At 66.0% G+C, this 115,343-nt stretch carries 89 protein-coding genes and 4 tRNA genes (2 of these 93 only partly in view); 47 read left to right on the forward strand and 46 right to left on the reverse strand.

The annotated features are described in order from the left end of the window. Both xylB and C8J43_RS16010 read right to left on the reverse strand, forming a co-directional pair. A protein-coding gene (gene xylB, locus C8J43_RS16005) for a xylulokinase (RefSeq protein ID WP_133031731.1) crosses the window boundary here: on the reverse strand, nt 1-1,034 show its 5' portion. The gene continues 427 nt to the left of window position 1, outside the view; only the first 1,034 of its 1,461 coding nucleotides appear in the window; it begins with the start codon at nt 1,032-1,034; the stop codon falls past the left edge of the window. 4 nt (nt 1,035-1,038) lie between these two features. Continuing rightward, nucleotides 1,039-2,133 (reverse strand): glycoside hydrolase family 43 protein, encoded by a 1,095-nt coding sequence (locus tag C8J43_RS16010; protein ID WP_133031732.1) that lies wholly within the window; start codon nt 2,131-2,133, stop codon nt 1,039-1,041. A gap of 229 nt (nt 2,134-2,362) precedes the next feature. On the opposite strand from C8J43_RS16010, the gene C8J43_RS16015 reads away from it, so the two are divergent. The 3 genes from C8J43_RS16015 (at nt 2,363) to C8J43_RS16025 (ending at nt 7,226) form a co-directional block, all read left to right on the forward strand. Beyond that, nucleotides 2,363-3,448, forward strand: a complete 1,086-nt coding sequence (locus C8J43_RS16015) for a LacI family DNA-binding transcriptional regulator (protein WP_133031733.1) — start codon at nt 2,363-2,365, stop codon at nt 3,446-3,448. A 288-nt stretch (nt 3,449-3,736) separates the two neighbouring features. Then, nucleotides 3,737-5,161, forward strand: a complete 1,425-nt coding sequence (locus C8J43_RS16020; protein WP_056047701.1) for a sugar porter family MFS transporter — start codon at nt 3,737-3,739, stop codon at nt 5,159-5,161. Between the two features lie 283 nt (nt 5,162-5,444). Continuing rightward, nucleotides 5,445-7,226, forward strand: a complete 1,782-nt coding sequence (locus C8J43_RS16025) for a sensor domain-containing phosphodiesterase (RefSeq protein WP_133031734.1) — start codon at nt 5,445-5,447, stop codon at nt 7,224-7,226. A 7-nt stretch (nt 7,227-7,233) separates the two neighbouring features. On the opposite strand, the gene C8J43_RS16030 is transcribed toward C8J43_RS16025, so the two are convergent. From C8J43_RS16030 to C8J43_RS16040, 3 genes are read right to left on the reverse strand one after another with little or no spacing between them, the layout of a single operon-like run. Beyond that, nucleotides 7,234-7,950, reverse strand: coding sequence for a phytanoyl-CoA dioxygenase family protein (locus C8J43_RS16030; protein WP_133031735.1), 717 nt, complete (start codon nt 7,948-7,950; stop codon nt 7,234-7,236). Nucleotides 7,951-7,987: 37 nt separating this feature from the next. Next, the gene (locus C8J43_RS16035) at nt 7,988-9,724 is read right to left on the reverse strand and encodes a flotillin domain-containing protein (protein WP_243645609.1); all 1,737 of its coding nucleotides are present in this window, start codon (nt 9,722-9,724) and stop codon (nt 7,988-7,990) included. Nucleotides 9,725-9,752: 28 nt separating this feature from the next. Continuing rightward, nucleotides 9,753-10,373 (reverse strand): OB-fold-containig protein, encoded by a 621-nt coding sequence (locus C8J43_RS16040; RefSeq protein ID WP_133031736.1) that lies wholly within the window; start codon nt 10,371-10,373, stop codon nt 9,753-9,755. A 988-nt stretch (nt 10,374-11,361) separates the two neighbouring features. Here C8J43_RS16040 and C8J43_RS16045 point away from each other — a divergent pair. Beyond that, nucleotides 11,362-12,549: an MFS transporter gene (locus C8J43_RS16045; protein WP_243645610.1), complete on the forward strand. Its 1,188-nt coding sequence runs from the start codon at nt 11,362-11,364 to the stop codon at nt 12,547-12,549. Between the two features lie 259 nt (nt 12,550-12,808). Here the strand turns inward: C8J43_RS16045 and C8J43_RS16050 are convergent. Continuing rightward, nucleotides 12,809-12,884: transfer RNA gene (locus C8J43_RS16050), tRNA-Ala, on the reverse strand. A 236-nt stretch (nt 12,885-13,120) separates the two neighbouring features. On the opposite strand from C8J43_RS16050, the gene C8J43_RS16055 reads away from it, so the two are divergent. Further along, nucleotides 13,121-14,344 (forward strand): DUF2171 domain-containing protein, encoded by a 1,224-nt coding sequence (locus tag C8J43_RS16055; RefSeq protein WP_133031738.1) that lies wholly within the window; start codon nt 13,121-13,123, stop codon nt 14,342-14,344. 141 nt (nt 14,345-14,485) lie between these two features. Continuing rightward, complete coding sequence (locus C8J43_RS16060; RefSeq protein WP_133031739.1) at nt 14,486-15,475, forward strand: NADP-dependent oxidoreductase; 990 nt, start codon at nt 14,486-14,488, stop codon at nt 15,473-15,475. 183 nt (nt 15,476-15,658) lie between these two features. On the opposite strand, the gene C8J43_RS16065 is transcribed toward C8J43_RS16060, so the two are convergent. Genes C8J43_RS16065 through C8J43_RS16090 form a run of 6 tightly spaced genes read right to left on the reverse strand, consistent with a single transcriptional unit; the run spans nt 15,659 to nt 20,795 of the window. Continuing rightward, nucleotides 15,659-16,627 carry a magnesium and cobalt transport protein CorA gene (locus tag C8J43_RS16065; protein ID WP_133031740.1) on the reverse strand — a complete coding sequence of 323 codons (969 nt, stop codon included), beginning with the start codon at nt 16,625-16,627 and terminating at the stop codon, nt 15,659-15,661. 39 nt (nt 16,628-16,666) lie between these two features. Beyond that, the gene (locus C8J43_RS16070; RefSeq protein ID WP_133031741.1) at nt 16,667-17,461 is read right to left on the reverse strand and encodes a MetQ/NlpA family ABC transporter substrate-binding protein; all 795 of its coding nucleotides are present in this window, start codon (nt 17,459-17,461) and stop codon (nt 16,667-16,669) included. 22 nt (nt 17,462-17,483) lie between these two features. Then, on the reverse strand, nt 17,484-18,146 hold the full coding sequence (locus tag C8J43_RS16075) for a methionine ABC transporter permease (protein WP_060524190.1): 663 nt from the start codon (nt 18,144-18,146) through the stop codon (nt 17,484-17,486). Further along, a complete protein-coding gene (locus C8J43_RS16080) occupies nt 18,143-18,877 on the reverse strand; it encodes an ATP-binding cassette domain-containing protein (protein WP_133031742.1) in 735 nt (244 codons plus the stop codon). Before C8J43_RS16080 ends, C8J43_RS16075 begins: the two co-directional genes overlap by 4 nt. Continuing rightward, a complete protein-coding gene (locus C8J43_RS16085; RefSeq protein ID WP_133031743.1) occupies nt 18,874-19,890 on the reverse strand; it encodes an LLM class flavin-dependent oxidoreductase in 1,017 nt (338 codons plus the stop codon). Before C8J43_RS16085 ends, C8J43_RS16080 begins: the two co-directional genes overlap by 4 nt. Continuing rightward, nucleotides 19,890-20,795 carry an alpha-L-glutamate ligase gene (locus C8J43_RS16090; RefSeq protein ID WP_133031744.1) on the reverse strand — a complete coding sequence of 302 codons (906 nt, stop codon included), beginning with the start codon at nt 20,793-20,795 and terminating at the stop codon, nt 19,890-19,892. Before C8J43_RS16090 ends, C8J43_RS16085 begins: the two co-directional genes overlap by 1 nt. 114 nt (nt 20,796-20,909) lie before the next feature. Here C8J43_RS16090 and C8J43_RS16095 point away from each other — a divergent pair, with 114 nt between their 5' ends. Beyond that, nucleotides 20,910-21,530 carry a peptidylprolyl isomerase gene (locus C8J43_RS16095; RefSeq protein WP_056062693.1) on the forward strand — a complete coding sequence of 207 codons (621 nt, stop codon included), beginning with the start codon at nt 20,910-20,912 and terminating at the stop codon, nt 21,528-21,530. A gap of 236 nt (nt 21,531-21,766) precedes the next feature. Here C8J43_RS16095 and C8J43_RS16100 read toward each other — a convergent pair whose 3' ends face one another. After that, a complete protein-coding gene (locus C8J43_RS16100) occupies nt 21,767-22,651 on the reverse strand; it encodes a diacylglycerol kinase family protein (protein WP_133031745.1) in 885 nt (294 codons plus the stop codon). Nucleotides 22,652-22,743: 92 nt separating this feature from the next. On the opposite strand from C8J43_RS16100, the gene hemB reads away from it, so the two are divergent. Genes hemB through C8J43_RS16115 form a run of 3 tightly spaced genes read left to right on the forward strand, consistent with a single transcriptional unit; the run spans nt 22,744 to nt 26,508 of the window. Beyond that, on the forward strand, nt 22,744-23,736 hold the full coding sequence (gene hemB, locus C8J43_RS16105) for a porphobilinogen synthase (RefSeq protein WP_133031746.1): 993 nt from the start codon (nt 22,744-22,746) through the stop codon (nt 23,734-23,736). Then, nucleotides 23,733-24,272, forward strand: coding sequence for a GNAT family N-acetyltransferase (locus C8J43_RS16110; protein WP_133031747.1), 540 nt, complete (start codon nt 23,733-23,735; stop codon nt 24,270-24,272). Before hemB ends, C8J43_RS16110 begins: the two co-directional genes overlap by 4 nt. Beyond that, the gene (locus tag C8J43_RS16115; protein WP_243645611.1) at nt 24,265-26,508 is read left to right on the forward strand and encodes a fused MFS/spermidine synthase; all 2,244 of its coding nucleotides are present in this window, start codon (nt 24,265-24,267) and stop codon (nt 26,506-26,508) included. The genes C8J43_RS16110 and C8J43_RS16115 overlap by 8 nt, the downstream gene beginning before the upstream one ends. Before the next feature lie 43 nt (nt 26,509-26,551). On the opposite strand, the gene C8J43_RS16120 is transcribed toward C8J43_RS16115, so the two are convergent. After that, on the reverse strand, nt 26,552-27,061 hold the full coding sequence (locus C8J43_RS16120; protein ID WP_133031748.1) for a hypothetical protein: 510 nt from the start codon (nt 27,059-27,061) through the stop codon (nt 26,552-26,554). A gap of 94 nt (nt 27,062-27,155) precedes the next feature. On the opposite strand from C8J43_RS16120, the gene C8J43_RS16125 reads away from it, so the two are divergent. The 3 genes from C8J43_RS16125 to C8J43_RS16135 all read left to right on the forward strand — a co-directional run bounded on the left by C8J43_RS16125 (nt 27,156) and on the right by C8J43_RS16135 (nt 28,470). Further along, nucleotides 27,156-27,232: transfer RNA gene (locus C8J43_RS16125), tRNA-Arg, on the forward strand. Between the two features lie 50 nt (nt 27,233-27,282). Beyond that, nucleotides 27,283-27,359: transfer RNA gene (locus C8J43_RS16130), tRNA-Arg, on the forward strand. A 154-nt stretch (nt 27,360-27,513) separates the two neighbouring features. Then, nucleotides 27,514-28,470, forward strand: coding sequence for an alpha/beta hydrolase (locus C8J43_RS16135; RefSeq protein WP_133031749.1), 957 nt, complete (start codon nt 27,514-27,516; stop codon nt 28,468-28,470). A gap of 331 nt (nt 28,471-28,801) precedes the next feature. Here C8J43_RS16135 and C8J43_RS16140 read toward each other — a convergent pair whose 3' ends face one another. The 5 genes from C8J43_RS16140 to yaaA all read right to left on the reverse strand — a co-directional run bounded on the left by C8J43_RS16140 (nt 28,802) and on the right by yaaA (nt 33,981). Further along, nucleotides 28,802-29,152, reverse strand: a complete 351-nt coding sequence (locus C8J43_RS16140) for a DUF952 domain-containing protein (protein ID WP_133031750.1) — start codon at nt 29,150-29,152, stop codon at nt 28,802-28,804. After that, on the reverse strand, nt 29,149-31,914 hold the full coding sequence (gene gyrA / locus C8J43_RS16145; protein ID WP_133031751.1) for a DNA gyrase subunit A: 2,766 nt from the start codon (nt 31,912-31,914) through the stop codon (nt 29,149-29,151). Before gyrA ends, C8J43_RS16140 begins: the two co-directional genes overlap by 4 nt. A gap of 121 nt (nt 31,915-32,035) precedes the next feature. After that, nucleotides 32,036-32,320, reverse strand: a complete 285-nt coding sequence (locus tag C8J43_RS16150; protein ID WP_133031752.1) for a hypothetical protein — start codon at nt 32,318-32,320, stop codon at nt 32,036-32,038. 228 nt (nt 32,321-32,548) lie between these two features. Further along, nucleotides 32,549-33,235, reverse strand: coding sequence for an SDR family NAD(P)-dependent oxidoreductase (locus tag C8J43_RS16155; protein ID WP_243645612.1), 687 nt, complete (start codon nt 33,233-33,235; stop codon nt 32,549-32,551). Then, nucleotides 33,232-33,981, reverse strand: coding sequence for a peroxide stress protein YaaA (gene yaaA / locus C8J43_RS16160; RefSeq protein ID WP_133031754.1), 750 nt, complete (start codon nt 33,979-33,981; stop codon nt 33,232-33,234). Before yaaA ends, C8J43_RS16155 begins: the two co-directional genes overlap by 4 nt. Before the next feature lie 164 nt (nt 33,982-34,145). Here yaaA and C8J43_RS16165 point away from each other — a divergent pair, with 164 nt between their 5' ends. After that, nucleotides 34,146-35,438: a hypothetical protein gene (locus C8J43_RS16165; RefSeq protein ID WP_133031755.1), complete on the forward strand. Its 1,293-nt coding sequence runs from the start codon at nt 34,146-34,148 to the stop codon at nt 35,436-35,438. Nucleotides 35,439-35,537: 99 nt separating this feature from the next. Here the strand turns inward: C8J43_RS16165 and C8J43_RS16170 are convergent, their stop codons facing one another. Then, nucleotides 35,538-36,008, reverse strand: a complete 471-nt coding sequence (locus tag C8J43_RS16170; RefSeq protein ID WP_056047776.1) for an Lrp/AsnC family transcriptional regulator — start codon at nt 36,006-36,008, stop codon at nt 35,538-35,540. A gap of 196 nt (nt 36,009-36,204) precedes the next feature. Here C8J43_RS16170 and C8J43_RS16175 point away from each other — a divergent pair, with 196 nt between their 5' ends. Together C8J43_RS16175 and C8J43_RS16180 are read left to right on the forward strand one after the other, a co-directional pair. Beyond that, nucleotides 36,205-38,127, forward strand: a complete 1,923-nt coding sequence (locus C8J43_RS16175) for a HAMP domain-containing sensor histidine kinase (RefSeq protein ID WP_243645613.1) — start codon at nt 36,205-36,207, stop codon at nt 38,125-38,127. Further along, nucleotides 38,124-39,119 carry a polysaccharide deacetylase family protein gene (locus tag C8J43_RS16180; RefSeq protein WP_347812513.1) on the forward strand — a complete coding sequence of 332 codons (996 nt, stop codon included), beginning with the start codon at nt 38,124-38,126 and terminating at the stop codon, nt 39,117-39,119. Before C8J43_RS16175 ends, C8J43_RS16180 begins: the two co-directional genes overlap by 4 nt. Before the next feature lie 313 nt (nt 39,120-39,432). Here the strand turns inward: C8J43_RS16180 and rpsI are convergent, their stop codons facing one another. The 3 genes from rpsI to C8J43_RS16195 all read right to left on the reverse strand — a co-directional run bounded on the left by rpsI (nt 39,433) and on the right by C8J43_RS16195 (nt 41,646). After that, nucleotides 39,433-39,990, reverse strand: coding sequence for a 30S ribosomal protein S9 (rpsI, locus tag C8J43_RS16185; protein WP_082441435.1), 558 nt, complete (start codon nt 39,988-39,990; stop codon nt 39,433-39,435). Beyond that, nucleotides 39,990-40,469, reverse strand: a complete 480-nt coding sequence (gene rplM, locus C8J43_RS16190; RefSeq protein WP_082441436.1) for a 50S ribosomal protein L13 — start codon at nt 40,467-40,469, stop codon at nt 39,990-39,992. The genes rpsI and rplM overlap by 1 nt, the downstream gene beginning before the upstream one ends. Nucleotides 40,470-40,593: 124 nt before the next feature. Continuing rightward, the gene (locus tag C8J43_RS16195) at nt 40,594-41,646 is read right to left on the reverse strand and encodes a COX15/CtaA family protein (protein ID WP_133031757.1); all 1,053 of its coding nucleotides are present in this window, start codon (nt 41,644-41,646) and stop codon (nt 40,594-40,596) included. Nucleotides 41,647-42,002: 356 nt separating this feature from the next. Between C8J43_RS16195 and C8J43_RS16200 the strand changes: the two genes are divergently transcribed. Next, nucleotides 42,003-42,386: a MerC domain-containing protein gene (locus C8J43_RS16200; RefSeq protein ID WP_056047781.1), complete on the forward strand. Its 384-nt coding sequence runs from the start codon at nt 42,003-42,005 to the stop codon at nt 42,384-42,386. A 41-nt stretch (nt 42,387-42,427) separates the two neighbouring features. Next, on the forward strand, nt 42,428-42,895 hold the full coding sequence (locus tag C8J43_RS16205) for a transcriptional repressor (RefSeq protein ID WP_107961831.1): 468 nt from the start codon (nt 42,428-42,430) through the stop codon (nt 42,893-42,895). A gap of 130 nt (nt 42,896-43,025) precedes the next feature. Here C8J43_RS16205 and C8J43_RS16210 read toward each other — a convergent pair whose 3' ends face one another. Then, complete coding sequence (locus C8J43_RS16210) at nt 43,026-43,556, reverse strand: GNAT family N-acetyltransferase (RefSeq protein WP_133031758.1); 531 nt, start codon at nt 43,554-43,556, stop codon at nt 43,026-43,028. A gap of 92 nt (nt 43,557-43,648) precedes the next feature. Between C8J43_RS16210 and dxs the strand changes: the two genes are divergently transcribed. Next, on the forward strand, nt 43,649-45,571 hold the full coding sequence (gene dxs / locus C8J43_RS16215) for a 1-deoxy-D-xylulose-5-phosphate synthase (RefSeq protein ID WP_133031759.1): 1,923 nt from the start codon (nt 43,649-43,651) through the stop codon (nt 45,569-45,571). Further along, on the forward strand, nt 45,568-45,735 hold the full coding sequence (locus C8J43_RS21930; protein WP_165899634.1) for a hypothetical protein: 168 nt from the start codon (nt 45,568-45,570) through the stop codon (nt 45,733-45,735). The genes dxs and C8J43_RS21930 overlap by 4 nt, the downstream gene beginning before the upstream one ends. Before the next feature lie 142 nt (nt 45,736-45,877). On the opposite strand, the gene C8J43_RS16220 is transcribed toward C8J43_RS21930, so the two are convergent. After that, complete coding sequence (locus C8J43_RS16220; RefSeq protein ID WP_133031760.1) at nt 45,878-46,549, reverse strand: alpha/beta hydrolase; 672 nt, start codon at nt 46,547-46,549, stop codon at nt 45,878-45,880. Between the two features lie 185 nt (nt 46,550-46,734). Between C8J43_RS16220 and C8J43_RS16225 the strand changes: the two genes are divergently transcribed. From C8J43_RS16225 to C8J43_RS16245, 5 genes are all read left to right on the forward strand, one after another. Next, the gene (locus tag C8J43_RS16225) at nt 46,735-47,535 is read left to right on the forward strand and encodes a TlyA family RNA methyltransferase (RefSeq protein WP_133031761.1); all 801 of its coding nucleotides are present in this window, start codon (nt 46,735-46,737) and stop codon (nt 47,533-47,535) included. 201 nt (nt 47,536-47,736) lie between these two features. After that, nucleotides 47,737-48,288, forward strand: a complete 552-nt coding sequence (locus tag C8J43_RS16230) for a TspO/MBR family protein (RefSeq protein ID WP_243645614.1) — start codon at nt 47,737-47,739, stop codon at nt 48,286-48,288. Between the two features lie 40 nt (nt 48,289-48,328). Then, nucleotides 48,329-48,604 carry an accessory factor UbiK family protein gene (locus C8J43_RS16235; RefSeq protein ID WP_133031762.1) on the forward strand — a complete coding sequence of 92 codons (276 nt, stop codon included), beginning with the start codon at nt 48,329-48,331 and terminating at the stop codon, nt 48,602-48,604. Between the two features lie 100 nt (nt 48,605-48,704). After that, nucleotides 48,705-49,208, forward strand: a complete 504-nt coding sequence (locus C8J43_RS16240) for a YbjN domain-containing protein (RefSeq protein WP_056047803.1) — start codon at nt 48,705-48,707, stop codon at nt 49,206-49,208. Further along, nucleotides 49,205-50,014, forward strand: coding sequence for a pyrroline-5-carboxylate reductase dimerization domain-containing protein (locus tag C8J43_RS16245; protein WP_133031763.1), 810 nt, complete (start codon nt 49,205-49,207; stop codon nt 50,012-50,014). The genes C8J43_RS16240 and C8J43_RS16245 overlap by 4 nt, the downstream gene beginning before the upstream one ends. Before the next feature lie 9 nt (nt 50,015-50,023). Here C8J43_RS16245 and C8J43_RS16250 read toward each other — a convergent pair whose 3' ends face one another. Continuing rightward, nucleotides 50,024-50,512: a MarR family transcriptional regulator gene (locus C8J43_RS16250; RefSeq protein ID WP_231420344.1), complete on the reverse strand. Its 489-nt coding sequence runs from the start codon at nt 50,510-50,512 to the stop codon at nt 50,024-50,026. A gap of 58 nt (nt 50,513-50,570) precedes the next feature. On the opposite strand from C8J43_RS16250, the gene C8J43_RS16255 reads away from it, so the two are divergent. The 3 genes from C8J43_RS16255 to C8J43_RS16265 all read left to right on the forward strand — a co-directional run bounded on the left by C8J43_RS16255 (nt 50,571) and on the right by C8J43_RS16265 (nt 53,320). Further along, complete coding sequence (locus C8J43_RS16255) at nt 50,571-51,680, forward strand: branched-chain amino acid aminotransferase (protein WP_133031764.1); 1,110 nt, start codon at nt 50,571-50,573, stop codon at nt 51,678-51,680. A 52-nt stretch (nt 51,681-51,732) separates the two neighbouring features. Further along, a tRNA-Gln gene (locus C8J43_RS16260) sits at nt 51,733-51,807 on the forward strand. 394 nt (nt 51,808-52,201) lie between these two features. Then, entirely contained in the window at nt 52,202-53,320 is a 1,119-nt protein-coding gene (locus C8J43_RS16265) for a heparan-alpha-glucosaminide N-acetyltransferase domain-containing protein (RefSeq protein WP_243645615.1), read from the forward strand. Nucleotides 53,321-53,665: 345 nt separating this feature from the next. Here the strand turns inward: C8J43_RS16265 and C8J43_RS16270 are convergent, their stop codons facing one another. From C8J43_RS16270 to C8J43_RS16280, 3 genes are all read right to left on the reverse strand, one after another. Then, nucleotides 53,666-54,946: a DEAD/DEAH box helicase gene (locus tag C8J43_RS16270; RefSeq protein WP_056047820.1), complete on the reverse strand. Its 1,281-nt coding sequence runs from the start codon at nt 54,944-54,946 to the stop codon at nt 53,666-53,668. Between the two features lie 153 nt (nt 54,947-55,099). Then, a complete protein-coding gene (locus C8J43_RS16275; protein WP_133031765.1) occupies nt 55,100-57,493 on the reverse strand; it encodes a TIM-barrel domain-containing protein in 2,394 nt (797 codons plus the stop codon). 113 nt (nt 57,494-57,606) lie between these two features. Beyond that, nucleotides 57,607-59,454, reverse strand: a complete 1,848-nt coding sequence (locus tag C8J43_RS16280) for a diguanylate cyclase (protein ID WP_207893419.1) — start codon at nt 59,452-59,454, stop codon at nt 57,607-57,609. A gap of 244 nt (nt 59,455-59,698) precedes the next feature. Between C8J43_RS16280 and C8J43_RS16285 the strand changes: the two genes are divergently transcribed. The 3 genes from C8J43_RS16285 to C8J43_RS16295 all read left to right on the forward strand — a co-directional run bounded on the left by C8J43_RS16285 (nt 59,699) and on the right by C8J43_RS16295 (nt 64,606). Further along, on the forward strand, nt 59,699-61,858 hold the full coding sequence (locus C8J43_RS16285; protein ID WP_133031766.1) for an EAL domain-containing protein: 2,160 nt from the start codon (nt 59,699-59,701) through the stop codon (nt 61,856-61,858). Between the two features lie 154 nt (nt 61,859-62,012). Then, entirely contained in the window at nt 62,013-62,543 is a 531-nt protein-coding gene (locus C8J43_RS16290) for a YfiR family protein (protein WP_060524243.1), read from the forward strand. Nucleotides 62,544-62,545: 2 nt separating this feature from the next. Continuing rightward, nucleotides 62,546-64,606, forward strand: a complete 2,061-nt coding sequence (locus C8J43_RS16295) for a TonB-dependent receptor (RefSeq protein ID WP_133031767.1) — start codon at nt 62,546-62,548, stop codon at nt 64,604-64,606. 9 nt (nt 64,607-64,615) lie between these two features. Here the strand turns inward: C8J43_RS16295 and C8J43_RS16300 are convergent, their stop codons facing one another. After that, entirely contained in the window at nt 64,616-66,085 is a 1,470-nt protein-coding gene (locus C8J43_RS16300) for a helix-turn-helix transcriptional regulator (protein WP_279388842.1), read from the reverse strand. 161 nt (nt 66,086-66,246) lie between these two features. On the opposite strand from C8J43_RS16300, the gene C8J43_RS16305 reads away from it, so the two are divergent. The 3 genes from C8J43_RS16305 (at nt 66,247) to C8J43_RS16315 (ending at nt 67,564) form a co-directional block, all read left to right on the forward strand. Then, nucleotides 66,247-66,516: a GlsB/YeaQ/YmgE family stress response membrane protein gene (locus tag C8J43_RS16305; protein WP_060524249.1), complete on the forward strand. Its 270-nt coding sequence runs from the start codon at nt 66,247-66,249 to the stop codon at nt 66,514-66,516. A gap of 80 nt (nt 66,517-66,596) precedes the next feature. Beyond that, complete coding sequence (locus tag C8J43_RS16310) at nt 66,597-66,908, forward strand: hypothetical protein (protein ID WP_056050288.1); 312 nt, start codon at nt 66,597-66,599, stop codon at nt 66,906-66,908. A gap of 23 nt (nt 66,909-66,931) precedes the next feature. Further along, entirely contained in the window at nt 66,932-67,564 is a 633-nt protein-coding gene (locus C8J43_RS16315; RefSeq protein WP_133031768.1) for a hypothetical protein, read from the forward strand. Nucleotides 67,565-67,621: 57 nt separating this feature from the next. Here C8J43_RS16315 and C8J43_RS16320 read toward each other — a convergent pair whose 3' ends face one another. Then, the gene (locus C8J43_RS16320) at nt 67,622-70,123 is read right to left on the reverse strand and encodes a TonB-dependent receptor (protein ID WP_133031769.1); all 2,502 of its coding nucleotides are present in this window, start codon (nt 70,121-70,123) and stop codon (nt 67,622-67,624) included. 155 nt (nt 70,124-70,278) lie between these two features. Between C8J43_RS16320 and C8J43_RS16325 the strand changes: the two genes are divergently transcribed. Continuing rightward, entirely contained in the window at nt 70,279-71,091 is an 813-nt protein-coding gene (locus C8J43_RS16325; RefSeq protein ID WP_133031770.1) for a shikimate 5-dehydrogenase, read from the forward strand. An 11-nt stretch (nt 71,092-71,102) separates the two neighbouring features. Here C8J43_RS16325 and C8J43_RS16330 read toward each other — a convergent pair whose 3' ends face one another. The 4 genes from C8J43_RS16330 to C8J43_RS16345 form a co-directional block, all read right to left on the reverse strand. Further along, nucleotides 71,103-72,488 (reverse strand): M20/M25/M40 family metallo-hydrolase, encoded by a 1,386-nt coding sequence (locus C8J43_RS16330; RefSeq protein WP_133031771.1) that lies wholly within the window; start codon nt 72,486-72,488, stop codon nt 71,103-71,105. A gap of 20 nt (nt 72,489-72,508) precedes the next feature. Next, nucleotides 72,509-75,031, reverse strand: coding sequence for a TonB-dependent receptor (locus tag C8J43_RS16335; protein ID WP_347812514.1), 2,523 nt, complete (start codon nt 75,029-75,031; stop codon nt 72,509-72,511). A gap of 137 nt (nt 75,032-75,168) precedes the next feature. Next, nucleotides 75,169-76,734 carry a sulfotransferase gene (locus C8J43_RS16340; protein ID WP_243645616.1) on the reverse strand — a complete coding sequence of 522 codons (1,566 nt, stop codon included), beginning with the start codon at nt 76,732-76,734 and terminating at the stop codon, nt 75,169-75,171. Nucleotides 76,735-76,820: 86 nt separating this feature from the next. Further along, entirely contained in the window at nt 76,821-78,488 is a 1,668-nt protein-coding gene (locus C8J43_RS16345) for a glycoside hydrolase family 43 protein (RefSeq protein WP_133031773.1), read from the reverse strand. Between the two features lie 240 nt (nt 78,489-78,728). Here C8J43_RS16345 and C8J43_RS16350 point away from each other — a divergent pair, with 240 nt between their 5' ends. The 3 genes from C8J43_RS16350 to C8J43_RS16360 are packed head-to-tail and all read left to right on the forward strand — an operon-like array spanning nt 78,729 to nt 83,789. Beyond that, a complete protein-coding gene (locus C8J43_RS16350) occupies nt 78,729-81,107 on the forward strand; it encodes a glycoside hydrolase family 95 protein (RefSeq protein WP_133031774.1) in 2,379 nt (792 codons plus the stop codon). A gap of 43 nt (nt 81,108-81,150) precedes the next feature. Further along, nucleotides 81,151-82,209 (forward strand): alpha/beta hydrolase-fold protein, encoded by a 1,059-nt coding sequence (locus C8J43_RS16355; RefSeq protein ID WP_243645617.1) that lies wholly within the window; start codon nt 81,151-81,153, stop codon nt 82,207-82,209. 11 nt (nt 82,210-82,220) lie between these two features. Then, nucleotides 82,221-83,789, forward strand: a complete 1,569-nt coding sequence (locus tag C8J43_RS16360; protein ID WP_243645618.1) for a glycoside hydrolase 43 family protein — start codon at nt 82,221-82,223, stop codon at nt 83,787-83,789. On the opposite strand, the gene C8J43_RS16365 is transcribed toward C8J43_RS16360, so the two are convergent. The 3 genes from C8J43_RS16365 to C8J43_RS16375 form a co-directional block, all read right to left on the reverse strand. Next, nucleotides 83,790-85,739 carry a sialate O-acetylesterase gene (locus C8J43_RS16365; RefSeq protein WP_133031777.1) on the reverse strand — a complete coding sequence of 650 codons (1,950 nt, stop codon included), beginning with the start codon at nt 85,737-85,739 and terminating at the stop codon, nt 83,790-83,792. A gap of 49 nt (nt 85,740-85,788) precedes the next feature. After that, the gene (locus C8J43_RS16370; protein WP_133031778.1) at nt 85,789-87,330 is read right to left on the reverse strand and encodes a tryptophan halogenase family protein; all 1,542 of its coding nucleotides are present in this window, start codon (nt 87,328-87,330) and stop codon (nt 85,789-85,791) included. 62 nt (nt 87,331-87,392) lie between these two features. After that, complete coding sequence (locus C8J43_RS16375; protein ID WP_207893420.1) at nt 87,393-90,431, reverse strand: TonB-dependent receptor; 3,039 nt, start codon at nt 90,429-90,431, stop codon at nt 87,393-87,395. Nucleotides 90,432-90,684: 253 nt separating this feature from the next. Between C8J43_RS16375 and C8J43_RS16380 the strand changes: the two genes are divergently transcribed. Then, on the forward strand, nt 90,685-91,371 hold the full coding sequence (locus C8J43_RS16380) for a SapC family protein (protein WP_133031779.1): 687 nt from the start codon (nt 90,685-90,687) through the stop codon (nt 91,369-91,371). Beyond that, a complete protein-coding gene (locus tag C8J43_RS16385; RefSeq protein ID WP_243645619.1) occupies nt 91,368-92,363 on the forward strand; it encodes a cupin-like domain-containing protein in 996 nt (331 codons plus the stop codon). Before C8J43_RS16380 ends, C8J43_RS16385 begins: the two co-directional genes overlap by 4 nt. Here C8J43_RS16385 and C8J43_RS16390 read toward each other — a convergent pair. From C8J43_RS16390 to C8J43_RS16405, 4 genes are read right to left on the reverse strand one after another with little or no spacing between them, the layout of a single operon-like run. After that, a complete protein-coding gene (locus C8J43_RS16390) occupies nt 92,338-93,678 on the reverse strand; it encodes an MFS transporter (protein WP_133031780.1) in 1,341 nt (446 codons plus the stop codon). The two genes, C8J43_RS16385 and C8J43_RS16390, sit on opposite strands and share 26 nt — an antisense overlap. Then, nucleotides 93,656-95,917: a glycoside hydrolase domain-containing protein gene (locus C8J43_RS16395; protein WP_133031781.1), complete on the reverse strand. Its 2,262-nt coding sequence runs from the start codon at nt 95,915-95,917 to the stop codon at nt 93,656-93,658. The genes C8J43_RS16390 and C8J43_RS16395 overlap by 23 nt, the downstream gene beginning before the upstream one ends. Further along, nucleotides 95,914-97,065 carry a YdcF family protein gene (locus tag C8J43_RS16400; protein WP_243645620.1) on the reverse strand — a complete coding sequence of 384 codons (1,152 nt, stop codon included), beginning with the start codon at nt 97,063-97,065 and terminating at the stop codon, nt 95,914-95,916. Before C8J43_RS16400 ends, C8J43_RS16395 begins: the two co-directional genes overlap by 4 nt. Next, nucleotides 97,062-99,617 carry a TonB-dependent receptor gene (locus tag C8J43_RS16405; protein ID WP_133031782.1) on the reverse strand — a complete coding sequence of 852 codons (2,556 nt, stop codon included), beginning with the start codon at nt 99,615-99,617 and terminating at the stop codon, nt 97,062-97,064. The genes C8J43_RS16400 and C8J43_RS16405 overlap by 4 nt, the downstream gene beginning before the upstream one ends. Before the next feature lie 124 nt (nt 99,618-99,741). Between C8J43_RS16405 and C8J43_RS16410 the strand changes: the two genes are divergently transcribed. Beyond that, a complete protein-coding gene (locus C8J43_RS16410; RefSeq protein ID WP_133031783.1) occupies nt 99,742-100,851 on the forward strand; it encodes an ROK family protein in 1,110 nt (369 codons plus the stop codon). 282 nt (nt 100,852-101,133) lie between these two features. Here the strand turns inward: C8J43_RS16410 and C8J43_RS16415 are convergent, their stop codons facing one another. Continuing rightward, nucleotides 101,134-103,041 carry a S9 family peptidase gene (locus C8J43_RS16415; protein WP_133031784.1) on the reverse strand — a complete coding sequence of 636 codons (1,908 nt, stop codon included), beginning with the start codon at nt 103,039-103,041 and terminating at the stop codon, nt 101,134-101,136. A 115-nt stretch (nt 103,042-103,156) separates the two neighbouring features. Continuing rightward, nucleotides 103,157-105,118, reverse strand: coding sequence for a glycoside hydrolase family 127 protein (locus C8J43_RS16420; RefSeq protein WP_133031785.1), 1,962 nt, complete (start codon nt 105,116-105,118; stop codon nt 103,157-103,159). 531 nt (nt 105,119-105,649) lie between these two features. Here C8J43_RS16420 and C8J43_RS16425 point away from each other — a divergent pair. The 4 genes from C8J43_RS16425 to uxuA all read left to right on the forward strand — a co-directional run bounded on the left by C8J43_RS16425 (nt 105,650) and on the right by uxuA (nt 111,589). Beyond that, the gene (locus tag C8J43_RS16425; RefSeq protein ID WP_133031786.1) at nt 105,650-108,850 is read left to right on the forward strand and encodes a TonB-dependent receptor; all 3,201 of its coding nucleotides are present in this window, start codon (nt 105,650-105,652) and stop codon (nt 108,848-108,850) included. A 79-nt stretch (nt 108,851-108,929) separates the two neighbouring features. Then, nucleotides 108,930-109,061, forward strand: coding sequence for a hypothetical protein (locus C8J43_RS22570; RefSeq protein WP_279388843.1), 132 nt, complete (start codon nt 108,930-108,932; stop codon nt 109,059-109,061). Nucleotides 109,062-109,516: 455 nt separating this feature from the next. After that, a complete protein-coding gene (locus C8J43_RS16430; protein WP_133031787.1) occupies nt 109,517-110,314 on the forward strand; it encodes a FadR/GntR family transcriptional regulator in 798 nt (265 codons plus the stop codon). A 105-nt stretch (nt 110,315-110,419) separates the two neighbouring features. After that, on the forward strand, nt 110,420-111,589 hold the full coding sequence (gene uxuA / locus C8J43_RS16435; RefSeq protein ID WP_243645621.1) for a mannonate dehydratase: 1,170 nt from the start codon (nt 110,420-110,422) through the stop codon (nt 111,587-111,589). Nucleotides 111,590-111,801: 212 nt separating this feature from the next. Here uxuA and C8J43_RS16440 read toward each other — a convergent pair whose 3' ends face one another. After that, complete coding sequence (locus C8J43_RS16440; RefSeq protein ID WP_133031789.1) at nt 111,802-111,993, reverse strand: hypothetical protein; 192 nt, start codon at nt 111,991-111,993, stop codon at nt 111,802-111,804. Between C8J43_RS16440 and manD the strand changes: the two genes are divergently transcribed. Both manD and C8J43_RS16450 read left to right on the forward strand, forming a co-directional pair. After that, nucleotides 111,987-113,198 (forward strand): D-mannonate dehydratase ManD, encoded by a 1,212-nt coding sequence (manD, locus tag C8J43_RS16445; RefSeq protein ID WP_133031790.1) that lies wholly within the window; start codon nt 111,987-111,989, stop codon nt 113,196-113,198. The two genes, C8J43_RS16440 and manD, sit on opposite strands and share 7 nt — an antisense overlap. After that, a complete protein-coding gene (locus tag C8J43_RS16450) occupies nt 113,192-114,481 on the forward strand; it encodes an MFS transporter (protein ID WP_243645636.1) in 1,290 nt (429 codons plus the stop codon). Before manD ends, C8J43_RS16450 begins: the two co-directional genes overlap by 7 nt. A 171-nt stretch (nt 114,482-114,652) precedes the next feature. Here C8J43_RS16450 and C8J43_RS16455 read toward each other — a convergent pair whose 3' ends face one another. After that, nucleotides 114,653-115,343: the final stretch of a phospholipase C, phosphocholine-specific gene (locus tag C8J43_RS16455; RefSeq protein WP_133031791.1), read on the reverse strand. The gene runs 1,373 nt beyond the window's last position; 691 of the gene's 2,064 nt are visible here — the last part of the coding sequence; its start codon lies off the right edge, out of view; its stop codon occupies nt 114,653-114,655.

Genomic DNA, 115,343 nt, shown 5'->3' on the forward strand with positions numbered 1-115,343 from the left:
CGGACGTCGGCGTCGTTATGCGGCGTCCGCTCGCCCGAGAGATAGGGGAGGAACAGCTCGGGGCCGCCGGCGGGACCGACCGATTCGGCGCGCGCGAGCAGGTCGGCGACGCTCTGCGTGCCGGTAATCCGTGCCACCCAGTCGACGCACGAGGCAGCCGACAGGTGTACCGACATCTGATGCCACAGGCCGGGCAGCGCGTGGCAGAAGGTATGCGCCGCGCGCTCCGGGCTGGGCCGGAAGTCGTCGGTGGCGACGAAGATCACGCCCGACGTGCCGAGCGAGAGCAGCGCGTCGCCGTCACGGACGACGCCGACACCGACCGCGCCGGCGGCGTTGTCGCCGCCGCCGGCCGCGACCGGCACGCGCGGCATGCCCCAGGCCTCGGCGATGTCCGCCTGCAACTGGCCGGTGATCGCCGAGCCTTCGAACAGGCCGGGCATATTGGCGGTGGACAGGCCGCATGCCGACAGCAGCGTGTCGCTCCAGCGTCGCGCGCCGACGTCGAGCCACAAGGTGCCGGCGCTGTCCGACAGGTCCGACGCCTTGTCGCCGGTCATCTGCAGCCGGACGTAATCCTTGGGCAGCAGAACGGTCGCGATCTTCGCAAAGACGTCCGGCTCGTGATTGCGCAGCCACAGCAGCTTGGGGGCGGTGAAGCCCGGCATCGCGATGTTGCCGGAGATCGCGCGCAGTTCGGGGACCGCAGCCTCCAGTTCGGCGCACTCCGCGGCGCAGCGACCGTCGTTCCACAGGATCGCGGGGCGCAGCGGCCGATCGTCCGCACCCAGCACGGTCGCGCCGTGCATCTGCCCGGCGAGACCGACGCCGCGGACCGAGCGCCGGACGCTGGCGTCGATCGCCAGCACCGCCGCATTGGTCGCGCGCCACCACGCATCGGGATCCTGTTCGGACCAGAGCGGGTGCGGCCGCTGGACGGTGAGCGCGGCGGTGCCCTGGCCGACGACCGCGCCGGCCTCGTCGAGCACCACCGCCTTTACGCCGGACGTGCCGATATCGATTCCGAGAAACATGCGACTACTTCTTGAACGGATCGATGGTGACGATCGAGCCGTCGGGATTGAAGGTGAGCTCGGTCATCTTCGCCGATCGCAGATGGTTGCGGTTCGACAATTGCGTGTCGTGGTAGACCAGCTGCCACGTGTTGCCGACCTTCAGGATCGAATGATGCGTCGTCCAGCCCTGTACCGGCAGCAGGATCTTGCCCTGGTAACGGAACGGGCCAAGCGGGCTGGTGCCGGTCGCATAGGCGATGAAGTGCGTGTCGCCGGTCGAATAGGTGAAATAGTATTTGCCGCCGCGCTTGAACATCCACGAGGCTTCGAAGAACCGCCGGTCGTGATCGCCGCCGAGCAACGGCTTGCCGGCTTCGTCGAGGATCGCGACGTCGCGTGGTGGCGCCGCGAACTGCTTCATGTCGGCCGTCAGCTTGGCGACCTTGGGCATCAGCGCGGGCTTGCCGTCCTGCTTCAGGTCGGTGTCGCCTGCGTTCGGATCGAACCTGCCGGTCGCCCAGCGCTGCAACTGGCCACCCCAGATGCCGCCGAAATACATGTAGCTCGCGCCGTCGGTATCGGTGAACACCGCCGGATCGATCGAATAGCTGCCCTTGATCGGCATCGGCTCGGCCTTGAACGGACCGACCGGCGACTTCGACGTCGCGACGCCGATCCGGAAGACGCCCTTGGCGTCGCGCGCGGGGATGTAGAGGTAATAGGTGCCGTTCTTGTACGCGGCATCCGGCGCCCAGCTCTGCTTCGACGCCCAGGGGATGTTCTTCACGTCGATCGCGACCGGATGGACCGTTACCGGTCCGCCGACCCTGTCCATGCTGAGGACACGGTAGTCGTGCATCGCGTACTGATTGCCGAGATCGTCGTCGGGAATGCCCGCGTCGACGTCGTGGCTGGGATAGATGTAGATCTTGCCGCCGAAGACATGCGCGGAAGGGTCGGCGGCGTAGATTTCGCGCGTCAGCGGTTGCGCGAGATACTGTTTGCCGTCCGGGCTGACCGTCGATCCGGTCTTGGGCGGCGTCGATTGCGCGCCGGAGATCGTCGCGGTGAGCGCGATGGCGGCTAGGGCCACGCCGGGGAACAGACTGTAGCGCATTGCGGATCGGTCCTCTCTCTGTACCGCCTGCTCTCTATGAAGCCTGTCGGTGAATATCGATACCGCTACCATATGCCCGGTATCGCCATTGGGCAAGCGTTCAGGCCGTACGGCGTAGAATTCATTCCCGAGTTTCGGCGATCTCCCTCGGCGCTCGTATTTACGGTACGCTTGGGCGAATCTTGCCGCACCGGTTGCGGTCCCCGATCGTTGCGCTAACACCCCTGTCATGACAGTTCATTCGCCAGCGCCAACTCGCTCCTCGCGCCGCGGAGGCTCGACTCCCACCATCAGCGACGTGGCGGCGCGCGCCGGGGTTTCCCCGATGACCGTCTCGCGTGTGATCAACGGCGAGACCAACGTACGGCCCAAGACGCGCGAGACGGTGAATGCGGCGATCGCAGCGCTGAACTACGCCCCCAATCCCGCGGCACGCAGCCTGGCCGGGGCAGGGCAGACGCGGATCGGTCTGTTGTACAGCAATCCGAGCGCGGGCTTCTTGAGCGAATTCTTGCTCGGCAGTCTCGAACAGGCGAGTCGCCGCGACGTCCAGATCGTCGTCGAGAAGTGCGAACTGGGCGATCACGAGCTCGAGGTGACGCGACACCTGATCGAGGGCGGGATCGACGGCATCATCTTGCCGCCGCCGTTGTGCGAAGCGGCCGGCGTCCTCGACCTGCTTGCCAAGGCCGGCATCCCGGCGATCGCGGTGGCGACTGCGATGCCATCCGCGGACCAGCTGGCGATCGGCATCGACGATCGCGAGGCGGCGTCGATGATGACGCAGCACATCATGGACCTCGGCCATCGGCGGATCGGCTTCATAACCGGCGATCCCAACCTGTCGGCCAGTGCCCAGCGCTATGCGGGCTATACCGTCGCGCTCGAACAGGCGGGTTTGCCGTTCGACCCGAGCCTGGTCGCCGACGGCCTGTTCACCTACCGATCGGGGCTCGACGCCGCGGAGCAACTGCTCGCGCTCGAAAATCCACCCACCGCGATCTTCGCGTCGAACGACGACATGGCAGCGGCAACGGTAGCGATCGCGCATCGCCGCGGCATCGACGTGCCGGGCGACCTGACGGTCTGCGGATTCGACGACACGACGCTGTCGACCGCGATCTGGCCCGAACTCACGACCATCCACCAGCCGATCGCGGATATGGCGCGTGCAGCGGTCGATCTTCTGGTCACCGCGATCCGGCAGTCGGGCAGCGGCGCGAAGATCGAACGCCACCAGACGCTCGATTTCACCCTGATCCGGCGGCAGTCCGACGCCGCGCCGCGCCGGAGGCCGCGCGAGAGCCGCACTTGACGCGCGCACCAGACTTGATAGCGATACCATAGAGACGCGGATCGGCCGATCGATACCAGCGCCATTGTTGAGGATTGGGTGTGATCGAACCGACGCTAGATCCTCGCAAGGACCGGCACCAAGCCGGTGGACGCGGCTGTCGATCCGCCGCGCCACTGTCGGCGCGATCGCCCGCATGATCGGCGTTTCCAGAACGTCTGGACGACTGTCCACATGGTGAGACCGCGTCCGCACACCATCACGCAACATGCACAAATCAGCCGATAATAACGGCATTTAGGAGGGGCTATGTCGGAGAGTATCAGAGGATCGGGCGGATCGGCGGTGAACTACGGTTTCATCACCGCGATCGTCGCCGTCGCCACCATCGGCGGGTTCATGTTCGGCTATGATTCGGGCGTGATCAACGGCACGCAGAAGGGGCTCGAAGCGGCCTTCGCGCTTGGACGGCTCGGGATTGGCGTCAATGTCGGCGCGATTCTGGTCGGGTCCGCGATCGGTGCATTCGGCGCCGGGCGGTTGTCGGATGCGATCGGTCGCCGCAGCGTCATGATGCTGTCGGCGGTACTGTTCCTCGTGTCGGCGCTAGTCGCGGGCGCGGCAGGCTCGTCGGCGATCTTCATTCTGGCCCGGATCATCGGCGGTCTCGGCGTTGGCGCCGCCAGCGTCACCTCGCCGGTCTACATCTCCGAAGTCACGCCGGCGGCGATCCGCGGGCGCCTGTCGAGCGTCCAGCAGGTCATGATCATCTCGGGCCTGACCGGCGCGTTCGTCGCGAATTTCGCGGTCGCGCGCTATGCCGGTGGCTCGACCGCCGAATTCTGGCTTCATCAGTCGGCGTGGCGCTGGATGTTCTGGTTCCAGGCGATCCCGGCTCTGGTCTATCTGATCGCACTGACGGTCATCCCGGAAAGCCCGCGCTTCCTGGTCGCCAAGGGGCGTGACGAGCAGGCGCGGACCGTCCTGACCCGGCTGTTCGGCCGTGAGGAGGCCGATCGCAAGGTGATCGAAATCCGCAATTCGCTCGCCAAGGACCACCACAAGCCCAAGCTGTCCGATCTGCTCGACAAGACCACCGGCAAGGTCCGTCCGATCCTGTGGGCGGGCATCGGTCTCGCGATCTTCCAGCAGTTCGTCGGCATCAACGTCGTGTTCTATTACGGCGCGGTGCTGTGGGAGGCGGTGGGCTTCACCGAGGACAACGCGCTCCAGATCAACATCCTGTCGGGCGTCCTGTCGATCGCGGCGTGCCTGTTCACGATCGCGACCGTCGACAAGATCGGTCGCAAGCCGCTGCTGCTGGTCGGATCGGCCGGCATGGCGGTCACGCTGGCGATCGTCGCCTATGCGTTTTCGACCGCGGTCACCGACGCGGCGGGCGCGGTCAGCCTGCCGGGCCATAACGGCCTAATCGCGCTGATCTCGGCCAACCTCTACGTCATCTTCTTCAACGCGAGCTGGGGCCCGGTGATGTGGGTGATGCTCGGCGAGATGTTCCCGCAGCAGATCCGTGGTTCGGGGCTGGCGGTCGCCGGCTTCGCGCAGTGGATCGCCAATGCCGCGATTTCGGTGAGCTTCCCGGCGCTGGCGGTCTCGCCGGGGCTGAGCGTCACCTATTTCGGCTACGCGTTCTTCGCAGCGGCGTCGTTCTTCTTCGTGAAGGCGATGGTCAACGAGACGCGCGGACGCGAACTCGAAGACATGCAGGGGTGATCCTCGCGGGAGGGCCTCGGCCCTCCCGTTGTTTCTGGATATAACGATGATCGGTCGAGGCGCATCTGCTCGATCGGCGCTTATCCCTTTGCTAAAGAGCGCCAAATACGTCGCTCTAGTACGCGGCCTTGGTGTGGCGCGGTGGCGCTGCGCGACACCGGAATATGAGCCGGTAGCCACACGGTTCGGCGGCGGATTTCCCTAATTTTTCAATGTCGTCACGTTTGACGTAGGTGAAACCGTTAACGATTGTAATTTATCAGCTATCCCGAAAGGGAAGCCCGTGCGTGACTATCTAGAGAAGGCTCGGCTTGACGCTTTGCACCAGCTCAAGCTGCTCGATACGCCGTCGAGCGAGAGCTTTGATCGTATCACGCGCATGGCCAGCCAGATCTTCGGCCTGCCGGTAGCGGCCATTTCGCTGACCGATCGCGATCGACAGTGGTTCAAGTCGCGGGTCGGGATTTCTCACGACTCGATTACCCGCAGAAAAGCGCCGTGTTCGCAGGTCGCCGAATCGACGAGCCCGCTGGTCATCGAGGACCTGCAGGCGGACTGTTTTTACGCCGAAAGCCCGTTGGGCCTTGCCGGCACCCGGTTCTACGCGGGTGCACCGCTCGTCACCAGCGAAGGCTATGGTCTTGGCTCGCTCTGCGTGCTCGGCACCGAGCCGCGGCAGGTGTCCGCCGCCGAAATGGCCGCATTGACCGACCTCGCGGCGATGGTCATGGCGCAGATCGAGTTGCAGCATGCGTTCGGCCGGATCGATCCGATCAGCGGTATGCCCAACCGCAATCAGTTCCGCGAGGACCTCCTAGATCTGACGCGCGACCATAGCGGCGAGCACCGGCTCGTCGTCGTCGTCGATTTGGGCCGGGACGACCAGATCAACCGGATCTTGCGCGTGATGGGCGGAGCGCGGGTCGACGCGTTGATCCGGGAGGCCGCGCTGTCGCTGCAACAGCGGCTCGATTCCTCCCGCGTCGCCTATCACGTCGGCCCGGCGCAATTCGCCTTTCTAGGGCCACCCGACGCGGATCAGAATGCGTACATGGCGGTCCTGGCGTCGGGCTTCGCGGCGATCCGGGCGTCCTCGTCGGTCCGGTTCGTCACCAACGTCGCGATCGGCGTTCGCGCGTTCACGCTGGGTGACGCGGCGGCCGACGACGTGTTGCGCGCGGCGGCCAGCGCGGCGCAGGATGCCCGGCAGGTGGATGGTGCGATCGCGCTGTATTCGCCGGCCAGCGACATCGCGCATCGCCGTCAATATACGCTTTTGCAGGATTTCGGGACCGCGCTCGAAGCCGGCGATCAGCTTCGGCTGATGTTTCAACCGCGTGTCGAACTGGCGACGCGGCGCTGCATCGGCGTCGAGGCATTGCTGCGATGGCGGCACCCGGTGCTCGGTGAAATATCGCCCGCCGAATTCATCCCGATCATCGAACACACGTCGCTGGCCCGACCGACCACGCAGTGGGTGCTGGACGCGGCGATGGATCAGCTCGTCGGCTGGAACGAGGCCGGCATAGGCGTTGCGGTTTCCGTCAATATCTCGGCTGCCAACCTCGAAGAGACGGACCTGATCGAACGCATCCAGCTGGGGATGCTGCGGCGTCAGCTGCGCCCCGATCAACTCGAGATCGAACTCACCGAGAGCGCGATCATGGATCACCCCGAGCAGGCGCTGGCGATGCTCGCAGAACTGGCGACGGCGGGCATTTGCCTCGCGATCGACGACTTCGGCACGGGGCATAGCAGTCTCGCCTATCTGCAGAGGCTGCCGGCGCAGGTCGTCAAGATCGATCAGGCGTTCGTGCGCAACCTCCGTGCGACTAGCGGCGCGGACTTCGTGCTCGTCGAGACGATGGTCGGCCTGGCCCAGAAGCTTGGCTACCGCGTCGTCGCCGAGGGCGTCGAAAGCGAGGACGCGGCCAACGTCCTCGCGCATATCGGTTGCGAAGAGGCGCAGGGCTTCCTGTTCGGGCGACCGATGGACGCGTCGAACTTCGTACGGTGGCTGTCGAGTTCGGATACGGGGAACGCGCCGATCACCAGCGCCGCCTGAGTTGCGGCTACTGTCGCCGGTCCGTCGGCGCAGGGCGATAAATAGGGTTTGTCGGCGGCGCCTCTAGCCCTTGCCATCGAAGCGGAGGGGGCAGGTCTTCGGCTGCGTAGTCGATCTGGAGCACGCGTCGGCGACGGGGTGGATCGGCGGCGCGCGAGCCGTGGACGATCGGTGTCGCGTAGAGCCAGACATCGCCGCGGTTCGCGCGGCACAGGCGTTCGCCGCGCTCCTCGACGACATGCGCGATGCTCGCTTCCGGCAGGCGGCCCAGCCGGTGAGATCCGGGCACAATGCGAAGCGGGGCATTCGTGGCGTCGACGGGGTCGAGGTGGACGCGGATCGTGACCATCCGCTCCAGCAATGCGAAGGGCGGTTCGACCTGGACGAGTCCGGCCTTCACCGTCCAGGGGCCGAACCCGTCGACGGCACCACGCCGCTGGACGACGATGGTGCGATCCTGATGCCAGCCGAGCGCCCAGTTCCGAACCGCGGTCTTGTCGAACAGCACGGCTCGGACGGGGCGTGCGTCGGGCCCCAGCACAGATCCCGCGATGCGGCCAATGGGACCGTCCACCGCGAGCATGCCGCGCAGGGCGGGGGCGGACCCGATCCGCACGCCGGGGACGTCGCGGGGTAGGTCTGCCACGGCCTGTTCGATCGAAAGGCATGCGGCAGGATCCAAGGCTCCCGGAAAGATCTGCGCGCCATCGTCTTCGACGCGCAGATCGGTTTCTACGGGTTGGGCCTAGGGATTCACCACGTCAGGCCGGTGGGTTGCCCGACCCGCCATTGAGAGCAGCGGGATGTTTGTGGGCATCGGTGGATGAGCTTCGCGCAGGCGCCGCGTCAGCGCCGCTGCCGGCGAGCATGCCGTTCAATGAACTGCCGGTCATGCCGAGTTCGGCCATCAGCCCATCGATGAGCGGACCGCCGACGCGGTAGCGCATCGCTGCGGCGACTGCGGCATCGGCGAGATTCCCCTGACCGCCGCCGGATGCGCCATCGCTGCCGCCGTCACCGTGTAGCCCCCTGGCATCGAGAATGCTGATCTTGTCGATATTCTCCATCGGCTTGCTGGCCGCGGCGATGATCGCGGGCAGCGCTTCCAGCATCGCGCGGCGGATCAGCAACGCGGTTTGCGCGTCGCTCAGCAGGTTGGTCGCCTCGTTGAGCGATGCCTGACCTGCCGCGTCGACCTTGAATGCTGCCTCGCGCCCTTCCGCCCGGGCCTTTTCGGCGTCGGCTTCGGCAGTCGCCTCGGTGCGCAGGGCACTGGCGCGGGCTTCGGCTGCTTCCTTCTCGGCGGTTGCGGCGACGGTGATGCCGACGGCCTCTTCCTGCGCACGCTGGGTGGCGGCGATCACCGCGACGTTCTTGTTGCGGTTGGCGATCTCGGTCGCCTTGGCCGTGGCGACGCTTTCCTCGGCGCGGACGGCGAGCGCGCGAGCCTCATTGGCGGCGGCAGTCGCGGTCGACTCCTCCTCGGACTTCTGCGCGGTCTGCACCGCCGTCGTGATGCGCGCGATTTCGATCGTGCGGTCGCGCTCGATCGTCGCGGTCTGGATCGCACCATCGCGCGCGATCGTCGCGGTCTGGATGACCTTGTCGGCCTCGGTCTGCGCAACGGTCTGCGCCTGGCTAGCGGTGATGCGAGCGATTTCGGCGAGGCGGGTCTGCTCGGCCTCGGCGGTGGCGATCGCGGTCGCCTGTTCCGCACGGCGAGCGGAGAGCGTCTGCTCCTGCGTCAGGCGCGCCTGCTCGGCGGCCTGTGCGATCTCGAGCGACTGGTTGTTCGCGTCGAGGTTACGCTGCTCGATCTCGACGCGGTTGGTCGCGACGATGTCGTTGCGGATCTTCTTGCGCTCCTCGATCGTCCGCGTGAGCACGGTCAGCCCCTCGGCATCGAACGCGTTGTTCTCGTTGAAATGCTCGAACGCGGTCTGGTCGAAATGCGTGATGCTCACGGACTCGAGCTGGAAGCCGTTCATGTCCAGATCGGTCATCAGCGCCTCTTGCACCTTCTGGATGAAGTCGGCGCGGTTGGCGTGGAGGTGCTCCATCGTCATCGTCGCGGCGACCGAGCGCAGCGCCGACACCAGCTTGCCGTCGAGCAGCGACTTTACCGCGTCGGGGCTGTTGACCGAATCGCCGAGCGTCTGTGCGGCGGCGGCGATCGATTCCGCGTCTGGCTTCACCTTGATATGGAACAGCCCGACGACGTCCACGCGCAGCTTGTCGAGCGTGATCAGCGCATCCTTGTTGAGACGCGACACCTCCAGCTTCACGGTGGTCAGGCGGACCTGCATCAGTTCGTGGAGCACGGGGATGACCATGATGCCACCGTTGAGGACGACTTTCTCGCCGCCGAAGCCGGTGCGGATCAGCGCCACGTCCTTGGTCGCCCGGCGGTACAGCCGGGTCAGGATGATGCCGATCACGACGAGCGCGAAGAGCACGATACCGGCGTAAGTCAGGACGTTGATTAGTTGTGCGGGCATGAAACCCTCCCCCGGATTATGATTAGGATCAGATCGACTGCAGGAGCGCGTTGGCGTCGGGCAGCGCGTAGAAGAGTTTGCCGTCGCGGCGGACGATCAGCACGGTTTCGCCGGCGGCGATCGCGTCGGTGTCGTCATGCGGCTCGACCATGATGAAATGCGCCTGGCCGTGCTGGTCGACGATCTTCGCACGAGCCGGGCTACCTCGACGCGCGGTGCCTTCGAGGATCGTGCCGCGGCGGCGAAGGAAGTCGTCGGTCGAGATCACGCTGGTCTCGAAGCCGGGCATGATCCGGGCGAGGCCGTTGGCGGCCAACGTGTTGAGCAGGCTACCGACGATCAGCGCGCCGCCTGAGGCAAGGCCCCAGTGCAGCGGGCCGCCGGTCATCGCGGTCGCGCCTTGCTGGATGGCTATGCCGGCCAGCGTGAAGCAACCCAGCAGCGAGGTCAGCCAGATCAGGATCGGGAGTTCGTGGCCAAGCCCGAGCCAGTCGAGCACGCCGCCGCCATCGGCTTCGGCATGGACATCCGCGTGAAGATCGAGATGGCCGAGGCCAAGGCCGATCGCCTCGATCAGCCCGATCCCGATCATCACGACGAACGCGATCGCGAAAGGCGCGTAGGCGGGCGTCAGGAAGATCGCGAACATTGGCCGTAGTGCTGGTTCGGGTTCTGCATCGGCGAATGGGTAGCGGACAGACGATAACGCTTCGTTGCGAAACGCCGGTCGATCCGGTCTTTGCACGCCATGTGTCGATACTCCCCGAAGCGAGGCTAGCCCTGCGCCGAGGCATTCGCAACGCGGGTTGAGGGAAACCGGCCGGGTTTGGATTCATCCTCTGCACAGGATCTGCACGACAAGTGAACGGATCGCACACGGACCTCGCGATCGGTCGATCACAGAACTGCGGCAAAGCCGATCCTTGACGCCCTGTTCGTCACGCACCGGGTGAACTGGAATGACGGATCGGCGCGACTGGCGTCGATTGCCGCCGCCGCGTTCGGCGTGGTGCTGGTCGACGATCCAAGCGTTCTCGCCTGGGTTTTGTTTTGGACCGCGGTATCGCTTGCCGCACTCGTGCTACGCCAAGGGTTTGACGATGCGCGGCTTTGTCGCGCAGGCTTGCTGGCACGCGATGTCGGCCGTTATTGCGCCGTTGAAGGAATGCTGTGCGACTGTGCCTGGTCAACCAGCATCGAGAACTGCCCCCCGATGGCGTGCGCGCAATTGGGGTCGTCGCGCTGTCTTTGAGGGGCGGCGGTGATCCTTGCGCTGTTCGCAAGCGCCAATCCGCTGATCGGTCAGGCGTTTTCGCGGATTGTTCTCCGGATCCGTGGGCGGTGACGTGGCGCACGCTGTTTGCATTCTGCGTGGTGATCACGACCGCGGCAAGCTTGCAGCCAAGTCCGCCCGCCACGCGGGCGTCGCGTTTCGATGATTGCTCAATCGGTACGGAGTTGGAGTCAGGCGTGCTCTGCCCCCGCGGGCTTCGGTTCGTTCGACGGCGCTGGGGACCCTGCCGAAATTCCCGCGCTGACCGATCATATGAAGTCGCGCATGAAACATTGACGAGCGAGGCCCGACAGCATGAACTGCCGACATGGGAATAGTCGCGTTTAGGACGGGGTGGGGGTGGTTGCTGCTTGCGACGCTGACGATCTCGACGATTGGCGACGAGATTTCGCTGATCACCCTGATGTTTCGGACAGCGGGCGATAGAACCGCTTTTGCCGTGCCGATGCTGCTGGTCGCCCAGTTGCTGCCGGGTTTGCTCGTCACGCCGTACATCGGGCGCCTCGTCGATGCGCGCGATGCGGGCAAGCTGCTGGCTGGTGCGGCGCTGGCGGACGCGGTGGTCCTGTCCTGGATGGCGTATCATTCCGATCTGGTCTCGACGATGGTCGGTGCCGGCGTCCTCAGCATCCTGTTCGCGGTCGGGGGAACGGCGACCTTCGCACTGATCCCGGTGCTGGCTACCGGGCTGGGAATGACGTTGGCGCGTGCGAACGCGGTACTGGAGTTCGTGCGTAGCGCCGGGATGCTTGCCGGGCCAGTCGTTGGCGGCGCACTGGTGGCATGGGGCGGCGCGGGCAATGCGCTACTGTTCGATGCGGCGAGCTTCGCGTTGCTGGCTGTGGTCGTGCTGGGGAGCGGGTTGCGGCGGCCGGTCGAGGTCGATGTGGATGCCGATGCGGATGACCAAGCCCGGACGCTGTTCGCCGAGTATCTGCCGGTGCTGCGCGATCGGCGGATCGTGATCATGATCGGTGCCCTCGCATTGGGAGTCTTCGCCAGCGCGATTGCCGATGTCGCGTTCGTGTTCCTGGTCACCGTGTCGCTGGCGGCGGGTGCGATGGCGTTCGGGCTGCTCACCGCGTGTTGGGCGGGGGGAATGATGGCGGGCGCGGCGGCGGCCGGGGTTTGGCCGATGCTCCGCCCGGCCCCACTGGCCTTTGCGTCCGCCATCGTGATGGGCGCGATGATGCTGGCGATAGGCGTTGTCGGCGGGATTGCCGGCATGACGATGACCTCCGGGCTCGTCGTTGTGGGGATCGCCTTCGTGATCGGCGGTGCGGCGAACAGCGTGCACAACGTCGCGGTGCGGACGATGCTGCAGCGCGAGGCTCCTGCGGGCGCACACGGCAAGGTGGCCGCGATCTACAGCGCCGTGACGAGCAGCGCGGGTATTCTCGGATATATGGCCGGCGGGATGTTCATGCCGACAGGGGCGATCGACGCCTATCTGCTTGGTGGCGCGCTCGGCGTCGTCGCAGGAGGTGTCGGCTGGCTTTTGTTCACGGCGTCGAGGTCGAAGGATGCGTGATCATGTCCTGGGCCGGCAGAAAACGGACCCGTCGGTGCGGGCGTTGAATATCTCCAGCGTGCCCGGCGCCAGCCCCGCGTCCTGGTATGCCACATTCTCGATTTTATCCGAGATCGAACGTTTGTGGGGGTGATCGAGCGATCGTGGAGGACATCGATAAATCGATTATCGGCAGCTTTCCTGTGCGGTTACCGCGCATACCGCCCCAATGCTTCGGGCAATTGCAGGGGCACATGTCTAGTCATCATCGTGTTGCGCGTGGTGGAGCCACGGGGAATCGAACCCCGGACCTCTGCAGTGCGATTGCAGCGCTCTCCCATCTGAGCTACGGCCCCGCGCGATTGGCCATAGGCCAGGACCGATGGCTTAGCGGCTCGATTTCGCTGTTGCAACCGGGTTGGTGAAGCCCGTCGCCCTGCTTCTGGCCCGCCGTCGCAGCGGTGCGTCGTGTCGGCGTCAAGCGACGGCAAACGCAGGAACAATCGACGATCCTGGCGCTTGTAGACCTCGGAATGCACGACGCCGCATACGACGACGCCGGCAGCCGCAGGACAGCAATTAGGAGGCTCCTATGGTCTACGAACGCAATACCAGAGATCGTCAGTCGGGTGACTATTACGGTCGGCCGAACTCGCAGGATTACGGTCGCGATTTCCGCTCCGATGGTGGCGACTATGGTCGATCCAGTGCGCGCGATTATGCAGCAGCCGGTGAGTTCGATCGCGACAATGATCGCGGTGACCACGGGTATCGCGGGGGGTATCGCGGGCGCGACGACCAGGGCAGCCGTGACTATTATGGCGGCCACAACGATCGCCAGCAGCCATCGGGCGGTGATCGCTATGGTCAGTCGCGCTACGGGCAGGGGGCAGGCCAGTCCTACGGCCAGCAGGGCTATGGTCGCCAGGATTCCGGTCAGTCGCGTTATGGCCAGCGCAGCCAGGGTTCGGGCGATACCGACTATCATGGCAGCTATGCGTCGGACGGTCGTCGTTTCGAGGACGTAGGGCGCAACCGTCATGCGGACGACGACAACCGCACGTCGCGCGGCGGCAGCCGTAACGAGGGGCGTGACTATGGTCGCCAGCCGCAGGGCTATGACTATGACGATCGCGGGTTCATCGCGCGGGCAGGCGACGAGGTTCGCTCGTGGTTCGGCGACGATGAGGCCGAACGTCGCCGCGAAGCCGATGCGCGCTATGACGAGCGGTCTTATGGCGGCTCGGACAGTCGGTCGTTCGGCAATCGGTCGTCGAACCCGCATGACGATCACTATCATAGCTGGCGCAGCACGCAGATCGCGGCGCTGGACCGCGACTATGACGAGTATCGCCATGAAAACCGCTCCAAGTTCGAGACCGAGTTCTCGTCATGGCGCAATGAGCGGCAGGGCCAGCGCAGTTCGCTGTCGCAGGTCACCGAGCATATGGAAGTCGTTGGATCCGATGGCAGCCATGTCGGCACGGTCGACAAGGTGAAGGGCGACCGGATCCTGTTGACCAAGAACGACCGCGATGCGGGCGGCGTGCATCACTCGATCCCGTCGCGCTGGATCAAGACCGTCGATGGCAAGGTCACGCTGTCGAAGTCGGCCGACGAAGCCAAGTCGGCGTGGAAGGAAGAAGAGCGCAACTCGGCGATGTTCGAGTATGGCGATCGCACCGGCGGCGACAAGAAGGACGCTGGTACAACGGGGTATGCTTCGACCACGCAGGCCGGCAGCACTGCCGGCGCGACGTCGACCACGGGCACGACATCGGACACGCTCGGCAAGTCCGGGTCGACCACATACTAAGCGTTTGAAACCATTGGCTGACGTCGCGTGACGCCTTTCGAAACGAGCCCGGGCGATACCGTCCGGGCTTTTTTTGCGGGTTGCGCTGGACGTGCGTTTCGCCATACCCGGTTCACGAATATTCAAGACAGGAGCAAGTTTATGGCCCGTGCATGGAGCCTGAAGGCACGTCCGCAAGGCATGCCGAAGCATACCGACTTCGCCATGATCGATCTCGACCAGTCGACGCTCGGCGCCGGCGAGGTGCGCATCGCCAATCGCTGGCTGTCGGTCGACCCGTACATGCGCGGGCGGATGAACGACGTGAAGAGCTATGTCCCGCCGTTCGCGCTGGGCGAGGCGATGCAGGGCGGCGCGGTAGGCGAAGTGGTCGAGAGCAACGACGACGGCATCAAGGTCGGCGACATGGTGCTGCACATGGCCGGCTGGCGCGACGAAGCGGTGGTGCCGGCCGCGCAGGTGCAGAAGCTGCCCGCGCTCGACGTGCCTCCGCAGGCTTTTCTGGGTCAGCTCGGCATGCCGGGGATGACCGGGTATTTTGGGCTGCTTCAGGTTGCCGAGGCTAAGGCGGGCGATACGGTGTTCGTGTCGGCGGCGGCGGGTGCGGTCGGATCGACCGTCGTGCAGGTCGCCAAGGCCAAGGGCATGACGGTGATCGGGTCGGCCGGCGGCGCGGAGAAATGCGCGTGGGTGAAGTCGCTCGGCGCGGATGCGGTGATCGACTATAAGAGCGACGTGCCGGTGGTGAAGGCGCTCGGCGAGGCTGCTCCGAAAGGTATCGACGTGTATTTCGACAACGTCGGCGGCGAGCATCTCGACGCGGCGCTGGCACATGCACGGATGCACGCGCGGTTCGCGGTGTGCGGGATGATCGACGTCTACAACAGCGGTGCGGCGACGCAGCTGAAGTATCTCGCGCGGTTGATCGGTAACCGCGTGCAGATCCGCGGGTTCATCGTCAGCGACTACATGAATCGCGCCGAGGAGTTCTACAAGGACATGGGCGGGATGCTGGCGGCGGGGACACTGAAGCGGCAGGAGACCGTGCACGAGGGGCTCGAGACGATGCCGGATGCGTTTCTTGGGCTGTTCTCGGGTGGGAATACGGGGAAGATGCTCGTCAAGGTTTGAGCTAAGCTTCTGCCATTCCGGCGCCTACCCCCCCCCCCGGCGGAGGCCGGGGCCCAATTGGAAAGGTCGCAGTAACGGGGCGTATCGCCCGTCATTGGCGGCCCCCAATTGGGCCCCGGCCTTCGCCGGGGGGGGCGAGGTCTGACCGCTTGGCTGAGATGACGATAAGGTCGATCCGTGGGTCTACAGCCACTTCGCCTGCTTGAACTTCACGTACAGCGCGGCGCAGACGATCCCGATCACGCCCAGTACGACGAAATACCCGTATTCCGTCTTCAGCTCGGGCATGTTCTCGAAGTTCATGCCGTAGATCCCGGCGATCGCGGTTGGCACCGCGAGGATCGCGGCCCAGGCGGCGAGCTGGCGAGTGATCGCGCCGGTGCGTTGCTGTTCGAGCAGGTTGCTGAATTCGAACACCGACGTCAGCACTTCGCGCAGGCCCTCGACCATCGTCTGGACGCGGCGGACGTGGTCGAGCACGTCGCTGAAATACGGTTTCGCCTCGGTATCGATGCAGGGGAGGTCGAGGCGGACGATCTTGCCCGCAACCTCGCCCATCGGGCCTAGGATGCGCTGGAAGCGGATCATTTCGCGTCTCAGACCAAAGATACGGACAATTTCGTCGCGGCCCAGGAAGGCGTCGATCGTGCGTTGTTCCATCGCCAGCACCTCGTCCTCGATGCTTTCGACGATCGGGAGATAGCCGTCGACGACGTAGTCGAGGATAGCGTGGAGGACGTAGTCGACGCCGTTGATCAGCAAGGTTGGCGCGGCTTCGAGCTGTTCGCGTAACGCCTTGTGCGAGCGTGCCGAGCCGTGGCGGACGCTGATGATGTGGCTGTGGCCGACGAAGATCGCGGTTTCGCCGTATGCGATCTTGTCGTCCTCGAGCTGCGCGGTGCGCGCGACGACGAAGAGCTGGTCGCCATAGACGTCGACCTTGGGCAACTGGTCCGCCTTGATCGCGTCCTCCACGGCCAGCGGGTGGAGGTTATACTGTTCCTTCAGCGTCCGCATCTCGGCGTCGGTCGGGTCGCAGATGCCGATCCAGACGAACTCGGAGCGATCCGCGGGGCAATCGACCTTTTCGTCGATCGAGACCGCGCGGACGCGCTTGCCATGGCGATAGAGATACGCGGCGACGACCGTCATGGAGCCTCGGGAATTACGCGGACTGGGCTCGCGCCGGTATCAGAACGCCGGCAGCACCGCACGCCGATAATGCTGCTCGATGAAGGTCTTGGTGGCCGGGCTGCGCAACGCAGCGATCAGCTTCACGACCCGCGGGTCCTTCTCGCCACCGGGCAGGCCGACGACGAAATTGACGTAGGGGCTGTTCTTGTCCTCGATCGCGAGTGCATCGCGGACCGGGTTGAGCTTCGCGTCGAGCGCGTAGTTGGTGTTGATCAGCGCGAGATCGACCTCGCCGAGCGTGCGCGGCAGGGTGGCGCCCTCCAGCTCCTTGAACTGCAGGTTCTTGGGGTTGGTGGCGATGTCGTTGAGGCTCGACAGCGGATTGGTCGGGTTCTTGAGCGTGATGAGCCCGGCCTTCTGCAGAAGCAGCAGTGCGCGGCCGCCGTTGCTCGGCTCGTTCGGGATCGCGACGGTCGCGCCGTTCGGGATCTGCGCGATCGACTTCCACTTGCGCGAATAGGCGCCGAGCGGTTCGACGTGGACGCCGGCATAGGTCACGAGATGCGTGCCGCGCGAGGCGTTGAACTCGTCGAGATACGGCTTGGTCTCGAAATAGCTGACGTCGATCTGCTTCTGCTCGACCTGGAGGTTGGGCTGGACGTAGTCGTTGAAGACGCGGATCTGGAGGTCGACGCCTTCCTTGGCGAGCGTCGGCTTGATCGACTCGAGAATCTCGGCGTGCGGAACCGCGGTCGCGGCGACGGTCAGCGTCTTGCCGTCATTGGTCTTGGTACCACCGCAGGCGGCGAGCGCGAGCAGCGAGAACGAGGCGAGCAAAATGCGGCGGTTCATGCGAATTCCTAGCGGCGTTAAATCAGCGGCGGGTGAAGTGGCGGGCGAGCGCGTCGCCGGCATATTGGATGATCTGGACGAGCACGACCAGCAGCACGACGGTGACGACCATGACGTCGGTCTGGAAGCGCTGATAGCCGAAGCGGATCGCGAGATCGCCGAGGCCCCCTGCGCCGACCACGCCCGCCATCGCGGTAAACGAGACGAGCGCGACCGCGGTCACGGTGGCGCCGGCGATCAGTCCGGGCAGCGCCTCGGGGATCAGCGCGCCGGTGACGATCTGGCGCGTGGTGGCGCCCATCGCCTGCACCGCCTCGATCGTGGTGCGGTCGACTTCCTTGAGCGATCCTTCGACGAGCCGTGCGTAGAAGGGCGCGGCGCCGACGACGAGCGGGGGGATCGCACCGGCGACGCCCAGCGAGGTGCCGACCAGCATGACGGTGAGCGGAATCATCACGATCAGCAGGATGATGAAGGGAACCGAGCGAAGGACGTTGACGATGATCCCGAGCACGGCGTTGGCGACGCGGTTCTGCGACAGGCGGCCCCGGTCGGTGAGGTAGAGCAGGACGCCGAGCGGCAGGCCGAACGCGATCGTCAGGATCAGCGATCCGCCGAGCATGATCAGCGTGTCGAGGCACGCCTGGCCGATGTCCGACCAGTCGATGTTGGCGAAGAAGCTCATGCTGCCAGCGCCGCCAGCATGCGCTGCGTTGCCGGGTGGGCGGCGTTGGCGAAGATGTCGGTAACGTCTCCGGTCTCGACGATACGGCCGCGTTCGAGGACGGCGACGCGGTCGCAGACGTAGCGAACGACATCCATTTCGTGGGTGATGAGGACGATCGTCAGGCCGAGGTCTCGGTTGAGGTCGCGGAGGAGGGTGAGGACCGAGCGGGTGGTTTCGGGGTCTAGTGCGCTGGTGGCTTCGTCGCAGAGCAGGATGTCGGGATCGGTGGCGAGCGCGCGGGCGATCCCGACGCGCTGCTTCTGGCCGCCGGAGAGCTGTGCGGGATATTTGGTGGCGTGATCGGCGAGGCCTACGCGGTCGAGCAGTGCGGCGACTTTCGTCTCGCGTTCGGCCTTGGATACGCCCGCGAGCACCAGCGGGAACGCGACATTCGCCGCGACCGTGCGCGACGACAGCAGGCCGAAGTTCTGGAAGATCATGCCGATCCGGCGGCGCAGCGCGCGCAGGTCCGCCGCCGACAACGCGGCTACGTCGACGCCATCGACTTCGACCTTGCCCGAAGTCGGGCGTTCGAGCGCGTTGATAAGGCGGATCAGCGTCGACTTGCCTGCGCCGGACTGGCCGATGACGCCAAATACGCCGCGCGCCGGAATTTCCATCGACACGCCGTCTAGGGCCGCCGCCTCGCTTGCCGGGTAGGTTTTGATGACGTCGGTGAGGCGGATCATGCGGTGCCCATGACCTGCGCGGCGAACCGCTCCATTTCCTCGGCCTGCGGGCTCATCTGGAGCAGCAGCAGATCGAGACCGGCCGCCTCGTATTCCGCGACACGCTCCTTCAACTGTTCGGGCGTGCCGACCAGATTGGGGCGCAGGCCGCGGTTGGAAACGGAATATTCCTGGATCTTCAGTTCGCGTTCGAGCTGCGTGCCCGACAGCCACTGGTCGAAGTTCGCATAGCCGGCGGGGAGTTCGGTGACGCTGGTGATGCGCTCCAGCTCGCGCTTCGCCTCTGCCTCGCTGTCGCGGACGATCGCATAGGCGGCCATGCCGTATTGCATCGGCGCGCCGCCAGCTGCCTCGCGCCGGGTCGCCATGTCGGCGATCTTGGGGGCAATCGCCTCCGCCGGGTCGCCGTGCATGACGTACGCGTCGCACTGCGCGGCGATCATCGCCTTCGCCTTCTCGCTCTCGCCGCCGGCATAGACGGTCGGGCGCTTGGCGGGCTTGGGGGAGCAGATCGCCTGTTCGGTGGTGTAGAACTGGCCCGCGAAGTCGAACCGCTCCTGCGTCCAAAGTCCATCGACGACGGTCAACCACTCGGCGGTGCGCGCGTAGCGATCGTCGTGCTGGTCGAACTGGAGGCCGTATTGCTTGGCCTCGTCCGCCCACCAGGACGACACGACGTTCAGCGCAAGCCGTCCGCCCGAGATCCGGTCGATATTCGCCGCCGCCTTGGCGAACAGCGCGGGGTGGTGGAAGTTCGGGCGGACCGCGACCATCAGCTCGATGCTGTCGGTCACCGCCGCCAGCGCGGCCGCGGTCGACCACGCATCGAGCGCAGGCTGTTCGATGCCCTTGATATCGTTGAGGTTCAGCTCGGCGATCAGCGTCAGGTCATAGCCCCAGCGCTCGGCGTTCTGCGTCAGCGCCTTGGTGTACGCCCAGCTCGCCTCCATCCCCTCGTCGGGGACGTTGCGAAGCCAGCCGCCGAAGACGGGAGTCCAGTAACCATAGCGCATCAGCGGGCCTTCTCGATCTGTTCGATCAGGTAATCGACGAGGCGGTCGTGCGGATCCCAGCCGAGCACATCCAATGGCTTGGCGACGAAGTTCGACAGTGCGTTGATGTCGTAGAAGCGCGCGACGCCGTCGCGGTCGTCGATCATGACTTCCACGCCGCCGACGTCGAGATCGACCGCGCGGGCGATCGCTTCAGCCGCGTCCTTCAAGGTCTGCGAGGGCTCGACCGCGGCCATCTTGATGCCCGAGCCGGGGACGACGCAGGCGTCTGCGGGGCAGAGATCGAACGCGCCGCCGCCGGCGACTTCGATTGCGTAGAGGAATTTGCGGTCGAGCGTCTCGATCCGGGTGATCGCGCCGTCGCGGACGGGGACGTATTCCTGGACTAGCAGCACGCCGTCGACGCTGCTTGGGAGGCCGGCGTCGGCGACGGCGGTGCGGAGTTCGTCGAGGCTGTCGAAGCGGATGATGCCCGCGCCCGATCCGCCGATGTTCGCCTTCACGACCAGCGGGAAGCGGAGCGTCTGCGCGGCGGGGACAACGTCGGCGGCGCGGTGGACGACACGCGTTTCCGGGATTGCGAGGCCGAGCGAGGCGATCAGCGACAATTGGCGAGCCTTGGAGGCGTCGATCGCAAGGACGTCAGTGCCGTTGATCACGCGCGCTCCGGTGCGGCGCCAGTGATCGAGCATCGCCATCGTGTCGAAGATCGGATGCTCGTCGTTGCGTAGGAAGCTCGACATCGCGATGCGGTTGAAGACGACGGGGGCGGGGGCGCTCCGGTCGGCGGGGTTCCAGAAGCCGTCCGGCGTCACGCGCGAGAAGTCGACGCCGCGGCGGTCGAGGGCGGCGAACAGCGGTTCGAACCAGAGCGGGTGCTCGTAGAGAATGGCGAGATCGGTCATCGCTTCCCGGATACGCATTGCGCGCGGGCGTGCAAACCCAAGCAAAACTTTGCGGCGCGCAATATCGTGTCGCGGGGCCGCTGACAGGAGCGGGGCGAGGCGGTAGCGTAGCGGATGATCTCCAGATTCGTCACGCTCGCTCTCGCCGTCCTCGGCGCCGTTTCCGTTTCGGCACAGGAGGCTCCGCTTGCGCCGCCGCCTGTTGCTCCGGCGACCGTCTCGATCGTGATGACGACGAGCGAGGGGCCGATCACGCTGGCGCTGGAGAAGGAGCGTGCGCCGCTGACGACCGCGAATTTCCTGCGCTATGTCGACCAGAAGCGGCTCGATGGAGTGACGTTCTACCGCGCGATGAAGCTCGGGGCGGACGCGGGGTTGATCCAGGGCGGGCCGCAGGGTGAGGTGAAGCGCCTCCTGCCGCCGGTGAAGCATGAGCCGACTAGCCAGACCGGGCTGTCGCATGTCGACGCGACGATCTCGATGGCAAGGTTTGCGCCGGGGAGTGCGACGGCGGACTTCTTCATCACGGTCGGGCCCGTGTTGTCGCTCGATGCTAATCCGGCGGGGAGTGGGGACACGGCCGGGTTCGCGGCGTTCGGGCATGTGGTGGAGGGGATGGATGTGGTGAAGCGGATTCTTGCTGCGCCGACTTCGCCGACTGCCGGGGTTGGGGTGATGAAGGGGCAGATGATTGCTGCGCCAGTGAAGATTTTGACGGTTCGTCGGGTGAAGTAACGCCGCCACTCAATTCCACCCCGGCGGAGGCCGGGGCCCAATTGGGGGACGTTGCTAACGTGGGACTGCGATCAGTTACTCCTACCTTTCCAATTGGGCCCCGGCCTTCGCCGGGGTGGTGCGAGGATGGGTCACCCCTCCACTAAATTGTTTCCCCGCGAAGGCGGGGACCCAGTCTGGGCTCCCGCCTTCGCGGGAGAACAAGGAAGCGGGCGGTCCGGCTGGTCGAGCGTGCCTCAGGCCGGCGCCATCACTCGGATGATCCCTGCCGCGACCTTGGCCGTTACCGGGGTCTTCGCCAGAACCTCCCCGTCGATCGAGATCGGCAATGGCGGGATCGTGTTGATCTTCAGGCTCTTCCCCCGAAAATCGCGCACCTTCTCGTGTCGAGACTCGAGCCGGAACACGCTGGCATACCAGTTCTGCACCAGCCGCCGCTTCACATGCCCCATCACCGCCTGCACCACGATCTCGCCCGAATCGACCGCGGCCGCGTCGACCAGTTCGGTGCCGCCGTGATAGGGCCCGTTGGAAATCCGCACCTCGACGACGCGGATTTTCACCGCGGTCGGGCCCTCGCCAACGATCAGCGTGAACGGGCGGAAGCGCATATATTGATACGTCGCCCACGCCAGATAGCCGACCTTGCCGAATATCTTCTTCAGCCCGTGGGGGACCGTCTCGGCGATCTTCGGGCTGATGCCCATCGCCGCGCAGTTCGCGAAATAATCGCCGTCGATCATGCCGAGATCGATCCGCCGCGGCTTGCCGGTCCGGATCACCTCGACCGCGCCTTCGACGGTCAACGGTATGCCGAGCGTGCGCGCGAAACTGTTGGCGGTGCCGAGCGGCAGGACGCCGAGAATCACGTCGTGGCCGACCATCAGGTCGACCAGTCCGCTGACCGTACCGTCGCCGCCGCCGAGGATCAGCAGGTCCGGCTTCTTCGCGAGCGCCCGCAATACCGTCGCCTCCAGGTCCTTCGGATCCTCGACGGCATGCGCGTCTACCTCATAGGGCAGCCCCGACATCGCCGCACACGCGCGCTTGAACAGCTTCTGGCCCTTGCGCGACTTGGCATTGACGACGAGCGCGGCGGACGTGATCGTATCGTTCGACATAAGGCCCCCAACGCACGGCATGCGGTTTCGCACCCGTAACGCTTCTCCCGTAAAACTTGATCCGTCGCCGCGCATCCCGCAAAGCCCGCCGCATGACCGCAAGCTATCCCGCGCTTCGCCTTCGTCGCACCCGCGCCTCCGCCTGGAGCCGCCGCCTCCATGCCGAGACCGTGCTGACTCCCGCCGACCTGATCTGGCCGCTGTTCGTGACCGAGGGAGCCGGCGTCGAGCAACCGATCGCCAGCCTGCCCGGCGTGTCGCGCTGGTCGGTCGACGGGATCGTCGCGCGGGGGCGCGAGGCGCGCGACCTCGGCATCCCGTGCATCGCGCTATTCCCGTACACGCAGGTCGAGCGCCGGACCGAGGACGGGCGGGAGGCGCTCAACCCCGACAACCTGATGTGCCAAGCAATCCGTGCGCTGAAAGACGCGGCGCCCGAGGTCGGCGTGCTGACCGACGTCGCGCTCGATCCCTATACGAGCCACGGCCATGACGGGCTGGTCGACGCGGCTGGCTATGTCGTCAACGACACGACCGCCGAGATGCTCGTCGCGCAGGCGCTCAACCAGGCGAACGCGGGCGCCGATATCATCGCGCCGTCGGACATGATGGACGGCCGGATCGGCATGATCCGCAGCGCGCTCGAGGCGGAGTCGCACCATAACGTCCAGATCATGTCCTACGCCGCCAAATACGCCAGCGCATTCTACGGCCCGTTCCGCGATGCGGTCGGCTCGCGCGGGCTGCTCAAGGGCGACAAGAAGACCTACCAGATGGACAATGCCAACGCCGAAGAGGCCTTGCGAGAGGTCGCGATGGATCTGGCGGAGGGCGCCGACACGGTGATGGTCAAGCCCGGCCTGCCGTATCTCGACATCATCGTCCGCGTACGCCAGGCGTTCGAGGTGCCGGTGTTCGCGTACCAGGTGTCGGGCGAATACGCGATGATCGAGCACGCGGTCGCGGCGGGCGCGGCGGAGCGCGACGTCATGGTGCTGGAGACGCTGATGTCGTTCAAGCGCGCAGGCTGCTCGGGCGTGCTGACCTATCACGCGGCGCATGCGGCGAAATTGCTCGGCGGATGATCCAGACCGAACGGCTGATCTTACGCGGCTGGCGTGATGACGATGCCGCCTTGCATCATGCGATGTGCGCTGACCCGGCGGTGATGGCGTATCTCGGGCCGGCGCCGTCGCTGACCGAGTCCGTCGCGGTGGTGGCACGCCAGAAGGCGATGTTCGCCGACTATGGCGCGTGCTTCTGGGCGCTCGAACGACGGGATACCGGCGCGTTTATCGGCTGGTGCGGGATCAAGCCGGGCCCGGTCGGTACGCCGATCGAGGGGAAACCCGAGATTGGCTGGAGTCTCGTCCAGAGCGAATGGGGGCGGGGATATGCACGGGAGGCAGCGGAGGCTTCCCTCGCCTGGGGTTGGCGTGAGATGGACTTGCCGACGGTCTGGGCGATCACCGTCCCTGCAAACACGGCCAGCCGCGCGCTCATGGAGCGGCTCGGGATGACCCGCGTGGTCGACGGCGATTTCGATCACCCGAAGCTCGCCGAAGATGACCCGCTTCGCCGCCACATCCTCTACCGGATCGACCTCCCCGCTTATGTCTGAGACCGTATCGATCGAAGACCAGCCGCTGATGGCGCGCTGGTGCCGGACGATGTTCGTGGCGACGATCCTGACGGGGTCGTTCCTGCTGTTCCTCGTCCAGCCGATGGTGGCGCGGATGGCGTTGCCGCGGCTGGGGGGCGCGCCGGCGGTGTGGAACTCGGCGATGCTGGTGTACCAGGCGTTGTTGCTGGCTGGCTATGCGTACGCGCATTGGCTCGGGCGGGTGAGGCCACGTGCTCAGGCAGCGATCCACCTTGGCGTGCTGATCGTCGCGGCACTGTGGTTGCCGATCGGGTTGATCGCGATGGACTTGCCGGCGGACGCGTTGCCCGCGCTTTGGGTGCCGTGGCTGCTTGGGTTGTCGATCGGACCGTTGTTCTTTGCGGTCTCCGCGCAGGCGCCGCTGATCCAGCGCTGGTTCAGTGCGGCGAGCGGGGGCGGCGATCCCTATGCGCTGTATGCCGCGTCCAATCTGGGCAGTTTCGCCGGGCTGATCGCGTACCCGTTACTGGTCGAGCCGCTGATGGCGATCCATGCGCAGAGCCTGCTGTGGAGCGGCGGCTACGTTATGCTGATCTTGCTCGTGCTCGCCTGCGCGACGCGGCTGCCCAGGACGGCGGCAGCCGATCACGTCGTCGCCACCAGCGCGCCGCCGGGTGCCAAGCGGATCCTGCATTGGATCGCGCTTGCGCTTGTCCCGTCGGGGATGATGCTCGCGACGTCGACCTATATTTCGACCGACATCGTCGCGATGCCGCTGCTCTGGGTGATCCCGCTTGGGCTGTACCTGCTGAGCTTCAGCGTTGCGTTCGCCAACGATCGCTGGCTGGCCGACCTGCTGACCCGGATCGCGCCGATCACGATTTTGCTCTTTGGCGGGGTCATCATGAGCGGTGGCTACACCGAGCGGCCGTTCTTCAGCGCCGGCATCGCGCTGGTGCTCCTGTTCATGATCTCGGTCGCGCTGCACACCGCGCTCTATCGCAAGCGGCCCGCACCGGACCGGCTGACCGGTTTCTATCTGGCGATGTCGGCGGGCGGGGCACTCGGCGGCGTGTTTGCCGCGCTCGTGGCGCCGGTGGTGTTCGACTGGACCTATGAATATCCGCTGTTGATCCTCGCGGCGGGGGCGCTGGTGCCGCAGGTCTATCTGATCGCGCGGTTGCGCAATCTGTGGATGGCGAAGGGAGGGGTGAAATGGGTCGCGCTTGCTGCGATTGTTCTCGTCCTGCTGGTCGTCGCCGGTCTGCGGATCGGCAACCTCGACGGCCTGTTGGGCGAAAACCAGCAGGGTCTCGCTTTCCTGATCGTCGCGACGGTCGGCTTCTCGGCGATCGGTGCGCGTTTGCCGTACATGATCGTGCTGGCGGGAGCGCTCGTCCTGTTTGGTGGCTATCGGTCGCTGGAACTGTCGATCGAGCCCGGCGCGCGCGTCCGCAGCTATTTCGGCGTCTATACCGTGCGCAACGAGCCTGGGCCGGATGGCGGTACGCGCGAACTCGATCATGGGACGACGGTCCACGGCATCCAGCTGCGCGGATCGCCGGCGCGCGAGCGGACGCCGACCACCTATTACGCGGTTGGTTCGGGCGTGGGGCAGGCGATGCTCGCCGCACCCGCGCTATATGGTCCGACCGCGCGGATCGGTGTCGTCGGGCTCGGGACGGGGACGCTGTCGTGTTACGCAAGGCCCGGCCAGCGCTGGCGGTTCTACGAGATCGACCCGGCGGTGGTCGCGATCGCGCGCGATACGGGCCAGTTCACCTATCTGTCGCGATGCCTGCCCAACCCCGGTATCCGGATGGGCGATGCGCGGATTGCGCTGGCGCACGATGCGTCGAACAGCCTCGACCTGCTCGCGCTCGATGCGTTCTCTTCCGATTCGGTGCCGATGCATCTGATGACGCGCGAGGCGTTTGCGACCTATGGCCGCGTGCTGGCGCCGGGCGGTCTGTTGCTGGTGCATATCTCCAACCGGTTCATCGATCTCGAACCGGTGGTGGCCGCGGCGGCACGCGAGGGCGGCTGGACCGCGGTGATCCTGCGGTATCGTCCGTCGAGCGTGCTCGTCGACCGTGCCTCGGCGTCGGACTGGGTGGCGCTGTCGCGTGATCCGCGCGCGATCGCGGCGTTACGCGCGAAGGACCCCGGTTGGACCACGCCGACGCCGCGCAAGGGTTTTGCGGGGTGGACCGACGATTACTCGACGATCCTGCCGTTGTTGAAGGGGTTCTGAGCTTCTCGTCCTCTCCTTGGCGAGGAAGGACAAGACGAGCTGTTCAAGCTGACGGGATGCTTGCCTGGATGCGCGCGATCGTTGCGCCCTGCCGGTCGGCTTCGGCCTGCGCCTTGTTGCGGATCGTCGCCAGCGCGGGATAATCGGGCTGCAACGTGGCCGCGCGATCGGTGGCGCGCGATTCCATGTCGGTGACCAGCGACGAACTCTGCGCGCGCCAGTCGTCGAGCCCGGCGAGGGCGGTCTGCGCCGCGATCCACGGCTCGCTGCCGACCGCCGCACCGCGCGCGGTCCGCGCCAGCGTCTCGGCCTTGGCTGCATCGCGCGCGAACCCGGTGGCGATCGCGTCGAGCTTGCCGGACAGCGTCGCGATCTCCGCGTCGAGCGCCGGATCGGGGGCCGCGACCGCCGCTTTCACCGCGGGTTCGGCAAAGCCGAGCTTCTCGATCGGCCGGGCGCCGAGCGACGGGTAGCTGGTCCTGTCCTGGCTGCACGCACCCGTTGCGAGGACGAGCGCGAGCGATACGTGACGGAGCGAAGCGGCGTGTTTCATGTCCGCCGCTCTATGCTGCGAAAGCTTTGCGCACAACTTTCTCGCGGCAAACCCTTGCACCGCCGAAAATGCCTGCTATCAGCGCCCCTCCAGTGCACCCATAGCTCAGCTGGATAGAGCATCAGACTACGAATCTGAGGGTCGGGCGTTCGAATCGCTCTGGGTGCACCAGGATTTTCCGCTTAACAGCGGGCTTGTCGAACCGGACACGGGACGGCGATGCACCCATAGCTCAGCTGGATAGAGCATCAGACTACGAATCTGAGGGTCGGGCGTTCGAATCGCTCTGGGTGCACCATTTTCCTACATCGGCGGGTCGCGCGAGAGCCGTTTCCGCAGCATCGATGCGGTATCCGACGCGGTCCGTGGTACCACCACCGATCCCGGGCACCGAAATGCGACTTTGACCAAGCCGCGGCGTTGAGATGTCGGACCATATTCAGGAGATCACGATGCGGCGTACGGGCAAGGGATTGATCGGGGGGGCACTGCTGGCCGCGGTGTCGGGGCTGGGGCTGTCGCTCTATTCGAGCCGGCTCGCGCGCCATGCCGAAGACCTCGTGCCGCCCGACGGACGCTTTCTCGACGTCGACGGGGCACGACTTCATTATATCGACGTCGGATCGCAGACCGGGCCGACGATCGTCATGGTCCACGGCCTCGGCGGCCAGTTGCGCAACTTCAGCTATGCGCTCGTCGATCTGCTAAAGGACGAATACCGCGTCATCGTCGTCGATCGGCCCGGCTCGGGCTATTCGGTCGCGACCGGGAACACCACGCCGGGGCTCATCGCGCAGGGGGCGATCATCGCCGACTTCATCCAGAAGCTAGGCCTCGATCGGCCGCTGTTCGTCGGCCATTCACTGGGCGGCGCGATCGGGCTAGCGGTCGGCCTCGATCATCCGCACCTCGTCCGCGCGCTGGCGTTGATCGCACCGCTGACGCAACCGCTGGAGCAGGTGCCCGAGAGTTTTCGTGGACTGGCGCGAATTCCTGCCGGCGCGCGGCTCGCCTTCGCGCAGGTGCTCGGTACGCCGCTCAGTCGGCTGACGGCGACCAGGACGCTGCAGGGCGTGTTTGCACCCGAGGCGGTGCCGGAGGACTTCGTGACTCGCGGCGGCGGTGCGCTCGCGGCGCGACCAGTCGCGATCGCGGCGGCGGCGGCCGATCTAGCCGGGGCGAACGACGATGTGACGGCGATGGCGGCGCGCTATGGCGAAATCCAGATCCCGACGCGCATCCTGTACGGGCGGCAGGACGCGATCCTCGATCCGGCGTGGAATGGTCATCGCACCGCGGCGGTTATTCCGGGGGCGAAGATCGACACGATCGAGGGCGGCCATATGATCCCGATCACAGCGCCTGAGGCGTGTGCGCGGTTCGTGCGGGCTGCGTTTGCGGCCGGGTAAGGGGGCGACAGGAGACTGCCTTAAGTCGCTTATCCACCCCGCGGAGGCCGGGGCCCAATTGGAAAGGTCGCCGTAATTGAGGGCCGCGCTCCGTTAGTTGCCTTACCCAATTGGACCCCGGCCTTCGCCGGGGTGGTGTATCGGTGGGGAGCGCGTACACGACAATGAGCACTTGTACGTTGGAAGTTGCCGACGCTGGCGTTGATGCGATGCCGACAGCCCTCCGAGGCAGCAACGAACGCCTCTCCCGCTTCCTTGTTCTCCCGCGAAGGCGGGAGCCCAGTCTGGGCTCCCGCCTTCGCGGGAGAACAAGCTTGAGTTTGAGTGCCGGTCAGCCCGCGACGGGGAGCTTCACCTTGCCCTCGTCGTCGCGCTCCAACGGGCCGTAGGACAGCACGACTTCCAGCAGCAACGGCCCACCATAGATATGCGGAAACAGTTGCCCTCCGCGCGACTCTTCCCACTTCACGTTGTCGCCGAGCGCTTCGAGATCGATCGCGGCCACGTGCAGGTCCGACTGACCGGCGAAGTGCTTGTCGACCGTCTCCGTCAGCTGCTCCGCGGTGGACAGGTGAATGTAGCCGTCGACCACATCCACCGGCGCGCCCGCAAAGCTCCCGCTCTCAAGGGTCGCCAGCTGCTCCCCCGTCAGCACTTTATAGGCGATCGGATCGCGGCTCATTCGCCGTCCTCCGGACCTGCAGCAGTATCCTCGCCGATCGTCGCGCCCGTATCCGGCGCGACCTCTGGCACGGCGTCCGCCAAGTTGATCTCGGCGTCTTCCTCGGTTTCCTCGATCCGTGCGGCGGAGACGACATGCTCGCCCTTCGCCACGTCGAACAGCTTCACGCCGGCCGAGTTGCGGCTGATGACGCGGAGCGACGCGAGCGTCGTGCGAATCAGTTTCGCCTGGTTGGTCACCAGCATCAGCTGATGGCCCTTCGCCGCGGCGAAGCTCGCCACGACGGGGCCGTTACGCGCGATGTTGTCGATGTTGGTGATGCCCTGGCCACCGCGACCGGTGCGACGGTAGTCATAGGCGCTCGACAGCTTGCCGTAGCCGTTCTCGCAGACCGTCAGGATGAACTGCTCGCGGTCCTTGAGATCGTTGTAGCGGTCGGCGCCCATGCCATGATCGCCCTCGCGCTCGGCTTTCCACGGTGCGAACTTGAGATAGGTCTCGCGCTCTTCTGGCGTCGCACCGACACGGTGCAGGACCGACAGCGAGATGACCTCGTCGTCGCCCTTCAGCGTGACACCGCGCACGCCGGTCGACGTCCGGCTCTGGAACTCGCGGACGTCGTCGCCGGCGAAGCGGATCGCCTTGCCGAGCTTGGTCGCGAGCAGCACATCGTCATGCTCGCTAAGCAGCGCGACGCCGATCAGCTTGTCCTCGGAGCCTTCCTCGAAGCGCATCGCGATCTTGCCGTTCGACGGCACGTTGGTGAACGCATCCATCGCGTTGCGGCGGACGAGGCCGCGCTGCGTCGCGAACATCACGTGCAGGCGGCTCCACTCGCTGAGATCCTCCGGCAGCGGGAGCACGGTCGAGATCGTCTCGCCCGGTGCCAGCGGCAGCAGGTTGATCATCGGCCGACCACGCGTGGCGGGGCCACCCTCGGGCAGGCGCCAGACCTTGTAGCGATAGACCTTGCCGAGGTTCGAGAAGAACAGCACCGGGGTGTGCGTCGAGGTGACGAACAGCTCGGTGACGACGTCCTCGTCCTTCGTCGACATGCCCGCGCGACCCTTGCCGCCACGCGCCTGAGCGCGGAACGTGTCGAGGCTGGTGCGCTTGATATAGCCCTGCATGGTCACGGTGACGACCATGTCCTCGCGCTCGATCAGGTCCTCGTCGTCGATGCCGTTGGCGGCGGCGGCGATCTCGGAGCGGCGTGGCGTGGCGAATTCGTCGCGGATCGCGATCAGCTCGCCGCGCATCACTTCGTACAGCTTCGCGCGGTCGCCGAGGATGTGAAGCAATTCGCCGATCGTCGCAGCCAGCGCCTTCAGCTCGTCGCCGATCTCGTCGCGGCCGAGCAATGTCAGGCGGTGCAGGCGAAGATCGAGGATCGCGCGGACCTGCGGCTCGGACAGCTTGTAGATGCCGTCGGCCTGCTTGTCCTCGACGGCCTCGACCAGCGCGATGTACGGAGCGATCTCCTCGACCGGCCATTCGCGGGCGAGCAGCTTGCCGCGCGCTTCGGCCGGGCTCGACGACCCGCGGATGATCTTGACGACTTCGTCGAGGTTGGTGACCGCGATTACGAGGCCGAGCAACAGATGCGCGCGCTCGCGCGCCTTGGCGAGTTCGAACTTCGAGCGGCGGGTGATGACCTGCTCGCGGAAGGTGATGAACGCGCCGATGATGTCGCGCAGGTTGAGCAATTCGGGACGGCCGCCGCGGATCGCCAGCATGTTGGCGGGGAAGCTCGACTGCGCGGGCGTGTGTCGCCAGAGCTGGTTGAGCACCACGTCGACGGTCGCGTCGCGCTTCAGGTCGATGACGATGCGGACGCCCATGCGGCTCGATTCGTCGCGGATGTCGCTGACGCCTTCGATCCGCTTGTCCTTGGCGGCTTCGGCGATCTTCTCGACCAGGCCATTCTTGCCGGTCTGGAACGGGATCTCGGTGAGGACGATCGAGCGACGGTCGCCCTTGCCCTCCTCGACGATATGCCGTGAGCGGACGATGATCGAACCGCGGCCGGTCTCGTACGCCGACTTCGCGCCCGCACGGCCGAGGATGATCGCGCCGGTCGGGAAGTCGGGACCGGGGACGATCTCGAACAGCTCTTCCGTCGTGATCGCGCCATTGTCCATGTAGGCGAGGCACGCGGCGATGACTTCGCCGAGATTGTGCGGCGGGATGTTGGTCGCCATGCCGACCGCGATGCCGCCTGCGCCGTTGACCAGCAGGTTCGGGAAGCGCGCCGGCAACACCGAAGGCTCGCGCTCGGAGCCGTCATAGTTGGGCGTGAAGTCGACCGTATCCTTGTCGAGATCGCCGAGCAGCGCGTTCGCCACCTTGCCGAGGCGGGCCTCGGTGTAGCGCATCGCCGCGGGTGGATCGGGGTCCATCGAGCCGAAGTTGCCCTGGCCGTCGATCAGCGGCACGCGCATCGACCAGTCCTGCGTCATGCGGGCCAAGGCGTCGTAGATCGAGCTGTCGCCGTGCGGATGGTATTTACCCATCACGTCACCGACGATGCGCGCGGACTTGCGGTACGGCTTGCCGGCGACGAAGCCGCTTTCGTGCGCGCCGTACAGGATGCGGCGATGGACGGGCTTCAGGCCGTCGCGGACGTCGGGCAGCGCGCGCGCGACGATGACGCTCATCGCATAGTCGAGATAGCTCGACTTCATCTCGTCGACGATCGAGATCGTGGCGATGCCGGCGGGCTCGCCGCCCTGGGGTTCGGCGAGTATGGTCTCGTCGGTCAAATCTGAACGCTTTCGGCTTGTTGCGGTATGATGACACACCTTAGCCGAGGGGGGGGCACCTTACTACCCCCGCGCACGTGTACGCACGCGAGGGAGAAGGGTTTCATCGTTAATTTGAGGCTTATTTGCAGGCGGTTTTGGTCTTGTTGCCGGCGAGCGAGCAATTGTAGGTAACGGTCTTGCCGTTCGCGAGTTTGGCGGTGACCATGCGGCCCTTGGCGACCGTGGTGGTGCGCTTGGCGACCTTGGTGTTGCCCATCGGCGTGGTGGTCTTGGTCGTCGTGGTGTGCGTCGCGACGGTCTTCGGCTGGACGGTCTTGGTCTGAGCCTGCGTGGCGGCAACCGCTGCGCCGCCGGAGAGCAGCGCGCTACCAGCGAGGATCGCGAGGGGGAGGGACTTCTTCATGCGGGTATCCTCTCGTTTCGGCCTTGGTGGACGATGCGGAGGAGACTGCGCCGGGGGACCTGAACGGAGTGTGGCAGCGAGGTGAAATCTGCGTCATGAGCGGGGCTGCTTCTCACCCCTCCCTGGAAGGGAGGGGCAGGGGGTGGGTCGGTTTCCACATTGGCTAGCGGTCGTGGTTTACAACCGGCCGACCCACCCCCAACCCCTCCCTTCCAGGGAGGGGAGCAGTTAAGGCGTGACCTCGACGCCATCCCACGCGAACAGCTTGCCGCTGTCCGGTGCGCGCAGGCCGTCGATGACGTCGAGCAACTGCACCGCCGCGCGGTCCGGCTTGAACAGGTTGCCGGGGGTGACGTTGCCCTGGAACGGCTTCGACAGGCCGGTGTCGACAGTGCCGGGATGCAGTCCCACGACGATCCCACTCGAATTGCGCCGTTTATCCTCGATAGAGATCGTCTTCACCAACTGGTTCAGCGCCGCCTTCGACGCGCGATAGCCGTACCACCCGCCGAGCTTGTTATCGCCGATGCTGCCGACACGAGCAGACAGCACAGCGAACACGATCCGCCCCGCCTTCGGCATCGTCGGCAGGAAGTGCTTCGCCACCAGCGCGGGCCCGATCGCGTTGATCGCGAAGTTGCGCGCCATCCACACTGGGTCGAGCTCGCGCATCGCCTTTTCGGGGCCCTTGTCGCCATCGTGCAGCAACCCGGTTGCGACGATCACGAGCGTCGGCGAGCCGACCCGCAAAGCCGCCGCCGCAATGCTCGCCTCGTCCTCCAGGTCGAGATGCCGATCGCCGCTCTCCGACCGCGCGAACCCGTAGACCTTGTCGAACGCACCTTCCTCGATCAGCGCCTCCTCCAGCGCCTTGCCGATCCCACCCGACACACCGATGACGACCGCGCTGCTCACTTGCGCACGAACCGGAATTGCGTGTCGCTGCTGCCCGCCGCGTCATACGCATAGCCATCGCTGTCGAAACCCTTGATCCCCTCGATGTCGTCGACGCGGTGCTCGACCAGCCACCGCGCGACCATCCCACGCGCCTTTTTCGCGTGGAAGCTGACGAACTTCTGCGCCTCGCCCTCGCGGAAATCGATCGCTACGACGCGGATCGACTTGGGCAGCTTGCCGTCCGCCGCCGCCCAATATTCCTGGCTCGCGAGGTTGAGGATCGTTCCCGATCCCTCCGCCTCGACGTCGTCCGCGAGCAGCTTGGCGATCCTGTCCCCCCACCAGTCGGTCAGCTTCGTCTTCCGCGGCGCCCAGCGCGTGCCCATTTCCAGCCGGTAAGGACGCATCAGGTCGAGCGGCCGCAACAACCCGTACAGACCCGACAACATCCGCACGTGATCCTGCGCGTAATCCACCGCCGCCTCGTCGAGCGTCTTCGCCTCCAGCCCGGTGTAAACGTCGCCCGCAAATGCGAACATCGCCGGTCGCTCGGGCAGCGTGTCGAAATCGCGGAACCGGTCGGCGTTGAGTTTCGCCAGCGCGGGCGAGATATGCATCAGCTCGGACAGCTTCTTCTGCGTCAGGTGCGCGGCGGCATGCGCCAGCGTCTTCGCCTCTGCGGCGAACCGCGGCGCGGTCGGGTCGAGCTGGGGCAGCGCGCTCTCGTAATCGAGCGTCTTGGCGGGCGAAAGGACAGCGATCATGCCCGCGATCTAGCGACGGCAAAGGGTGCGTTCAATCGACGTTCACGCGCAAAAACGCTTTGATGGGATCCAAGCCGCTTGCTTGAACGTATCCACGACGGACCATATAGCGTCGCCGCGCGCCACGAAGGTATTCGAGGTCGGCGCAGAGGGAGAGTTTCCGCATGAAGACCATTTCGAAGCTTGCACTGATTGCGGCGTTCGCCACCGGCACGAGCGGCCTCGCGCTGTCGACGCCTGCGTTCGCCAAGGACAAGAAGGCCGACGCGGCGCCGGCGATGAAGCTGAGCCCCGAAGTCCAGAAGCCCGGCGTGGCCGCGCAGACCGCGCTGGCCGCCAAGGACTTCGCCGGTGCGCAGACCGCGATTGACCAGATCGATGCCGCCGCCAAGACCGATTACGAGAAGTATATCGGTGCTGCGCTGCGCTATCAGCTCGAGAACGACAAGATCGTTGCGACGCAGGCCGCCAACCCTAACGCGCCGGTCAACGAGACCACGCTCGCCAAGCCGCTCGATGCGCTGATCGCCAATGCGGCCACCCCGGCGGCAGATCGCGGCAAATATGCGTATCGTCGTGGTGCGCTCGCGTTCAACGGCAAACAGTATCCGATCGCGCTCCAGTATTTCGCGAAGGCCAAGGAACTCGGCTATACCAACCCGGACCTCGGGTTGCAGATCGTCAAGGCAAAGATGGAAAGCGGCGACGTGACCGGCGCGACTGCCGATCTCGACGCTGCCATCACGCAGATGACCGCGGCGGGCCAGAAGGCCCCCGAAGATTATTATCGGTACGCGATCGCCAAGTCCTACGCCGCCAAGCGCAACGCCGACACGATGGCGTGGCTGAAGAAGTGGGTCACCGCCTATCCGTCGGCCAAGAACTGGCGCGACACGCTGATCCTCGCGGGTATTCAGCAGAACGCGCTGATCACGCTCGACGAAGCGCAGAAGGTTGACATCTTCCGCCTGATGCGGGCGACCAATTCGCTCGCCGACCAGACCGACTATCTGCAATATGCGGACAGCGTGAACCGTCGTGGCCTGCCGAGCGAAGCACAGGCGGTGATCAAGGAGGGCATGGCACAGGGCAAGATCCCCGCCGGCAACGCGATGTCGAAGGGCCTGCTGGCCGACGCGACCAAGAACATCGCCGCCGATGGTCCGCTCGCGGGCCTCGAAAAGCGCGCGACGACCGCAGCCAACGGCAAGCTCGCCGCGGGTACGGCCGATGCGTATCTCGGGCAGAACAACTACGCAAAGTCGGCCGAGCTTTATAAGCTCGCACTGACCAAGGGTGGTGTCGACGCCGACGACGTGAACCTGCATCTCGGCATCGCGCTCGCGAAGTCGGGCGACAAGGCCGGCGCGGCGGCTGCGTTCGCCGCGGTCAAGGCCTCGCCGAAGGCCGATGTCGCGGGTCTGTGGACGACCTGGCTGGCGGCCCCTGCCGCTTAAGGCGATCCGGTTGGATCTGGGGAAGCGGGGTGGCAGCGATGCCGCCCCGTTTTCGTGTCAGGTGACGCGACCGGCTTCGGGCAGCGCGCCGAGGGTTGATCAGTCGCCGACCACCACTGGGATGCCCGAGAGCGCCTTGGCGGTGCGGATCGTCAGCGACGTCTTCACGCTCGCCACGTTGGGTGCCGGCGTCAGGTGGGTCGTCAGGATTTCCTGGAAGCTCTTCAGATCGGCCGCGACGATCTTCAGGATGAAGTCGATCTCGCCGTTGAGCATGTGGCATTCGCGGATCTCGGGAATGTCGGCGATGTGATTCTCGAACGCGGCGAGGTCGTGCTCGGCCTGGCTGCGCAGCGAGACCATTGCGAACACCGTGATCGGAAAGCCCAGCCGGCTCGCGTCGAGATCAGCGTGATAGCCACGGATCGCCCCAGCTTCTTCGAGCGCGCGGACGCGGCGCAGGCAGGGTGGCGCGGTCAAGCCGACCTGATCGGCCAGATCGACGTTTGTCATCCGCCCGTCCGCCTGCAACAGCGACAGGATCTGCCGATCGATCCGGTCAAAACTCATTTCACGCAACTCCCGAGCAACATCGCAAACCAATTGGTTCGTTCCCCATAGCCATAAGATTGTTGCGGCGAAACGCAATTGTCCCACTATGCGACGAACCCGCCGGCGCCGGAAAATGCGGAGTTCCTTCGAAGAGTCGCGCGCGTTAAGGAATCGCAACGGCGGGCATGCTAGGTCATCCGTTCCGGGAGACAATGTGCGGTTCGACGACAGCCTGAAGACGATCCTCTCTGCAGACATGGCCTCCGAATTCGGAGCGCAGTCGGCATGGCGGCAACTCGTCGACCTTATGGGCCGTGGTCGCATCGTGTGCGACGCGCCGTCGATCGCCAGGTTGCGCACGCTGCGTCCGGAAGTGCCGGTAGCGGTTCGTGCGGCCAGTGCGCGCGCGCTCGCCTTTGCCGCGCCGGATGCGTTGCTGGTTGGGTTCTTCGCCGAAGACGCGTTGGCGATCGCTGCTCCAGTGTTGCGCACTGCGAGGCTGGCGCCGGACGCGTGGCTTGCGATCCTGCCGCGGCTGACGCCCGCGGGTCGCTCGGTCCTGCGCCATCGTCGCGACCTGCCGGATGCGGTCCAGCGCGGCTTGCAGAGCTTCGGGCCAGTAGATTTCATTCTACCCCAGCCCGACGTCGTGCCCGATGCGGTGTTGGACGATGATCGGGCCGAAGCGGTGCCCGATCCCGTCGATACCGCCGTAGCCGCTCCGGTCGCCGCAGAAACCGCGACGGTCGAGCCGGCGGCGATTGCTGCGAAAACAGCCACCGCCGAGCCCGTGGCGGCTGTCGCAGAACCAGCCACCGTGGAGCCTGCGGCTGCGGTGTCGCCGCTGCCGAGCGCGCCGCTGAGCGAAACGCCGTTCATCGCGCTAGGCGACGTCGCGCGCGGACTGCCGTTCATGGCGGAGGCGCTGCGCCACGCCAAGCTGGCCGAGAGCGCCCCGGCGATCGACGACGAGCAGACTGCCGGCACCGATGTCGAACGGTTCGAGATTTCCGATCTCGTCGCGCGGATCGAGGCGTTCAACAAGGATCGCACGGTCGATGTCGGCGCGCCGGCGGCCGTATCCATCGAGGTCGAGACCTTCCGGTACGAAACCGACGCGCACGGCGTGATCCGGGTGATCGAGGGCGTCGCCCGCTCGGCGCTGGTCGGCGTGTCGCTCGGCTACGCGGCGCGGCAGGGCGAGGCGCAGCTCGACGGTGTCGTGGCGGGTGCGTTCAGGCGGCGGTCGCGGTTCAGCGACGCGCGGCTCGAGGTTGGTGGATTGTCCGACGCGTTCGGATCGTGGCGGCTGTCCGGCGTACCGGCGTTCGAGCATGCCTCCGGTCGGTTCATCGGCTTTCACGGGACCGGACGACGGCCGCGACGCGACGAGACCGCCGAGCCGGCGCGCGCGTCTTCGCCGGTATCCGATTCGCTGCGCCAGCTTGTCCACGAGCTGCGGACGCCGACCAATGCGATTTCCGGGTTTGCCGAGCTGATCGAGACGCAGTTGCTCGGCCCCGTCTCGCCGACCTATCGCGACCGGGCGACGGCGATCCGCACGCAGGCGAGCGATCTGCTGGCGGCGATCGACGACCTGGATATCGCGGCGCGGATCGAGGGCCATGCGCTCGATCTGCGGCCGACTACGGTAGCGGTGCTGCCGTTGCTGGACCGCGTCGTGGCGGATCTGAAACCGCTTGCCGCGCTGCGTGGGACCAGCGTCGCGATCGTCGCCCCGGCGGGCGATTGCGACATCCTGGGCGACGATCGTGCGGTCGAACGGTTGATCGGGCGGTTGATCGCGGCGCTGGTATCGGCGGGGCGCCCCGACGAGCGGCTCGGCATCGTCGTTCGACCGGTCGGCGAAACGGTGACGATCGCGTTCGACCGACCTGCCGCGCTGGCGGCGCATGTGACCGATGTCCTGCTCAGTATCGATGCCGAGCAGGAGCATGACGGCGAGGGTGCACCGTTGCTCGGTACCGGTTTTGCGCTGCGACTGGCGCAGAATTTGGCGGTCGAACTCGGCGGGGTGCTGACGATCGGCATCGACACGCTCACGCTGCAACTCCCGGCGTCGGACGCGCGCAACGTCGGTGACCAGACCGAGCTTATGGTCGACGAGCGACGGTGATCGCAGATCGCGCGTATCGCCCGCCACGGCCGACCAATGCGCAACGCATCGTCTGGCCGGATAGGTTCGGCACCCGCTTCACGGTCATGGTCGATGTCGAGGAAGAGTTCGACTGGGACGCGCCGCCCAACGCTCGTAACCGTGCGACCACCGCGATGGCCGCCTTTCCCGACGCGCATCGTCGGTTCGCGGAGCGCGGCGTCGGGCTTACCTGCATGGTCGATCATCCGATCGCGACCGATCCCCGTTCGGTCGCGATCCTCGCGCGCGTCATCGAGGACCCGCGGTCGGAGATCGGTGCGCAGCTGCATTCGTGGGTCACGCCGCCGTTCGAGGTTGGCACCGGCGACACATCGAGCTTTGCAGGCAATCTGCCCGCTGCGGTCGAGGCGGCGAAACTCGAAACGCTGACGAGCGAGATCATCGCGGCGTTCGGCGTTCGACCCCGCGTCTATCGGGCGGGACGTTACGGTATCGGCCCGAACAGTTTCGACCTTCTTAGGCGGCTAGGCTACAAGATCGATAGCTCGGTGCGATCGGCCTACGATTACCGCGCCAAGGGCGGCCCCGATTTCGGGATGGCGGACGCGCAGGCGTATCGCGTGCAGGGAATCGTCGAGATGCCGTTGACGACGGTTTTCACTGGCCATGCAAGGCGGGGTGGCGCGCGCCTGTATCGTGCGTTGGGCGGTATTCCGAAGGGCCAGGGGGTGTTCGCGCGTACCGGCCTATTGTCGCGGATCGCGCTGACGCCGGAGGATATGCCGATCGAAGCCGCGCTTGAAGCGGTCGCCGTTGCGGCGGGCGAGGGGCTTCGGTTGCTCAACCTGTCGTTCCACTCGCCGTCGCTGGTGCCGGGGCATACGCCGTATGTGCGCGATGCGGCGGACTTGAAGCGGTTCCACGGTTGGTGGACGACGATGCTCGACGAATTCGATCGCCGCGGTATTCGTAATGCGTCGCTCGATGAAATCCTGAGGGCGCTGGCTTAGCCAGGCTCGGGCTGCAGTTTGTTCGACTTGTCAGGCAGGCAGGCGATGTCGGTGGATTCCGCACGCCGCATCTCCAAGGCACTCCCCTCCCTGGAAGGGAGGGGCAGGGGGTGGGTCGGTTTCCGCATTTTCGACCGTTTATAGCTCAAGCTGGCCAACCCACCCCCAACCCCTCCCTTTCAGGGAGGGGAGACCGCTGGGAATTTGGGCTTCGCTAGAGCTTTCAGCCCGTCGCCTTAGCTGCACGCCTTAAACCAGAAAGGGCGGCCCGTTGCCGGACCGCCCTTCTGATACGCAGATACTGAAAGCGAGATTAGCGCTTCGAGAACTGGAAGCTGCGACGGGCCTTCGCCTTGCCGTACTTCTTGCGCTCGACGACGCGGCTGTCGCGGGTCAGGAAGCCTGCTGCCTTGACCGATGCGCGCAGCACTGGCTCGAAGCGGGTCAGCGCCTGGCTGATGCCGTGCTTGACCGCGCCGGCCTGGCCCGAAAGGCCACCGCCCTTGACGGTGCAGACGACGTCGTACTGACCTTCGCGCTCGGTGATCCCGAACACCTGGTTGATGACGAGACGCAGCGTCGGACGTGCGAAATACACTTCCTGGTCACGACCGTTGATCGTGATCTTGCCGGTGCCGGGCTTGACCCAGACGCGCGCGACGGCGTCCTTGCGACGGCCGGTCGCATAGGCGCGGCCCTGCTTGTCGAGGATCTGCTCACGCAGCGGCATTGGCTCGCGGACGGGCTCGTTCGAGACCGGTGCTGCGATATCGCCTTCGCTGGTCGGCAGAGCCTGCTCGGCGGGGGCAGCCGGCGCGGGCTGGTTGGTCAGGCTCGCGAGATCGGCGAGCGACTGGCGGTTGTCGGACATTATGCGCCCACCTTGTTCTTGCGGTTCATGCTGCCGATGTCGAGCACGGCAGGGTTCTGTGCCTCGTGCGGATGCTCGGTGCCCTTGAAGATACGCAGGTTGCGCATCTGCTCACGACCCAGCGGGCCGCGCGGGATCATGCGCTCGACAGCCTTTTCGAGAACGCGCTCTGGGAAGCGACCGTCGAGGACCTTGGCGGCAGTGATGCCCTTGATGCCGCCGGCATAACCGGTGTGCTTGTAATAGATCTTCTTCGCGGCCTTGTTGCCGGTGAAGCGGATCTTGTCGGCATTGATCACGACGACGTTGTCACCGCAATCGACATGCGGGGTGAACGACACCTTGTGCTTGCCGCGCAGGACGTTGGCGATGATCGATGCGGCACGGCCGACGACGAGACCTTCCGCGTCGACGATATGCCACTGCTTGTCCACCTCTGCCGGCTTTGCCGACTTGGTGGTCTTCATGAGCGCCTTCATGGGCGTTAGACCTTCCAGATTGAATGCAAGCGCACCAAGGGGAGGCCCCACAGTGCGAATGCCGGCCTAATGCTGAAAGGGGGGCTTCAAGTCAAGCTTTCCGCCGGTTTCCTGACGGGTATTATTATACCCGCTGCGTAATGCGCGGTGCTGTGCCGACGGCGTGGGCGGCGAACATCGCGGCGATCAGGAGGAGCGCGGCGTTGCCCTGGTGCGCGACCGCGACGTCGATCTGCACGCCGGTCATCAGCGTGGCGATGCCGAGCATGATCTGGAGCGTGACGAGGCCGACGACGAAGAACCCTGCGCTGCTGCCCGTCTTGGTCGCCTTGATCGCCAGCCAGATCAGCCCGGCGGCGGCGGCGAACGCGAACCAGCGGTGGATGAACTGCACGACGATCGGGTTGTCGACCGCGTTGCTCCAGGCGGGGTTCACCATCGGTACGTCGGCGGGGAACAGCCCGTCGCCCATCAGCGGCCAGCTCGCGAAGGCATAGCCGGCGTCGAGACCGGCAGTGAAGGCGCCGTACACGAGCTGTACGAACAGCAGCGCCAGCGCGAGGATCGCTACGGGCGCGAGGCGGGCAGGGGCGGCGAGCGGATTACGGTGCATCGCCATCAAATCGAGCGCGGTCCAGACAATCCCCGCGAGGATCGTCAGCGCGGTCAACAGGTGGACGGCGAGTCGGATGTGGCTGACGTCCGTCCGCACCGACAGGCCAGAGGCAACCATCCACCAGCCGATCGCGCCCTGGAACGCGCCGAGCGCCAGCAATGCCGACAGCCGCCAGCCATAGCCGACCGGGATGCGCTTGCGCACCGCGAACCAGATCAGCGGCACCGCGAACACGAGACCGATCACGCGGCCCCATAGCCGGTGCAGATATTCCCAGAAGAAGATCGCCTTGAACCCGCCGACCGTCATGTCGGCGTTGAACGCGGCATATTCGGGGATGCGCTTGTAGGCGTCGAACTCGGCCTGCCACTGCGCGTCGTTGAGCGGCGGGATGATTCCGCTGATCGGCTTCCACTGCGTGATCGACAGCCCCGACTCGGTCAGCCGCGTGATCCCGCCGATGACGACCATCGCGACGATCAGGCCGGCGACCGTGAACAGCCACAGGGCGACGGAACGAGGACGGGCTTTGCTGAGGAAGGCGGCGCTGGGTTGAAGCATGGTAAGGAGATAGTGGTTTGCGAGGCGGGGCGCCATCGGTTCGTGATGCGCCATTGCTTCATGTTGCTGGATCGGCGGGGGTGCAGGGGGCGTAGCGTCCTGCCGCTCTTCCCGTCATCCTGACGAAAGTCAGGATCCAGAGCTTCGAACGTCAGCATGCGTAACTCTGGATCCTGACTTTCGTCAGGATGACGGAGGGGTGGGAGATGGCGCAGTCATCGCCGGGTTGAACCAGAGGCGTGGCTTCCTCGCGGTATCGGACCAAGAGCCAGCCTTGAGAAACCCGAAAATTCCTCGCAAGAAAAATGCGATGTAATGTTGTATCCTTTCGTTGAGACTTCTATATCCGACGAACGATGACGCCCTCGGCCACGCATACCCACCGCTTTGCCGGTCTCGATCGCTATGCGATCGGGCTGTCGGGCCTGTGCATGGTGCATTGCCTGGCGACCTCCGTGCTGGTCGCGCTGATGTCGACCGCGGGCGGTTTCCTGCTAGACCCGATCTTCCACGAAGTCGGCCTGACGATCGCGATCGGCCTTGGCGCGCTCGCGCTCGGCCGTGGCGTGCTGAACCACGGCTATATGATGCCTGCCGCGATGGGCGCGCTCGGGCTCGGCATCATGGCGGGCGCGATGACGCTGCCGCACGACAGCGGTGGCGGCGAGACGCTGTGGACGATCGTCGGCGTCGGCCTGCTCGCATTCGGCCACGATCTCAACCGTCGCGCGGAAAGCTGAGCGGGTTGCTGGAACCTCTCCGGCATCCTACTTCACCCAGCATGGCGCACGCTCACAACCACACCGAACCGCAGGGCGCCGATCTCACCGTCGCAGCACAGACGACGCTCGAAAAGGCCGGCGAGCAATGGACGACGATGCGCGCCAGCGTGTTCGCGGCTCTCGCCAGCTTCGAGAAGCCGGCATCGGCTTACGATATCGCGGAGGCTGTCTCGAAAGCCGAAGGTCGCCGGGTCGCGGCGAACAGCGTGTACCGCATCCTCGACCTGTTCGTCGGCGCCAACCTAGCGCGGCGAGTCGAGAGCGCGAACGCCTATGTCGCCAACGCGCATCCGGATTGCCTGCACGACTGCATCTTCCTGGTCTGCGACTCGTGCGGCCAGACGACGCATCTCGATAACGACACGATCACCAAGGGCGTTCGCAACGCGGCGGAGGCGGCCGGCTTCTCGCCGGTGAGGCCGGTCATCGAAGTCCGCGGACGATGTGCGGACTGCGAGGCGAAGTAGCCTCCCCTCCTTCTACGTCATGCCGGGCTCGTTCCGGCATCCACCGTTCCGTACACTCGATAGACGTAATTTTGCGGCACCGTGGACCCCGGAACTAGTCCGGGGTGACGGGACGTGTGGGGGTAAGGTTCTACCCCAGATACTTCCCCATCCGGATCATCGGCACCGGGACCTCGCCCGGCGTCTCGATCCGCTCGATCGGCAGATACCCGCACGCACGGTACAGCGGCTCTCCGGCCAGCGTCGCCATCATCTCCGCCCGCGCAAACCCGGCCTCTCGCGCTGCGACCTCGCAAATCGATAACACCAGCCGCCCGACACCCCGCCGCGTAAAATCCGGATCGGTATACATCGCGCGGATCCGCGCCGCGTCATGCACCGGATCGAGCAACGCCGCATCGCGCAACGCCGTGCTGTGATCGCCCCCATAGAGCGTCGCGCGCCGACTCCAGCCGCCACATCCGGCCAGCCGACCGTCCGCCTCGACCAGCAGATACGTCCCGTCCGCGATCAATTGCGTATCGAGCCCCATCACCGCGCGGCTTGCCTCGACCTGCGCCGGCGTGAGGAAGTCCCCCTGCAAAGCGCCGATCGCGCGTGCCATCAGCGCGACGATCGCCGGGATATCCGCCTCATCGGCCACACGGTGCGTAAAGTTCATAATTGTGCACTTTCCGAGCGATTCCAGTGCGAATGCTAGCGCAGGACACGGTAACAATCGACACGATACGCGCGCTGCATTAAGCCCGTCCGATGGCCGACCTTCCCTCGACACCGCTGCTCGACACCGTTTCGACGCCCGACGACCTCCGCAAGCTGCGCCCGGACCAGCTCCGCCAACTCGCCGACGAACTGCGTACCGAGACGATCTCCGCGGTCGGCACCACCGGCGGGCATCTCGGCTCGGGCCTCGGCGTGGTCGAGCTGACCACCGCGATCCACTATGTCTTCGACACCCCGCGTGATCGCCTCGTCTGGGACGTCGGCCACCAGTGTTATCCGCACAAGATCCTCACCGGACGTCGCGACCGAATCCGTACGCTGCGTCAGGGCGGCGGGCTCAGCGGCTTCACCAAGCGTAGCGAGAGCGAATACGATCCGTTCGGCGCGGCGCATTCGTCGACCTCGATCTCGGCGGCGCTCGGCTTTGCGATCGCCAACAAGATCGCCGGCACCCCGGGCAAGGGCATCGCGGTAATCGGCGACGGTGCGATGTCGGCGGGCATGGCGTACGAGGCGATGAACAACGCCGCGCAGGCGGGCAATCGGCTGGTCGTGATCCTCAACGACAACGACATGTCGATCGCGCCGCCGGTCGGTGGTCTGTCCGCGTATCTGAGCCGCATCGTATCGAGTCGCGAGTTCCTCGGCTTCCGCGACCTCGCGCGTAAACTCGCCAAGCGGCTGCCACGGCCGATCGCCAGCGGCATGCGCAAGACCGACGAGTTCGCGCGCGGCATGACGATGGGCGGCACGCTGTTCGAGGAACTGGGCTTCTATTATGTCGGGCCGATCGACGGGCATAACCTCGAACACCTGATCCCGGTGCTCGAGAATGTTCGCGATGCCGAGGAAGGCCCCATCCTCGTCCACGTCGTCACCAAGAAGGGCAAGGGCTACGCCCCTGCCGAGGCCGCCGCGGACAAGTACCACGGCGTCCAGAAGTTCGACGTGATCTCGGGCGTGCAGACCAAGGCGCCGCCGGGGCCGCCGCAATACCAGAACGTGTTCGGCGCGCAGCTCGTCGCCGAGGCCGCCAAGGACCCGCGGATCTGCGCGATCACCGCGGCGATGCCGTCGGGCACCGGACTCGACGCGTTCGCCAAGGCGTATCCCGACCGGTTCTTCGACGTCGGCATCGCCGAGCAGCACGGCGTCACCTTCGCCGCCGGGCTCGCCGCGCAGGGGATGCGCCCGTTCTGCGCGATCTATTCGACGTTCCTCCAGCGCGCGTACGATCAAGTCGTGCATGACGTCGCGATCCAGAACCTGCCGGTCCGTTTCGCGATCGACCGTGCAGGCCTCGTTGGTGCGGACGGTGCGACGCATGCGGGGTCGTTCGACGTCACGTACCTCGCGACGCTGCCGAATTTCGTCGTGATGGCGGCGGCGGACGAGGCCGAACTCGTCCACATGACGCACACCGCGGCGCAGTACGACACCGGGCCGATCGCCGTGCGCTATCCGCGCGGTAACGGCACTGGCGTTGCGCTCCCGGAGACGCCGCAGTTGCTGGAAATCGGCAAGGGCCGTGTCGTGCGCGAGGGCAAGAAGATTGCGATCCTGTCGCTCGGCACGCGTCTCGAGGAAGCGCTCAAGGCCGCTGAAATCCTCGAAGCCAAGGGGCTGAGCACAACGGTAGCGGATCTCCGTTTCGCCAAGCCGCTCGACGTCGACCTGATCCGCAAGCTGCTCACCACGCACGAAGTCGCGGTGACGATCGAGGAGAACTCGGTCGGTGGCTTCGGCGCGCACGTGCTGACGATGGCGTCTGACGAGGGGCTGATCGACGGCGGGCTCAAGTTGCGTACGCTGCGTCTGCCCGACGTGTACCAGGATCAGGACAAGCCCGAAGTCCAGTACGCCGAAGCCGGGCTCGACGCGACTGCGCTGGTGGATACCGTGCTCAAGGCGCTCCGCCACAATTCCGGCGGGGTCGCCGAAGCGCGCGCATGACCGGGCCGACCAAGGGCCTCGTGATCATTGCGCTGGCGGTGGTCGTGATGGTGTCGTTGAATATTGCGATGTGGCGGCGGATGAAGGGTGGTTTGGCTGCGGCGAAGGCCGAGCAGGCGGCGAACCCCGAACTGTTCGATGAAAACGGCTCGCGGATTTCTTGAGCGGCCTTTGGTAGCAGCCACCACCCCGGCGAAGGCCGGGGCCCAATTGGTGAGGTCACAGTAACGAGGTACCGCGCTCCGTCACCAACGTCTCCCAATTGGGCCCCGGCCTTCGCCGGGGTGGTGTATCGTTTGGGGGGCGTCACCCATCCAGATAATGTGTCTGCGCGGCGTCAGTCGCACTCACCGCAAGGATCGACCGCGCTTTACTTGGCGGTAGAGCCTGCCCGCGCCCATCGCCACTCGCCGCAATGACCCGGTCGAGCAGATCCTGTCCTTCACGCCACCAGCCGATCCCGCTTGCGGCATTCAAATGCCCTTGCGGCCCGGCATCGACGAAGTGACTGCCCCAGTCCGCCGCCATGCTGTGCGCACGCTCGGGCGTGACCCAGGGGTCGTCGCTGCTCGCCACCACGATCGACGGGAACGGCAAGGGCGTGCGCGGAGTCGGCGAGAACCCTTTCAGTTCGGCCTGCGCGCCGCCACGATCGACGTCGGCCGGCGCCACGAGAAGCGCGCCCGCTACCGGCCACCCATAAGGCTGTGGGCTCAGTTCGGCCCACCACGCGACGGCGAGGCAGCCGAGGCTGTGTGCGGCGAGGATCACCGGTGCCTGTGCCTGCCGGATCGCTTCGTCGAGACGCGTCACCCAGGCGTTGCGGTGCGGCGTATTCCACATGCCGAGCTCGACGCGCACCGTGTCGGGCCGCGCCTCTTCCCATAACGTCTGCCAGTGCGAAGGACCCGATCCACCAAGGCCGGGCACGGTCAGGATCGTCCGCTGGACGGAATCATACGGTGCGAAAGAACCCACAGCGCTTCTCCTTCTCCAAAACCTCGTTCTTCGAGGTCGGGAGCGTGGCCGAAAGACGCTCTAGGGCACGCCATTTGGCCACGATCCCATGCGCACAAGATAATCCTACTCGTTCGGTAGGCAATGGCATTGCGGCGAAAGGAAGGCAGCTTGCGGCAATCGGATCGGGCGGCGATAGCGGACGGATGGTGAAGGTACGTGCAGACCAGATGCTGGTCGACAGGGGGCTGGTCGAGTCGCGGACCCGCGCGCAGGCGCTGATTATGGCGGGCCTCGTGTTCGCAGGGACGAAGAAGGTCGACAAGCCTGGGCAGGCGCTCGCGGACGACGTGCAACTCGATGTGCGCGGTCGCGATCATCCCTGGGTCTCGCGCGGCGGGATCAAGCTGGCGCACGGCCTCGCGCATTTCGGTTGGGACGTGACCGGCGCGGTCGCGATCGACGTCGGTTCGTCGACCGGCGGCTTTACCGACGTCATGCTGAAGAACGGTGCGGCGAAGGTCTACGCGGTCGACAGCGGGACGAACCAGCTCGCCTGGTCGCTGCGGCAGGATGAGCGCGTCGTCGTCCACGAACAGACCAGCGCGCGGATCCTCACGCCCGCGCATATCCCGGAGCCGGTCGACCTGATCGTCTGCGATGCGAGCTTCATCGGCCTGGCCAAGGTGCTCGAACGGCCGATGTCGTTTGCCAAACCCGATGCGCGGCTGATGGCGCTGGTGAAGCCGCAGTTCGAGGCGGGGCGCGGCGAAGTGGGGAAGGGCGGTGTCGTCCGCGATGCCGCGATCCACCAGCGCGTCTGCGACGAGGTCGCGGCGTGGCTGACGGGGCAGGGGTGGAGCGTGGTCGGCGTGGTCGAGAGCCCGATCACGGGGCCTGAGGGTAATGTCGAGTTCCTGATTGCGGCTTTGCATGGCAAGATTTTGACGGTGGAACAGCCGGTGTCGGACGTGCCAAACGATCCCGAAACGCCGCCGTCATCCTGACGAAAGTCAGGACCCAGAGCCACGCAGGGTGCGCTCGGTACCCTGGGTCCTGACTTTCGTCAGGATGACAGGAGAAGCAGCGGTCGACGCCAGCCCACCGTACCGGAATGAACCACTAGCGGAACGATTATCCACCAAACTCGGTTTACCGATCACAAAATGCGCGGCAGGACGACGCCGCGTAGAGACGGAAGGATTTGTGTGGGCGGTATCGCTTCGAAGGGCCAGTTGAGGATGTCGTTCCTCCGCTGGGCGGTCGTGACCGTGCCCCTGATCCTGTTGCTGGGCTTCCTGTCCGGCCGATCGGTCAGCGTCGGCAGCGAGAATGCCTGGTACATGGCGCTCGCCAAACCTGCGCTGAACCCGCCGGGTTGGGTCTTCCCGGTCGTCTGGACGACGCTGTACATCCTGATCGGGCTTGCGCTTGCGATGATCCTCAACGCGCGGGGCGCTCGGTTGCGCAGGCTGGCCGTCGTCCTGTTCGTCGGCCAGTTCCTGTTCAACCTCGCCTGGACGCCGATGTTCTTCGGCGCGCACAAGATCGGCGCGTCGGTACTGGTGATCGTCGCGATGCTGGTGCTGTCGATCACCGCGACCTTCGTCTTCGCGCGCATCCGCCCTGCCGCGGCGTGGCTGATGGTGCCGTACATGGTGTGGATCAGCTTTGCCGGCGTGCTCGCGTTCAGCATCGGGCGACTGAACCCCGGTGCCGAAACCCTTGCGCCCGCAAGCCATACGTCCCAAATGCTGTGACGCAGCAGCCGTTTCGGCATTCACTGGGATTTTTGAAGCAATGCAATCCGAAAACCGCGTGTTCGACGATATCGTCAAGGTCCTGAACGGCGCGGCCGGTACGCTTGCAGGCGTTAGTCGCGAAGCCGGTTCGGGTGCGCGCGAGCGTGCACGCGAATGGCTTGGCGGGCTTGACTTCGTCAGCCGCGAAGAGTTCGACGCGGTCAAGGCAATGGCCGCAGCCGCATGCGACGAGAACGATGCTCTGAAGGCACGTCTCGATGCGCTCGAAGCGAAATCGACGGTCAATGCACCGCTCGGGGCGTCGGTCGACTGACTTTTCCACAGTTTTCCGCAGAAATGGGGCCGATGGGGTTGTCGGGGCGTTTTTGCCTCGGCACCCTTTGTTGTGCGATAAGGATCGCCAGGACCCTGTGATGCTTGAACACGCCGACCACGACCACGAAGACGCCGCTCCGATCGACATGCTCGAAAGCTATTACGCTGCGCATGGCTGGGAGCACGAGCGCCACGACGACGAGATCGTCGCGACCGTCAAAGGCAGTTGGGCGACTTACGAACTGCGCGCGTTGTGGCGTGAAGACGATAGCGTCCTGCAATTCCTCGCTTTTCCCGATATAAAGGTGCCCGACGAACGCCGTCTCGCAGTGTACGAGACGATCGGCCTGGTCAACGAACAGCTCTGGATCGGTCATTTCGAACTCTGGTCGACGAGCGGCATCCTGCTGTTCCGGCACGCGGCGATGGTCGATGGCGGCGACGACGGGACGATGTCGCTGGAGGCCGCCGAACTGCTCGTCGAATCGGCGATCGAGGAGTGCGAGCGGTTTTACCCCGTGTTCCAGTTCGTGCTGTGGGGCGGCAAGAGCCCCAAGGAAGCAATTGCCGCGGCGCTGATCGAAACCCACGGCGAGGCATGAGCACGCGCTTTCCGGCAGGTCCGCTGTGGCTGATCGGCTGCGGCAACATGGGTGGTGCGATGCTGCGGCGCTGGATCGCCGCCGGGCTCGATCCCTCGACGGTGACGGTGATCACGCGGAGCGGGAAGGGTGCGCCCGAGGGAGTTCGCTCGCTGACCGTGCTGCCTGACGAGAATGCCCCCGCCACGCTGATGCTTGCGCTTAAGCCGCAACAGATCGATGCGGCGCAGGCCTTGCTCGCGCCGATGCGGGGTGCGCCGACGCTGCTGCTGTCGATCCTGGCCGGAGTCGATCACGCGACTTTGTCGGAACGATTCGCAGCGGATACGATAGTTCGCGCGATGCCCAACTTGCCTGTGGCGGTCGGCAAGGGCGTGACGTCGCTCTATACCGTTGCCACGTCGGACGAGGCGGTCGCGGCGGCAGAGGCCTTCTCCGCGCCGCTCGGTCACTATGAATGGATCGCCGACGAAGCGCATTTCGATGCGGTGACGGCACTCGCAGGCTGTGGCCCGGGCTTCGTATTCCGATTCGCCGATGCTCTGGCCAAGGCAGGCGCCGCGCTAGGGCTGCCAGCAGAGCAGGCGGCGCGGCTGGCGATTGCCACGCTTGAGGGCGCGGCGATCATGGCCGCCGATGCGGATGTATCACCTGCGGTTCTGGCGGACCGCGTGGCGAGTCCGGGCGGATCGACTCGGGAGGGTATGAACGTGCTGGACCGTGACGATGCGCTGGTTGCGTTGCTCACCCAAACATTGGCTGCGTCCGAGCGGCGCAATGCCGAGATGGCTGCCGCCGCGCGCTGAAGTGGGCGCTCAGCCGCGCAGGCCGAATACCTGCGAGCGATCGCTTTCCGGTACCAAGCCTTCCAGCACCGCCCAGAACCCCGAGACCGCGCTCTGTCCGGCGCTGGCATAGGCTTCGGCCATGCGAATGCGCGCCGCCTCGAACAGGTCGCGTTCCATCTTCGCGCCTTCCGGGGTGAGCTTCAGCAACCGTTGGCGGCGATCGCGCTCACCGGGGCGCGTTTCGACCAGCTTGCGTTCGGCGAGCTCGTTCAGCACGCGGCCGAGCGATTGCTTGGTGATCGCCAGCAGCGACAGCAATTCGCTGACGGTGAGATCGGGCTTGCGCGCGATGAAATACAGCGCGCGGTGGTGCGCCCGCCCGAGCCCTTCTTCGGCGAGGCCCTGGTCGATCGACCGCGTCAGGTGGCTATAGCCGAAATAGAGCAGCTCCATGCCGCGGCGGAGTTCGGGTTCGCGAAGGAACAGGGGCGACGCAGGCGAAGCTGTGGCAGACATGTTGACCGGTTTAGCCATCGCCCGTAGTCGTCGGCAACCCGCCTTGAGAGAGAATTCGATGTCCGCTCCAGCTTTTACGCCCTCTTCAACCTTCCGCCACGAGCCGAACGCGGCTCCGGTCGAGGCGAACGAGCGCGCGAAGCGGCTGATCGATCCCGGATTCGGGCGAGTCTTCACCGATCATATGGCGATGATCCGCTATAGCGATGCCGAGGGCTGGCACGATGCGCGGATCACCGCGCGTGCGCCGCTGACGATCGATCCGGCGTCGTCGGTGCTGCATTATGCGCAGGAAATCTTCGAGGGAATGAAGGCGTATCGACTCGCGGACGGCGGGACTGCACTGTTCCGTCCCGAGGCGAATGCACGTCGCTTTCAGGATTCGGCGCGCCGCCTCGCGATGCCCGAACTGCCGACCGAGTTGTTCCTCGAATCGGTCGAGCGGCTGGTGAAGACGGATGCGAACTGGATTCCGGAAAGCGACGGCGGTGCGCTCTACCTGCGCCCGTTCATGTTCGCCTCCGAAGTGTTCCTCGGCGTGAAGCCCTCGGCCGAATATCTCTACATGGTGCTCGCCTCGTCGGTCGGCGCCTATTTCAAGGGTGGCGCGCCGACCGTGTCGATCTGGGTGAGCCAGCAGTATACGCGCGCTGCGCAGGGCGGCACCGGCGCTGCCAAGTGCGGCGGCAATTACGCCGCCAGCCTGCTCGCGCAGTCCGAGGCGATCCGCAACGGCTGCGATCAGGTCGTGTTTCTCGACGCGGCCGAGCGCCGCTGGGTCGAGGAACTGGGTGGGATGAACATCTTCTTCGTGTTCGACGATGGCAGCATGGCGACGCCGGCGCTGACCGGCACGATCCTCCCCGGTATCACGAGGGACTCGATCCTGACGCTTGCACGGGTGCAGGGCATCACCGTGCGTGAGGAGGGCTACACCTTCGACCAGTGGCGCGCTGATGCGGCGAGCGGCCGGCTGGTCGAGGCGTTCGCCTGCGGCACCGCGGCGGTGGTAACGCCGATCGGCACGGTGGCGAGCCCCGAGGGGCGTTTCACGATCGGTGACGGCGCCCCCGGTGCGCTGACGATGCGGATGCGCGACGCGCTCGTCTCGATCCAGCGCGGCACCGCGCCCGACGACAACGCCTGGCTGCACCATCTCGCGGTTTGACGTCCGCGAGGGCTTTTCACGCGGCGCGGCCCCGCTATAAGGCCGCCTCTGTTGGGGCGTCGCCAAGTGGTAAGGCAGCGGCTTTTGATGCCGCCATGCGCAGGTTCGAACCCTGCCGCCCCAGCCAATTCTTGATCTATTCTGCCGAGCGAACCGGAAGCTTCGATGTCTCCGGCTCTCGACGAATTCGACCATCGCGTAGCGTCAACAGACGTCAGATGGCTGCCCGGCTTGTATTTTGAACTGATCCTGACGACCGGTCCCAGCGCGTCGTTGAGGCGCACAGCACCATAATGCGGTTCGAATCCGTCGCGACGGGTACGCCGCGGCGGCCCGGTGCGCAAATGAGGGGGCGGCGAACACGGCAGAGCACACCGGCTAGGTTGACGTTGTCGTTACAATATAACATTGCGGGGCAACGGAGAAATCAAACTGTGTCGACCGCGACTGCCGCTACATCCCCCACTGCAACGTCCGCCACTTCGTCAGCCGCAAGGGACGATGTCGTTTCTACGGCACCGGTGCGCCGTGGTGCTCGAATCGAGTCGATCGACGGGCTGCGCGGGCTCGTCATGCTGTTGATGCTGGTCGATCACACCCGCGAATTCTTCTATTATGGTCATCAGGTCGCAGATCCGATGGACCTGACCACGACGTCGCCCGGCTTGTTCTTCACACGTCTGGCAGCCCATCTGTGTGCGCCCGTCTTCGTCGCGCTGACCGGGCTCGCCGCCTGGCTGTACGGCGCGCGCAAGCCCGTGATGGCGACCTCCGCCTTCCTGGTGAAACGGGGGGCGTTCCTGATCGCGCTGGAACTGACGATCGTCGGGTTCGCCTGGTCGTTCACCGTGTCGCCGGCGACGGTCTTCCTGCAGGTCATCTGGGCGATCGGCTGGTCAATGCTCGCCTTGGCCGCACTGGTGCATCTGCCGCGCGTCTGGATCGCCGCGATTGGTTTGACGATCGTCGTCGGGCACAATCTGCTCGATCCGATCACCTTTGCAGTGGGCGAGCCCGGACATGCGATCTGGGCCGTGCTGCACGATCGGGGCTTTGTCGACCTGTGGGAAGGGACGCGCGCTCGGACCTCCTATCCGGTTCTGCCGTGGATCGGCGCGATTGCGCTGGGCTATGCGATCGGCCCCTGGTTTGCGGCTGCAACCGCGCCGACGACGCGGGTTCGCCGGTTATGGATGGTCGCGGCAGGCTTGCTGGCCGCGTTCTGCGTGGTGCGCGGGCTGAACGGTTATGGCGATCCGACCCCGTGGATCGGGGGCGCGACGCCATTACTCACAGCCATGTCGTTTCTGAACGTGACGAAATATCCCCCGTCGCTCGATTTTCTGCTGCTGACGCTGGGGATCGGTTCGGCCTTGCTCGCGCTATGGGACAGCCGCTCGCCGCGGTGGCTGGCGGTGTTGGGCAGCGCGCCGCTGTTCTTCTATATTCTACATCTCTACGTGCTGCATATCGTCCAGATTGCTGCGGGCGCCGTGACCGGTGCAGCAGGGGCGGACGTGCCGTCGGTCGGCTGGATCTGGCTGATCGCCGCCGCTGTGCTGGGGCCGCTCTGGCTCGCGACCCGGTCATTCGCGACGATCAAGCGCAAAAGCGATCGGTGGTGGATGCGGTATCTGTGATGGCGACGCTTTTGAGAGGGTACTTCAGGAAGAGTGACCGTGTTGCCGAGGCGCAGCCTCTGCGAGTGCTACACGGCCGATTTCCGGCGCCTGGCAGGAGCCGCTCGTCAATTGTGCCGGCGTGATGGCGTTGGACGTCCGCAACTCGGCGGATAGTTGGGGTTCTCACGTGGGAGCACGGCGGCTCCAGCAAAGCGGTCTATACCCAAAGCTCGGCGCATAACCACGCTCCTGGGCTATGCTTCAGATCGATCGGATTGGAGCCGCGTCTCCGCCGATGCGTCGGCATCTGCGGAGACCTCAGGACGCTGGGCTTGCCGCCCGCGAGACCGACGTGGCCCGCGTTCAGGCGGCCTTCGCAGCCATCCGCGCGGCGAGCTTCTCTTCCTCGGTCCAGACTTTCCGCACGCGCTCCTTGGTCGGCTTGACCTGCTTGACGGGGCCGCCGCCGAGCACCGGCGCGCGCTGGGTGGAATGGCGCGCGACTTCGCAATGCCATTCGTGATCGTCCTGGACGGTCAGCGTGCGACCGATCTCGCGCTCGACATCATGCAGCCAGGCGCGCTGCTCGGCATCGCACAGCGTGATCGCGAAACCGCTGCGCCCGGCGCGGCCGGTGCGGCCGATCCGGTGGACATAGCTCTCGGGCAGGCTCGGCAAATCGTGGTTGAACACGTGCGTCACGGTGTCGACGTCGATCCCGCGCGCGGCGATATCCGTCGCCACCAGGACCTGCACGGTGCCGGCACGGAACGCGTCGAGCGCACGCTCGCGCTGGCCCTGCGACTTGTTGCCGTGCAGCGCCTCTGCGGTGATGCCCTCTTCGCTGATGAACGCGCACACCTCGTTGGCGATGTTCTTCTGGAGCGTGAAGACGACCGCCTGGCCCATGTCGGGCGTGCGCAGTAGCGCGAGCAGCGCAGCCTTCTTGTTGGCCGCGTCGAGGAACATCACCGACTGGTCGATCCGGTCGACCGTCGTCGACGGCGGCGCGATCTCGACCTTGGCTGGATCGCGCAGCAGGCTCTCGGCCAGCGCGGCGATCGACTTCGGCATCGTCGCCGAGAACAGCAGCGTATGGCGGTCCTGCGGCAGCGTCGCGACGATCCGCTCGATCGGCTTGGCGAAACCCATGTCGAGCATCTGGTCGGCTTCGTCGAGCACCAGCGCCTCGAGCGCGGACAGATCGCACAGCCCCTGGTCGATCAGATCGAGCAGACGGCCCGGCGCTGCGACGATGATGTCGACGCCGTCCTTGAGCGCGTTGACCTGGTGGAACTGGCTGACGCCGCCGAAGATCGTCGTCACGCGTGGCTTGATGTGCCGGCCGAAGCTCTCGAAGCCCGCGGCGATCTGCGACACCAGTTCGCGCGTCGGGGCGAGCACGAGCACGCGCGCGCCGCCCTTGGGGGCAGGGCGGGGATCGGCGGCAAGGCGGTGCAGCAACGGCAGCGCGAAGGCTGCGGTCTTGCCGGTGCCGGTCTGCGCCATGCCGAGCATGTCGCGGCCCTCCAGCAGCATCGGGATCGACTGCGCCTGGATCGGCGTCGGGTTGGTATAGCCCTCTTCCGTTAGCGCCTGCAGCAAGACCGGGGCGAGGGCGAGATCGGCAAAAGTCATGGTCATGGTCAAGCGGCGCCTCCGGCGCAGAGCAAAGCGGCACCGTGAAGGGCTTGGCATAAAGAGGAGGCGCGCGTCTAGGATCGATGCTGCACCGCGTCAATGTGGAAAGCGATGGGCTGCCTCAGGCCCTCAGAGAGCGCTCGCCCCGCGACCCGGTCATCTGCGGCGGGCCGCACCGGAGCCATCCGCGTCCAACGCTACGCTGACCGCCTTTCCGGTGTAGGCGATCGTCCTACCGATGCCTTCGCCCAGTCCGACGCCATTGCTCGCGCCAACCGAAACGACATGGAAAATGCGCGAGGCCGGCATGCCTGGATAGCGGCCCTGTCGCGCTCCGATCGTCAGCACGCCGGTCTTGTCGTCCAGTGCAAGATCGATCGTTGCGCGCTCGCCGCGCCGCCAGCCCTGGCCGTCGCCGGCATCGTCGTAGAGCGTGAAACGTCCGTCGCGACCGCGGTATACGCGCAGTTCGGTCGGCAAAGCGGGCGACTGTTCGGTATATTGGACGCGTTGCCCCAGCGGCAGGATCGTTCCCGCCGCGATGTGCAGCGGGATCTGCCCGATCGGCGCGGCCACCGTGACGCGCGTGCCGCCAGTCAGCCGTGCGCCCGACCAGAAATCATACCAGTCCGTGCCCGCGGGCAGATAGACCTGTCGCGACGTCGCACCCTTCTCGACCACCGGGCTCACCAGGATCGACCGGCCGAACAGATATTCGTCGCGCAGGTCTCGCGCCGCTTCGTCGTGCGGGAATGCCATCCCCGCCGGATACAGGAACGACGCGCCGTGCTGCGTGACCTTCCACGACTGCGCATACAGGAACGGCAGCAACCGGTAGCGCAACGCCACCGCATCGAGCAGCGGACCGCGGGCCGCCTCGGGGAAGCTGTAGACCTCCTTGCCCGCGCCGGTCCCGTGGATCCGGAACATCGGATTGAAGACCGCGAACTGGAGCCAGCGGGTGAACAGCTCCTGATAGGCGGGATCGTCCGGGCTGCCGCCGAAGAACCCGCCGATGTCGGCCGACCAATAGGGAATGCCGGTCATCGAGAAGTTGACGCCGGCGGGGATCTGCGCGCGGAACACGTCCCAGCGTCCGGCGACATCGCCCGACCAGGTGATCGCGGCATTGCGCTGTTGCCCGGCCCAGGCCGACCGCGTCAGGATGATCGGGCGCTTGGCGGCGAAGTCGGTCGCCATGCCGTCGTGCACCGCGCTGGTGTGCATCAGCGGATATGCGTTGTAGACCTCCGCGCCGGATCCGATCGCGGTCCGCACGTCGCGCATCTCGCCCCAGTGGCCGCCGAGTTCCGCCTCGCTGCCGTCGAGCCAATAGCCGTCGAAGCCCGCCTTGCCCAAGCGCTCGGAGACAAACCGCCAATAGGTCGCGCGCGCGGTCTTCGAGAACGCGTCGTACCAGCGACCTTCGCCGGCAGGATAGACATTGGGATAGGTCTTTGCGTACAGTCCGCCGACCGCGTCGAGCGCCTTGGTCGTGTCGAGACCGCTGTCGAAGCGCGGCCAGATCGACACGATGCTGTGTACATTCTGGCGGTGGAGCGTATCGAGCATCCCCTTGGGATCGGGATAGCGCGCCGGGTCCATCCGGTGGCTGCCCCATTCGCCCGGCTTCCAATATTGCCAATCTTGGACGACCGCATCGAGAGGGATCTTCATCGCACGATAGCGCGCGGCGACACCGAGCAATTCGGCCTGCGATCCATAGCGCTCCTTCGACTGCCACAGCCCCCAGGTCCAGCGTGCCATCAGCGGCGCTTGCCCGGTCAGGCCACGATAGGCGCCGATCACGTCGTCGACATCGGGGCCGCCGAACAGGAAATAATCGATGCCCTTGCCCGCCTGCGACCGGAACACGATCCGGTCGGTGGCCTGCGGTACAGCGATGGCGACATCGGTCACCGCCGGGTTGTTCCAGAACAGACCGTAGCCCGCGCTGGAGACGAACACGGGGACGCCGACATCGGTGTTGGCCTGCTGCAACCGCACCGTCGTGCCGCGATAATTGAGCAGTCCGGTCTGATGCTGGCCAAGGCCGTAGATCGCCTGGGCGCCGCCGATCTCGAACCGCTGCTGGATGCGACCGTCGGGCTCCGGCGCGTCGCCCAGTCGTCGGGTCACCGGATCGCTTTCGCCGATCAGCGGCTTGCCATCCGCACCGAGCAACGCGACCCGGCCATCGGTCTTGGCGACCGTCACGCGCATCGACGGCGTCGCGATGATGAAGCGATCCGCATCTTCCGTTATCGTCCAGGGGACGCGGGCGGGCGTGCCGAGGACCGCGAGACCGATGTCTAACTCCGCCGCCTCAGCCGCACCGACCGTCACGCGGATCGCGCGCTCGCCCCAGACCGTCACGCGCAAGACGCCGCCGGGTACGCCGAACCGGGCCCCGTCGCTGGTCTTCTGCTCCAACGTCGTGCGCGCCGCCGGAGCTTGCGTCTCGGAGGATTGCCAGGGAGTCTGTGCGCCCACAGGGGTGGCGCCAGCGATCGCGCCGACCACTGCCGCGCCGATCCAAGTATGTCGCATCCGTCCTCCCGGTCCGGACTTGAACGCCGGCGTGACAGGGAGGTTATGTCAGAGTATTGGGCGGGTCAAATAATCCGCCGCTGGACCGTATTGGTTCCGCCGTCCGCTCAGCATTATCGGCGAGCGGAACTGTCGAGCATGCGCGCCGGGCTGACGATCGCGCGGTTACGTCCCTCGCGCTTGGCCTGATACAGCGCGGCATCCGCGGTTTGGATCAGCGTCGTTCCATCGCGCGACATGTCGGGGTTCCAGGTCGCGAGCCCGAACGACATGGTCGTCGATCCAAGCCGTTTGCCGCTCTGCTCCAGCGTGAGGTCGGCGATCGTCTGCCGGACGATTTCGACGCGGTTCAACAGCGTTTCGGCGGTCGTCCCCGGCGCGATGATCGTGAATTCCTCGCCGCCGAAACGACATACGACGTCGCCGTCGCGGAAGCGGGCGCGCAGTTCGTTGGCAACCGCGTGCAAGACGAAGTCGCCCGCATCGTGCCCGAACTCGTCGTTGAACCGCTTGAAGTGATCGATATCGCACATCACCAGGCTGAGCGGCGGACCGCCGCGCGCGGCGCGGGCGATCTCGATCGCCAGCGTCTCCTCCATGTAGCGGCGATTGAACAACCCGGTCAGCGGATCGCGGATCGTCTGTTCGCGCAGATCGCGCTGCAACCGGTGGTTGACGAGCGCCGAGGCGATGTTCTCCGCGAGCACGGTCAACTGAAAGCGGCTGTCGCCGGTGATCATGCCCTGCAGATACAGCACGCCGATGACTTCACCGGACGCGAGGAGCGGCTCGCAGTGATAGACCGTCGCCGCATCGCCAACGTGCGCACAAACGATATCGCCGCCCGGTACCGCGACGAAGTGGCTCTGGCCGCGCCGCAACGCCCAGCATTGGTCGGGCGCGAACCCGTCGGTTTCGATCGCGACGCCGCCCCAGGTCGCCATCGGCGTCAACAGGTTGCGCGAGTTGTTGTGGACGAACAGCGCGCCGGGCAGTCCCGGCAGCACGCGCGGCACGAACAGCTGGACGATCTGCGCCAGTTCCATGTCGGTGCGCGCGGCCTGCATGCGGTGCGCCATCCCGCCGAGAAGCTCGATCGCCTCGCCGCGTTCGCGCATGCTGTCGGCGTTGCGGACCAGCTCCCCGTTGGCATGCTGAAGCTGGTGCTCGCTCTGCACCTGTTCGCCGACCGCAGCCTCCAGCAGCTCTGCCATCGCGTTGTAGCCCGTCGCGAGGTCGTCGAACTCGCGCGACCCCATCGCGCTGGTGATCCTGGCGCTGCGGTCGCCCTTGCCGAGATCGGCCATCGCCTCCTTCATCAGGACCGAGGGGCGTTTGATCCCGCGAATGACGAGGCCGGACACCAGGATGACGATCAGCGCGATGATCGCCACGCCTGCGATGGCGAGCCGACGCACGCCTGTCAGCCGCTGCCCCGCCGCGTCGGTCCGCTGCGTCTGAAGGTTGCGCTCCTCGGCCAGAAACTCGCGCGCTCGGAGCGTGATGGTCGACATCAGGTCCCGCCCGCGCCCGCTGGCCACCATCGCCGCAGCCCTGTCGAATGCGCCCACCTGGCCGAGGTCGAGGGGACCACGCAGAACCGCGGTCCGTTCGCGGATCAATCGACGAAGCTCGTTTGCGCGCATGTTCTGAACGGGATTGTCGGCAGTGAGCAACGCAACTTGCGAGATATCGCTCAGCGAACCCGTGACGCGATCTTCGAATGACTGCGCGAACGCCGGGTTGTGCGTGATGATGAAGCCGCGCTGGCCCGACTCCGCGTCACGAAGCTCGCCGAGCGCCTGGGTCATCGTCTCGATGACCTCTGCCGAATGCGTCACCTGACCGAAGCTGTCGCGTGTGTCGAGCGAAGCGTGGATGAGCAAGGCCGCGAGTGCCGTCAGGGCAACGACGACGACGACGCCCAGCATGGCTATGCGCGAGGAGAGCGACGACAACATCTCTTAAGTCTAGCGCGAAAGACGTTGCCAAAGTCTGACCATGCCGGAAAAATTCGAAATGGTTTCTTGCTGTCCAGGCCATATCCGCTCGGCAGTGCGCCGGTTGAACGCCGTCATTGCCGCGGCGGCGGGCACGTCGGGCCGCGCGAGGACCCCAATCAACCCAAAGCGGGTTTATTGATATATGTTGTCGAAATTATACGTAACTTGTTAGTGTTTCGCAGGCAGTTAGGTCCGCAAGACCATGCCAAACCAGCGAAATTTTCGAAGCGAATCGTCGCGTGGCAGCCATTGGCGACGCGCGGCGACCAGTGCGCGCGACGATATCGTCTTTGCTGGTCGGACCGCGGCCGGTCCCTCGCTCGACGATTCCGCGGATCGAACGGGCCTGCTCGGCACGGCAATCCGGTTCGCCGCGTCGCTGCTGAACTTGGTGCCGTTTTCGCGCGTCGTCGCGGGTCCGAAGGCGGTCATCGTCCTCCTCGTCCTGGCGGTTACGCTGTGCCTCGGCACGCTGATCTACGTCCAGCATGCCAACAGCGTGATCGTCGACCGCGACATGGACGCGGCGGTGTCGTTGAGCGAGATCGCGGCACGGTTCGATCACGAAGACGGCAATCTGTACCGGCTGATGGTCGACGAAGCGGCAAGCGGACCGTCCGCGGGCGGCGAACATCGTCTCGGCCGGATCAGCGCCCGGATTGACCGGATCAGTGCCGATCTCGCAGCGCAGCAGCAGGCCATGTCGCCGCACGATCGCGCGCGCGCCGCCAACGTCGTCGTCGAACTCGCGAAATATCGCGAGGCGGTCGACGTGGTCTCGTCGATGCTGGAGATCGATTTCGCGACCAGCGTTGGCATGCTTCGGCCGTTCCGCGCCAATGCCGATCACGTCCTGACGGCGATCAAGGGTATCGCCGCGTCGGGCATCACCGACGCGCACCGCCATGCCGAGGAGGCCGCCTGGCGGACCCGTCTGCTCGTCGCGCTGGTCACGACCGCGATGCTGATCGTCGCCGCGCTGTCCTATGCCTGGCTTGCGCTGGCGGCGACACGGGGGACGCAGTTGCGCGCGGAAATCATCCGGCGCGGCGTCGCCGAACAGGAAGCGCTGCTGCTGGCGCGAACCGACGCGCTGACGGGGTTGGTCAATCGACGCGTGTTCGTCGGCGATATCGAACGCGCGGTCGGCGCGGCGCTGGCGTCCGACAGCAAATTGTCGGTGATCCTGACCGATCTCGACAGTTTCAAGGACGCCAACGACACGCATGGCCACGCGGCGGGCGACACGGTGCTGAAAGTGGTCGCGCACCGCTTGCGGGTCGTCTTCGGGGCGAACAGCACGATCGCGCGGCTGGGCGGCGACGAGTTCGCCATCCTCCTGCCGCAGGACCAGGAGCATAGCGACGTGATGGCGCTGGCCCACCAAGCGAGCGTCGCGTTGCATGAGCCGCTTGTGTGGCGCGGCAACATGATCAAGGTCGGCGCCAGCATCGGCGTCTCGCGGTTCCCCGAGGACGGATCCGAACCCGACGACCTGCTGCACGCCGCCGACATCGCGATGTACGAGGCCAAGCGCGACCGGATACGACGGGTCTGCCTGTTCGCGCCGGCGATGGAGCTCGACCGTCTCGAACGGCGCCGGATGGAGCAGGAACTGTGCGATGGCATCGTGCGCGGCGAGATACGGCCGTTCTATCAGCCGATCATGCGGTTCTCGGACGGCCAGCTCTATGGCTTCGAGGTCCTCGCACGGTGGTATCATCCGCGTCTGGGGCTGCTGACGCCCGACAGGTTCGTCCGGATCGCCGAAACCACCGGGCAGATCACCGAGATGACCAAGTCGGTCCTGCGTCAGGCCTGTATCGACCTCAGCCATATGCCCGATCATCTGCGGATGGCGGTGAACATATCGCCGATGCAGCTTGAGGAGCCGAACCTCGCCGAGACGCTGATCGGGATCATCCGCGATGCGCATGTGATCCCGTCGCGGATCGAGATCGAGATCACCGAGGATGCGGTGATGGACGACGTCGTCGCCGCCGAACGCGTGCTCGACACGTTCCGTCGGAGCGGGATATCGATTGCGCTCGACGATTTCGGCACCGGCTATTCGAGCCTGTCCCACCTGCGGCGGTTCAAATTCGACAAGATCAAGATCGACCAAAGCTTCGTCAGGTCGATGCACGAGAGCGTCGAAAGCGAAAAGCTGATCGATGCGATCGTCGCGCTGGCGGTGAATTTCGGCATGGAAGTGACCGCCGAGGGCATCGAAGACGCGCAGACCGCGAGCCTGCTCGCACAGCGCGGTTGCACGCAGGGGCAGGGCTATTTCTTCGGCAAGCCGACCGCGTTCGCGCAGGCTGCCGCGCTCGTCACGCGTGGTGAGCGCGAAGCGGCGTGACAATTTCCGTGCCGTATCGCGCGTGGTCCGCAGGTGGCGCGCGTCGACCCAAGCCAGCCACGATATTCTCCGCGACGACCCGTTTTCCTACGGGCGCCGGGCATCGCCCATTGCCGAAACCCGCTGTCATGCGGGACGAACCCTTAGGATCAACGTGAAATCTCTGTCGTATCTCGCGGGTCCCATCCTCGCCTTTTCGGCCGTGCTGCCGACGCAGCCGGCACCGTCGGCGGTGCTCAACGTGCCGGTCGCGGCGCGTGTCATCACCTTCGTGCAGCCGGCACCGGTCGGCGTCGTGCCGGTCGCGATCGTGTACGAGCCCGGCAATGCCGCATCGGAAGCGGACGCGGCGGATATGGAACGCGCGCTGTCGAACGGCATCACGATCGGCCGGGCGACGCTGCGGACCCGGCGCGTGGCCGTGTCGAACCTCGAACAGCTGAGCGGGGTCAAGGCCGCCTTCGTGACGACGGGCCTGCGCGCGTATCAGGACGAGGTCGCGGCGGCGGCCGGCGCGCAGTCGGTTCTGACGATCACGGCGGACTCCGCCTGCGTGATCAGCGGGAAGTGCGTCGTCGGCATCACCAGCCCGAACCGGACGCAGATCATCGTCAGCAAGGCGGCGGCGCGCCGCAGCGGTATCCGCTTCGGCTCGGCATTCCTCATGCTCGTCAAGGAGGTCTGATCGTGCGGTATCGTACTTCGCTTCGTCTTGCCGCAATCGCGATCCTGCCGCTCGTCGCGATGCCCGTGCATGCGCAACGCATGGATTACGACCTGCTGAGCCAGACGATGGGCGAACCCGTCACCAAGAGCGTCACCGGCAAGCCGCAACGCCAGTCGGAAAGCCCTGCATCGACGATCGTCATCAACCACGACCAGATCCTGCGCTCGCCGGCGAAGGACGTTCCGAGCCTGCTCAATACCTATGCCGGGATCGACGTGAACCACTGGACCGCGGGGCAGAGCGACATCGCGGTGCGCGGCGGCGTGCAGACGTACAACCCGCGGCTGCTCGTGCTGGTCAACGGGCGCCAGGTCTATCTCGATCACTATGGGATGACCGACTGGAACCTGCTGGGCATCCAGCTCGAGGAAATCCAGCAGATCGAACTCGTGCGCGGCCCGGTCGGTGCGCTGTTCGGGTTCAATGCGGCGAGCGGCGTCGTCAACATCATCACGATCGATCCGCTGGCGAGCCGCAAGATCTTCGCGACCGCCGAGGCCGGCAATCATGGCTATGGCCGGATCGCCGGTGCGCTCAGCATGCCGGTCTCCAGCGCGATCGGACTCCGGGTGTCCGGCGGGCACATGCGCGAGAACGAGCGCGCGATACCGGCCGACCAGATCCAGCCCGCGCGCGCCGACGACGTGATCCGTGACGACGTGTCGGCGACGGTCGATGCCGATCTCGATGCGCAGACCCAATTGAGCGTGACCGGCGGCTATGCGCGCAATCGCCAGCTGGAACTGCTCGTCACGCAGATTTACAGCGAACAGCTCTACAGGACGCGCAATATCGGCGTGCACGTAGATCGCGATACGCCGTGGGGCAGCATCACCGCGCAGGTGTACAACAACTGGCTCGATGCCCGATATGGGATCGGCTCGAACGATCCGGGACGCGCGCCGATCGCCGCGCTGCAGACCTTCGACCTGTCGGCACGCACCTTCGTCGCGCAGACCTCGGCGCTGGTCAGGCTGAGCGGCGACGATACCGCGCGGATCGGTGTCGAGTACCGCGACAACCGCGTCGACAGCGGCGTGACTTTTTCGCGGATCACCGACTATTCGGTCCTTTCGGCCAATGCGATGCTCGACGTGCGGGTCGCCGATCCGCTGTCGGTGAACCTTGCCGGCCGGATCGACACGCTGTCGCTGGGGCAATCGGGGACGATCGCCGCGATCACCGCCAACACCGCGCGCGACTTCGACCGCTCGTTCACCGCGTTCAGTTTCAACGCCGCGGCGGTCTATCAGCTGGGGGTTCGGCAGACCGTTCGGCTGAACGGCGGGCGCGCCGTGCAGGCACCGTCGCTGGTGGTGTTCGGGATGAACATCCCGGTGACGTTCGTGGGCGTGCCGCTGCCGGTCGTCGTCGCGGGCGATCCGGCGATCAAACCGGTCGAGGTCTGGAGCGCCGAACTCGCCTATGATTACCGGATCTCCGACGCGCTGGAAATCAAGACGGTGGCGTTCTTCACCCGCACGAACAACGCGATCGCCTATCCCGGCGACAATCCGGTGCTCGAGATCCACGGCGTGACCGATCCGTTCCTCGTCACGCGGGTCGCCAATATCGGGAATTTCCGCACGTACGGCGTGGAGCTGTCGGCGCGGGGGGCGATCCGGGACCATGTCACCTGGCGCGCGAATTATTCCTTCACGCAGACCGACGAAGCGTTGCCGGGGAATGCCCGCGGCATCGAATATTCGTTCCTGCCCGGCGAAGCGACCGCCCGGCACAAGGCCAATCTCGTGATCGATTATAGCGACGCGCGGTGGTCCGGATCGGTGGTCGGCCGGTATACGTCCGCGACGCGCCAGCTCAGCACGCGGCCCGATACGTTTCTCGATCTGTTCGACGTGTCGGCCGCGCTGGCGTTGGATGCGAAGGTCGGCGTCCGCCTGTCACGGACGGTCTCGGCCTGGGTTGCGGGCGAGAATCTGACGCACGCGTCGGGGGCTGGAGGGTCTCCTCTGCCCGCGGATACGCGGTTGCGGTCGGGGATCAGCTTTTCGTTCTGACCGCTGCGATCAGGCTCCGACGCCGCGCTCGTGGGCCCAGACCACGGCGGCGCTGCGTCGGTTCACGCCGATCTTGGCGTAGAGCCGCGCGACATGGTTGCGGACCGTGTTGCGCGACAGGCCAAGCCGCTCGGCGATCGCCGCGTCGTCGAGATCCTGGCAGATCAGTTCGAGCACCTCGCGTTCGCGTTTGCTGAGATCGGTCGAGGGGGCGCTGGTCCCGGGCAGCGCGCGCGGATTCCGCAGCGTCGCCAGCTTGTCCATGATCGAGCGGCTGAGCCAGTTGGCGTCCTTCATCACCGCGTCGATCGCCTCGACGAGATCGAGTTCGCCGCGCCGTCGTGCCGAGATGTCCTGATACAGCCATAGCACGCACGGTTCGCCGTCGACGCTGATCCGTTCGGCGGACACCAGGCAGTCGAGCCCTTCGCCGTTCTTGTGGAGCAGCCGGACATCGTGGCCGCGAAATCCGCCGGACTCGCGGATCTCGGTTTCCAGGCCCTCGCGTTGCACCGCATCGTTCCACAGTTGCAGGTCGTCCGCGACCATGCCCACCACCGCCTTCTCGGTGTAGCCGGTGAGCGTCTTGAACGCGGCATTGACCTGCGCGATGCGGTTGTCGTCGCCCTGCGTCACGACCATCGCGATCGGTGCCATCTCGAACACCGATGCGAAGTGGCGTTCGCTAGCCTGCAACGCGCGTTCGGCCTGACGACGCGGTTCGAGATCGGCGAAGGTGAACAGCAGGCAGTCTTCGTTTGCGACCTCGATCGGCTGTCCGGCCAGCACCACCAGCGTCTTGTCGCCGCTCGCCAATGGCAGTTCCGCTTCGAGCTGCGGGACCGTCTTGCCCGCGGCCACGCAGTCCCTGACGAACGGCTTACGCTGCACCTCGGTCAGGAAATCGAACTCGAACAGCGTCTTGCCGATGATCTGGTCGCGGCTGTAGCCCGACAAGTCGAGAAACCCCTGGTTGACGAGCACATAGCGCTGGTCGGCAACGCGGATGATCAGGGCTGGCGCGGGATTGGCATGGAACATCGCCTCGAACCGGTCTTCGGCGTCGAACCGTTCGGACACGTCGTTGATGACGAGCCCCAGGCAATCGGGTTCGCCGCCATCCTCGTCCATGACGATATCGCGAACCTGATGCACCCAGCGTGGTTCGTCCGCACCCGCCGGGCCGACCTCGACGATCAGGTCGGGAAAGCTCTCCCCTGCGAGCAGTCGCATCAGCGGGTATTCGCGGCGCGGGATTTTCCGGTGGTTCCGGTGGCGCAGGTCGAACCGCGCGGCGTACTCGTCGGCGGTCTCGCCCAGGTCCTTCACCGAGAATATCCCGTGCATCTTCAGTGCCGCGGGGTTCGCACTGAGGATGACGCCGGTCGGATCCATCAGGATCACGCCTTCGAGCAGCCCGGTCATGAGCTGTTCGAGATGGTGCAGCGTGGGGGCGTGGAGTGGGGGGGGCTTCGTCATACCGCGTCCAGCGCCGGCGGGGGGCATCCGGTTCCGCCCATGAAGGCTCAAAAATACCAAACACCCCGGTATTCCTGCACCAACCGGTAAAAGTGACGAACTGAACGGAACCGCGAGTCCGACTGTTAAGCATCCCGTATCACACTTCAGGAAGCCTCATCATGAACCTCATTATCCTTCTAATCGTCGGCGGACTCATCGGCTGGGTCGCCAGCATGATCATGCGGACCGATGCGCAGCAGGGGATCTTTCTCAACATCGTCGTCGGCATCGTCGGCGCGTTGCTCGCCGGGTTCCTGATCACGCCGCTGATCGGTGGCGCCTCGATCATGGACGGCGCGCTCAACATCCAGTCGATCCTGATCTCCCTGGTCGGCGCGGTCATCCTGCTCGCGATCATCAACCTGTTTCGTCGCGGCACGGCACGCTGAGCAAACGGCGCGGCAGTTTCACCGTGGAACTGCCGCCCCGACTGCGGATTATCGAAGAACAAGAAACAAAGGAGAGTATGATGACTGTTCGAGCATTTATGGCCTGTGGCGCAATGCTGCTGGCGTCGAGCGCCGTCGCACAGACCGCGACGCATACCGGCGCACACAACCCCGCGATCAAGAACAACGACGCCGCACACGTTGCGGCCCCCGCCAGCGGCGCCAATTCCTTCTCGCAAGACCAGGCGCGCGGCCGGCTGACCAAGGCCGGCTATCGGTCGGTGTCCGCGCTGACCAAGGACAAGGACGGCGTCTGGCGGGGCATGGCGACCCGCGGCGGCAAGAAGGTCCATGTCGGGCTCGACTACAAGGGCAACGTGACCGCGCGCTGATCCCATTTCTTAGGAGAGAAACGATGACCAAGACACTCACACGCCTGTTCGACGACTATGCCGACGCAACCGCCGCGCTCCACGATCTCGAGCGGCTGGGCGTACCGCATAGTCATATCAGCATCGTCGCCAGCAACGCAGACGGCGCGCATGGCGATAGCGACACGACGCTCGGCGACGTCGACGACCGCGGCGATGTCAGCCGCGGCGTCTCGACCGGCGCAGCGGTTGGCGGCGTCGGTGGCCTGCTCGCCGGGCTCGGCCTGCTCGCGATCCCAGGCCTTGGCCCGATCGTCGCGGCGGGCTGGCTCGCCTCGACCGTGGTCGGTGCCGGGATCGGTGCTGCCGGTGGTGCTGCAACCGGCACGATCGTCGGCGCATTGAAGGACGCAGGGCATTCCGAAGAAGACGCGCATGTCTATTCGGAAGGCGTCCGTCGCGGTGGCACGCTGCTGAGCGCGCGCGTCGAGGACGATCTGGTTACCGAAGCCGAAGCGGTGCTCGATCGTAACCGCTCGGTCGACGCGACGACGCGCGGCGCGGCGTATCGCCAGGACGGCTGGAGCCGCTTCGACGAGGCTGCCCCCGCCTATACGCGCGATGAAGTCGCCGCTGAGCGGAACCGGTATCGGCCGTCGACGACGTCGACCTACTGAGCGAACCTCGCTTGGATGAAGACGGCGGCCTGTTGGAAAACAGGCCGCCGTTTTTCGTCAGAACCGCGTGGAAATGGTCGCGCCGTAGGTCCTCGGATCGCCTGGCTGGCCGACGATCAGGCCGGTGCTGCCCGACTGGGTTGCGAGCACATCATAGTAATGCTCGTCGAACGCATTGCGCAGCCAGAGAAACGCATTGATCCCCTCGCGCTCGCGGAACCCGACGCGGAAGTTGCTCAGCGAATAGCCGTTGATCTCGGTATAGATCGACTCCGACGGGTTCGACGAGAAATGCGACCGGTAGCTGCCGTCATAACCGACATAGAGCTGACCATCCTTGCCCGCGATGCGCGCCGGCAGGTCGTATTCCGCGCCGTATGAGAGCGCGAATTTCGAGACGCCGGGCAGGCGCTGCCCCGAGATGTCGCAGCTTGCCGGGCTGTACGACGGCCTTGTCGCGGTGCCGGCCTGGCCTGCGGGGCTTGCCGGGTGCGTCGCATCCGCCGCGGTGCCGCCGGTCAGTTCGGGCGGGCAGGGCGCATCGACGAACTTGACGTATTTGGCGTCGGTGTAGGCGCCGTTGACGTACAGGTTCAGCCGCTCCGATGGACGGAACGCGGAGTCGAATTCGAGACCGCGCGTACGCACCTTGCCCGCGTTCGCGAGGTAGCCGCGCAACACCGAATACTGGTTGTTGGTCACGGTCGCCTGATAATCCGCGATCTCGGTCCAGAACCCGGCGATGTTCAACGTAACACGCCGATCGGCGAACTGCGTCTTCAGCCCCAGCTCGTAATGATTGACCTTTTCCGGCTTCACGGTCGCCGAGGCGAGGATCGGGTTATTGTTGGCGTCGAGCGGCAGGCCGGACAGGTTGATCCCGCCCGATTTATAGCTGCGCGCATAGGTCGCATAGGCGTGGACGTCGGGGGTCACGGTGTACGACGCGGTGATGTCGCCCGACAGGTTCCAGTTATCGAACGTCGGCTTGTAGCTTTGCGGCGCGAGCACGCCGCGCTGATCGGCTGTCAGCGTGGTGCCGCCATTGCCGGTGGTGACGACGGAGACGTAATCGCCGTCCTTCTTGTCGTAGTTCAACCGCAGGCCGGGCGCGATCTGAAGCTTGTTCGTGGCATGCCAGGTGAGCTTTCCGAACAGCGCGGCGCTGGTGTTGGTGAAGCCGATCGTGTTGCGGCTGGTCAGCCCGTCGAGCACCGACGGGTTGCACGCCGCGGTGGTCGCGGTCGCGCATCCGGTGGCGCCGGGCGCGACACCGTTGCCGGGATTGAGCAGGAACCGGCTCGCCGCGGGGCCCTGGACCTGAAGACCCTGCGTATCGATCGTCTGGTGGAAGTAGAAGACGCCGACCGTGTAGTCGACCGCGTGCGTACCGTTCGATCCGACCCGCAGTTCCTGGCTGAACTGGCTCTGCTGCGACGGGTTCGCCGAGACCGGGGTGATCGGCAGGCCGATGAAGTCGCGATCGTTCGACGGATCCCAGTGCCAGAACCGCCACGCCGTCACCGACGTCACCGTCGCCGGGCCGAGATCCCAATTCGCGAGCAGCGACGCGCCACCCAGCTCCTGCTTCGCGCGCAGCGGCGTATCGACGTCGGTCACGCGGTCGAACGCGTTCGTCGAGGGCACGACATAGCCCTGCGCCGCGGCCAGCGCCGCATATTGCCGGTTGAGTGGCCGCTGCGTCGTGCCGACCCGCGCATAATATTGGACGCAGCAATTGGGGTTCTGCCGGCCGTAATCGCCGTACAGCGTCAGATCGAGATTGGAGGCCGCACGCCACAGCAGCTGGCCGCGAAACCCGAGATTGTCCTGGCTGTTGAGATAGGTGTCGGTGCGCGAATTGTAGATCGTGCCGCGCCGCGTCGTGATCGACGTCGACAGCCGGATCGCCAGCTTGTCGTCGATCAGCGGACCCGACACCGACGCCTTGCCCTGGAAGAAATCGTAATTGCCGCCGCTCAGCTCGACGCGCGCCTCGGGCGTGAAGCTCGGCGCCCGCGTGGTGACGTTGATCGCGCCCGCGGTGGTGTTCTTGCCGTACAGCGTGCCTTGCGGTCCGCGGAGAATCTCGATCCGCTCGGTATCGGTGAAGTCGAACGTCGCCGAGGCGATCCGGCTGTAATAGACCTGGTCGACATAGATGCCGACGCCCTGTTCGATGCCGTCGTTGGTTAGGCCGAACGGCGCGCCGAGCCCGCGGATGTTGGCGGCCGAATTGCGCGGGTTGGTCGAATAGAATTGCAGCGTCGGTGCAAGCTGCGTGATCCGGCTGACATTGTACGCGCCGGTGTCGGCGATCGCGGTGCCGCCGATCACCGACATCGCGATCGGCACGCTCTGGACGGTTTCCGCGCGGCGGCGTGCGGTGACGAGGATGTCGCCGCCTCCATCGCCCGACGCCGGGCCTGCGCGTTCCTGCTCGCCTGTGGACTGCGTCGGTTGCGCGGCCGGGGTCGCTACGGGTGCGGGCTGTGGCGGCGGGGTCTGTGGCACCTGCTCGGCACTCTGTAACGTCATCAGCAAAGCAGTCAGCACCATATCGCGTCCCCCGAACCTGTGCCGATAAACTCCATTGATATAGTGGGATTACCAATATCTATTTTGATCGGATGCCTAAAGCTCAGCTTTGAGGGTGCGGGATGGTGGCGCCGGCCGGACGGTATATAGACGCGGGAATGACGAAGGAGAGCCGCATGAAACCGCCGATCGGACGCGATACACGTCTGTGCATGTCGTTGTCGGCAAGGCCCGGCAATTTCGGCACCCGCTTTCACAACCGGCTCTACGCACTGACCGGGCTCGATTACGTGTACAAGTCGTTCTCGACCACCGACCTGCCCGCGGCGATCGGCGGGATCCGCGCGCTGGATATTCGTGGCTGCGCGATCTCGATGCCGTTCAAGGAGGCGGTGATCGCGCTGCTCGACGGTCTGGCGCCGTCGGCGAGCGCGATCGACAGCGTGAACACGATCGTCAACGACGACGGCGGGCTGACCGGGCACAACACGGATTACGGTGCGGTCGTCGATCTGGTCAGCGATATCGATCGATCGCTCTCGTTCGTGCTGCACGGCTCGGGCGGGATGGCGAAGGCGGTCGCCGCTGCGCTCAGCGACAGCGGTTTCCGGGATGGCACGATCGTCGCGCGCAACGCGGCGGCGGGACGCGCGCTCGCCGATCTTTACGGATATCGTTGTGCCTCGGAAGTGGGCGGGAGCGCGCCCCTCCTGATCAACGTGACGCCGATCGGGATGACCGGGGCGGATGCGGACGCGCTGGCGTTCCCGCCCGACATGATCGCGGCGTGCGACATCGCGTTCGACGTGGTGCAATATCCGCCCGAGACGCCGTTCCTGCGCGCCGCCGCGGACGCGGGCAAGCGCTGCATCACCGGGACCGAGGTCGCGACTCTGCAGGCGCTGCAACAGTTCGTGCTCTACACCGGCGTGACGCCCGATGCCGCGCAGGTCGCCGACGCGGCCGAGTGGGCGCGCGCGAACGCGTAAGCCGCTCGCACCTATTTCGTCAGGTCGGTGAGCAGCGAGCGGTAATAGGTGATCGCCAGCGGGATGTTGTCGATCGGCGTCCGCTCGTTGAGGCCGTGGCTGAAGTCGTCGGACTGCTTGATGAAGGTCGGGCTGACGCCGTAGCTCGGCACGCCGACCGAGCGGTACCACATCGAATCGCTCGCGCCCGCCGACATGCTCGGGAAGATCGGCACGCCGGGGCGAATCTTGCCCATCGCCGTCTTGACCGCATTCATCAGGTCGGCGCGCAGCGGCGAGGCGTCGGTCGGGTTCGACCCTTCGGTGACGTCGCTGAACTTGACGCCGGGGTCGGCGGCGACCTTGGCGAGTTCGGTCATCACGGTCGCCGGTTTCACGCCAGGGAAGATGCGGCAGTTGATGTTGGCGGTCGCGCGCTGCGGCAACGCGTTGAGCGCATGCCCGCCGCTGATCATCGACGTGACGCAGGTCGTGCCGATCTGACCGACATAGCCGGGATTGGCGGCGAGCGTCTCGATCGCCTTCTGGTCCTTCGGATTGGCGGCGAAGGCGCGCATCGCCGCGCCGATCTCGGGCGTCTGGCGTGGTGCGACGCCCTCGAAATAGCCCTTGGTGATCGGCGACAGTTGTGGCGTGAAGCGATAGTTGCCGATCCTGACCACGGCGGCGGCGAGCTGGTTGATTGCGTTGACTTCGCGCGGTGCGGACGAGTGGCCGCCGGCGCTGGTCGTTTCGAGCTGGAAGTCGGCATAGGTCTTCTCCGCCGCGCCGACCGTGAAATATTCGGCCTTGCCGTCTTCCGCGTACAGCCCGCCGCCGCCGTCGATGTTGAGCGCCATCTCGGCGGTCTTGAGCCGGTCGGCGATCAGCGACGACGTCTTCATGACGGTTTCCTCGTCGCCCGACAGCGCGAGGACGATGCCGCGCTTGGGTTTGTACCCCGCCTTCTTCATGTCGAGCAGCGTGGCGATCGCGAGCGCGGCGTCGAGCTTCATGTCGGTCGCGCCGCGGCCGTAGAGATAGCCGTTCTCGACCACCGCCGTGAACGGATCGCGCTTCCAGTCGGCGGGCTTGGCCTCGACCACGTCGATATGCCCGGAGATGACGATCGGCTTCAGCGTGGGGTCGGCCCCCTTCCACGTCGCGATCAGATAGGCGGTGTCGTCGACCGGGGTGACCGTCACGTCGCTCGCCGCAAAGCCGCCGCCGACCAGCACCGACTTCAGATAGGCGGCGAGCTGCGGCGTCTGGTTGCCCGGACCGCGCACGCTGCGAAACGCGATCATCTTCTGGGCGATTTCGAGGCCGTTGGTGGCGGCCGGCGAGGTCGCCGTCTGGGCGGGGGCGGGAATGGCGGCCGTCACGGCAGCGCAGGTCAGGAGCAGCTTCAGTGCCATCTTATGTCCTTGAATACGCATCAGAACTTCGCGCCAGCCCGCAGCCCGATCGTTCGCGGGGTGCTGGTGACGATGTAGGTCCGCTGCGAGCAGGTGCCGCATTGCTGATACCGCGACAGTTCCGCGCGTTCGTCCCAGAGGTTCTGGACGAACACCTCGAAGGTGAAGTTCGACACCTCCGCGCCGACCGAGGCGTTGCCGGTGGTGTAGGCCTGAAGCCGCCCCAGCGTCGCCGCCTGCGCCAGTCGGATATCCGCCGACGCCGAACTCTGATGTGCGACGAGGCCCTGGATATACGCCTTCGCGGTGCCGATCGGCATGCTGTAGCGCGCGGTGCCGCTCGCCTTGAAGCGTGGCGTGATCGGCAGGCGCGTCCCCGATGGCGCGAGTACGTCGGTGCCGTCGCCGCTGCAGATCTGCGTCGCGCACAGGTCGTTGCGCGTCTTCGCATCGGTGTACGAACCCGCAGCGGTCAACGAGAGGCCGCCGGTCGAGAAGTTCGCGTCAGCCTCCGCGCCGCGGATCCGCGCGTTCGGGCCGTTCTGGATGATCGTGAAGCTGTTCGCGCCGAGGAACGAGAACTGGAACTTGTCCCATTGCTGTTGATAGATCGCGGCGTTGAACCGCAATCGCTCGAACAGCGTCGTCTTCAGGCCGAGCTCGTAATTGGTCAGGAAGTCCGCGTCATATGGCGCAACGTCGCCGCGACGATTGATCCCGCCCGGACGGAAGCCGCGGGAGAAGGTGGCATAGGCCAAGACCTTGTCGGTCGGCTTGAAGGTAAGGTTGAAGCGGTAGGTCGCACCCTGGCCCTGCGTCTTCTTCGGGATCAGCCCGGTCGTCGTGTAGGTCGCAAGATTGGTGCACGGCGAGCCCGAGACCGTCGCCGGCAGCAGCGTCGAGGTGTCGCCGCCGTCCAGATAGGCCTGCCGCAGGGTCTGGCCATTGGCGAGATAGCATCCCGCGACACCGGTCTGGCCGCTGCCCGCCGCGTTGAACGGCGTGGCGGTGTAGGGTCGGCCGTCGGCCGGATCGATTGCCGGATTGCGTCCGAACCCGTAGAAGCCGATCAGCGAATTGTCGTAGATGTACGCGCGGCCTCCCGCGGTCGCGGTGAGGGTCGGCAGGATGTCGAAACTCGCCTCGCCGAACACCGCATAATCGGTATCGACGCGCTTTTGCTGGGTCAGCCACAAGGTACCGGGCGAGCCGTTGACCGACACCGCGGTGCCGAGATTGGCGATCTGGTAGTCCTGGAAGATCGCATTCGTCTGGCGCTGGTAGAAGGCACCCGAAACGACCCGGAAGCGATCCGACGACGGCGAGGCAACGCGGAATTCCTGGCTGATCTTCTTGAAGTGATCGGTGCCGATGATCTTCTGCCGCGGATCGATCGTCTTGCCGGCATTGTCTTGGTAATAGAAATAGCCGGCGAGCCCACCCGCGGACGAGTACATCGAGTCATACGCCTCGGCGTAATCGGTATAGTCGCTCGACGTGAAGGTTTTTCGGTCGAGATATGCGCCGGCGTACGTGACGTCCCAGTTGCCGACCTTGCCCTCGATGGTCAGGGCGCCCTGGATGAAGCGGTCGCGGCGGTATTCGGGGAAGAAATGCTGGACCTGGAGATCGCCGACCTTGGGGTCGTAGCCATAGGTGCCGTGGTTGCGCTGTTCCTGGTACAGGACGGTCGGCGTCACGGTCCAGTTGCTGTCGAGATCGACCTTGAGCGCCGCGCGGCCACCATAGGTCTCGGTATCGTTGTAGTTCTTCTTCACGAATGCGGCATTGTCGACGACCACGCCGCCATTCGCCGACGTGCACGAGGTCGCGGTCGGCTCGGGCAGGTAGCTGCGGCACCCGGCGACATTGTCGATATAGCCTGCATCGCGCTGATAGAAGCCGACCACGCGCAGCGCCGCCGACCCGGACAGCGGCATGTTGAGCATGCCCTCGAGCTTGCTGCCGATGCCGCCCGACTTGACGCTGTTCACCTCGCCGTCGACGCGGCCGTAGAAGCCGCTCAGATCGGGCTTGTTGGTGATGATCCGGATCGTGCCGGCTTCCGACGACGCGCCGTACAGCGTGCCCTGTGGCCCGGCGAGGCTCTCGATCCGCGCGATGTCGTAGATGTGGACGTCGAGCGTACCACCGATCGTCGTCACCGGCTGTTCGTCGAGATACGTGCCGACCGACGGCAGCGGGCCCGAATGATTGCCGTCGCCACCCGATGCGACGCCGCGCATGTAGACGACGGTCGAGCCGGGCTGCGTCGTCTGGAACGACACCGACGGCAGCAACTGCGTATATTGGTTGAAGTTCGAGATGTTGAGATCGTCGAGCCGCTTGGTGCCGATCGCCTGGATACTGATCGGGACGCTCTGGATGCTCTGGTCGCGCTTCTGCGCGGTGACGACGATGTCGCCTTCGTATTCGCCGGCGGTTTGCGCTGATGGGGCGGTTTGCTCGGCCGGCGCGGCGGGATTGGTCTGGGCGGAGGCGGGAGACACTATCGCCGACGAAGCCAGAAGTGAGCCGATCAACAACCGACGATCGAATATGTGCATGCGCGAGCCCCCAAGCGATTATGCGCAGAGACTGTGGTGCAGTGCAGCGAAGGTCAAACGAAGCCGAAGAATTTTGCAGCTTTATTACGTGAGCGTGACGTTTTTACCACGGATCATGCGCGTATCAGGTCGCCGAGCGCAGTTTTCAGCGGGTCGAGCCAGATTTCGTACGGTCGCCAGGCATCGACGCCGTCGCGGTTGATCGGGCGGCGAACCTGCTCCGAACTCGCGGTGCGCACCGCGCGATCGGTTTCGTGGAAAGCGAGGCAGGCGGGCTCGTACTCGAGCCGGCACGCAGCTAGCAGCGCACGGACCTCGGTCTCGGTGTTGTCGATCAGCGCTTCGTGATCGACGCGGTGGACGCGGCCCGGTGCGACCGTGTCGACGTGGCGCATCAGGCGGACGTAATCGCGGTAATAGCGGCCGAGATCGTCGAGCGCATAGCTGAACGTCTGCCCCCGCGCGTAATGCTGTTTGAAGTTCGAGAAGCAGCAGTCGAGCGGGTCGCGCCGCGCGTCGATGATCCGCGCGTTCGGCAGCGCGAGCAGGATCAGCGGCACGTGCGCCCAGTTGTTGGGGAGCTTGTCGATGAAGAACGGGCGCTCGGTACGGCGCTGGATTGCGGCGCGGCGCAGATACTCCTCGCCGATCTCGCGCAATGCCTCCGCCGACAGCGTGTCGATCGCGCCCGGATAGTCGGCGATGCCGCGCGCGATCGCGGGCATGTCGGGGAGTTCGGTGGTGCCCTCGACCAAGCTGTGGCTGGCGAGGATCTGTTCGATCAGCGTCGAGCCGGCGCGGGGCATGCCGAGCACGAAGATCGGGTCGGGGGCGTCGCACCCCTGGCCGCGACGCGCGTCGAGCAGCGCTGGGGTCAGTACCGCAATGCTGCGGTCGACGAACGCGGTGGTCTCGTCGGCATCATACGAAATTCTGGTGCGGCGCAGCGCGTTGCCCGCGTCGTAATGCGCGAACGAGTGGGCGGCGTCGCGGCGATCCTCGAACGCCTTGCCGAGCGCGAAGTCGAGGTGGAAGCGATCCTCGTCGCCGAGGTCGTCGCGCGCGAGCGCCGCCTCCATCGCCGCGATATCGTGGTCATCGAACCGCACCGTCTTGAGGTTGGCCAGGCTCCACCACGCATCGCCGAGCGTCGGCTGGAGTGACAGCGCGCGCCGATATGCGGTGATACCGTCGTCGCGGCGCCCGACGGTCTTGAGCATATGGCCGTAACTCAGCCACACGCGCGGCTGATCGGGGGCGTCGTGCAGCACCTTTTCGTACAGCGTGATCGCATCCTCGAACCCGCCGAGCCGGCCGAGCGCCGCCGCTTTCAGATTGGCGTGGCCGGGATTGTCGGGCTCGTCGGCGATCACCGCATCGAGCAGGGTCAGCGCCTCGGGCGCGCGGTTCTGGCGGTAGAGCACGAGCGCGAGGTTGGCGCGCGCCGCGGTGAAGCCGGGGGCCAGTTCGATCGCACGGCGCAACAGCGTCTCGGCATCCTTGTACCGCCCGATCCGCCCGGCGAGTTCCGCCAGCATGCGGATCGCGCGCGCGTCGAACGGATCGCGCTTGAGATAGGCCTTCAGCAGTGGCTCGGCGACGTGGAGCTGATTGTCGTGCAGCGCCAGCGCGGCCTGCATCAGGTCGCTCGACCAGCGGGGAGTGGGGAGGGAAGCCATCGCGCCGAACAGTCGGAGAGCAGGGCGCCAGCGTCAAGCAGGCATCCGCACTCGCGGTCGCATGCCTGCGCTACGCCGTCACGCGGTCAATGCGTCCATGCATAGGGGCCCACGACGGTCCCGACGAACCCGCCCGCGGACTTGGTGCTGAGAAAGCGTGCGTCGACCTTGTCCGACAGCGTGCGCCGGGTGCCCGCGACCTGATAATCGAACGCCATCGTCCCGCCGTTGGCGCGGATCGTCAGCGTGACGGGACCGGCTGCGACGGGGGCCGACGCGACCAGCCGCTCGCGCCCGTCAGCCGCGGTATACAGCGCGACGACGGTCTTGCCGGCGATCCGCGTGACGCCGAACACCAGATAGTTTCGGTCGCTCTGCATTGCTGCGAGCCCGGCACGGTCGCCATCCGTGTCCGGTGCGAATTTGACCGTGGTCGATATCGTCGCGACGTGATGCTGCTGACGCCGCCCGACGAACGCGGGCACGCCCGACAGGTCGCCGATCGGCGTACCCTTGCCCAGCACGAGGTCGCCGTGATCGAGCCGGTAGAACGGCTGCTTCGGGGTACGCACGCCGATCCACTGCATCGCGAGCTTGGTGCCGTCGAAGTCGTCGACATAGCCGAAGTCGCCGCTGGTCGGGACCTTGGGGGCGGGTTGTTTGGGGAGATTAGGCGCCTTGCCGACGAACGGTATCGCCTGGCCCTTGGGCAGGATGATCGGCCAGCCATCCTTCCATGTCACGGGCACCAGGAACGTCTCGCGACCGATGTTGTAATAGTCGCCGTCATACGGGCGGACCGCCAGGAAGGTCGCCCACCAGTCGCCTTTCGCGGTCTGGACCAGTTCGGCGTGACCCGACGAGGTGATCGGGTTGGCGCGGGCGGGATCGAGGTCGCGTTGCGTCAGGATCGGGTTGCCCGCGAACGGCGCGAACGGCCCGCGCAGCTGCCGCGACCGGAACACGACCTGCGAATGGTTGACGCTCGTGCCGCCTTCCGCCGCAGTCAAATAATACCAGCCGTCCTTGCGGAAGATATGTGGTCCCTCGATCCACACTGGCTTCTTGGTCAGGTCGACGCCGCCGTTGATCAGCTGCGTGCTCTCGCCGACCATTTTCCCCGCGCGCCAGTCGAATTCCTGGATCCAGATCGCGCGGTGGCCGTCGTAGCGTGGCGGCTCGTTCGGTGCGCGGTTGTTGACGACATAGGCCTTGTCGCCCTCCCAGTAGATCGAGGGGTCGATCCCCTCGAACGGCAGCCAGGTCGGATTGGACCAGGGACCCGCCGGGTTCTTGGCGGTGATGACGAAATTGCCTTTGCACTCGACGCAGGTGTTGACGATGTAGAATGTGCCGGCGTGGTAGGAGATGTCGGGCGCGAACACTGCCTGCGACGTCCGCATGCCGGTGAAGTCGAGCTGTTCCGGCCGATCAATCGCGTTGCCGATCTGCGTCCAGTGGACGAGATCCTTCGACGTGAAGATCGGCAAGCCGGGGAAATGCGCGAACGACGACAGGACGAGGTAGAAGTCGTCGCCCACGCGTGTCACCGACGGATCGGGGTAATAGCCCGACAGGATCGGATTGCGGTACTCGCCGGGGCCGACCTTGACCTGTTCCTGTGCGTGGCCGTCATAGGTGAAGCGGCTGAACCGGGGGGCGTCGCTTGCCGAGGCTGTGGCGGTGGCCGTGCCTGCAAGCAGGACGGCGGTCGCGCGCAGTGCGGCGCCTGCATATCGATCGAAGCGCGTCATGGTGGTCCTCTCCCGTCGTCTCGCGGCACTGAACGCGCCTGCTGCCTCAGCACTATAGCGCTAACATTCTCGAAGGCCAGCCGCGTGCCTTCGAGTGGCGGAAGGTGGCTTGGGGGTAGCTAAGATACCGGTACCAAGTTACGCACCGTCCCAACGCAGGTGCAACGGGCGGCGTGGTGAGTGTCGGGCAGGGTCCGGTCTTCCGCAGATTCGCTCGTGACGATCGCGGAAGGGAGAAGGATGACCGAACTGTCCGCCAAGGGACCGCACGCATCGCCGTCGCGTCGCGAACTGCTCGAAGGCGTCGGGGCGACCGTCGCGCTGGCCGTGCCGGCATTGGCGTTGCCAACCGGGGCTGAGGCGGCAATGTCCGCGCCGGGTGAAACGCGGTTATGGTATCGGCAACCGGCCAAGGTCTGGACCGAGGCGCTGCCGGTCGGCAACGGGCGGCTCGGCGCGATGGTTTTCGGGGGGACGACGCGCGAGCGGTTGCAGCTGAACGAGGACACGTTGTGGTCCGGCGGTCCCTACGACCCGGTCAACCCGGACGCGCGGGCGGCCCTTCCCGAGGTGCGGCGGCTGATCGAGGCGGGCGCGTTCGCCGAGGCGCAGGCGCTCGCCAATGCGCGGCTGATGGGCGTGCCGAAGACGCAGATGGCGTATCAGCCGGTCGGCGACCTGCTGCTCGAGTTGCCGGGCGCAGCGGGAGAGGCGAGCGCGTATACCCGCGCGCTCGATCTCGATGCGGCGGTCGCGGCGACAAGCTTCACCCTCGGCGGGACGCGGTTCCGGCGTGAGGTCTTCGCATCTCCGGGTGAGCAGGTGATCGCGGTGCACATGACCGGCGACCGGCCTTTCGACCTGCTGGTCGGGCTGACGTCGCCGCAACCGGGCGCGGGCGTCGTCGCGGCAGGGGGGATGCTGACGCTGACCGGTCGCAACGCCGCGCGGGCTGGCGTTGCGGGCAGATTGCGGTTCGCGGCGCGCGTGCGGGTCGTGGCGGACGGCGGCAGGGTGGCGGCGGATGGCGAGCGCCTGTGCGTCACCGGTGCCCGGTCGGTCACATTGCTGATTGCGATGGGGACGAGCTATCGTCGGTTCGACGACGTCGGCGGCGATCCCGACGCGACGACACTGGCGGCGGTCGAGGGCGCGGCGCGACGCGGGGTGGCCCGGCTACGGTCGGATGCGACCGCGGCGCACCGCGCGCTGTTTCGGCGAGTGAAGCTCGATCTTGGCCGGACGGCAATCGCGGATCGGCCGACCGACGAGCGCGTGCTGGCCGATCGGGCCGCCGCCGACCCGGCGCTCGCGACGCTGTATTTCAATTACGGGCGCTATTTGCTGATCGCCTCGTCGCGACCGGGGAGCCAGCCGGCCAACCTTCAGGGGATCTGGAACGCGGAGACGAACCCGCCCTGGGAGTCGAAATATACCGTCAACATCAATACCGAGATGAATTACTGGCCGGCCGAGGTTACCGCGCTGCCCGAATGCGTCGCGCCGCTGGTGCAGATGGTGCGCGAGTTGGCGGTCACCGGTGCACGGACCGCGAAGACGATGTACGGTGCGCGCGGCTGGGTGTGTCATCACAACACCGATCTGTGGCGCGCGACCGCGCCGATCGATGGCGCGCAATGGGGGCTGTGGCCGACCGGCGGCGCATGGCTGTGCACGCATCTGTGGGACCATTACGACTATAGTCGCGATCTCGGCTTCCTCCGGTCGGTCTACCCGCTGCTGCACGGCGCGGCGCTGTTCTTCCTCGATACGCTCCAGACCGATCCGAAGACCGGCGCGCTGGTCACCAATCCGTCGCTGTCGCCCGAGAACGTGCATCCGAAGGGCGCATCGATCTGCGCGGGGCCGGCGATGGATATGCAGATCCTGCGCGACCTGTTCGACCAGACGGGCAAGGCGGCGACACTGCTCGGCACCGACGCGGCGTTCGTGGCGCAACTGGCGGCGGCACGCGCGCGGCTGGCGCCCGACAAGATCGGGCGCGGTGGTCAGTTGCAGGAATGGCAGGCCGACTGGGATGCCGACGCGCCCGAACAGCGTCATCGCCACGTCTCGCATCTTTACGGCCTGTTCCCCGGCGACCAGATCGATCTCGACGCGACGCCCGCGCTCGCCAAGGCGGCGCGACGGTCGCTTGAGATCCGCGGCGACGAATCGACCGGCTGGGCGACCGCGTGGCGCGCGAACCTGTGGGCGCGGCTGCGCGACGGCGAGCACGCGCACCGCATCCTCGCCTATCTGCTCGGCCCTGCGCGCACCTATCCCAATTTGTTCGACGCGCATCCGCCGTTCCAGATCGACGGCAATTTCGGCGGGACGCGCGCGATCGCGGAAATGCTGATGCAGAGCCGCGGCGACGAGATCCTGCTGCTGCCGGCACTACCGCGCGCATGGCCGAGCGGGTCGATCATCGGCTTGCGTGCGCGCGGCACGTGCGTGGTGAACGTGCGGTGGGAAGCCGGCACGCTGACCGACGCGGTCCTCCGTTCCACGATCCACGGACGCCGCCGCATCCGGCTGGGCGACCGCACCGTCGACGTGACGCTGGTGCCGGGGCGCAGCGTCAGGCTGCGCGGTGCCGGATTGACGCAGGCATGACCGCCGCATGCCCATCTTTTCCGCTCTTCGAGGTATCGCATCCATGACGAGATTCCTGATGGCCGTGCTCGCCTTCGGGCTGGCGATATCCGGCGCGGCGCATGCGCAGGTGGCGACGACCACGCCGCCGCCGGTCGCGGGTGCCAAGCCAGTGACGGTCGAGCGCATCACCGTCCATTCGCGCGCGATCGAGGGCAATCTCGAAGGCAACAGTGCGGATCGCGTGGTGCTGGTGATGCTGCCACCGAGCTATCACAGTACCCCGACACGCCGCTATCCGGTGGTGTACGCACTGCACGGCTATTCGATCGGCGCCGAGCAATGGGCGAAGGAAATTCATGTCCCGCAGACGATCGAAGGCGCGTTCGCAAAGGGCGCGCGCGAGATGATCGTCGTGCTGCCCGACAGCAAGACGGTGCATAACGGCTCGTTCTATGCGAGTTCGGTAACGGTCGGCGACTTCGAGCAGTTCATCGCGCGCGATCTCGTCGGCTATGTCGACGCGCATTACCGGACGCTGGCGGACCGCCGCAGCCGCGGGCTCGCGGGGCATTCGATGGGCGGCTACGGCACCGCGCGGATCGGCATGAAGCACCCCGACATCTTCGGCGCGCTCTACATGATGAGCCCGTGCTGCCTGTCGATACGCGCGCTCGGCACGCCCGACGCGGCGGCGGAGAATACTCTGCGGGCGCTGCGCTCGCCGACCGAAAGCGCGGGCCTGTCGTGGGGATTGCGCGCGCAACTCGCGACCGCGGCGGCGTGGTCGCCAAACCCGAAGGCGCCGCCGCTGTTCCTCGACCTGCCGATCAAGGACGGCGTCGCGCAGCCCGACGTGATCGCGCGCTGGGCGGCCAACGCACCGCTGTCGATGCTCGATCAATATGCCGGTAACCTGCGGCGCTACGCTGCGATCGGACTCGACGTCGGTGATCGCGACGGGCTGAAGGGCGATGCGATCGCGCTGCACGAGGGGCTCGACCGCTACGGCATCGTCAACCAGTTCGCGGTCTATCCCGGCGATCATACCAGCGGTGTCGCGGGGCGCGTCCAGGACGTCATGATCCCGTTCTTCTCGCGCACCCTGGCGTTCGCACGATGAGGGGCGGGGCGTTGATCGCGGCGCTCGCGCTGCTGGCGATACCAGCGTCGGCGCAGGTCTGGCGGTCGGATCAGGGGAACGGCACTTTCCGCAATCCGGTGCTGTTAGCGGACTATCCCGATCCCGACATCATCCGCGTCGGCCGGGACTATTATTTTGTGACGACGACGTTTGCCAACGTGCCGGGAATCACGATCCTGCACAGCCGCGATCTGGTCAACTGGACGCTTGCTTCGCACCTCGTCGATCGGCTCGAGGGCAAGCCCGAATATGACCTGAAGGGCGGCAACGCGTATCGGCACGGACTCTACGCCTCGTCGTTACGCTATCACGCGGGCACCTATTATATCGCCAATACGCCGGTCGGGCAGAAGACGCGGATCTGGTACGCCAAGGACGTACGCGGGCCGTGGCGCTATCACGAACTGGAGCGCGAGGCGTTCGATCCCGGCCTGTTCATCGAGCCCGACGGGCGCGCGTATATCGCCACGGCCTCGACCGCCGACGGCACGATCACGCTGCTCACGCTCGACAAGGATCTGGCGCACGTCACCGACGCGCGGAAAATCCATTACATCAAGGGCGCGGAGGGCTCGAAGATCATCCGCCGCGGTGCGTATTATTACCTGTTCAACGCGTTGCCGCCGCGCCTCGGGCTGACGGTGTCGCGGTCGCGCAGCCTGTTCGGGCCGTGGGAGACGCGCGACCAGATCGACGACACGACAGGCGGGCATCAGGGCGCGCTGGTCGACCTGCCCGACGGCCGCTGGTTCGGCTTCGTCATGGAGGATAGCGGCGCGGTCGGCCGGATGACCAATCTCAGCCCGGTATTCTGGCGCGACGACTGGCCGGTGTGGGGCACTATGGACGCGCCCGGTCGCGTACCCCGGATCGCACAAAAGCCAGTCGCCGGGTTTCCGTTCGCCGAGCCGGCCACCTCCGATAACTTCGCGGGTTCGCGTCTGGGCCTGCAATGGCAGTGGAACCATAATCCCGACCCGAGCCGCTGGTCGCTGACTGCGCGGCCGGGCTGGTTGCGGCTGAAGCCGACGATCGCGCCACGCTTCTGGTCGGCGCGCAACACGCTGACGCAGAAAGGGCAGGGGCCCGCCAGCCGCGCCGAGGTGAAGCTCGATATCGGTCATCTCGCGCCCGGCGATCGATGCGGGTTCGGGACGCTGGGGCAATATAGTGGCAACCTGACGATCGAGCGCGACGCGGGCGGCGCAGCCTCGGTGGCGATGGAGGTGACCGAAGACACGGTCGACGGCGCGCGGACCGAGACGCGCGGTCGCAGCGTGATCGGCGCTGGCCGCGCGCTGTGGTTGCGCACCGAGATGGATTTCACGATCGATCGTGCCCGCGTCGCGTATAGTCTCGACGGCCGCCGCTGGACCGGGGTCGGCGGCGACTTCCCGCTTGCCTTCGCATGGCGGACGGGGACGTTCCAGGGCGAGCAGTTCGCGCTGTTCTGCTACGCGCCGAACCCCAGCAGGGGCTGGCTCGACGTCGACTCGTTCGCACTGAGCGCGCGCGAACCCCGATCGACGTTCAAGTTCCGCAACGCGTCCACACGCTAATCATTTGCGCGGCGCGACGGGTATCTCGAACGTGCCGACCGGGAGCATCGCGTCGTCGGACAGGTTCACCGATGGCGCATCCGCCCAGGCATAGCGGACGCGGGTGACGGGCTTGCCGTCGCCCGGCAGCGTCACGGTGGTGCCGGCGACGCTGCCTGCGGCATAGCGGCAGGTGCCCGGCGCGGTGTCGCACAGTTCGAACCCGATCGCCTGGTTCGCACCGCGTGCGTGGAGCGCGCCGGTCACATCGCCGAAGCGCAGCGCGATGCTGCCATCGGCACCGGCGTCGGCTGTAGCGATGGCGGGACCGGACGGGCCGCCGGGCGCACCATAGACCGCCGACCGCATGACCTTCGCGAGGCGTTGCCCGACCTCGTGCTTCTCGCCGGGATGGATGTCGAGCGCATCGCCGATATCGAGCGTGACCGCGATCCCGGCATGGCGGTCAGCGGCGGCGACGCGGCGCTGCGCATCGCGGACATAGCCCCAGCCGCTGTCGCTCGGCACGCTGGTCGGCTTGCCGTAGTTCGCGAGCTGGACGATTCCGAACCCCGTCTCGGGCGTGCCGAACCGCGTGCGCCAGTCCGCGATCAGTGCGGTGAGGCGGCGGTCGTAGCCGGGGATGCCGGTGTCCGACTCGCCCTGATACCAGGCGATGCCGGCGAGCCTGGTCGACGCCAGCGGCGCGATCATCGCGTTGTACAGCGTCCCGTCGCCATTGATGTCGTCCCACGGCACGCGCGGTGCGGCGCCATCGAGCCGCTTGGCGATCGCATAACGCCAGCCGCTACCGAGCGCCGCGCTGCTGCCGTCGGCAAAGGTCACGCGCATCGTGTCGGCGGGGCCGGTCATGCCGCCGAACGCATAGACGTCGTCGTCGTTGACGGTGATGACGTTGCTGCCGGGCTTCAGCGTGCCGACCGGCAGCGTGTAGACGCGCGCCTTGCTGGCGAGGCTGCTGCCACCGACGCCCTGGCCGTTGACCCAGGTCCGGTCGGCATCGTCGATCGTGCCGAGCGACAGGATCGCGGGTCCGCGCGCCTGCGCGGCGGTGACCTCGACCGTCCGCTGATACCAGATCATGCCGTTATAGTCGGCGAGTTCGGGCACGCCCCAGGTCTCGAAATTGGTCATCGCCGGCACCGGCTTCCAGTCGAGTGCGGCTGCCGGCTGCCACGGTTCGCGGCCCACCGCGTCGCCCGACCCGGCGCGCCACCAGCTTTCCCAGATCGTCGAAGCCTTGCGGTCGGCGGCAGCGGGATCGCGCGCGTATAAAGCGAGCAGATCGGCCTCGGCGCCGAGGCCTGCCTTGCGCAACGCGGAGTCGCTCAGCCAGGCGCTGATCCGCGATCCGCCCCAGCTCGAATGGATCGCGCCGATCGGCACCTTGGCGGTGCGCCGCAGCGCCTGCACCATGTAGAAACAGGCGGCGGAGAAGGTCGGTACGGTCGCCGGCCCGGCCGCAGCCCAGTGCGGTTGCTCGGCGAAGCGCGCGACGGGGCTTGCCGCCGAGACCTTGGCGACGGTCAATAGCCGAAGCTGATCGTCGACCGCCGGATGCGCATCGGGGAACAGCGTCTGCGCGTTCTCGACCGCCAGCTCCATGTTGCTCTGGCCCGAGCACAGGAAGACGTCGCCGATCAGGATATCGCGCACCACCGCGGCACCGCTGTTCGCCGCGATCGTCAGGTCGTAGGGGCCGCCGGCGGGCAGCGCGGGCAGGCGCGCCTCGAACCGGCCGTCGCGCCCTGCCTTGGTCGTCACGGTGCGACCGGCGAGCGCGATCAGGATCGTCTCGCCCGCCGCCGCATCGCCGCTCAGCACGATCGGCTGGCCGCGCTGGATCACCGCATGATCGCCGAGCACGCCGTCGAGACGTGGCGCGGCCAAGGCCGGGGAGGCCGCACCGGCAATAGCGGCGTAAAGCGCGAGGCGCAGGGCGGTCGTCATCGGATCGTTTTCCTTGGGGTTCGGATCGAACAGGGATCGACGGGGAGGCTCAGATCGGGTGGAGCCCGTGCTTGACGATGCGGTCGATCAGGTCGCGGTGACCGGGAAGGCTGCTCATCATGCGCTGCGTCTGGACGTTGTTCTCGCGTCGCGCCCGACGCGCCAGCTCGGCGTCCGCCTCTATCGTGCCGGGCATCACCGCGGTACGCGCGCCCATCCCGTAGAGGACATATTGATAGCTGGCCGACGGAAAGACCTCTTCGGCACGGTCGAACTCGTCATGGATCCACGGCGATTGATATTGCCACAGCTCCATCAGCCCGCGCAGCCTGTCGGGGATCGACTCGGGGCGGACATTGTCGCGCCAGAAGTCGGTGTCGGTCCGCTTGGTCAGCGTATAATGCAGCTTGAGGAAATCGATGATCCGGCCCCAGCGATAGGTCGTCGTAGCGTTGAAGCGGTTGGCGACGACATCCATCACCTCGCGACAGACGGGCATCTGCTCAGCGATCATCTTGGCGGACAGCTCGATCAGGACGATCGCCGACGCCTCGAGCGGTTCGAGGAACCCGGCGGCGAGACCGACCGCGACGCAATTGCCCTTCCAGAATGTTTCGCGGTGGCCGGCACGGATCGAGAGTTTCCGGACGGGCAGGTCTTTCCCTGCCGGGCCGATATACGCGCGCAGTTCGCGTTCGGCGGCGTCGACGTCGATATGGCTGCTGGAAAAGACATGCCCGACGCCGCGGCGGTGCGGCAGGCCGATATCCCAAATCCAGCCGGCGGACTGCGCGGTGGAGATGGTGTGACTGGCGATCGGATCGTCGGGGCGCTCGTACGGCAGTTGCACGGCAAGCGCGGTGTCGCAGAACAGCGTGTCGGTGCAGCTGCGGAACGGCACGTCCATAGCGTCACCGATCAGCCGCGCGGCAAACCCGGTGCAGTCGACGAACAGGTCGCCCTCGATCGACACGCCCTGTGCGGTCTCGACGCGCGCGATATCGCCGGTCTCGTCGAGGATGACCTCGGTCACGTCGGCCAGCACGTGGCGTACGCCGAGCGTATCGCAGCAATGGCGTTGCAGGAAATGCGAGAATTTCCCCGCATCGAGATGATAGGCGTAGTTCGCGACCCCGTCGAACTCGGGCGTCGCCATCGTCTTGGGGGCAAGGCCCTCGTCGCAGATCCGTCCCTGCGGCGTAACCGCGTCGCAGAAGCTGTCGTCGCCGTTCTCGGCCAGCCAATGCGGGGCGAGGTTCAGCGAGCCGAACTGCTGTGGCAGCATCAGCGGGTGGTAATAGCCGTCGTCGACCGCGCCGGTGGTCCAGCGGTTGAACCGCGCGCCCTGTTTGAACGCGGCGTTGCAGTGGCGGAACAGCTCGGTTTCCGACACGCCCATCTTGCGCAGCGTGGCGCGCAGCGTCGGCCACGTGCCCTCGCCGACGCCGATCGTCGGGATGTTGGGCGATTCGACCAGCGTCACGGTGAAGCCGTGCTCGCGCTGGCCCTTGTGCCGCGCGGCGATCACGCCCGCGGTCAGCCAGCCGGCCGTACCCCCTCCGACGATGACGATGTTTCTGATCTGGTGCATGGGTCAGCGTATTCGAAAAATGGCGGAGCACAACATCGTCATGCTCCGCCAGGGGGGAGAGCTCAGAAGCGGAAGCGCGCGCCCAGCGTGTAGCGGCGTCCGTAGTCGAACACGTCGAGCAGCTGGTTGCTGTAGCGACCATGCGTGCTCTGCTGGTTGTTGTTGACGTTGAGCGCCTCACCGAAAATGCTGAAATTCTTGGTGATGTCGTAGCTGCTCGTCAGATCGACCTGGAAGCTCTGGTTGACGAAGGTCGGCTCCGCACCGAACGAACCGGTATTCTGGTTCTGCCCGAACTGGAGGAGATACTTGTCGCGCCAGTTGGCCGCCGCACGGAACTGGAACCCGCTCTTGTCGTAGAAGCCGACGAAGTTCGCCGAATTGGCAAGGCCGGTCACCGCAAAGCCCGACTGGGTGATGTTCTTGTCGTCGTATGGCCGGTTGGTGTTCACGAACGTCGCGTTCGCCTGAAAGCCGAAGCCCGTGTCGCCGAACACCTGTTGCCAGGCGAGCTCGACGCCGCGGACCGTCGCGTCGGGACCGTTGACCTGCTGCGATACCGCGAACGATGCGGGTTGGCCGGTGGTCGGATCGACGACACCGTTGATCGTCTGCCGCGTCACGCCGCCGATGATGAAGTTGCTGACGTTCTTCAGGAAGAAGTTGACCGACAGATACGAGTTGCGGCGATAATACCATTCCGCACCCAGATCGAAATTGTCCGCGAGATACGGTTTCAAATTCGGGTTGCCGCCCGCCGCCGACAAGGCTCCGACGCGCTGGCCGTTGCCGACGTTGAGGACCGGCGTCAGCAGGTTGAGCGCCGGACGGGTCAGCGTTCGCGACGCATCCGCCCGCAGTACCAGCTTGTCGGTCAACTCGAGCTTCATGTCGACGCTTGGCAACAGGTAGGAATACGAGCTCTTGTTATTGACCGCCTGGATCTCGGTGTAGGTCGGGATGCTCAGCAGCGTCGGATCCGCCGCGCTCGTGACGATCGAGGTCGGCAGTCGTCCCTGACCGGTCGCATTGAGATTGGTCACCTCGTTGCGGACGCCCGCGTTGAAGGTGAACGGCAGGCTGCCGATCTCGGTCTTGAAGTTGGCGCTGACATAGAGCGACCACGTCTTTTCGCGGACGCGCAGGACGCTGCCCGGATCGACCGCCTCGTCGAACGCGCCGGTGAAGCCGTTCACGCCGGCATAATTATAGCCCGGGATGTTCTGCGTCTGCGGATTGCCGAGGCTGCTCAGGTAGTTCTGATACGCGACCGGGCTGAACACGAAGACCGACGGCGGCAGGCTGCCGTTGAACCCCGGGATGAAGTTGTTGAGGCTGACCGAGCCCTTATACAGATTGGCCGGCAGCGGCGAGATCCCGGTGTCGCGACCCGACGGCCCACCATAGCCGGCATAGGCCTGCCAGAAATTGTTGGTGAAGGTGCTTTGGTTGCGGAAGTTGAAGGTGTCCTGGTAATACTGGCCACCCGCCTTCAACGTCAGATTGTCCTGTTTCCAGGTGGCATTGCCGCGAAACTGGAACAACTGATCGGTATTGTGCTGCGTCTGGTTGACCGTGACGTGCGAGCCGATCAGCGCGGGATTGGCCCAGTTTGCGGCATCGCCGGCGGGACCGAAATTGCTGATCGACGGGAAGGAATTCTTGCTGTCGCCATCGACGTTGAAGCGCAGCGTATTGCCCAGATTACCGCCATAACCGATGTCGCCGTTGCGGCTGCCGATCACGTTGCCCGGGTTCAGCCAGCTCTTGGCATAGGCGCCATCGGCTTCGAGCGTGAGGTTCTCGGTCGCGTCGTACTTGACGTTGAGGCCGGTCTGGTTGGTCTGCAGGATCTGCTTGTTGAGCGCGGCGGTGAAGTCGGTTGGCGTGCCGACCTGCGTAAAGTCGGTCGCGGTACCGTTCTTGTCGAGCGTCACGTTGCGCAGATCGCCCTGGTTGAACCAGACGCCGAACGCGTAATTCTCCTGCTTGATGGTTTGGCGGGAGAAGTTGTTGTCGAGCGTCACCATCAGATCGTCGGACGGATGATATTGCAGCGAGATGCGCGCATCGACGCGCTCGTCCTGCACCCGCTGCTGCTCAGCGCCATATTGCTGCGGGAACCAGCCGGGGATGTTCTGGCGGTTGGCCGGGTTGGCATAGGCCGCGGACTTCGGGTCGCTGGTCGGCGTGCACGCTCCGGCGCCGCCCGCGAGCTGGCAACCCGCAAAGTTGCCACCGGGCCAACCCGAGACATAGACGCGATTGGTATCGGTATCACGACGGGTGTAGATTACGTCCGCCAGTACGCCGAACTTGCCGTCGGCGGTGGTGGTGCTGACCAGCAGACCGCCAGTCGGCACGATCCTGCTCGCGCGATCCTGGATCGAGCCCGACGCGGTCGTCGCAACGCGGAAACCGGGGTGGTCGAACGGGTTCGGGAAGGCGATGTTGACGGTCGCACCGATCGAGCTCGACGCGAGCGAGACGTCGGGGGTCTTGAGCACGCTCAGCTGGCCGATGAAATCGACGCCAACGGTGCTGAAGTCGATCTGGCGGCCGCCGGTGGCGGTCGAGATGCGGCGGCCGTCGTACAGCGTGGTGTTGAAATCGCCGCCGAAGCCGCGGACCGTGATCCCGGTCGGTTCGCCGCGCGATCCCGAGCGCTGGATCGAGACGCCAGGCAGGCGCTGGAGCGAGGCGGCGACGTTCGAATCGGGGAACTTGCCGATGTCTTCGGCCGAGATGACGTCGACGATGCCCGACGAGGTGCGCTTGAGGTCGAGGTTGCGCTGGAGCGATCCGCGCAGACCGACCACGACGATGTCGTCGCCAGTGGTGTTACCCTGCGACGCGTCCTGCGCGGTCGCGAGATCCTGCGGCTGGCCCGCTTCGGTCGCAGTCGTCGTGTTGGCAGTGGCGGGTACGGCAGGTTGCACGGCGGCAGGGCGATCGGTCGTCGCATTCTGAAGATTGGTCTGGTCCTGCGCCAGCGCGGGCGATGCCCAGGCGAGCGCGGCCATGCTGCTCGCGCACGCCAGCGTACGGGCCCGACGCGCACGTCCGCGGTCGTCGAGTATCGAACGGGTATCCAGAGTCATTTCAACATCCCCTCAACGACGCCGCGTGCCCCTTATCGAGGGGCTATCCGGCAATATCTTGCGCGATGCATGGAGTCGGATGCCCGACCCACACCATCACGGTAGCGCTCACAATACGCCAAGTCGCAACCATTGCAAGCTCTTGTAGGAGTGAATGCGAAGGCCCTTTGCAAGGCCCTTTGCAAGGATAGTCGGGTGTGCGAGTTCGGACCGCAGACGCGTGAACCAAAAGTCGCGCGCGCAGGAGGATCGGATGCCGACATGGGAAATGTTGAACCGCGAACAGCATGTCGCGCTGCGCGTCTCGCGCGCCTGTGACGCGACCCGGCATTTCGCGCAGATCGTCGCCGACGAGTTTCCGCGCGCTGCGCCCTATTATCCCATCCTGTTCACCAAGCATCCCGAAACGGGGGCGTTTTATGCCGGCGTGGTGATGGGACTGGAGCCGGGCGACAATCTGCTGACGGTCGACGGCGCGTTGCCCGACTACCGCCCCGCCGATCTCGAACGCCAGGGTTTCTTCGTTAACGACGGCCAGATTGTGATCGACCGCGAGCATGCCGGCTTCGCGGGCGCTCGCGGTGAGGCAGTGTTCGATAGCGACGGCGAGCCCACGCTGGCGTTGAAGCGCGTGCAACAGGCGCTGCACACGCTGCAGGAGGGCATCCCGGCAACCGACGACGCGATCAAGCGGTTCCTGGTGCACGGCCTGTTGGAGCCGATCGACGTCACGCTCAATTTCGACGACGGCAATCCGCTGCGGCTCGACGGACTGTACACGATCAGTCTCGACGCGCTCCACGCCTTGCCCGATGCCGCGGTGCTCGAGCTCTTCCGCGCAGGCGATCTGCAACTCGCCTATGCGCAGACTGGGTCGCTTCGCCATATCCGCACGCTTGGCCGGATCCGCAACGCGCGACTGTCGGACGGACGCGCGTGAGCGATACGCTCGCCGAGGCGCTGACCGATCCCGATCGGTTTCGCACGGAGGTCATGACGCCGGGTCAGCCGGTGCTGATGCGCGGTGCGGCGCGCGCGTGGCCGCTGCTGGCGGGGGACGGGGTAAAGGGGGTCGCCGACCAGTTGCTGCGGCTGGAGACGGGGTCTTCCGCGGAGGTCTTCGTCGGCGAACCCGCGATCGGCGCGCGCTATCATTATGATGCGACGATGGCGGGCTTCAACTTCACCCGCTCGACGATGCCGTTTCGCGACGCGCTGGCGCGGATACTGGAGACCGCGGCCGAGCCGGGGCACGCCAGCATGTATATGGGATCGCTCACCGCAGAGACGTTCTTTCCCGGCGTCGAGCAGATGACAAGGCTGCCGTTCGTCCCGTCCGAAGTGCTGCCGCGGATCTGGATCGGCCATGCCTCGACCGTTGCCTGCCATTACGACACGATGGACAATGTCGCGTGCGTCGCGGCCGGGCGTCGACGCTTCACGCTGTTTCCGCCCGACGCGATCGGCGATCTCTATGTCGGGCCGATCGATCATACGCTGGCGGGCCAGCCGATCGCGCTGGCGGTGGGCAGCGCGCCGGGCGATCCGCGCTTCCCCCGTTTCGAGCAGGCCAGACACCGTGCGCGCGTGTTCGATCTGGAGCCGGGCGACGCGCTGTACGTGCCGAAGCTCTGGTGGCACCAGGTCGAGGCGACGGGCGACGTCAACGTGCTTGTCAATTTCTGGTGGGACGGGTTCGCGGCCGGCCCGGACCAACCCTATACCGCGATGCTGCTGGCACTCACCGCGATCGCCGAACGTCCGCCGGCCGAGCGTGCGGCGTGGCGCGCGTGGTTCGATCACTATGTCTTTCGTCCCGACGGCCATCCGCTCGCGTTCCTGCCCCCGGAACGGCATGGCGTATTGGGCGCGACCAAGGAAAATCAGGGGCGTATCCGCGCACTCGTCATGCGATTGCTGCGGGGCGGTTGAGCCGCGCGGGTGTCGACCCGAGCACGATGGCAAGCCCCGCCAGCGCGCCGACCAGCGGAATCGACCACGCCATCGTCAACAGGAGGTCGCGGCTCTCCTGAACCAGCGGCTGCCCGACGGTCCAGCCTATCGCCGACAGCCCGCGACCGAGCAGCGCGCCGCTAAGACCGCCGCCGACTTTCAACGTCAGCAGCAGCAACGCGACCGGCAATCCCTCGAGGCGGACACCGGTGCGACGCTCGCCGTTATCGACCGCATCGGCGAGCAGGATCCAGATCATCATCTGCAACCCGGCATTGCCCGCCCCGAACACCGCGATTCCCGCGATCATCGTCGCCGGCCCCGCGGCGAATATGCCGAGGCCGATCGCAATCGCGACCAGCGCGAACCGGAGCACCACGCGGCGTTCGCGGCGGCGGGCGAGCGCCATCCAGCCTGGTAGCGTAACGAGCTGCGCCAGTGCCAACGTGGCCAGCGCGCGGCCCGTCCAGCCCGCGTCGTGGATCACGCCCTTGCCGATATAAGCGACCGATCGCGCCAGGACAGGCAATGTCAGCGCCTGCGCCAACGCCAGCGCGAGCAGCATGAGGAGCGGCCGGTTGCCCACGATCCAGGCGAACGATCCGTTCTGCGCGTGCGTGCTCACCGCCATCGATCGGGGCGCCGCGGCGGCCGACAGCCACAGCGTGACGACATAGGCGACTGCGGCAAGGCCTGCGACGACGACCAGCGCGTGCCCACCGTCGCGATCCGGATCGACGAACGCCGGCGCGCAATATGCCACCGCCAGCGTACCGCAGCAGCTGAACATGTAGCGTAGACCCGACACCGTCGTCGCGGCGCCCGGCGTCCGGGTCAGCTGCATCATCAGCGCGTTGTGCGCGACGTCGCAGACCGAATAGGCGCTGCGGAACAGCAGCACGATCGTGATCGCCCACGCCATGATCGCGTGTTGCCCGAGCGATCCCGGTGCACCCGGCCGCAGGAAGAAGATCGAGAAGAAGATGCCGACGACCGGTGCGCCGACGAACAGCATGCGACGATAGGCGCCGAGCCGGTCGGTGGACCGATCGACCAAGCGACCGAGCAGCGGGTCGCAGACGCCGTCCCAGACGAGGCCGGTCATCACCACCAGTCCGGCCGCCGCGGGCGATATGCCCCAGCGCTCGGTCAGGATGAACAGCAGGAAGAAGTCCATCGTCGAGGCGAGGACGTTCTTGCCGAAATTGCCGCTGGCATAGCCGAGCATCTGCGCGCGTCGCGGGGGGCTGCGATCGCCGGGGATATCCAGTCTAGCGGGGGCGGCGGTGTCCATCGCCCGGGACTTTAACGCCGATGTCTTGCAGTTGCGGGACAATTCGTCCGTCTCGTGCGCGGGTCGTTACCGTAAGTGTGCCGCCGCGGAGCAAGTCGGCATGGTCGACGCGGAAGTCGGGCAGGGCGCGCCCGTTCAGGCTGGCGCGTGCGATCGTGCCGTCCGCCGGTCCGTCGCGTCGGATCGTCAACCTGCGTCCATTGCCGAGATCGATCTGCGCGCGGTCGAACGCGGGGGTCGTGACCACATACCACGGCTCGCCCGGGACCAATGGATACAGGCCGAGCGTCGCGAACGCGTACCACGCGGTCATCCCGCCGGCATCGTCGTCCATCCCGTCGGCAAACCCCTGCGGCGATAGCGCGAAGCTGCGGCCGACGAACGGCACCGGCAGCTTGCCGCTGTTGGTATAGGGATGCGCGATCGGCTTGGTCAGGATCGTCCGGACGAGATCGGCAGTAGCCTGCGGCTGGCCTAGCGCGGCGAACATCAATGGCACCTGGATGTCGGGCTCGTTGGTCATGTTGAACAGGCCGGCATCGAAGAAATGATGCAGTTCGCCGAGCAGCCGCTCGCGCCCGACCGTCGCGGTCATCCACGGCAGGTCGAAGATCGGCGCCCAGCGATATTGCCACAAGGTGCCCTGATACAGCCCGCGCGCCTTGACCACGTCGCCGTCCGCGCCTGGGGTCTGGAACACCGATCGCCACATCGGACGATAGCTTTGCGCCTTGGCGGTGAAGGTCCGCGCGAGATCGGTGCGGCCGAGATCGCGCGCCAGTTCGGCGGTCGCCCAATCGTCATAGGCCGCCTCGATCTGCTCGTCCGGCGTGCCGCGCTTGAGCGTGTCGCTGTCGGCAGCCATCCCCGCCAGCGCGGCGTCCGCATCGAACGCGATGCCCTTACGATGCATGTCGAGCAGCGCGATCCCGGCATGTTCGGTGCGGACCGTCAGGAACGGTTCGTGCGGGGTCGACCATTGGGCTTTGCCGCCTGCGTAAAGCGCGACTAGCGAGTTTGCGATATCGGCGCTGCGCTCGGGCTGGAGGAGGGCGAGCAACGGCATCTGCGTGCGGTAATTGTCCCATAGCGACCAGTTCGCGTAGCGCGTCCGGCCCTTCGGCGAGGTCTGGACCGTGCCGTCCTTGTCGCGGTGGCGCCCGTCGGGATCGTCGATCGCGACCGGGGTTTCCATCACGCGGTAGAGCGACGTGTAGAACAGTGCGCGCTGGTCTCGTGCGCCGCCGAGCACAACACGACCCAGGATACGGTTCCAGGCCGCGCGCGTATCGGTCGCGACGGTGGCAAGCGGGCGGTCGCCGAGTTCGGTCTCGCGCACCGATGCCGCGCCGCGTCCGTCGACGGTGGAGAGCCCGGTACGGATTTCGATCGCATCGCCCGCTTTGCCGGTGATGTGGAGCGTCGCCAGATCGTTCGCGCCGGTGGTCAGCGTGTGGTGGATTGGACGTCCGTTGACGAGGATTCGGCTGGCGGTGTGGAGGTGATAGGCACCCTGATCGCAGACCGTGCCCGCGACGAGGTCGGCGCGGAGGTCGTCGCTGGCGAGGCTCGCCCAACTTGCTGCCAGCCGTTTCGAATAGCTGTGTCGTGGGTCGATCCGCAGATCCACTGCGCCGGTGCGGGGCAGCGTGAAGCGCAGCACACCCGCACCCCGCGTCGCCGCCATCTCGGCGAGGATGCCGTGGTCGTAGAGGACGCGGTACGTCCCGGCGCGTGCGGTCTCGCTCGCCTTGTCGATCAGCGCGGCGCCGGTGCTGCCGGCATAGCGCAGCGAGATCATCAGGTCGCCGCCCGCACCGCCGCAGCCCACGCCGACGCCGCGGGTGTGCGAAAAGCCGAGCAGCGTGGTCGCCGCGTGGTCGTAGCCCGCGTGGTTGGCCAAGCTGGTATCGGGACCAAGCTGCATCATCCCGAACGGCGCAACCGCGGCGGGGGACAGCTGGCCGAAATCGGCGAGCGTGCCGACGAACGGGTCGACGAGGTCTGCGGGGTTTTCCTGTGCGGTGAGGGCGGTGGGGGTGAGGAGCAGGCCTAGAAGGAGGGGATATCTCGCCCTCCTTTTCCGTAACCACCCCGGCGAAGGCCGGGGCCCAATTGGAAAGGTCGGCGTAATGGAGCGCGATTCTCCGTTACAGCCGTCCCCCAATTGGGCCCCGGCCTTCGCCGGGGTGGTGCCGCGGGTGTTGACGGAGACTGCCCGCCCGAAAGGATCGCTCATGGATCGAGAGGATCGCGCGGATCTTGGCGTAGGGATAGTCGCGACGGCCGGAATTCTAGATCGTACACAGACAGCCGCCGGCCCACAGCACCCGGCAGATACCCAAGCTCCGCGCGGTTGCGGTCGGTGAACGTCGCGCTCTCGATATACTTGCTCTGCTCGGCGTCGGTGACGATCAGCGTCGGCCGATCGAGCGGGATGCCGAGCGCCACCATCCGCCGCGTCGCGTTGCGCAAATTGGTCGTCGTGTGCCGCGCATACGGCTCCAGGATTACGCGGTCGGCGGGGATCCCGTACCGCTCGATCAGCGCGCGGCGGATCTCGACCGCCTCGACGAACCGCGTGCGGCGCGGGTGGACCGCGCTGCCCGACACCAGGATGAACGGTGCGAGACCCTGGCGATAGCGTTGCGCGGCGAGCAGCGCGTGGAGCTTGCTGCGGGGGCTCAGCACCGTCGCGCTATCCTCGGGGCCGACGCCGGGCACGATCAGCAGCGAGTAGCGGTACGCGCTCCAGTTCGTCCGCGCCGCCGCCGCTTGCGCGCCCGCATTCTCGCGCTGGTCGAGCGGATCGAACCGCGTTGCCGCGATCGCATCGTTGGCGTCGAGCAGCGCCACCGCCAGCCGCACGCTCGCGGCGATCGTGTCCGGCCGCGCCGCCGATGCCGCCCGCGCGGTATCGATCGCGACCTTCACGCTGTCGGCGAAGAAGGGCGTGTCGGTCGCAAAGACCGGCCCGTCGATCTTCGGATAGCGCCCCGGCAGCCCCAGTCCGTAAACCCGCAGGACGACGTTCAGCGCTTCCAGCTCCTGGTCGACCCCCGCCGCCACCGACAGGTCCGCATTCTGTCGCACGCCGGTCTTGCCCAGCCGCGCCACCGCTGCCGCGACCGCCGCCCGGTCCTGATCGCTCCACATCGTCGCCTCGACCACGCACGCCGGCCCGTCGCCACACGCGGCAATCCGCGCCGCCCGCGCCCGCGTGTCGAGGCCCGGCAACCGATCGAGCGCGCCCAGCATCGGGAACAGCCGCTGCGACAGGCCATCGGCGACGGTATCCGTCATCGCCACCGGTGCAGGCGTCTCCGCCCACACCGGTGCTGCCGCCGTCATCGTCAGCGCCGCCAACACGATACGCAGCCCCGTCACCAGGACTTGCTGACCACGAGGCGGACGTTGCGGCCGAAGATCGGGCGGCCATAGATCGCGTCAGCGGTGCCCTGGCCGCTCAGCTGGTCGGTGCGCGTATTGCCTTCGGTCAGGCCCTTCGCGTTGAACAGATTGTCGCCGACGACCTGCATCTGCCACGTGTCGTGGGTCAGCGTCATGCCCGCGCCGACCGTCTGATACGAAGGCAGCGCGGTGTTGTTGAAAAAGTCGACATAGCGCTTGCCGGTGTATTCGTAGCGGCCATAGACTTGCACCGAATTGCCCGCGACGTCGAAGTCGACCGAGGGGCGGATGTTGCCATAGACCTTGGGTTCGCGGACGATCTGGTTGCCTTCGACAGCGCCGGCGCTTGCGCCATTGGCGTTGGTCAGGCTCTTGTACTGCGGATCGCTGATCGTCAGCGCGCCGGTCAGCGCAAAGCCGTGTGGCAGCGCGAGGTTGCCGTCGATCTCGATGCCCTTGATCTCGGCCTTGCCGATGAACGGCACCGACTGGTCGTTGCGGCCGGTCACCGGGTCGAGCGCGACGAACGACGCGTTGAGCGGATTGTAGCGCGTATAGAAGCCGATCAGGTACAGATAGGACCGGCCAAATGCGGCCTTCAGACCGACCTCGTACTGGTTCGCCTTCGAGGTGATGATCGTCGGGTTGATCTGGTAGGTGACCTGGGTCGAGGGCGGTGTCTCGAGATGCGACGCGCGGGCATAGGCGCCGAGATGCTGCGTGACGTCGTAGTTGACGCCTCCCGTCCAGTTGGTGATGCTCGGGCTCAGCTTTGAATTGATGATCTGGCCGGTGAACGCGCGCACCGCATTGTCGGCGAGCGTGTTCGGGTCGCCGAGGTTGGCGGACGTCGTCGCGAACGCAGAGCCCTTGAAGCTGTAGCGCTCATGGCGGATGCCGCCGTCCAGCGTCAGCCCCTTGACCAGTTCCCACGTGTCGTTCGCGTAGAGCGCGTACATCGAGGCGTCGGTGTTGCCGCGGTTGAGCGTGGTCGTATAGCGCAGCACGCCGTTGTCGGTGATTGAACCGACCGCCTGGCCCGCGGCGTTGTAGGCGATGAGGTCGAGCGTGCGCGGCTTGCCCTTCACTTCGAGCAGATAGTCCTGATACGCGACTTCGTTGGTCTCGCCGTACAGGCTGCCATACACACCGACGCGCAGGTCATGCGTGCCGAACCCGGTCGCGATCGATCGCGTGACGCTGAGATCGCCTTGCGTCGAATAATATTTCGAGACGACGTCGCGGAACTGCGCGGGCACGACGAGGCCGGAAGCGGCGTTGGGATCATAGACCTGCGCGCCGTTGGTGCCGACGATCGCGTAGCCGAGCCGCGTCACGCCTGCGCCGAACGCGGTCCGTGCCGCCGTCAGGTTGCTCGCGGCAAAGGCGTTCGCGTCCGACGGGTTGCTGGTCGAATAGAGCGCGTCGAAATGCAGCTTGCCGACGCTGACGCCGCCCTTCGCCGCGACCTTCCAGCCGTCGTAATCCGCGTCGTACTGCACGCCGACGTTGCCGAACTGCGTGTGGCGACCATTGCCGAGATCGGCATTGACGTTGCGCGTCGTGCCGTCTGCCTCGCGGAAGCGGATATCGGCGTTGCGCAACGCGGGCGAGTTCATCGTGCCGCTGAAGAAATCGATATACTGGTTGAGCGACTTGGTCGGATCGCGCGGATCGGCGGTCGGGATCGGCAGGTAGAACACGTTGTGGTCGTTCAGGTAGTTGCCCGAGATCCGCAGCGATCCGTTGCTGAAGTCGTGTTTGATATTGCCGCGGATCTGGCCACCGCGATCATTGGGGAAGCCGTTGTCGCGGTAGCCGTCGTGATGACGGATGAATCCGCCGATCGCGTAATAGGTCGAATCGTCGATCGGGCCCGCCTGGTACGCGTCGAGCCGGTACAGCCCGGTGTCGCCGAGCGTCACCTGCGCCTTGCCGCGCGTCGTATCGGTGCCGGACACGGTGATGTTGTTGACGATCGCGGCGGCATAGCTCGCATAGACCGGGGCAGGGCCGCCGCGCACGACCTCGACGCGTTGCGTCATCAGGTCGAACCGGTTGATGCTGTCGCCGCGGAAGAAATTGCCGTCATTCTCGTGGAACAGCGGCAGGCCGTCCTGCTGGAACGTGACCAGGCCGCCGTCGCTTGGCAGACCGCGCAGGCGGATGATGTTCTGGACCTCGCCGCCGGTATTCTCGACCGCGAAGCCGGGCAGCTTGCCGAGCAGATCGGCGAAGTTGATCGGCGCGAGCTTCTGGATGTCGGCGTTGCTCAGCGAGTTGACCGCGTAGGACACGTCGAAGCGGCGCTGCTGACGCGCGGAGCCGGTGACGATGATGTCGCTGCCGGTTTCGGGCGTCGCCGCGTCCGGTGCAGGTGCGGACGCGGCCTGCGTTGCGGACGCGTCGTCGGTCGACGCGGTCGTCGGTGCAGGCGTGGTCGAAGCAGATTGGGCCCAAACCGGCGTGTACGCCATCATGCCGAGTGCGATCAGCGCGCAGCCACCGCGCAAGCGAGTCTTCGTCATCAATTGGTTCCCACCCTGTGTCCTGAAGCAGCCGCTGGGCGCGCAATGTGACAATTTTAATTAATTTCACGAAATAAACTAATGGTGTAGCCGATTGTCGTGAAAGCGTGCGGAGGTGTCACACATGAGGCTCAGGCTGGACGACGACGAGCGTCGGATCATGCAGGTGCTGCGATCGACGGGTTCCCGGTCGCGCAAGCAGCTGGCGGTCGATCTCGCGATGAGCGCATCGAAGCTTACCCGGCTGTCGAGCAACCTGTTGGCGCACGGCCTGATCGAGGAGTGCGCGACCGCGGATGCCGTCACGCCCGGTCGTCCGGCGGTCCCGCTGCGGATATCGCCGCAGGCGGGCTATGCGGTCGGCGCGATGCTGCACCGTGGGCTGATCGAGGTGGCGCTGGTCGACTATGCCGGTGGCGTGATCGCGCACAGCTCGCAACCGTTCGACGATCCCGACCCGCGTGTGTTCGCCGCCTGCGTGACCGCGACGATGCACGATCTGGCGATCGCGAACCGCCTGTTGGGCCGGCGGCTGCTGGGGGTCGGGATCGGCGTCCCCGGATCGTCGACGTCGCCCGAGGGGAACAAGCGCTGGACGGTGGACAGCCTCGCAGTGTGGCGCGGCATCGACCTCAAGGCGCTGTTCGAGGAGCATATCGGCCACCCGGTCTGGATCGAGAACGATGCCAACGCCGCGGCGCTCGCGGAATATTATATCGGTGGCCTGATGCGGCGCTGTTCGACCGCGGTGGTGATCCTGCTCGGCCACGGGATCGGCGCGGGCGTCATCATCGAAGGGCGCATCCTGCGCGGCGCGATGGCCAGCGCGGGCGAGATCGGCTGTCTCTATCCCAGTACCGACGCGCGTCCCTCGACGCTCGATCTGCTGGTGACGCTGCGCGCGGCGGGGTGCGCGATCCATTCGCTGGTCGATTTCGACGCGGCGATTGTCGGGTACGAGGATGTCGTCGATCGTTGGGTGCGGCGCGCCGCCAGCCAGATCGCGGTGATCGTCAACTGGGGCATCGCCTGGATCGACCCCGGCGAGTTCGTGATCTCCAGCCCCTTGCCCAATCGCATCCTGACCGCGCTGGTCGAGCATATCGATTTCGCGGCGATGCACATCGGCGATCACGTCGCCACGCCGCCGCGGATCTCGGTGTCGACGCTCGAAGGCGCCGCCGCGACGATCGGCGCTGCGTTGCTGCCGATCCACGCGACGACCGTGCCTTGATCCGGCGGAGCCGCGTGCGGGTAGGGCGGGTCAGGGGCGATCGACAATCGGTGTGAGGTGCCGCGGACCCGCTCTTATCCCGTCATCCCCGCGGAGGCGAGGACCCAGATGCTCAAACGGTCGCGATCAGGTCGCGAGGTTTGCCAATATGGGTTCCCGCCTTCGCGGGAATGACGGGCGCATGTTTTACGGGGACAAGCGCCGAGCCAGCCCGGGATGATGGAATGATGACCGGTGCGCGTCCCACACTGAACGTCGATCCGAAGGCCTCGGCCGAAGCCGTTAGCGCGCGGCCTTCACGTAGCGGTCGAACCACGCGATCGCGCGTTGGCGCACGTCCGCGGACTGTTCGGGCCCGGTCACGCAATGCCCGGCGTCGGGGTAGATCACCAGGCTCACCGGCACGTTGCGGTCCTTCAGCGCATGCCACCATTCGATCGACTGCGTCGGTGGCACCTCGATATCGCGCTCGCCGACATAGATAAAGGTCGGCGTCTTCGCCCGCTTGGCCTGGTAGATCGCCGAGACGTCCTCATACGCCTTCATGTCGTCATACATCGACTTGCCGAAGAACGGCAGCAGCCACTGGTCGATGCCGTTGGTGCCGTAATAGCTGACCCAGTTCGACAGCCCGGCGCCCGCGACGATGCCCTTAAAGCGATCGGTCTGCGTGTTCGCCCACATCGCCATGAACCCGCCATAGCTGCACCCGCCGAGGCCGAGGCGCTTGTCGTCGACCGGTGCGACGCGCTCGACCGCGTCGATGCCCGCAAGGATATCGCGCAGGTCGCCGCCGCCGAAATCGCGCTTGTTGGCGGCGGTGAACGCCTCGCCCTGGCCGTAGCTGCCGCGCGGATTGGGCAGGAACACGTAATAGCCGGCCTTCACCAGCGCCGCGTTGAGCGAGGTCGGGTACAGATAGTTCGGCGTGGAGGCCGCCGACGGCCCGCCGTGGACGATCGTGATCATCGGCGCCTTGCCGGTCGGTGCGACGCGGGGGGCGAGCAGCCAGCCCTGCACGTCATAGCCGTCGTTCTTCCAGCTGATGCTGCGCGCGGCGGCGAGGGCAGGCGCGGCGTCGTTGTCATGCGTGACCTGCTTCACCCCGGCGCCGGGGGCGACGATCGAGCCCGCGAAGATCGCCGGCGCACGTTCGTAGTCCTGCACCACGGCAGCCGCGACCCGGCCATCCGCCGAAAACGCCGCGCGACCGTCGCCCGCCGCCGTACTCACGGGCTTTGCGAAGCCGGGGACGACCGGCTGACCGGGTGTCAGCGTGCCGAACTGGACCTGGTCGCCCGCGAGCGTGACGACGCGCAGGCCTGCTCGGGTCCAGTCGATCGTCGTCACGGTGGACTTGGCACCTTGCGTGATGTTGCGCGGTGTCCCGCCGCCGAGACCGACCGTGTAGGCGTCGCCGCCGATCGATCCGAAGTCGCTCATCAACCCGCCGATATAGGCGACCGATCGCCCGTCCGGCGAAACGCGCGGCTGGTTGATCTGCATCCCCGGCTTGGCGATCGACCGGACCGCGCCGCTTTGCGCATCGATCGCATCGAGCGTCGCGACCCACCAGTTATTGTCGCCATTGCCGAGCGCGGTGGTCGCGACGAAGCCGCGTCCGTCGGGCGTCCAGTCATATTCGTAGACATAGCGGCCGGCCGGCGACAGCGGCTTTACCGCTTCGTTGGCGCGCGTGATGTCGAACACGGCGAGGCGTTGCTCGTCGTTCTTCTCGCCGATCTCGCCGATCATCCGCACGCCGGCCTGCGTCGCGCCCGATTCCTTCGCGGCGCCCAGCGTCACGAGCAAGGCGATCCGCTTGCCGTCGGGCGATACCCGCGGCGTCTGCGCGATGCCGCCGATCGTCGCGATGGTGCGCGTCGTCTTTGCATCGGCATAGGTGAGGCGCACCGTGCCCGCGGTGGTGTCGCGGCTGAGGAACACCAGATCGCCGTTCGGGGCGAACGTCAGCCCGGCATAGCTGCATGTCGGGCACGGATCGATCGTCCGCACCACATGGCCATCGGCAGCGGCGCGGATCGTCACGACAGAGTGGCCGCCATTGCCCTCGATCGTCGCCATCCGGTCGCCCGCCGCGGACAACGCCAGGCCGCCATATTGATGCAGCGTCTGGGCTGAGGCCGGCGCGGTGGCGGCGAGAAGGGCAACGGCAAGGGTCAGGCGCATCGAAAGCTCCGGCAGACGGCAAGGTGTCGCCATGCTTACCGCGTCCACCTCAACCCGCAAGCGGCGACGCGAGGACCGGATCGAACATCGAACCGCAGCGATGCCGGTTGGTGCGTCAGACCGCCCCGCGCGCGACCTTCCAATAGGTCGCGTACCGCTCGTGTGCGATCCGGTGATAGGGGATCAGGCGGATCGGCTGCCCCTCGGCCGATACCGTCGTGAACTCGAGCGGGCTCGAGCCGGGCTTTACCGTCGCAGCGAGCGTGTCGGGATCGCCGGCCAGGTCGGGCGCGGTGAACGGCGTGGCGTTATACTCGCCGTATTTGCGCTCGCTGACGATGATGTCCGATCCCGGCGCCAGTCCTTCGCGCCCGAGTGCGCCCGCGAGTACCAGCGGTCCGTAGGTGAAGGCGACGATGTCGGGTGCGGCGGGCGCACGTTGGACCGCGATTTCCATCGCCAGCCGCAGTTCGACCCGGTCGCCGTCCTGCCAGGTCCGCGCGACATCGACATAGCTACCGGGCGCGGTCGATCGCGTGGTCTCGACGCCATTGACCAGCACGACCGCGGTGTCGCTCCAGTGCGGATGCCGCAGTTTCAGCGTCGCGCTGGTCGGGCGCTTCGAACTCCAGCGCAACGTCGTCGTCGGCGTCTCGGGGAAATTCGTGGTCTGCGTGACGACCGCGTCCTTGTCGCGCCATCGCACCGACGACGGCAGGAAGAGGTTGACGTAGAGCGCGTCGGCATCGTGGAAATAGATCGAATCGCGGTATTTGACGTGGTTCTCCATGCCGGTGCCGGTGCAGCACCAGAACGAGTGATCCGGCGTGTGGTACAGCTTCATGTAGCCGGGGCGGGCGCCCTGGAAATAGGTCGCCATGCCGCTGTCGGGATCCTGCGACGCGAGGATCCCGTTATAGAGCGTGCGCTCGTAATAATCGGCATAGTCTGCCTGCGGATCGTGGAGGAACAGCGCCCGCGTCAGCTTCAGCATGTTGTGCTGGCAGCAGGTCTCGGATCCCTTGGCGGAGAAGACGTGGTCGGCGAAATCGGCCATCGGGAAGAAGTGTTCGTTGTCGCCGTGCCCGCCGGTGGCGAACGACCGGGTCCGCGCCACCGTCTGCCAGAAGAACGCCGCCGCGACATGGTAGTCGGGGTTGCCGGTGATCTCCCACACCCGCTGGTAGCCGATGATCTTGGGCAGTTGCGTGTTCGCGTGCATCCCGTCGAGCATATCGCGGCGCTTGGCGAGCGGCGCCATGATCGCCTTCTGCGCGAACCGCTCCGCCGTCGCCTTGTAGTCGGCGTTGCCGGTCATCGCGAACAGGTCGGCGAACACTTCGCTCATGCCGCCATGCTCGGTTTCGAGCATCGTCTCGAACTGCGCGTCGCTCAGCGGACGCGTCGCGATCACCGCCCAATCGGCGAATTTCAGCAATACCGCGCGTGATGCTGCGCTGTCCGCCAGCATCGCCCCGTCACGCAGCCCGGCATAGACCTTGTGCAGGGTATACCAGGGTACGCCGGTGATAGGCTCGCCCCGCAGATGCGCCGCGACGAGTTTCGCGCCATCGGGAAACGCACAGATCAAGCCACTGTCCGCCGCCTTCTGACAGGCAGCCAATTCGCGCGCGATATAGTCGACTCGGCGCTTGTACACAGCATTGCCCGTCGACCGGTATGCGAGCGCGCACGCGGACAGGTAATGGCCGAGCGTGTGCCCGTGGCAGTTGATGTCCGCCCAGGTCGGATCGGATTCCCATCCGCCATAGACGGGCGCCTTGGGCTTGAGCCCTGCGTTCACGCGAAAATTGTGGAGCATCCGGTCCGGCTGCAATGTCAGCAGATACGCCTCGGTCTTGCGCTGCGCCTGCAGGAAGGGACCGTCGCCCAGCGTAACGTCGCCGAGATCGAACGGCATCACCGTCGCCGCCGGTCCTGACGCCGAGATTGGTGCCGGCGCTGCGACTGCGGACCGGGTAGCGGCTAGCAGCGCTCCCCCCGTCAGCGCCGCCGTTCCTGTCCCCACGAGAAAATCTCGACGGGACCTGCCCGCGCAACATCCATCCGCCAACATCTCTCTCCAGATCGATTTTTTGTCAGAGTATTGGTATTCGACGGGATGTCAAAGCTGGCCGCGACGATTTACCGCACCGATGAATGACATTCCGCAATCCGCGCTACCTGAAGGTTAGCGGGGGCTTAGGCCGCGGGAGCGGTACCTTTGCATTTTTCATGCTCGCCAGCGCCATCGGCGAAGAAGGGCGGTGACGGGAAGCAGCGTGACTGACGCTGGGGTCACTCCGCGAATTGGTCATACAGAAGCGCAATATTTTTTCGATTATCTCCCCGCCCGGCCGCCTGCGCGTCCGGATTGGCCATGCCGGTGGGCCTTGACTCGGTCACGAGTCGACCTAAAGGTACCGCTATCAATAGCCTGCTCAAGACAGGCATGATCGGGGGTTGGATGGGTTGCGCGCTTCATTTTCTGCAATCAGCACGCCGGAGCAATCGACGCTCCGCGCCGACTGACGCGCGTCCAGACTTCCACCGACCATAAACACGTTTTCGCCGCAACGTCGGCGAGGCTTCAGAGAGGATTCTGATCATGACCCCTTTTAAAATGGTATCGCGTCTGACGCGCGCGGCGTTGCTCGGCGCGACGACGATGGCCGCAGTGTCCGCGACCATGGCCGCAGCGCAGACCATACCGCCGACGCAAGACCCGTCGCCGCCCGCGGCTCTAGGCGCAGCCCCGGCCGCAGCAGAGCCTGTTGCCCCGGCATCGGCGCCCGCGCCGGCAGCGACCCTGCCGGATTCCGATCAGACTCCGGGCGCGATCGATGCAGCGAACAGCGCCGATATCGTCGTCACCGGCTATCGCTCCAGTCTCGCCAAGTCGACCAACGCCAAGCGTGCGGCGACGGGGTTTACCGATTCGATCTTCGCGGAGGATATCGGCAAGTTTCCCGATACGAACATCGCCGAATCGTTCAACCGCATTCCCGGCATCACGATCACGCGCGACGTGACGGGTGAGGGCACCAATGTCGCGATCCGCGGGCTGGGGTCGAACTTCACGAACGTGACTCTGAACGGCGCGACGATCGCGGTGGCGTCGTCGGGCGCGACCGATGCGCAGGGCACCGATCGCTCGGTCGATCTGAGCTTCTTCCCGACCGACCTGTTCACCAAGCTGACGGTCAACAAGAGCTATACCGCAGACCTTCTCGAAGGCGGCGCGGCCGGCAATATCGACCTTCGCTCGGCACGGCCGTTCGATCGCGCGACCTCGTTCCTCGCCTATAACGTCCAGGGTACCAAGCAGTCGCCCGAGGACCGGATCGGTGCGCGCGGCTCGCTGATCGGCAGCTGGCGCAACGACAAGTTCGGTATCCTAGCCGGCGTGTCGGCGCAGCGCCTGTTCACCGACACGCGCGGGTTCGAGACGATTGGCTATACCAATCCCGCCCTTACCGCCGCGCAGTGTGGCGCGGCATCGGGCTGCAACACGACCGGTGGCGGCAACTGGACGATTCCTGCGGTGGTGCCGACGGGCGCGGGCGCAGGCCTGGTGGCGGGGACGCCGATCAACAGCGCGTTCCTGCTCGCGAACAACCCGGGCGCATCGATCCAGCAGATCGACAACGCGCTGCTGCCGCGTCTCGGCCGCTCGACCAGCATCCGTGGTCCGCGCGACCGCATCAACGCGATCGTCAGCGCCGAGTGGCAGCCGACCGACACGCTGCACCTTTATGTCGACGGGCTGTACGGCTACAAGAAGAATGACCTGATCCGTGAGAACGTGGCGTGGATCGTGCGCAACGGCGCGGTGATCCCGACCAACCTGACGTTCGACAAGGCGGATTGCACGATCGGTTGCGTCGTCACCGGCGGCACGTTCGCCAACGCGCAGTTCTTCAACGAATTCCGCCCGTACACCGAGACGACCAAGCTGTTCAGCGTCAATCCCGGCGGCGAATGGGAGATTTCGGACACGCTGAAGCTCAACCTCCAGGGCAATTACGCACGCTCGACGTTCCACCGGGAAAGCCCGTCGGTGGGCCTGACCACGCCGCTGGGCGTCGGCAACACCGTCACCTACACGAATACCGGCGGTGTCCCGTCGATCCAGAGCGCGCTCGATCTCAACGACCCTGCCAATTTCGGCTGGAACGCGGGCAGCCGCGTGAACATCCAGGACGAGCGCCGTCTCAACACGAACAAGGGCGCGCGCGGCGACCTGACCTGGGGCGGCAAGGCGCTCAACCTGAAGGTCGGTGGCGCGTTCGACGACGTATCGCGTCGTATCCAGGGCTTCGACAACAGCCAAGCGTATCAGAACGCCGTCTGCGGCAACAATCCCAGCATCTTCGTCCCCTCGCCCAATTCGCAGCCGCCCTGCGAAGGGTTGAACGCGCCCGGCGTGATCCCGGCGGGTTATCCTTCGTATCCGGGTTACGGCACCGGATCGACGGCGGGCATGGCGGGCCCGGTGACCTATGGTGGTTCGCTGATCCCCAATTCGGCAGCGCCGACCTATCTGAAGCCGGGCCCGGCCGGGTTCGTGACCGTCGATTGGCCCAAGTTCGCGGCCGCCAGCAACTATGACCAGTTTCACGACAACGCGCCGGAGACCGGTGCTGCCAACACCGGGGCAAGCGGCGGCACGATCCGCGAAGTCGTGAAGTCGGCGTTCGCAACCGTGAACGGCGAGCAGGAACTGGGCGGCAACATGTTGCGGTTCAACGTCGGTTTGCGCTACGTCAACACGATCCAGACGATCTCCGGGCGGGTATCGTTGCCCGATCCGCGCAACACGACGGCGACCGGTGCCGCACTGCCGGACGGCAGCCGCTATCCGAACCTCGTCAGCAACGTGTCGACGCGCAACGAATATGCGAAGTGGCTGCCTGCGGCTACCTTCGCCTACGACGTGAGCGAGCACGCCGTGGTCCGCGTCGCGGGCTCGCGGACGATGACCCGCCCCGATCCGTCCGCACAGTTGCCGGGCGTCAATTTCGGTGCGCCGTCGGCGGATCAGGCGACGATCGGCAACCCCGCGCTGAAGCCCTATCTGTCGACCAACCTCGACCTCGGCTTCGAATATTATACCGGCCGCGAGGGCGTCGTCAGCTTCAACGCGTTCCGCAAGTCGATCGAGGGCTTCACCAACACGTTCATCAGCACGGTGCCGTTCTCGAACCTGTCGCAGTACGGGATCACCTACGACACGTTGAACCCGACGCAGCAGATCGCGCTCAACTCGCGTGGCGGACCTAACGCCGCGCAGGTACAGGTCACGTCACAGGTCAACGTCCCCAACAAGCTGACGATCAACGGGCTCGAATTCCAGTGGGTTCAGCCGCTCGACTTCATCACCAAGCACATCGGCGTGACCGGGTTCGGCTTCAACGCCAACGCCACGGTGGTCGACCAGCGCAGCGATGGTCCAGCGACGGCGTTCGGCGTGGCGCCGTTCACCTACAACATCACCGGCTATTACGAGAAGCATGGCGTGATGCTGCGGGTGTCGACGACCTCGCGTGAGGGCTCGCAGAACAGCGGTGCGGCGCAGAACGGCATTCCGGCAGCGGCGTTGTTCGGCACCGATTATACGACGTACGACTTCTCTTCGTCGTTCGATCTGGACAAGATCTTCGGCCTGAAAAATGCACCGCAGCTGACGGTCAACGTCGCGAACTTCACCAATGCGACGCTGCGGTCGTATTTCCAGTTCGAGAACGCGACCTTCACGCAGTACAAGCCGGGGCGGCAGTTCCTGGTCGGCCTGCGCGGGACCTTCTAGTCGGTGAGCGGGGCGGTCGTGATGCGGCCGCCCCGCCGCTCGTTTTCGGCGGGGTGGCGCGGTCGCGACCGTCATCAGGATGCTTGCCCCGCTTCCATGCATCGCCGATGCTCCGGTGATCGTCGACGGCGACCGGCGCGGCGCGATCTACGGCGTGAGCGACCTATCGCGGACGATCGGTATGTTGCTGTGGCGTTGGCAGGCATGTTAGTCGTGAACCCTGTGAGTTGGCACAGGGTGCAGGGCGACTTCGGCGACGAGGTGTTTAAGCCGCCGTTGCGGTTCCGCGAACAGCCTGTGGCGGGCGGCATGAAACATCGCCCCCACAGCAAACGGTCCGATATCGCCAGATACATGCCGATTCCGAGAATGCATCGCTCGCAGCAGCAAGCGCACCGTGATGGGCAAATCGCAGCACGAATTGGTGGCTCGGTGGTGGGGACCGGAGGATGAAGGAGCGGATCTGTTGGCGCAGGCCGTATCGCGTCGTGCGTCGATGAGCGCTGGCGCATTTGCAACGCTTCCCGCAGCCACGTTTAGTGTCGCAGCACGAGCCCGGGACATTGATCCGCGGACCGGGCTTCCGACCAGCATCGATGCGGCGGCGCTCGCTTTCTTTGCGGGTCGCTGTAGACATTCTGAGAAACAAGGGGATTGGTAAGTCCGATGGCGAAATCTGTATCCCGCAATGGACCGGTAAGGGCTGGAGCATACGACGTCCCGGCCAATGACCGCCTCTATCAGCGTATCGCGCGGCGGCTGGTCGAAGAGTTGATTGCCGGGACCTATGCAATCGGCGACCGACTGCCTGCAGAACGGGAACTCGCCATCGAATATGGCGCAAGCCGTCCGGCCGTGCGGGAAGCGCTCATCGCGTTGGAAGTGCAGGGCTTTATCGAAGTTCGCGTTGGCTCCGGAGCCTATGTCTGTCGGTTACCGGGGCAGGGCGAGGAGCCCGGATTCGCGATCACCGCGTTCGAACTGACCGAAGCCCGGATCATGTTCGAGGGTGAGGCCGCCGCGCTTGCCGCGGCGCAGATCACCGATGCGGAACTGGATGTGCTCGACCGTCTGGTCGAGGCGATGACGACCGAAAACACGCACGTCGAGGTGACCGAGATCGCTGATCGCGACTTTCATATGGCGATCGCGAAGGCGACCCGGAATGCCGGTGTCGTCCGGACGATCGAGGATCTGTGGCATCTGCGATCGACATCGCCCGAATGCGCGCTTCTTCACGCCAAGGCGCGCAACGCCAAGGTGCGCCCCGTCATCGCCGAACACACTGCGATCGTTGATGCTTTACGCGCGCACGATGCCGTCGGCGCGCGCGCGGCGATGCGCGGGCATCTGACATCGGTCATGGACCACCTGCTGTTCCAGACCGAGGAAATGGCGATGGAACAGGCGCGGCTGGCGCTCGCAGGCACCCGGCAACGCTATGGCGGCAGCGCCAGATCGTGAAACGCGCGCAAGCCGGCGCTTGCAAGTTGTAAGACCAATTACATCGCTGCTATTACGGTGGGGCACGCCAGCGTAGCGTGGACAGGACGGGATGATCGGCGAATGATGATGACCCAGACCATGCGCTGGTTTGGCCCGCGCGATCCGGTGCCGCTCCAGGCTATCCGGCAGGCCGGTGCGACCGGAATCGTCACGGCATTGCACGAGGTCGCCAATGGCGACGTGTGGACGACGGACGCGATTGCCGCACGCCGGATCCTGATCGAAGAGGCTGGCCTCGAGTGGAAGGTGGTCGAAAGCCTGCCCGTCGCTGAAGATCTGAAGAGGCGCACAGGCGACTGGGACCGGCTGATCGCGGCCTATATCGCTAGCTTGCGAAACCTCGCGGGGCAGGGCGTCGAGGTTGTGACCTACAATTTCATGCCGTTGCTCGACTGGACTCGGACCGATCTGAGCTGGGCGTTGCCCGATGGCGCCCGCGCGTTGCGGTTCGAGCTTCAGGCGCTTGCCACCTACGATATCCATATCCTGCGTCGCCCGAATGCCGACCGGGATTACGCGCCCGAGCTGGTTGCCAGCGCCGCCGAGCGGTTCGCGACGATGGACGCCGCCGCGCGCGATACGCTCGAGCGGACGATCATCGCCGGGCTGCCGGGCAGCGAAGAGAGCTTCAGTTCGGCGCAGCTGCTCGAGCAGATCGAGACCTATGCCGAGGTCGACGCAGTAGCGCTGCGGGCCAACCATATCGCGTTCCTGGAGGCGGTGTGTCCGGTTGCCGAAGCGGAAGGCATCCGGCTGGTGGTACATCCCGACGATCCGCCGTTTCCGATCTTCGGCTTGCCACGCGTGGTAAGCACCGAGGCGGACGCGCGCGCGCTGGTGACAGCGGTGCCCTCGGTTGCGAACGGGCTGTGCTTTTGCAGCGGCTCGTTCGGCGCGCGCGCGGACAACGACTTGCCGGGCATCGTCCGGCGGCTCGGCGACCGCATCGGTTTCGTCCACCTGCGGTCGGTGCAACGCGAGCCCGGCGGTGCCTTTCACGAGGCTGCGCATCTGCAGGGCGATGCGAACATGCCGGCGATCATGACCGAGCTGGCGGCCTTGCAGGCACGGACGGGCCGCAGCCTGCCGATGCGTCCCGATCATGGTCACCAGATGGCCGACGATCTGAACAAGCGGACCAATCCCGGCTATTCGTTGATCGGACGGCTTCGCGGGCTCGCGGAACTGCGCGGGTTGGAGCTGGGCCTGGCGTACGGCAAAGCGCCGGTCTGATGAGCGGCGGTGATGCCTCGACGATAGCGGGGCAGCATCACTGCGGTCCGAGGGCGTTGCGATCGATACGCCGCCTATCGGAGCGATCGCACTGGTCAGCCGTCAATCCAGCTTTTGGTTTGACATGATCGCGGGCGGTCCGTCATGGTATCGCTATCAGCGGCGGCTCGGAAGATTGTCGCGTTTACGATAGGAGATCACGGTGTCCGGCATCAGATCGAAGCGATCGCGCCCGGCCTTGGCCCTGCAGCCACGCCACCGGGGGACTGCGACAACACCCTGATGCCTGCGACGATCGGGCAGGAGGTCGCGCCGGCGACGTCGCCCTCGGCCCCTATGCACAGCGCAACCGCATGATGCCCGAACACCCTCACCGAAAGTCCCTGGAGGACCATCGATGCCAAAAATCGTTTCCGCCCGAGTCATCGTTACCTGTCCGGGACGCAATTTCGTCACGCTGAAGATCGAATGCGACGACGGTACCACCGGGCTAGGTGATGCCACGCTCAACGGCCGCGAGCTGAGCGTCGCCAGCTATTTGACCGATCATGTCGTGCCGTGCCTGATCGGTCGTGACGCGCACCGGATCGAGGACGTCTGGCAGTATCTCTACAAGGGCGCCTACTGGCGTCGAGGTCCGGTGACGATGGCGGCGATCGCTGCGGTCGACACAGCGCTCTGGGACATCAAGGGCAAGCTCGCGGGGATGCCGGTGTACCAGTTGCTCGGCGGCGCGGCGCGCGATGCGTGCATGGTCTATGCGCACGCCAACGGCACGACAATCGAGGACACGATCGCCGTCGCCAAGGCCGAGCAGGCCAAGGGGTATAAAGCGATCCGGCTGCAATGCGGCGTGCCGGGGCTCGCCTCGACCTACGGCGTGGCCAAGCACGGCGCGCGCTACGAACCCGCCGATGCCGACCTGCCGAGCGAGAGCGTGTGGTCGACCGAGAAATACCTCCGCGTCGTCCCCGAACTGTTCAAGGCGGCGCGCGAGGCGATGGGGTGGGACGTGCACCTGCTCCACGACATCCATCACCGCCTGACGCCGATCGAGGCGGGGCGGCTCGGCAAGGCGCTCGAGCCGTACAACCTGTTCTGGATCGAGGACCCGACGCCGGCCGAGAACCAGGAGGCGTTCAAGCTGATCCGCCACCACACGACGACGCCGATCGCGGTCGGCGAGGTGTTCAATTCGATCTGGGACGCGAAGGACCTGATCCAGAACCAGCTGATCGACTATATCCGCGCGACCGTCGTGCATGCCGGCGGCATCACGCACCTGCGTCGGATCGCGTCGCTCGCCGACCTGTATCAGGTGCGGACTGGCTGCCACGGCGCGACCGACCTGTCGCCGGTGGCAATGGCGGCGGCGCTGCATTTCGGGCTGTCGGTCCCCAATTTCGGCGTGCAGGAGCATATGCCGCACACCGACGAGACCGATGCGGTCTTCCCGCATGCATACAGCTTCGATGACGGCATGATGCATCCGGGCGAGGCGCCGGGGCTCGGTGTCGACATCGACGAGGAGCTTGCCGCGACCTACGAGTACAAGCGCGCCTATCTCCCGGTCGCGCGTCTCGAGGATGGCACGCTGTGCAACTGGTGAACGAGACCGCCGCTCCCGGCAGCGAGAAGCCGCGCGGCAAGGTGCGGTGGATCGTCTGCGCGCTGCTCTTCGCCGCCGTCGCGCTCAGCTATATCGACCGGCTCGTGCTGCCGGTGCTGAAACCCGAACTCCAGGCGCGCTATAATTGGAGCGAGCAGGGCTATGCCGATCTCGCGATCGCGTTCCAGGCTGCGTACGGCATCGCCTATGTGCTGTTCGGGCGGTTCGTCGACCGGGTCGGCGCGAAGATCGGCTATGCGGTCGCGGTGACTTTGTGGACGATCGGTCATGTCGCGCATGCGCTGTTCACCAGCGCCGGCATGATGATCTTCGCGCGTATCCCGCTGGCGATCGGCGAGGCGGGTGCATTCCCCGCGGCACTGGCGGCGGCGAACGAGTGGTTCCCGCAACGCGAGCGTGCGCTGGCGATCGGCATCTTCAACGCGGGCTCGAACGTCGGCGCGATCCTCACGCCGTTGATCGTGCCGGTGATCGCGGTGACGTTCGGCTGGCGGATGGCGTTCATCGCGACCGGCGCGCTGACCGTGATCTGGCTGGTGGCGTGGCTCGCCTTCTACCGATCGCCGCGCAAGCATCCGCGCATCACGCCCGAGGAACTGGCGTGGATCGAGGCCGATCCCGTCCCGGCCGCGAAGCCGGTCCGCTGGCGCACGCTGCTGCGCCTGCGCCAGACCTGGGCGTATATGCTCGGTCGGTTCCTGATCGATCCGGTGTGGTGGACCTTCCTGTTCTGGCTGCCCGATTTCTTCAACCGGCAATACGGCGTGAAGATGCTCGATTTCGGTCCGCCGCTGGTCGCCGTGTACGTGCTGGCCGATGTCGGATCGGTCGCGGGCGGCTGGTTTTCCTCGCGATTGCTTGCACACGGCCAGACGCCGAACCGCGCGCGCAAGACCGCATTGTTCGCCTGCGCGTTGTTCGCTCTGCCGATCATCTTCGCCGCGCAGGCACCGGGATTGTGGTGGGCCGTCGCGGCGATCGGGCTTGCCTGCGCGTGTCACCAAGGCTTCTCCGCCAATGTGTACGCGATCCCCGGCGACCTGTTCCCACGCGGGATGGGCGGATCGGTGATCGGTCTCGGCGGACTGGCCGGAGCATGCGGCGGCATGCTGATGGCGAAGTTCGCGGGCACGATCCTGGCGGGCGTCGGCAGCTATGGGCCGATTTTCGTGGTGGCCGGCTGTGCCTATTTCGTCGCGCTGCTGGTGATCCACCTGCTCGTACCGCACTATACGCCCGTCGATCCGGAACGCCTTGCCTGAGCCCGCGCGACCCGGCCTGATTGTGCGATGACGGCGAGATTTTCGGCGACGGGGCCGGGGCTCGGCGAAATCTAACGCGGTCCGCGAACGAGACCATTCCACGCCAGCAACCTGCCGGCGATCGCCACGCGTCGCGGTCGTTCTGCCGGCGATCGCCACGCGTCGCGGTCGTTAAGCGCGTGCGAGTGGCGGTTCGGACCATGACGCGCGGCCGGTTTCCAGTCTTCCGGCGATACGGCGGCGGAACGCGGGATGGGCGGGATCGGTGACGAGGATATCGTACCAGCCGCCGGTCTCGGCAAGCGACAACGGATGAGGCCGCCCGTCGCCACGCCAGCCGCGATGCGCGTCGGTGTGGCGCAGCGACACCGCCTTCAGGCCCGGCGGCACCGTCACCGAAAGCGTTTCGCGCGCGGGATCGAGCCGCCACGACACGGCCTTGGCGGTCTTTTGCCCCGCGAAGTGGCGATGAAAGCCGTTCGGGCCGAGCAGCCACAGATCGTAGCGTCCTTCGTCGTCGAGCGGCCATGTCGCCGCGATGCGATCACCGGCGGCGAGCGTGTAGCGCCGTGGGATACGATCGAGCCGGTGGCGATCGTAGACGTGGACGACCGCCGGCGCGCCGCGGCAGGCGAGGTCGAGCGTAATCCCCGCCGCGCCGATCTGTGTGACCGTCACGTTCAGATCATAAGGGAGCGCGCGGGAGGGTCGGATACCGGGTTCCTGCGGCGCACGCGCACCCGCCGCGGGCGCGCGCGGATCGGGTTGCCCTTTCAGTGCGGCGGCGCGGGCGGCGCTCGCGCGCGGGTCGGGTAGCGGGGCAGGGGCTGCGCCGTTGGCGCGGGTGAAGTCGAACGCCGAG

The sequence above is a fragment of the Sphingomonas sp. PP-CE-1G-424 genome, assembly GCF_004341085.1.
In the GTDB taxonomy this organism is placed as follows: Bacteria; Pseudomonadota; Alphaproteobacteria; order Sphingomonadales; family Sphingomonadaceae; genus Sphingomonas.

Excerpts from the sequence above, each read along its gene's own strand:
- C8J43_RS16010 (WP_133031732.1), bottom strand. The coding sequence starts at position 2,133 with ATGCGCTACAGTCTGTTCCCCGGCGTGGCCCTAGCCGCCATCGCGCTC.
- C8J43_RS16015 (WP_133031733.1), top strand. The coding sequence starts at position 2,363 with ATGACAGTTCATTCGCCAGCGCCAACTCGCTCCTCGCGCCGCGGAGGC.
- C8J43_RS16020 (WP_056047701.1), top strand. The coding sequence starts at position 3,737 with ATGTCGGAGAGTATCAGAGGATCGGGCGGATCGGCGGTGAACTACGGT.
- C8J43_RS16035 (WP_243645609.1), bottom strand. The coding sequence starts at position 9,724 with ATGCCCGCACAACTAATCAACGTCCTGACTTACGCCGGTATCGTGCTC.
- C8J43_RS16040 (WP_133031736.1), bottom strand. The coding sequence starts at position 10,373 with ATGTTCGCGATCTTCCTGACGCCCGCCTACGCGCCTTTCGCGATCGCG.
- C8J43_RS16055 (WP_133031738.1), top strand. The coding sequence starts at position 13,121 with ATGGTCTACGAACGCAATACCAGAGATCGTCAGTCGGGTGACTATTAC.
- C8J43_RS16060 (WP_133031739.1), top strand. The coding sequence starts at position 14,486 with ATGGCCCGTGCATGGAGCCTGAAGGCACGTCCGCAAGGCATGCCGAAG.
- C8J43_RS16065 (WP_133031740.1), bottom strand. The coding sequence starts at position 16,627 with ATGACGGTCGTCGCCGCGTATCTCTATCGCCATGGCAAGCGCGTCCGC.
- C8J43_RS16070 (WP_133031741.1), bottom strand. The coding sequence starts at position 17,461 with ATGAACCGCCGCATTTTGCTCGCCTCGTTCTCGCTGCTCGCGCTCGCC.
- C8J43_RS16075 (WP_060524190.1), bottom strand. The coding sequence starts at position 18,146 with ATGAGCTTCTTCGCCAACATCGACTGGTCGGACATCGGCCAGGCGTGC.
- C8J43_RS16080 (WP_133031742.1), bottom strand. The coding sequence starts at position 18,877 with ATGATCCGCCTCACCGACGTCATCAAAACCTACCCGGCAAGCGAGGCG.
- C8J43_RS16085 (WP_133031743.1), bottom strand. The coding sequence starts at position 19,890 with ATGCGCTATGGTTACTGGACTCCCGTCTTCGGCGGCTGGCTTCGCAAC.
- C8J43_RS16090 (WP_133031744.1), bottom strand. The coding sequence starts at position 20,795 with ATGACCGATCTCGCCATTCTCTACGAGCACCCGCTCTGGTTCGAACCG.
- C8J43_RS16095 (WP_056062693.1), top strand. The coding sequence starts at position 20,910 with ATGATCTCCAGATTCGTCACGCTCGCTCTCGCCGTCCTCGGCGCCGTT.
- C8J43_RS16100 (WP_133031745.1), bottom strand. The coding sequence starts at position 22,651 with ATGTCGAACGATACGATCACGTCCGCCGCGCTCGTCGTCAATGCCAAG.
- hemB (WP_133031746.1), top strand. The coding sequence starts at position 22,744 with ATGACCGCAAGCTATCCCGCGCTTCGCCTTCGTCGCACCCGCGCCTCC.
- C8J43_RS16110 (WP_133031747.1), top strand. The coding sequence starts at position 23,733 with ATGATCCAGACCGAACGGCTGATCTTACGCGGCTGGCGTGATGACGAT.
- C8J43_RS16115 (WP_243645611.1), top strand. The coding sequence starts at position 24,265 with ATGTCTGAGACCGTATCGATCGAAGACCAGCCGCTGATGGCGCGCTGG.
- C8J43_RS16120 (WP_133031748.1), bottom strand. The coding sequence starts at position 27,061 with ATGAAACACGCCGCTTCGCTCCGTCACGTATCGCTCGCGCTCGTCCTC.
- C8J43_RS16135 (WP_133031749.1), top strand. The coding sequence starts at position 27,514 with ATGCGGCGTACGGGCAAGGGATTGATCGGGGGGGCACTGCTGGCCGCG.
- C8J43_RS16140 (WP_133031750.1), bottom strand. The coding sequence starts at position 29,152 with ATGAGCCGCGATCCGATCGCCTATAAAGTGCTGACGGGGGAGCAGCTG.
- C8J43_RS16150 (WP_133031752.1), bottom strand. The coding sequence starts at position 32,320 with ATGAAGAAGTCCCTCCCCCTCGCGATCCTCGCTGGTAGCGCGCTGCTC.
- yaaA (WP_133031754.1), bottom strand. The coding sequence starts at position 33,981 with ATGATCGCTGTCCTTTCGCCCGCCAAGACGCTCGATTACGAGAGCGCG.
- C8J43_RS16165 (WP_133031755.1), top strand. The coding sequence starts at position 34,146 with ATGAAGACCATTTCGAAGCTTGCACTGATTGCGGCGTTCGCCACCGGC.
- C8J43_RS16170 (WP_056047776.1), bottom strand. The coding sequence starts at position 36,008 with ATGAGTTTTGACCGGATCGATCGGCAGATCCTGTCGCTGTTGCAGGCG.
- rpsI (WP_082441435.1), bottom strand. The coding sequence starts at position 39,990 with ATGTCCGACAACCGCCAGTCGCTCGCCGATCTCGCGAGCCTGACCAAC.
- rplM (WP_082441436.1), bottom strand. The coding sequence starts at position 40,469 with ATGAAGGCGCTCATGAAGACCACCAAGTCGGCAAAGCCGGCAGAGGTG.
- C8J43_RS16195 (WP_133031757.1), bottom strand. The coding sequence starts at position 41,646 with ATGCTTCAACCCAGCGCCGCCTTCCTCAGCAAAGCCCGTCCTCGTTCC.
- C8J43_RS16200 (WP_056047781.1), top strand. The coding sequence starts at position 42,003 with ATGACGCCCTCGGCCACGCATACCCACCGCTTTGCCGGTCTCGATCGC.
- C8J43_RS16205 (WP_107961831.1), top strand. The coding sequence starts at position 42,428 with ATGGCGCACGCTCACAACCACACCGAACCGCAGGGCGCCGATCTCACC.
- C8J43_RS16210 (WP_133031758.1), bottom strand. The coding sequence starts at position 43,556 with ATGAACTTTACGCACCGTGTGGCCGATGAGGCGGATATCCCGGCGATC.
- dxs (WP_133031759.1), top strand. The coding sequence starts at position 43,649 with ATGGCCGACCTTCCCTCGACACCGCTGCTCGACACCGTTTCGACGCCC.
- C8J43_RS21930 (WP_165899634.1), top strand. The coding sequence starts at position 45,568 with ATGACCGGGCCGACCAAGGGCCTCGTGATCATTGCGCTGGCGGTGGTC.
- C8J43_RS16225 (WP_133031761.1), top strand. The coding sequence starts at position 46,735 with ATGGTGAAGGTACGTGCAGACCAGATGCTGGTCGACAGGGGGCTGGTC.
- C8J43_RS16235 (WP_133031762.1), top strand. The coding sequence starts at position 48,329 with ATGCAATCCGAAAACCGCGTGTTCGACGATATCGTCAAGGTCCTGAAC.
- C8J43_RS16240 (WP_056047803.1), top strand. The coding sequence starts at position 48,705 with ATGCTTGAACACGCCGACCACGACCACGAAGACGCCGCTCCGATCGAC.
- C8J43_RS16245 (WP_133031763.1), top strand. The coding sequence starts at position 49,205 with ATGAGCACGCGCTTTCCGGCAGGTCCGCTGTGGCTGATCGGCTGCGGC.
- C8J43_RS16250 (WP_231420344.1), bottom strand. The coding sequence starts at position 50,512 with ATGTCTGCCACAGCTTCGCCTGCGTCGCCCCTGTTCCTTCGCGAACCC.
- C8J43_RS16255 (WP_133031764.1), top strand. The coding sequence starts at position 50,571 with ATGTCCGCTCCAGCTTTTACGCCCTCTTCAACCTTCCGCCACGAGCCG.
- C8J43_RS16270 (WP_056047820.1), bottom strand. The coding sequence starts at position 54,946 with ATGACCATGACTTTTGCCGATCTCGCCCTCGCCCCGGTCTTGCTGCAG.
- C8J43_RS16275 (WP_133031765.1), bottom strand. The coding sequence starts at position 57,493 with ATGCGACATACTTGGATCGGCGCGGCAGTGGTCGGCGCGATCGCTGGC.
- C8J43_RS16280 (WP_207893419.1), bottom strand. The coding sequence starts at position 59,454 with ATGTTGTCGTCGCTCTCCTCGCGCATAGCCATGCTGGGCGTCGTCGTC.
- C8J43_RS16285 (WP_133031766.1), top strand. The coding sequence starts at position 59,699 with ATGCCAAACCAGCGAAATTTTCGAAGCGAATCGTCGCGTGGCAGCCAT.
- C8J43_RS16300 (WP_279388842.1), bottom strand. The coding sequence starts at position 66,085 with ATGACGAAGCCCCCCCCACTCCACGCCCCCACGCTGCACCATCTCGAA.
- C8J43_RS16305 (WP_060524249.1), top strand. The coding sequence starts at position 66,247 with ATGAACCTCATTATCCTTCTAATCGTCGGCGGACTCATCGGCTGGGTC.
- C8J43_RS16310 (WP_056050288.1), top strand. The coding sequence starts at position 66,597 with ATGACTGTTCGAGCATTTATGGCCTGTGGCGCAATGCTGCTGGCGTCG.
- C8J43_RS16315 (WP_133031768.1), top strand. The coding sequence starts at position 66,932 with ATGACCAAGACACTCACACGCCTGTTCGACGACTATGCCGACGCAACC.
- C8J43_RS16320 (WP_133031769.1), bottom strand. The coding sequence starts at position 70,123 with ATGGTGCTGACTGCTTTGCTGATGACGTTACAGAGTGCCGAGCAGGTG.
- C8J43_RS16325 (WP_133031770.1), top strand. The coding sequence starts at position 70,279 with ATGAAACCGCCGATCGGACGCGATACACGTCTGTGCATGTCGTTGTCG.
- C8J43_RS16330 (WP_133031771.1), bottom strand. The coding sequence starts at position 72,488 with ATGGCACTGAAGCTGCTCCTGACCTGCGCTGCCGTGACGGCCGCCATT.
- C8J43_RS16340 (WP_243645616.1), bottom strand. The coding sequence starts at position 76,734 with ATGGCTTCCCTCCCCACTCCCCGCTGGTCGAGCGACCTGATGCAGGCC.
- C8J43_RS16345 (WP_133031773.1), bottom strand. The coding sequence starts at position 78,488 with ATGACGCGCTTCGATCGATATGCAGGCGCCGCACTGCGCGCGACCGCC.
- C8J43_RS16350 (WP_133031774.1), top strand. The coding sequence starts at position 78,729 with ATGACCGAACTGTCCGCCAAGGGACCGCACGCATCGCCGTCGCGTCGC.
- C8J43_RS16355 (WP_243645617.1), top strand. The coding sequence starts at position 81,151 with ATGACGAGATTCCTGATGGCCGTGCTCGCCTTCGGGCTGGCGATATCC.
- C8J43_RS16365 (WP_133031777.1), bottom strand. The coding sequence starts at position 85,739 with ATGACGACCGCCCTGCGCCTCGCGCTTTACGCCGCTATTGCCGGTGCG.
- C8J43_RS16370 (WP_133031778.1), bottom strand. The coding sequence starts at position 87,330 with ATGCACCAGATCAGAAACATCGTCATCGTCGGAGGGGGTACGGCCGGC.
- C8J43_RS16375 (WP_207893420.1), bottom strand. The coding sequence starts at position 90,431 with ATGACTCTGGATACCCGTTCGATACTCGACGACCGCGGACGTGCGCGT.
- C8J43_RS16380 (WP_133031779.1), top strand. The coding sequence starts at position 90,685 with ATGCCGACATGGGAAATGTTGAACCGCGAACAGCATGTCGCGCTGCGC.
- C8J43_RS16390 (WP_133031780.1), bottom strand. The coding sequence starts at position 93,678 with ATGGACACCGCCGCCCCCGCTAGACTGGATATCCCCGGCGATCGCAGC.
- C8J43_RS16395 (WP_133031781.1), bottom strand. The coding sequence starts at position 95,917 with ATGAGCGATCCTTTCGGGCGGGCAGTCTCCGTCAACACCCGCGGCACC.
- C8J43_RS16405 (WP_133031782.1), bottom strand. The coding sequence starts at position 99,617 with ATGACGAAGACTCGCTTGCGCGGTGGCTGCGCGCTGATCGCACTCGGC.
- C8J43_RS16410 (WP_133031783.1), top strand. The coding sequence starts at position 99,742 with ATGAGGCTCAGGCTGGACGACGACGAGCGTCGGATCATGCAGGTGCTG.
- C8J43_RS16415 (WP_133031784.1), bottom strand. The coding sequence starts at position 103,041 with ATGCGCCTGACCCTTGCCGTTGCCCTTCTCGCCGCCACCGCGCCGGCC.
- C8J43_RS16420 (WP_133031785.1), bottom strand. The coding sequence starts at position 105,118 with ATGTTGGCGGATGGATGTTGCGCGGGCAGGTCCCGTCGAGATTTTCTC.
- C8J43_RS16425 (WP_133031786.1), top strand. The coding sequence starts at position 105,650 with ATGACCCCTTTTAAAATGGTATCGCGTCTGACGCGCGCGGCGTTGCTC.
- C8J43_RS22570 (WP_279388843.1), top strand. The coding sequence starts at position 108,930 with ATGCTTGCCCCGCTTCCATGCATCGCCGATGCTCCGGTGATCGTCGAC.
- C8J43_RS16430 (WP_133031787.1), top strand. The coding sequence starts at position 109,517 with ATGGCGAAATCTGTATCCCGCAATGGACCGGTAAGGGCTGGAGCATAC.
- uxuA (WP_243645621.1), top strand. The coding sequence starts at position 110,420 with ATGATGACCCAGACCATGCGCTGGTTTGGCCCGCGCGATCCGGTGCCG.
- manD (WP_133031790.1), top strand. The coding sequence starts at position 111,987 with ATGCCAAAAATCGTTTCCGCCCGAGTCATCGTTACCTGTCCGGGACGC.